Raw genomic sequence first — 115343 nt, 5'->3', positions numbered from 1 at the left:
CGTATCAGCCGCGATGCCGGTGACAACGTCCTCATCACACCACCTGCCAGCCGCATGGTGGTTGAGGTCAATGGAGCAGAGATCAGCGCACCCGTGGCACTCAGCCGTGAGCAGATAGAAGCAGGCGTCATCCTCGGCCTGGGCCGCGCCATTGTGATTTGCCTGCACTGGATGCGCTGCCTGCCCAAGCATAATCCTGCGCTGGGTTTCATAGGCGTAGGTAGCGCCGCCATCGTCGCCCGCGACCAGATACGCCAGGTCGCCGGCACGGAGCTGCCCGTCTTGTTACTCGGTGAAACCGGCACCGGCAAAGAAATCGCCGCCCGCGCCATCCATGCCTATGGCAAGCGAGCCAGTGCAGAACTGGTCAGTGTCAACATGGCAGCCTTGAATGAAGCCCTGGCCGCTGCCGATTTGTTCGGTGCCGTCAAAGGCGCCTACACAGGCGCACAAAACGCCCGCAAAGGCCTGTTTGCCGAGGCAGAAGGCGCAACCCTCTTCCTCGATGAGATAGGCAACACCCCGGGCAGCATACAACCCATGCTCTTGCGCGTGCTTGAGAGCGGCGACTACCGCCCGCTAGGTGCCCAACAAGATCAAAAGTCCAGCGCCCGCCTGATTGCCGCGACCGACCAGGATTTATATAGCGAAGGTTTCAACCAGGCCTTGCTACGCCGTCTCGAAAGCTTCATCATCCACCTGCCACCGCTACGCGCCCGCCGTGAAGACATAGGTGTCTTGCTACTGCACCTGCTCAGCAATAGCAAACTGCAAAATGACATAGGCACCAGCCTGCCGGTGGCACTGGTCAGCGAATTTGCCAATTACGACTGGCCAGGCAATATCCGCCAGTTGTCCCACGTCCTGCGCCGCGCTCTGCTGGCCCTGCAACTCGGTGAGGTGCCACAACTCGCCAGCCTCGTCAAAACCACCCACCAGGCGCAATCCAGCGTGGCACAGGCCAGCATAAGCACAGACAGCAAAATCCTGCAGCCAGCGACACCCCGCAAAAAATTGGCCGAACTCAGCGATGAAGACGTCCTGCGCGCGATGGAAAACAACGACTGGTATATACAGGGAGCAGCACAAGAACTCGGCGTCTCACGCCCGTCGATGTACAAGCTGCTCGACAACCACAGCCAGATACGCCGGGCTGAGCAGATACCCACAGAAGAAATTCGCCAGTCACTGGAAACCAGTGCTGGCGATGTAGAGGCTTGTGCTGCTTTATTGAAAACGCCTAGCGAGGCGTTGAGGCGGTATTTGAAGGTGATGGGTAAGTTGTAAACTCACATTATCCACCACCGCCTCCTGCAGTTACATCAACCTCAGGATCGGGCAGGTAGAAAAACTCTGAGCTTACGACATTGCCAGAAGGATCTATAAAGTCCGCGGTAAATGAAATGGTAAAACCCCAAAAACCAAGACTGTCGTCAGATATGGCAATTGTTACGCCATCTACGGGACATAAAGTTTTTGCTGTACCGACGGGAGCTTCTTTGCCATCACTTAATATGCCCTTGCAAATTGCAATGAAGGCGCTAGCCGTAACAGTTACCGTATTATTTGGATCGCTCGGCTTTCCTTGGAAATTGAACGTTACGGTATCTCCAACTTTAAGGATGCGTTTATTGTTGATTTGACTTCTTGGTGGCTCTGGAGTGAATTTTCCTATGGCTGAAACAGTGGCACGACTTTGCGGGTCACCTTGATTAAAGAGCGTTGTAAAGATGTAATTTACTGGTGGGACTGGATCACTCATATTCAAACTTTCAAATGATTGAACAAAACAAATAAGCATGCTTACCCATGATATACATGCAGGCCATTTCCATAATCGAGCACAATAGATTAAAGAAAATTTTACTTCGTAAACACGTCAGCAAAATCTGTTCCAGGTTATTTTGACTGGTTATTTATTATTTTTGTGTATCTAGGATCTCGTCTTAAACTGATTAGGTCGGGCTCGGATTCTAATGATTTTATCGAATAACCATACTCTATTGCTTTGCCTATTTCCTCAATTGCTGCATCTCTTTGACCAAAAAGCTCATAAGTCATACCTGCACGAAAATGTACATTTGAATCTTTGGGACCAAGCTTGAGAGCACGTTGCATATATTCTGTTGATTTTTCTTTGTCACCAATTCGAGCTGAATAGAGACTAAAGCGAGAGGCTAGAGAAATATCATTTGGACTAGCTTGTACACGTGGTGCAAGTAAATCACGGGCCTTTTCGTATGTTTTTTTTGCTTCACTTTCTTTTCCGGGGATCCAACGTAAAGTATCTCCTAAGTTAGCCCATGCCCAATATATTTCTGGATTACCTTTATCGGGGGATATAGCTGCCTCAAATGCTTCTGCTGCTTCGACATATTTACCATTTTTGAATAATGCGAGGCCTAAATTTGAATATAGATACGCACTTGGCCGGATTAATAGTCCTTGCTGAAGAATCTCCATCGCCTCAACATCACGGTTTTGCTTAACTAAAACATTACTAAGATTCGCATACGGAATGACAGAGTCAGGCTGTATTTTTATACTCAATCTAAAAAAATGCTCTGCCTCTGTGTATTTGCCTTGCTCATAATTGGCAATGCCTAATTCTTCAGCGAACAGCCTTTCATGTGGGAATTTATCAAGTCCTGATGAAGCATATTTTTTTGCCTCGTCAAATCGTTTCATTTTTCTTAGGACATTAACTCTTCCGTAAATGGCAAAAATATTGTCGGGATCAAGCGTTAATGCTTTTTCATAAGTATTTAAAGCTAGTTCTTTTTTACCTGATTGAGCCTGCACACGAGCAATCGCAATGTGACTGAGAGCTAACTTATCATTGAGCTTCAAAGCTTGTTGTGCGCTGGCTCCAGCTTTTTGCAGTAACACTTCATCCTGCTTATCACTGTCATACCTATATGTGTAAATAATCGATAGGCCCGCAACTGCAGCGGCATGCATGGGGTTACGTTTCAAAATCGCTTCGAAGTTTGCTTCCGCTGCATCAAGACTACCAGGTCTGTCAAACTGTTTTAGTGCTTCTAGCCCCTGCTTCATTGTCAAAGCTTCCGAAAACGGCTTTAAAGACATCTTGTCCATTTCAAGATAAGGCACAGCCTGCCAAGCCCCATACCCCAGAGCGACAACGATGGCACTGACGATAGCAAAGCGTTTCGGCGCACTCAGCGCCTTCCATCCTTTGTCCGGAATGCTGCTTACATTCCCAGCACCTCCTGCGGCCACAAGCACCGGCCCACTCACCAGCCCACGCAATTGCTCATACACCTGCTGCATGCTACCCAAACGTTTGTCCGTCTGCCGCGCCGTCATTCCCAGCACCAGCTTGATCAACTCTGGTTTGCATCCTCGTGGGAATTCCCAAGTGTCAGAATTCGATTGCATCAGGGCGGCGGCCAGGGCCAGGCCGCTGGCGTTGGCGAAGGGGCGCTGGCCGGTCAGGGTTTCGTAGAGAATGACGCCGAGGGCGTAGATGTCGCTCTGGGCGCTGGCCGGGTTGCCCATCATGCGTTCCGGGGCCATGTAGGCTATCGTGCCTTGGGGGTCGAGCTGGCTCATGGATGTGGTGGCTTGTGCATCGGTTTTTGATGCGAGGCCAAAGTCGAGTATGCGGACTTTGCCGTCGGGTTCGACCATGAGGTTCGACGGTTTCAGGTCGCCATGGATGAGGCCGCTGGCGTGGGCCTCTTGCATGGCTTCAGCGACCTGGCTGATGATGTTGATGGCTTGCTGTTCTGGCAGCGGCTGCTGCGGATTTTGTTGCAGCAATTGCTTGAGGGTCAGGCCGGGCACCAGTTCCATGACGATGGAATGGCTATTGTCCTCATCTTCAATGGCAAAAATCTTTACGAAGGCAGGGTGCTTCAGCGACGCAGCCAGGCGGGCTTCCTTGAGCAGGCTACTGGTCTGGATTGCGCTTCCTACACCTTCTGTTGCTTTGAGTTGTTTGATGGCGACAGGGCGGCAGAGTTTGCTGTCCCAGGCTTCATGGACTTGCCCAAAGCCGCCTTCACCCAGACGTTTTTTGAATTCGTAGTGTCTGAGGCTGACGCTTACTTCCTCTACTCCAGTATTGTCGTTGCTAGCCAGATTGGTATTTTGCATGGGTTTCTTGCATGGTTATTATTTTTTGCCGCAATTGTTCGATGTGCAGCTATCTATCCATGCAAGATAGTTGCTAGTCGTAACAAGATGTAACGGCAATAATATAGCGAACTTTATTACAAAACTGTGTACTCACAGTGACAAGCCAATCTATTTTATATGTAAATGACATGTTAATTGATAGTAATTTACATGTAAAAATCCCGCTTGCACAGTCTCTACGGGGCGGGAACGGTGGGGTGGAAATTAAATTGTTTGTTCTGGCTTGATGATGCTGACTTGCCCTTTGAGCATTTCTATCAATTCAGCTTCAAAGCTGGCAGCGAGTTTTTGTTTAAGGCTGATGCTGATGGTGGCTGATTCGGTATAGGCCAGCCCGGTGACGCTGGCGGTGAATTTATCGCACAGGCGGCGTACATGGGATTCGTCGGCATAGGCGCAGACGATGTCCCATTCAAGCATGTATTCAACTTCGGTCAATTCTGCGAGCTTGAAGGCGTCGGAGATGGCCTGGCCATAGGCACGGGTCAGGCCGCCTGCACCGAGCTTGATGCCACCCCAGTAGCGCACGACTACGGCCAGCACATTGGTGACGTCCTTGTGTACCAGTACGTTATACATGGGCTTGGCGGCGGTGCCCGATGGCTCGCCGTCATCATCGAGTCCAGAATCACCCGTACAGATCAGTGCCCAGCAGACATGCACGGCGTCCGGGTGTTGTGCCCGTATCTGTGCCAGTTGCTGGCGTGCTTCTGCGCGACTGTTGAGTGGGTACAACTGCCCCAGAAAACGGCTTTTCTTGATTTCAATCTCGGCAAAAGCAGGGGCGGCGAGCTGGTACATGGGGTGCTGGATGGGGGAAAACCGCTATTTTGGCGGCTAATCGGACTTGGGTATACATAAACTGGATAAACTGCATAAACCGTTCTTTCGTTAACCTGAAATACTCGGGATGTCTGATATACATCAAGCAGCTTTGTCCACATGCGCTTTATCTTTCAGCTTTGGGTATTTCATACCGGAGCAGCTGCATGTCTACTCCCCATTTAAACGCTATCCCTGGTGACTTTGCTGACATTGTCCTGATGTCTGGCGACCCTCTGCACGCCAAGATGATTGCTGACCACTGGCTTAGCGATGCCTTGCTGGTCAATACAGCGCGCAATATGCTGGGCTATACCGGCTGGTACCGCGACAGGAAAATTTCTGTGCTCGCACATGGCATGGGCATACCCTCGATCAGTATTTATGCGACTGAGCTGATACGCCACTATGACGTCAGGAAACTCATACGACTGGGATCATGTGGTGCGTTGCGGACAGACATGCAACTCGGTGATGTCATCGTCGCCATGGGCGCCAGTACCGACAGCAAGGTCAACCGCATGCGCTTCATGGAGCATGATTTTGCAGCGCTTGCTGATTATGGTTTGCTGGCCAAGGTAATGCAGACTGCGCATTGCCTGCAAAAGCCTGTCAAGGTGGGCAATGTATTTTCTGCTGATCTGTTTTACAGCGTGCAGCCGCAGCTTTTTGACATCATGGAAAAAATGAAGATACTGGCGGTGGAGATGGAGCTGGCAGGTCTGTATTCAGTAGCCGCCGAACATGGCGTGCAGGCCCTGGGTTTGTTGACGGTGGGAGATCATTTGCGCAGCGGTGCTGGCATGACCCCAGAGCAAAGGCAAAACAGTTACAGCGACATGGTGGAAATTGCGCTCGAAAGCTGTTGTGCCTGCGATTGATGAACTTGCAAGCCCTACTGGATGACGAAGTTTTCAAAAAATACGTCAGTCACGCCATCGTGTTCTTTGAGATCCAGGGTTTTATTGACACCATTCTTGATTTCTTCCATCAACTGGTGCTTGCCTTCCAGGCTTTGCAATTGTTCGCCGTCCTTGCTACTAAGCAGCAGGATCAGAGTATGCCTGACCTTGGGCATGAATAATTTGATCTTGTCGTTGACTTCTGCATTGGCGATTTGCAAGGCCATGCTAAGTTGCAGGTAGCGCTCGGTAGTGGAGAGGTTAACCACAAATGCCTCCAGTTTGGCAGTGGAGCCGCCACCAGAAGCGCTGGCACTGCCGCCAGAATTGGCCAAAGCCATGCCAGAAGACAGGCTGAGTACGAGGCAAAGCAGGAATGGGTATAAATGTTTTTTCAGCATGATGGCTTATCTTTTGCAAATGTTTGCTCAGGAAAAATCACTATTTTTCAATAGCTTACCGCAATGCAATAAAACATACTGTTAAACAACTTGAAGCCGCCAGGTAGATAGTTACAGTAGTTTTATTTGCAATAAGCCTGTCTGAATAACAAACAGGCTTATGCAAATTACATACCGGGTGTTGGTCGGCCTTGGCCGTCTGATAGTTTATACGCTCAAAGGCTTGTAACGGATGCGTTTTGGTTTTGCACCTTCTTCACCCAGACGTTTTTTCTTGTCGGCTTCATATTCCTGATAGTTACCATCAAAGAAGCTGACTTGAGAGTTGCCTTCAAACGCCAGGATGTGGGTGGCGATACGGTCGAGGAACCAGCGGTCATGCGAAATCACCATGACGCTACCGGCAAATTCCAGCAAGGCATCTTCCAGCGCACGCAGGGTTTCCACGTCCAGATCATTTGACGGTTCATCCAGGAGCAAGACATTGCCGCCTTGCAGCAGGGTTTTGGCCAGATGCAGGCGGCCACGCTCACCACCAGACAGGTTGCCAACGATCTTTTGCTGGTCACCGCCCTTGAAGTTGAAGCGGCCCAGATAAGCGCGGGATGGCATTTCAAAACGGCCTACGGTCAGAATGTCGGCGCCGTTTGCCACGTCTTCAAACACGGTCTTGGTATTGCCAAGGTCTTCACGCGATTGATCTACCAGTGAGATTTTTGCTGTCTGGCCCAGTACTACTTCGCCACTGTCCGGTGTTTCCAGACCCTTGATCATCTTGAACAAGGTCGATTTACCGGCACCGTTAGGGCCGATGATGCCGACGATAGCTCCAGGAGGAATCTTGAAGCTCAGGTTATCAATCAGCAGACGGTCACCAAAGGCTTTGCTGACGTTCTTGAATTCGATGACTTCATTACCCAGGCGCTCGGCCACAGGGATGAAAATCTCCTGGGTTTCATTGCGCTTCTGGTATTCGTGTTCGCTCATCTCATTAAAGCGGGCCAGACGCGCCTTGCTCTTGGCCTGACGCGCTTTCGGATTCTGACGCGACCATTCCAATTCTTTTTGCAGCGCTTTCTGGCGCGCAGATTCTGTCGCTTCTTCCTGCTTCAGGCGGGCTTGCTTTTGATCCAGCCAGGAAGAGTAATTGCCTTTCCATGGAATACCATGACCACGATCCAGTTCCAAAATCCATTCAGCCGCATTGTCAAGGAAGTAGCGGTCATGGGTAATCGCCACGACGGTGCCAGGGAAGCGCAGCAGGAACTGTTCCAGCCAATCGACGGATTCAGCATCCAGATGGTTGGTCGGTTCATCAAGCAAGAGCATGTCTGGCTTGGACAGCAACAATTTGCACAGGGCGACACGGCGTTTTTCACCACCGGACAAGACGCCTATCTTGGCATCCCATGGTGGCAGGCGCAGCGCATCGGCAGCCATTTCCAGTTGCAGTTCTACATTGTCGCCTGCAGATGTAGAAATAATCGCTTCCAGACGTGCCTGTTCATTGGCCAGTGCATCAAAGTCAGCATCTTCTTCGGCATAGGCGGCATACACTTCTTCGAGCTTGGCCTTGGCTTCAAACACTTCGCCCAGCGCAGATTCAACCGCCTGGCGCACGGTTTGTTCCGGGTCCAGTTGCGGTTCTTGTGGCAGGTAGCCAATGTTCAGGTTGGGCATGGGTACTGCTTCGCCCTGTATGTCCTTGTCTATGCCTGCCATGATTTTGAGCAGGGAAGACTTGCCTGAACCATTCAGACCCAGCACACCTATCTTGGCGCCAGGGAAAAAGGAGAGGGAAATATCTTTCAGAATCTGGCGTTTCGGCGGGACGATTTTGCCGACGCGATTCATGGTATAGACGTAATTGGCCATTTTTCTTGAATTTTCATGGGAATAAGAATGCCTGCAAGGATACCTCAAGCAGGCGCAGGACGGAATATTTCATCCAATATAAGTCAGGCTGCTTTGCAAGTGAGAGAGCCAGACAGCCCCAGGCCTTATTCTCATTTTTGTGCTCCGCAACAAAACTTGAGCTAGCTCAAGTCCCTGTAGTCAGTGTGGATTTACACTTTATTCATCCCTGTTGACTGTCAAGAAAAGGAAATAAAAATGAAAAAATTAGTAATTGCTCTCTCCCTCGTCGCTATCGGTTTTACCGCCAGTCAGGCAATGGCCGAGGAACAAAGTCCATGGCAAGTGCGTGCCCGTGTCGTCAATATCGACCCTGCCAATAGTTCTGACCCTGTGGGTGGCGTAGGCGCCGCAGACCGTATCACAGTCAGCAGTAAAGAAATCCCTGAAGTCGATATCACTTATTTTTTCACACCAAACTGGGCGGCTGAATTGATACTGACTTATCCGCAAAAACATGATGTCATGCTTGATGGTGCCATCATCGGTACCTTCAAACATTTGCCACCAATTTTGACAGCGCAATATCATTTTGCACCTGGTTCAAAAATCAGCCCTTATGTTGGTGCAGGTGTTAATTACACCCGCATCTCTGATGTGAACCTGCTCAAAGGCGCGGGCGGTCTGGACAGCAACAGCTTCGGTCTGGCCATACAGGCTGGTGTCGATTTCAAACTCGACAAAAACTGGTCTTTGAATCTGGATATCAAAAAAGTGCAGATACGCAGTGATGTGACGATCAGCGGTGCCAAAGTCAGTGCAGTAAAAGTTGATCCCTGGTTGTTAGGTGTCGGCGTAGGTTACCGTTTCTAAGCCAGAATAATTGCCGGTAATGATGTGATCCCCTTCCATGAAGGGGATTTTCATTTGGGCAAAAGATTTTCCCCGCCATCACTGTGCTAATTCGCACACCATCGTTCGCTGGCGAACGATGCCGCTGCACTACTCTTTCCTTTTCTTGCTGTTGAAATCTTCCAAGTAGTTGATTTTAAATAGTTAAATTAAAACTCATGAAGCAGGCACGACCCTTGCAAACCTGATCTGGCAATTTACTCATTTCAGGTTTTAACATGGATCAGGCTCTCAGCCAGGACACACTCAAAAATCGCAGGCGCAAGACTATCTTGCTGCTTGTTGCTGCTGCGATTTCTGTCACAGGTGCGGCATGGACTGTGAACCGGCTTATCAGCCCCGGTGTCAGCCTGGGTGAGATACGCGTGGGCGAGGTGCGTGTAGGGGCTATCGACAATACCATCAACGCGGCAGGCGTCGTCATCCCTGTTCATGAAGAACAACTATCCAGCCCCAACCAGTCACGTATCAGCAAAGTCATTGCCAAGGCTGGCCAACAAGTGCGCGCCGGTGAATTAATGATGGTGCTGGATGACCACAGCATACGCCTGGCAATCGACAATTTGCGTGAGCAGGTTTCCCAGCAAGAGATCAAGGGACAATTGCTGGCGATGGAAATGGAATCCAATCTCAAAAAAATTACCAGTGAAATTGAATTGCTGGAACTGGATTTGCAGAGCAATAAAGTCAAACTTGCACGCTATCAAAAACTGGGGGCTATAGGCATTACCTCAGCCGTTGATTTGCAGGCGGCAGAACTGGCCGTCAAACGCAATGAAGTGCAATTGCGCCAGCATAAAGAGAGTTTGAACGATACCCGACGTACCACGCAAAGCAATGTAGAGGCAGCACGCCTGCAAAAGTCCATTTACCAGAAGCAGATGGAAGCGCAGCAAAGGCTGCTGGAACAAACCCAGGTCAAAGCACCGTTTGACGGCTTGCTGACATGGATGCTGGCCGACGAAGGTGCCAGCCTGAATACCGGGCAACTGATCGCCAAGGTGTCTGAGCTAAACAATTTCAAGGTAGAAGCCACGGTCTCTGATTTTTATGCGCGTTACCTCAGTCCCGGTCAAAAAGTGCGGGTCGAATACAGTGGGCAAATCATGCCCGGTGAAGTGCAAACCATTTTGCCCGAAATACAAAACGGTACCGTAAAACTCATCGTCGTACTGGACCAGGCAAACCACCCTTCACTGCGACATAAACTGCGGGTAGAAGTGAATATCATCACAGAACAAAAAGCGCGTAGCCTGATTGTTGAAAACGGCCCAGCCATCAGTGGCAAGGGCAGGCAGGATGTGTATGTACTGGAAGATGGCAAGGCAGTAAAACGCAGCGTGGAGATCGGCCTGGGTGACAGCAAGATGGTGGAAGTCTTGCAGGGCGCAAAAGCAGGAGAAAGGCTGGTGATTTCTGATATCAGCAGCCTCAAGCACTTAAACAGTTTCAGAGTGTCGCAATAAACCTAAAGCATAAAAATTGAATAAAAAAGGAAACGATCATGATCAAGCTGGAAAACGTCAGCAAAACCTATCAGACCGATAAAGTCGAAACCCTGGCTTTGCGCGACATTAATCTGCATGTAAAAAAAGGCGAATTTGTTTCCATCATGGGCCCCAGTGGTTGCGGCAAAAGTACGTTGTTAAATTTGATTGGTCTGCTCGACAGACCTGGCAAGGGCAAGATTGCCGTTGATGGTGCAGAGTTGAAATCCTGGCGCGACAAGGAACTGGCCAGCATGCGCAACCGTACCTTTGGTTTTATTTTTCAGAGCTTCCACTTGATCAATGATCTGCGTGTTATCGATAATGTAGAGCTGCCCTTGTTATACCGCTCTTGTAACGCCAAAGAACGTCGCCGTCTGGCAGAAGAAGCGCTGGCCAGAGTAGGACTGTCGGCCCGCATGGATCATTATCCGAATCAATTGTCAGGTGGCCAGCAACAAAGGGTCGCGATTGCCCGTGCCATGGTCGGTCGCCCCAGCATCTTGCTGGCAGATGAACCTACCGGTAATCTGGATAGCCAGATGGGGGCCGAGGTGATGGACATCCTGCTCAAGCTCAGTCATGAAGGTACGACGGTCGTCATGGTTACTCATGATGAGCGCCAGGCCAAACAAGGGGGCCGCATAGTGCGGGTATTTGACGGCCAACTGGTAGCTTAGGAGCAGGCAATGTTAAAGAATTATTTCCAGATTGCCTGCAAGGTGTATATGCGGCGCAAACTCTTCACCGCCATCAATCTGCTCTGCATAGTCTTGACCATGGTGGTCTTGCTGGTGGTGACAGCGCTTTTGCAAGCCACGTTTTTCCCCACCGGTGTAGAAGGCAAGAGCGAGCGGTTTTTACAGATCGGTACGGTCACTCAGGTCAGCAAGAACAGTACGAGGCGAAGCCCACTGGGCTACAAAGTCATTGATCAATATTTGCGCAAGATGAAGACCGTGGAAAAAGTGGCTGCTGTCACTGGTCCAGAGTCTGTGTCTGTCTATCAAAAAGACAGCGTCAATGAAATCATGATGCGCCGCGCTGATGCTGAGTATTGGCAGATACTGGATTTCAAACTCTTGTCCGGGCGTGTACCAACGGAAGAGGATGTCAAGCTGGGGCGCTTCGTCGCAGTCATCAATGAAAGTACAGCAAAAAAAATATTCGGCAGCACAACAGTAGTGAGCCAAAAAATCAACGCCGGTGGGCAGCAGTTTGAAATCATCGGTGTGGTAGAAGACGTGCTGCACATGAATGCTTTTGCAGACATCTGGGTACCCGTCACGACCTTGCCTTCTTCACAGTACCGTGAGCAATATTCGGGTAATTTCACAGTCATGTTGATGGGTAAGAGCGCTGCAGATTTGCCTCTGATCAGAGATGAACTTCTCCAGGTTGTCAAACAAGTCAATGCTGACGAACCCACACATTGGGATCACACTTACATGTGGGCTGACAGCAAGCTGGATTTTTTCGCCAGAGGTATATTGAGTCGCGATGAAGTGCCTGATTCAGGGGCCGCACAATTACTGGCTGGCGTCGTATTTTTCATGTTGCTCTTCATGCTTTTGCCTGCTTTGAACCTGGTCAATCTGAATTCTGGCCGCATCATGGAAAGAGCCGCCGAGATAGGCGTGCGCAAAGCCTTTGGTGCCAGCAACCGTGAACTGGTCAAGCAATTTGTTATGGAAAACATCTTGCTTTGCCTGTTTGGTGCGCTTCTGGGCTTGATGTTCACCAAACTGACTTTGATCTGGCTCAGCAATGCAGACCTGATCCCTTATCTGAAGGTGGATTTAAGCTTTGCCGTGTTTGCCTATGGCTTTGTGATCGCCATCGTGTTTGGTGTTTTGTCCGGTGTTATCCCGGCCTGGAAAATGTCGCGCCTTGATCCTGTGCTTGCCTTGAAAGGAGCTGCATAATGTTTTTTCATATACTCAAGCCCATATGGAAGCGCAAGTTCAAGAATTTATTGCTGAGCCTGGAAATCCTGCTGGCTTTTTGTGTTGTCTTTGGGCTGGCCTTGATGAGTGCCCGTTACTACCAGCTATATCATTTGCCCAAAGGCTTTGTCTATCAAGACGTTTGGTCCGTCAGGATGCTGAGTTCAGGAGAGTCTGACAAAAAAAATGATCCCATCGTGGCCGAAAATTTCCAGCGTAGTCTGTCGGCCTTGCCAGAGGTGGAACAAGTCGGCTTCATCAATTATTCACCCTATAGCAATTCTACCTGGCGCTCGGACTTGTTTTTACCTGACAATAAAACAGGTTTTAAGGTCAACTTGACGGACATGGCTGATGAAACGCCTGTGCTGCTGGGAATGAAATTGCTGGAAGGCCGCTGGTTTTCCAGTGAAGATGAAGGCAGGGCAGAAAAAGCCATCGTCATCAATAAAAAGCTGGCCGACAGCATGTTTCCTGGCAAAAGTGCAGTGGGACAACTGGTGACCGATACTGAACCGGGATCAAAAGAAACCAGATTCCTACGTATCACCGGTGTATTTGAAGATTTCCGCAATAAAGGAGAATTCATGGCACCCACCAATTTTTTCATCAGGCGTGCTTCCCGGGCTGCGGCAGATGAGCGTATGGAGGTGGTACTGATTAAAGTAAAACCAGGTACCTCACGCGCCTTTGAAGAAAAACTGAACCAGCAATTGAAACTCATACGCAGTGACTGGGGTTACAGAATTTCACCCTTGGCCGAGATGCGTAAATCAAAGATGACCGAAGACACCGTCCCATTGATGGTCATCGCAGTTATTGCAGTTTTCTTGCTCATCATGGTTGGTTTTGGTTTGTTTGGCGTGCTCTGGCAAAATACTACGCAGCGTATCCCCGAGATAGGTTTACGGCGTGCCATTGGTGCCAGTAGCAGGCATATCTATCAGCAAATCGTCACCGAGCAATTATTGTTGAGTTCGATTGCCATGCTGGCAGGTATGGTATTGCTGATACAACTGCCACTGACCGGTGTTTTGGGAGAGGCGATCAACTGGGCAGTATTCATCACCGCCACGGTCATTTCCATGGCGCTGATCTATGCGATTTCCACATTGTGCTCCTTATACCCTGCATGGCGTGCCAGCAGGCTCAGCCCGACCGAGGCCTTGCACTATGAATAATATATGCTTGCCAAAGCTTAAAGCGTATAAGATAGTCAGCCTGTTTTCACTCATTGGTAATTGAAGGCCATGCCAGCAGCATTAGCAAATCAACGTATCCTGATCATAGATGACGACAACTCGGTGCTGGTGTCGCTGGCTTTGCTGTTGAAGCAAGCTGGCTATACCAGCATCAGTTGTGACGATGCGCAGCAGGCCATGCAGATACTGGCAACACAAGAGATAGACCTGGTCTTGCAGGACATGAATTTTTCCCTGCAAACTACGGGGGAAGAAGGCCTGGCTTTGCTGGCTGACATCAAACGCCTGTACCCAGCTTTGCCAGTGCTGCTGATGACGGCCTGGGGTTCGATTGCGCTGGCGGTACGTGGCGTCAAACTCGGTGCCACAGATTTTTTTACCAAACCCTGGGATAACACCCAGTTGCAGGAACTGATACGCAGCACGCTGGAGATGGCGCAAATTGCCATGCCCGCAAATGCAGATCGCCAGGCCCTGGACAGGCAGTTTGATTTCAGCGACATCATAGGCGAGCATGCTGAATTGCTGAAGGTATTGGCGACCATAGGCCGGGTTGCCAAAACCAATGCTTCTGTCCTGATACTAGGTGAGAGTGGTACTGGCAAGGAACTCATCGCCGACGCGATACACCGCAACAGTCCGCGCGCTGGCAAAACCATCGTCAAGGTGAATATGGGCGCAGTGACGACGAGCCTGTTTGAGAGCGAAATGTTTGGTCATGTCAGGGGTGCTTTTACCGATGCCAAAAGTGACCGCAAGGGTCACTTCGCCATGGCTAGCCAAGGCAGTTTATTTCTCGATGAAATCGGTGAACTGAACCGCAATGACCAGGTCAAGTTATTGCGGGTATTGCAAAACCAAAGTTATCAGGCTGTCGGGGCCAGCAAGACTGAGCAGGCTGATGTGCGCATTATCTCGGCCACCAACCGCGAACTCGCAGAACTGGTTGCCAGCAATGAATTTCGTGAAGACCTGTATTACCGCCTGAACCTGATCACGATACGCCTGCCACCTTTGCGCGAGCGCCGCAGTGATATCCCATTGTTGGCAAACCGTATGATGGCAAGCCTGGTGCATAGCTATGGCATGCAGCCAGTCAGCCTGGCACCATCCGCATTGAATTGGCTAAGTAGCAGGACCTGGCCAGGCAATATACGCCAGCTCAGGCAATGTCTGGAGCGTACCTTGCTACTGGTGGGCAAGCCTGTACTCGAACAGCATGATTTCCTGTTTGCCGAACAGCATGAAGAAGCACAAGGCCAGGGCATGAGTGCGAGCATGGCTGGCATGACACTCGATCAGGTAGAAAAGCTGATGATAGAAAAAGCCATGGAACAGCATGGTGGCAATATCACCCGCGTCGCCAAGGCCTTGGGCCTGAGCAGATTTTCACTGTACCGCAGGCTGGAAAAACATCAGATCACTGTTACTGAAGATGATGATGGGAATGAGGTAAAGCAATGAGCCTGAAGCGGCGCTTGCTGGCTTATCTATTCATAGTCCATGGTATTTTTCTGGGCCTGGCTTTCAGCTTTTACCTGAGCCAGCCCTTGCTCATTATCTGTTTTGAATTAGGTCTGGCTTGCAGTCTTGCCCTGGGCATTTATCTGGTCAACAAAGTTTTGCAACCCCTGGATTTTGCCCAGCAATTTCATGATCTTTTGCAAGATGAGAATTATGCCAGCCGCATCAAACCGGACAGTAACAAGGAAGTCAATGAGCTGGTCATGCTGTTCAACCGTATGCTCGAAGCGCTGTATAAAGAAAGGCTGGAACTCGGTGAGCAACGTGGTTTGCTGGACCGCTTGCTGGAAGCGACACCAACTGCAGTCATCGTATTTGATTTTGACGACAAGATCAGCCTGATGAATGCCAGTGCCCAGAGCTTGTTGGGTAGTAAGGACCTGGCAGGAAGGAGCTTGCCGCAGTTGATGCTGGACAGTGATATTTCCGGCAATAACGGGCTGCTTCAACAACTGCAACAGTTGCAAGACCTGTTGCCTGGTGAAAGCGCAGTGTATGGTGATACCGAGGGCAGGCGCTATCGCTGCCAGAGAAGTCAATTCACAGACCGCGGCTTCAAACGAGATTTTTTATTGATCGACGAGATCACGGCAGAACTCGCCAATTCAGAAAAAGCCACTTATGAAAAACTCATACGGGTGCTGGCACATGAAGTCAATAATACCGTGGCAGCAACCGGGTCTGTACTCGAATCATTGCTGTTCTATAGCGGGCAATTGCAGGCTGAGGATGCGCATGATTTTATTACCGCCATCACCGCAGTTAGAAAACGTAATGGCAATCTCGGTGAATTCATAGAGCGCTTTACCCGCGTCGTCAAAATGCCGGAACCTGAATTGAAGCCGCATGACCTGGCCGCCATGCTGGATGGTATTGTTTATTTATACCGCCAGCAATGCAGCGAGCTGGGCATCAGTTTCAACTGGGTAGTGCGTGAAGAACTGCCATTGCAAATGCTGGATGGGCATTTGATGGAACAGGCTTTATTGAACATCGTCAAGAATGCAATTGAAGCTGTTGAAGTGTCCATCAGACAGGGGCAAGAAAAGCCTGGCTATGTCAAGCTCGAACTCAGGCGTGACGCAGATACGCAGGGCATACTGTTATCCATCAGGGATTCTGCCAATCTCTTGTCGGATGTGCCACATGGGCAACTGTTCACGCCTTTCTTCACGACCAAGAAAGGCGGCCAGGGCATAGGCCTGATGTTTGTGCGTGAGGTCTTGAACCGGCATGGCTATAGTCATAAACTCACGGGAAATGAGCAGGGTGAGACCAGTTTTGACATCTTCATCAATGACTGAGACAGGGAAAAGCCAGGCAAAATCAGGAAAATTCTAAGCTCATACGCAAATCTTCTATCCATCCTATAATGCAGCTCCATTCGGCGCATTGTGCCAACTTTTTAGGAGATTTCCATGTCCATTTCCATGTACGCTGCCTCTGTTCCCGTGTTTAACCAGATGCTTGATAGCCTCAGCGATGTCCTGAAAAAAGCTGAAGCACATGCGACAGCCAAGAATATCCCCGCAGAGAATTTCTTGCAGGCACGTTTGTTCCCTGACATGCTGGCATTGACACGTCAGGTACAGATCGCTGCTGACTTCGCCAAGGGTGTAACAGGCCGTCTGGCACAAGCTGAATTACCAGCCTACGAAGACAATGAACAGACTTTCGCAGAATTGCAAGAGCGCATCGCCAAAACCAAGGCTTTCATTGCGACACTGGACGAATCCAAATTTGAAGGTAGCGAAACCCGTAACATCGTCTTGCGCCCAGGTACACCAAAAGAACAGACTTTCACTGGCCAGGCTTATTTGTTGAACTACGGCTTGCCGCAATTCTTTTTCCATGTGACGACGGCATATGCCTTGTTCCGTCATAACGGTGTGGAAATTGGTAAAAAAGATTTTATGGGTCTGCGTTAAGCTATTCTCGTAGGTTGGGCTACGTTTCATCAGCCTAGCGAGGCCCGGCCCAACACTCGGCGTTACAATAACGTATTCGTTTATCAAAGGCCCAGTGTTGGGCTGATACCCCGTAGCCCAACCTACGCCCTCAAACCGGCATGCCGTTTTTTTATGCCGCCACTGCAAAATCCTGCACAGCCTTCTTCAGCCGCAAATTAAACACCAGCAGTGCAATCGAAGTAATCACCCCTATCCCCCCAAACAAACTCCACATCAACATCGGTTGATGCATCTGCCGCGCCAGTACGGTATACGACCATCCCGACAACAGCCCGGCAAACAAATTGCCCAGTGCCATGGAGACAAAGTAATAGCCCATGAACATTGCGGTTTTTCTTTTGGGTGCAATCGCTGCCACGTATTCCTGGCTTTTTGGTGAAGCAATCATCTCGCCCAAAGCAAATACAAACACAGCCATACAGACACTGACGCCGCCAAACAGCAAGGCATTTGACAGCCCTGCCATCCACAGACTGAGGCTCAACACCAATGTGCCCATGACCAGTACGGGCAAGGCTTTCCAGCGCTGCACATACGTGCTGATCGCGATTTGCAATAGTACGACAGCACCAAAATCCAGATTGACGATGTATTCAGGATTGACCTGGCGGTAAGCCTGGCTCCAGTCGATGGCTAGGTTGGCCGCACTGATATGGCCTGCTTGCAAGGCCTGCAAACCAGACTGTAATTCTTCCAGCGGTGGCATGACCTTGTAGTTCACCAGTTCCAGCCGCAAGTGTTCCAGCATCTGGCTGTCGACGCCAGTGCTCACTTTGGCAGCCATGGCTGCCAAAACCTTAGCCAACTGCTCTACATTCACCGCTGCCAGAAAATTCAATGCAGATGGGCTGAATTTTTCTATCATCTGCACCAGATCGCCGGTATCGACAAAGTCACGTATGTACAATGGCAGGGTGATGAAGAGCTGGTTATAGATAGTCCAGAAGCCTGTCATGATAAGCAGGTAAATAACGAATTGTGCATTGCCTATGCGTATGCCTTGCTGGTACCAGTGCTGCTGGTGGCCTGATTTATTCAGCACACTCCAGACCAGGTTGATACCTGCCCAGCCCGCCATCGCCATGAAGTATTGCGCATAACTGATACCACCTTTGGCTGCGACCATAATGCCGATAATGGCTGGCACGACCAGCAGTGCCAGCCTGCCATTGCCAAGTACTTCCTGGGTTTCCAGCAAGACCTGGTGCAAGCTGCGCTGATCAGCGTCGCCTTCGTGGTGTCCGGCATCCTTGTACAGAAAAATCGCGGGTATAAAGTTCAGCAAGATCCAGAATGAAGACATCAGAAATACCATATCCCAACTGATGGCACGCACGTAGCCTGCTACCAGTGGTCCCAGGAAACCACCGACGTTGACCATGGTATAAAACACGCCAAATCCAAGGCCGCGATTTGTGTCATCAGTCGTGCGACCTATGGTACCGACTACGACGGGCTTGAAGCAGGCAGCACCGACAGCGACGGCCAGGAAGGCTGCGCAAAAACCCCAGAAATCATGCACCTGACCCAGCAGGAAATAAGCCGGGCACATGATGCAAAACGCAATCAGGAACATGCGCCGGTAACCATAGCGATCAGCCAGCGCGCCAGTAATCACGGGCAGCAGATACAGCAGGAAAGGGATGATGCCCTGCAAGAAACCACGCTCCTGGTCATTCAAACCAAGACCACCTTGCGAGACCGGGCTGGTCATGTATAAGGACGACAGGGTAAAAAAACCATACCAGGCCAGGCGTTCAAAAATTTCCATGCTGTTGGCGACATAGAAATTTTTATGGAAGGGGCTGCGGCCCGTTGCGGATGTATTTGTGGACATAGGATGAATTAAATTGGCAGCTCAAAAACCTTTGAAGCATGGCTAATAAAGCTATAGCCGTCTTCAAGGATGAGGACATCATCTTCGATACGCACACCGCCGTAGCCGGGTATGTAAATGCCGGGTTCTATGGTGACAACATAGTTGGCTTGAAATACGTCCTGGCAGACAGGGCTGATAAACGGCTGCTCGTGCAACTGTATGCCTACGCCATGGCCGAGACCGGTGCTGGTGTAGGCGGAAAATTCTGAAGCTTGCAAGATATCGCTGGCTGCGGCGCTGGTGATAATGGCTGGCTGACCGGCATGCAGGCTATCGAGTGCAGCCTGTTGTGCATGCAGCACGGTGTCATACATCTTTCTTTGCTGCGTACTGGCCTTGCCCGCAACAAAGCTGCGCGTCATGTCCGAGCGATAGCCGTTGACGACCGCACCAAAATCGATGACGATGAGATCGCCCTCAGTAAGTTTTTTTTCTGAGGGTATGCAATGTGGCAGCGCAGAGCGTGGGCCAAAACCGACTATGCTGGGGAAAGACAGGCCTTCAGATCCCAGTTTTTGCATGCGGTATTCAAGCTCCAGAGCAAAGTCGCGTTCGCTGACGCCTGTGCGTAGCAGAGGCAGGCTGTCATTCAAGGCCTGATCGGCAATTGCTGCTGCTTTACGAATTTGCGCTATCTCCCACTCATCCTTGATCTTGCGTAATTCCTCTACCAGGCCAGTGCTGGCCAGACATGCAATGCCATTCAAATCTTGCGCTATGCCTGACCACATCTGCAAATTGATATGTCCTGCTTCAAACAACAAGTTGCTGATATGTTCTGCGTCCAGCACTTCCCTTATTGCCTGCCCCAGGCTTTGCCGGTCGCGGTTGCGGCAAATGAGTCGGCAATCAAAACATTCTTCTTCTGCCTGTTCGATAAAACGATAATCGGTAATCAAAAATACCTGATCCATCGTGACGATGCCGTATGCAGCTTCACCAGAATAATTGGCGAGATAGCGCAGATTATCCAATGAAAAAACCAGCAGTGCCTGCTGGTCATCTGCCGACATGCGTTGACGCAGTTTCGCCAGTCTTTGTTCAAATTCTGCTCTCATCGAAATATGAATCCTTGTATCAATGGATCATGCTGGTCCAGATAAAAAGTGCTGCGCCCGGTGATGTGGGCACTACCTTCCACACGCGGGATAATCGCGCTGTGGTAGCCATAGCTGTGTGGATGATAAGCAGCCACCTTGAACTGGCTGCCAAGTATGCTTTCTATGACGATGTTTTCACCCAGCCGCAAAGCACCACGCGCATGCAGGATGGCGGCCTGGCCGGACACCCCGCTGCCGGTTGGGCTGCGGTCCAGCTCGCCATCGGCAAAGATGCAGACATTGCGTCTATGCACACCCGGCGTGGTTGATGGCGCAGAGAAAATGCAGCCATACAGAAAGCTGAGCTCTTTATCAAACGGATGATGTATAGGGATTTTCTTCTGTACCGCAACCTTGATGCTGCGCCCCATGGCGATGATCTGGCGGTGATTGTCTGCCGCCAGTGACAGGCCTAGGCTGGGCGCATCGACATAGGCGTAATAAGCACCACCATACGCCAGGGTGACATTCACCTTGCCCAGTTCTGGCACATCCACGGCGACGTCAAGCGCAGCAACAAAGGATGGTACGTTGTCAAAATAAGTGCGTGTGACCTTGTTGTTGCACATCTCGGCATAAGCTGTGATCTGTCCTGCAGGTACATCGATCTTGATGGTAGTCATGGGGCCAGTGCTGGCAACGACACCAGCTTCCAGCGCGACCCGGGTCAGGGCGATGATGGCATGGCCGCACATGGTGCTATAGCCTTCATTGTGCAGGAACAGCGCACCGAAATCGCTGTCCTCGCGCTCTGCTGCGACGATGAGGCAGCCATACATATCGGCATGGTCACGCGGTTCAAACATCAGCGCCGTACGCAAATGATCATAATGTGTTTTGCAGTATTCACGTTTATCTAGTATGCGCTTGCCGGGTAGAACGGGGAAACCGCTAGTGATGATACGCAGGGGCTCACCGCCGGTATGACAGTCCAGGCTGCTGATCTGCAAGATGTCTGGTGATGGTCGCCAGCCCGAGAAAGCACTGGCTAGTGTTGCACTTGGCATGGTCATGTTTTTGCTCAAAATTTTGCTTGAAAAATTCTGCTTTAAATTCTGCTTTAAATTCTGCTTTAAATTCTGCTTTAAATTCTGTTTCAAACACGCCAGCTTAGAGCGCGTGGGTCCGCCTGTCTTGACGGTTTGCATGAGCTCTCGCATGGAAATTGGCACAGCAAAAAACTATTTTTATCTGCTTAAAATTTCCGCGAAAGTTTACGTATATTTAAAATATATTTATGATATATTAAAAAATGACATGAGTAACTCGACAAGAAAGACGCAGAAATCTCCTGTGGGTTTGACGTCATGCGAAGAACAGGCTTTGTCTGGAAGCAGGCAGGTTAACGAGGATGTCGCTCCTGATGTCACCACATCACCCTGAATGACAGGCTGTCTGCGATCCAGGCGGTTTGGATTTACATCGATTGATTCGCACAAGGGATCAAAAAAAAAAGTAAAAACCGGCATTGCTGAACAAACGCAGAAACGAAGACTGCGGGACTAGTTTCACAATCCCGGAAATACCCCAATCACCACGCAAGAAAATCAAAAAAATTATCCAGATCCGGAGCAGACAAATGAAAGAAAAAGTATTATCCCATTCGCTGAGACTGATGTTCGCCAGCGGACTAGGCCTGGGCCTCAGTATCATGGCGGGCAGCAGTCACGCGCAAGACACCAGCGTGCCCATGCAGCGCGTGGAAGTGACAGGTTCATCCATCAAACGCATTAATCAGGAAACTGCCTTGCCAGTGCAGACCCTGTCACGCGCTGACATAGAAAAAAGTGGCGCAACCAATGTAGAAAGCCTCATCGCTGCATTGCCCAGCATGCAGGGTTTTAGCACAGCCAATCAAACCATCAATGGCGGTGGTGGCGGTTTGCAGACTGCGTCCATCCATAATATTGGCGCTGCTTATACCCTGGTCTTGTTGAATGGCCACAGGCTGGCTTCCTACGGTGCGGGTAGTACTGTTAACCTGGCCAGTATTCCCTTGTCTGCGGTTGAACGCGTAGAGATACTGACTGACGGTGCATCGACCTTGTATGGCTCGGATGCGATTGCCGGTGTCGTCAATTTCATCTTGCGCAAGAACCAGACGGATGCGGCAGTTGACTTCAGCTATACCCAGCCGCAAGAGTCAGGTGGCAAGTCATATCGCGTGGGTGTTTCCAAAGGCTTTGGTGATCTGGATAAAGATGGCTACAACATTTTGCTGTCTTACAGTCATGATGAGCAAAGCATGCTCAATGCGAACCAGCGTTCATTCGCAGATACCGGTGTCAGAAGATTTTCTGCCAATGGAAAAAACTATGCGACCTGGTTTTTGTCAGACAATTCCAGCCCTTCAATCGCACAACTGAATTTCAAGAACGGTGCTGACCCTATCCTGTTTTCTCCGAATTACTTGAAAGACAAATCCTGTGGGCCAAATACCTTCCAGGTAGAAAACCGCTGCCGTTACGATTATGCATCGACCGTGCAATTGATACCCGAATCAAAACGCGACAGTCTGTTTTCTTCACTGAACTACAAACTCAATAGCGACAACACCATTTTTTCGGAAGCGGTGGTATCCAAATTCAAGCAAACCGGCCGTTATGCAGCAGCTGCGCAACCCTTGAGCCTCGGCCTGGACAGCCCGCTGTTCGCCAAATATGTCACGCCATATCTGGCGGGCCTTGGTGTCAATCCGGCTGATCTTGATTCTGCCCGGATGCGTCTGCGTATTTCCGATGCAGGTGGCCGTAATACCGCCTACACGACAGAAGCACAACATCTGGTACTCGGTACAGAAGGCAATGCCTTTGGTTTTGACTATAACCTGTCATATACACATTCCATCTCCAAGCGCAGCCGCGATTTTGCCGGAGGCTTTTTGAGTAAGGACAAGTTCTACGCCATAGTCGATAGCGGTAAATATGATCCTTTTGCACCTGCGGGCTCTTCTGCAGCTATCCTCGCTCCCGCTGTCCTGCATGAAAACTGGTCAAGCTCAAAAAGTACGCTGGATGTATTAAGCCTGCGTGGCTCACGTGAACTGTTCGCTATCGGCAGTGGTAAATCGCAACTGGGCCTGGGTGTCGATTTCAGCAAACAACGCTATGACTACTTCGCCACGTCTATAGGCATGGGCACCAATCCGCTGCAACCAAATTATACCGATGCACCTTTGGGGGACTCTCCCGGTGATTTGCCGATTGCGGCCACCCGCAAGAATTGGGGTAGTTTCGCTGAGCTCTTGCTGCCGATCAGCAAGCAATTTGATGTGACAGCTGCCCTGCGTTACGATGATTACAGTGCCGTCACCAATACTGCCAATTTTGATGAGCAGGGCAAGCCTATCGCATCAGCCACGCAGGGTAACAAGGCTGACAAGTTGACCTATAAACTGTCTGCTGCTTATCGCGCTTTTGATAATCTCTTGTTGCGTGCCTCATATGGCACGGGTTTCAAGATGGCCAGCATGAGCGATATCACATCACCGCTGACGCATAGTGGCAATACCGGTGGTACTTATCCCTGCCCGGTCAAGTCGCCTGATCCGCGTGCCGTGAACTGTATGGGCTCTACCCAATATGATGTTCTGACTGGTGGTAACCGCCTTACGGGTGAAAACGGGCTGAAGCCGGAAGAATCCAAACAGGCCAGCATGGGCATACGCATAGAGCCAACATCCAGCCTGTCCCTTGGCGTGGATGTGTGGGATGTGAAAATGTCTAACCAGATCGCGCAATTGCCCGAGGCGATTGTGTTCGGCCACCCAGAGCGTTACCAAAACCTGTTTTCGACTTTCTATGAACCAGGCCAGGGCGGCAATATCCTGGTGGGTACCCTGCCTTCCTACAATATCGCCAATGCTCATTATCGCGGCATAGACTGGGACCACAGCTTCAAGACAGCGACACCCCTGGGCAAATTGGCTTTGAACTGGACGGGGACTTATATGCTGATGTCAGACTTTGATATTCCAGGCAGCCCGACGGTGCACAGTGTTGGCCGCTATGATGAAAATAACGCGGTGGCTTTCCGTGTTATCAGCAAGCTGGTGGCGACGTTGAAGACTTCAGACATGTTCACGCATGCGTTGACGATGAATTACCGTTCCGGCTATCACGATGCCTCCGCCTCTGTGCGCGAAGTGAATGCGAATGGCAACTTTGGTGATTTTGTCACGGTCAAGCGTGATGTGGCGTCGTACACCACATTTGACTGGCAGACCCGGGCACAAGTGCGCAAGAACCTGGCATTGACGGTGGGTGTACGCAATCTGTTCAATGTCAACCCGCCTTTGTCACTGAAAGAAGGCAATGGTGACCAGGTTGGTTACGATGGCCGTTATACCGATGCGCTGGGCAGGACTTTCTACATGACGGGGTCGTATAACTTTTAATCGGCAAAACGCCCGGTTCAGGCTAAACATGCATGGCTTTAATGCAGGTTGAAATAAGCATAAGCCAGAGCGGCCACGATGAACAAACAGATATAAATACCGAGCGCAGAACCTTGGTTTTGCGCCGGATTGCCAGGACGCCGTGGCTTTTCAAGTTTGCCTGGTGCCAGCCTTTTTTGGTCTGTATCCGCAGCTATCAAAGCCAGGACAGGTTCGGGATCGAGTTTGACCAGCTTCGCATAGGCGCGTGTGAAGCCTTTGACTATCGCCGCCTCTGGCAGGGCGGGATAGTCGTCTTTTTCCAGTGCAATGATCTGGCGTGGTGCCAATCGCAACTGAGATGCCACCTTTTCCACTGACCAGCCCAGGGCAAGCCGTGCCGCTGCCAGTTTGGCACCGGGAGAGGCTGCCAATCTTTGTGCTTCGGCCTCAAGCAAGTCAGAGGCAATAGGTTGGCCCAGGCGGGATTCAATCAATTCCTGATAATGAAATGTACCTGTACTTTCTGACAGAGCAGGCTGACTATGCTCAGAATCTTTCATTACCCTCGCCTCATATACATAACAATTATCTTCCAAAACAATGACGCCAATGCAAGCCATTGCTTAAATGGCAGCAAACTATAACAATGAACCGAGCAGATCGTGCTCAAGTTCGTGCTGGTGGTGCTCTGCTTCGCCAAGGTAGAAACCGATATTTAATTGATATCAAGTGTCGTACTTTGTCGCAATGTATGCTGCAAACAGCAAAACTTGGCCTCGCCGAGTCGCCGATTTGATGATAATCGGGTAAGCTGCGAGTTCATGTTGACATGGCAAGATATTAACTTGGTGGTCATTGCGGCAAATAATCATGCATTTGCGCATTACTGCCATCAATGTTGCCAGGTTCAGCATAAAAAGCACTGTCGTAAGATTATCTCAAACTGCCTGTTCAGGATACTTATTTTATAGGCGATACAAAATGGTTTTGGAGTGCCACTAATGATTAAAATTGCCGTTGTTTCTTACAATAACGAAGCACCAGCCGATCCGGTTTCTGCTGTATTTGGCCCGGAACCAGCTACGATGGGACGAAATGTAGAAAATTTCCTCGCACTGCCAGACCCCAAACACTTTGTTTCCCGTACCCAGGCCAATATCTGGAGTACTGGTAGCCGGCACTTTATCCATAACCTCAGCCTCGCCAATCCCGTTTCTATCAATGGCAAGGAAATAGTGGCAGAAACTGATGTTGAATTTCAGGCCGGGGACCAGCTACAGGTAGGCTTGTATGTATTGCGTGCAGAAGCTGTAGAACATGCCGTAGAACATGCAGGAGAAGAGCAAGCAGTTGAAGCTGCCGCTGATACCGTGCCTGGTGAAGCGCAGGCGCAGGACGAAACTGTCGTTGAAGTGCAAAGCGATGAAGTAACCGCAAATGACCAGGCCGAAGCCTTGCCTGCCAGCCCGGCGGTGACACGTTTGCCTTCAGGCAAAGACATTCCCCCTTCCCAGCCGCCACAATTCTTGTTGCGTCCGGAAGTAGCCGGTGCGCAGGCAGATGTTGCTGGTACCGACAGCAAGCCCTCTGGCCAGGCTGAAGCTACAATCGCTGATGTCCCGCCTGTGCAAGCAAGTGCAGTGAAAGCTGAAGTTGCCAAGCCTGCAAGTGTGCCCGGCATGGCAACAGCTGCTGCCACCTCCAGCCATGCTGCAGGCAACGCCAATGAACTCATGCAAGCCTTTTTGCAGGGCGCAGGTTTGCAGCAATTGAACCTCGCTTCTGGCCTGACAGTGGAATTAATGGAAACCCTGGGCAAATTCATGGCAACCTCAGTACAAGGGGCGATGGAAGAGCTGTCCCAGCGCGCGCTGCTCAAGCGTGAAGTGAAAGCAGAAGTAACCATGGTTGTCTTAAGGGAAAACAATCCCTTAAAATTTTTCCCTGACAGTAAAACCGTGCTGACCCAGATGCTGCGTAAAAAGATGCCAGGCTTTATGGCACCGGCTGAGGCGATGGAAGATGCTTTTTTTGACATACGGACTCACCAGATGGGGGTAGCTGCAGGTACTCGCGCAGTGACCGATGCCATCCTAAAGACCTTGCAACCCGGCCATGTGGAAGCGCAACTGGGTACGCCTGGCCTGATGGACCAGATCAACCCCGGACGCCGCAAGGCGGCCATGTGGGATCAGTTTAATGTCTTGTATGAGGGTATTGCATTGGGCAAAAAGGATGAATTCCAGGCAATGTTTGGCAAGGAATTTTTGCTTGCCTATGAAAAAGAAGTAGAAAAAGCAGAGTCAAACCGCTAGTTTTTTGTGCATAACCCTAACTTAAGCATAGCCATGCGTCTGGACATTGCACAATTTACTGCCATCGGTACCCGGGAAACCAATGAAGATGCGCTGGCATGGGCAAATGAGGATGAACTTGCCTGTTTTGTGCTGGCTGACGGTACTGGTGGCCATTCTGGTGGTGAAATTGCGGCCAGACTGGCGATTGATGCTGTCATAGAAAAATTTGTGCGCGAAGCCTCGTTCAGTTCCCGGGCCTTGCGCTCTTATCTGGACTGGGCCATCCTGAAAGTGGCACAAAGCAAGCGCGACCATGTTAGCCAGCGGCATATGAGCACCACCATAGCCGCTATCTTGATAGACCAGACCAACCGTTGCGCCTTATGGGCACACATGGGAGACACCAGGATTTATCAGTTTCGCCAGGGGCGGCTCAAGGCAGTCTCAAAAGATCATAGCCAGGCCCAGCGCCTGGTCGATGCCGGTATGGCCGATTATTCGCGCATACGCCAGCATCCCCATCGCAACCGTTTGTTTGCAGCCATCGGTGCAGAAGGCGATAGCATCCCCGAAGTGACGGCAGATGCCCTAGAATTACGTCATGGCGATGCTTTTCTCATGTGTACCGACGGCTTTTGGGAGTGGGTACTTGAGCATGAAATGGAATTTTGCCTGGCAACGACCAACAGTAGTGAGGCATGGTTGAGTAAAATGAATGCCATTGCAGAAAAAAATATTAGTACGTCAAAGGCAATTAACAGGGATAATTTCTCGGCTTTTGCAATTTGCCTGCATGATGAGCAGGTAAAACGCTGAATTAACCCGAACTGGAAGCCGCGAATGTGATCGACACATGGCTTCTGCTTCTATAAAGAAACTAAGATCCGAGTCAGCCTTGAACACAGAAAAAGTACTCGCCGCTGCAGCACCAACTGCATTCCATGCAGGTACCGAGAATTGTCTCGCTGTCGGCACGCGGCTAAATGACTTTGAAATCACCGGGGTATTGGGTGAGGGTGGCTTTGGTATTGTGTATCTAGCCTTTGACCATTCCCTGCAACGTACAGTTGCCATCAAGGAATACATGCCAGGTTCGCTGGCCGGTCGTTCTGCCGATACCAGCGTGACCGTCAGGTCAGAGCGGCACAAGGCTACCTTTGAAGCCGGCTTGAAGAGCTTTATCAATGAAGCGCGTTTGCTGGCCCAATTTGACCACCCTTCGCTGGTCAAGGTCTATCGTTTCTGGGAAGAAAACAAGACTGCCTACATGGTCATGCGCCATTACGACGGCCATACCCTCAAGCAAATCGTCAACAAGCGCCCCAAGTTGGTGACCGAGGCCTGGTTGCGGTTTATCTTCAAGCAGATATTGGAAGCACTCGATACCCTGTACCGTTCCAAGATTTTGCACAGGGATATTTCACCTGACAATATCATCGTGCAAAAGAATGGCGTGGCTGTTTTGCTGGATTTTGGCTCTGCCCGCCAGATCATTGGTGACATGACGCAAGGCATGACGGTCATCCTCAAGCCCGGTTATGCACCGATAGAGCAGTATGCCGATGATGTAGAAATGCCCCAGGGCTCATGGACTGACATCTATGCACTGGCTGCGGTCATGTATTTTGCGATCATGAAATCACCGCCGCCGATATCAGTGGGCCGGGTCGTCAAAGACACCATGCTCCCGCTGCAGGATGGTGAGCATGCAGGTTTCAGTGCCAAGTTCCTCAAAGGCATAGATCATGCGCTGGCAATACAGCCGCAAGACCGCCCGCAAAGCATGGATGAATTCCGTCAGCTGCTGGGTATCAGCTCGTTTGCTTCTGTGCGCAAATCGCGCAAGGGCAGGGAAGAGCATGCTGCAGGCATGGCAGAGGGACAAGACCAGGTGCATGTCTTGCCCGTCAAGGACACCTCAGCAGTCAAAACACACAGGCCGGAAGCCAAAACTGCAGAAGGCGGGACAGCAGTGCCAGCAAAGTCCGGCAAGCTTTTAGTGCCCCTGCTGGCGCTAGCCGCCGTATTGGTTGTGGTGATCGCTTATCTGGCCAGCCGTCAGGGTGCCAACAAGCCCGGGCAAACCTTGCTTGCTGCTCCAAGCCCTGCTTCGACTGCTGCATCTACAGCGCAGTCAGTGCCCACTCCGGCATCTGCGGCTGCCGCAATGGCCGCAACAGCACCGGCTGAAAAAACTGCGACGGCGGCCAGCAATGCCGCGGCTGCCCCTGCAAGCGTGGCAGAAGCTGCCGACAAACCAGATCCGGAAAAACTGGCATGGGACAAGCTCAAGGACGATAATACAGTGACGCCTGAGGCCTTGAACGCCTACTTGCAGCAATATCCGCAAGGCAAATTTACCGAGGCGGCACAAGCACGCCTCAAAGAAGTCAAGGCAGCCAAGGCTGCGGCGGCCAGCAAGCTTAACCTCAAGCTGGCCATCAAGCCCTGGGGCACAGTTTTTGTGGATGGTGTACAGCAAGGGGCCAGCCCGCCTCTCAAGCATTTAAGTCTGGCTGCAGGCAAGCATAAGATCAGAGTGACTAACCCTGGCTTCCCCGACTTCGTTACCGAAGTCGAAGCCGGGAAAACCACTACTGCAACCATAGAACATGAGTTCACGAATAAGTAAAGTGTAATAAAAATGAATAAATTAGCCCAAACGCTGTCTGTGGCTGGCCTGATGGTGGCATGTGTCCTCCTGCAGGGTTGCGAAACGGCGCCCAAGCAGGCACCGGCTCCCAAGCCTGTAGTGAAGCCAAAAGAACCACCACCACCGCCACCACCTCCGCCTGTAGAGCCCACAGTTCCTGCGCTGAGTCCTGACGTGCAGGCATTGAAAGATGGTACGGCTCTATATGATGGCGGCGACTACAATGGCGCCATCAAAAAACTAGGTGGTAATGAAATCTGGAGCGGTCATAACAAGGATGTGCAACTGGGCGCGCTGAAGATCATGGCCTTCAGTTACTGCGTGACTTCCCGCACGCAATTGTGCCGTCAGCAATTTGACAAGGCCCTGAAGCTGGACCCGACTTTCAATCTGTCAGCCGCTGAAATTGGTCATCCTGTCTGGGGACCGGTATTCCTGAAATCCAGGAATGCCGTCAAAACACCAGCCCCAGCCAAGAAAAAAGAAAGTACTGCCGTTAGCAAGTAAGTTAGTACTAAGTACGCAGATAAGTGAGCAGATAGGTGAGTAAATACTACCGGCATGGAAGATGCCGGTAGCAGATATCAATCGCGACCAAACGGTGCATCAACTGCATGGCTTTGGCCCGTGAACCAGCGTGGCCCCTGTTCTGTCATGTAGAAATGGTCTTCCAGGCGTATGCCAAATTCGCCTTCTATGCAGATCATGGGTTCATTGCTGAAACACATGCCAGCCGCCAGCGGGCGCTGATTACCCTTGACCAGGTAAGTCCATTCATGGATGTCCAGGCCTATGCCATGACCGGTACGGTGTGGCAGACCAGGTAACTGGTAGTCAGGACCAAAACCGGCTGCTGCCAATACTTTTCTCGCTGCTGCATCTACCTGCTCGCAAGGCACACCTGGCTGTGCCGCATCAAATGCGGCGGCCTGCGCGGCTTTCTCCATTTCCCAGATATCATGCTGGCGCTGGCTGGGTTTGCCAAACACATAGCTGCGGGTAATGTCCGAGTTATAGCCATGCAGCTTGCAGCCGGTATCGATGAGCACCATGTCACCTTCACGCAGGAACTGCTCGGCGTCCGGGCCATGCGGCATGGCAGTCGCTTCACCAAAGCTGACAATACAAAATGTTGATGCGCTGCCGCCATAGGCGCGGTGTGCCTGGTCAATGAAGCGGGCAACTTCAAAAGAAGAAATCCCTTCATGCAAAATCTTCGCTGCCTTCTTTTGTACTTCCAATGTCAGGTTCTTGACCTGTTGCATGATGGCCAGTTCGGCTGCTGACTTGTGCATGCGGCACTCTGCCGTGATGCTGCTGGCATTGACGATCTGTGCCAGCGGCAAGGCGCGGCGCAGCCCGTCAAAAATAAAAAAGGCAGCATTTTCATCAAGTGCGATGGTAGTGCTTTTATAACCCGAATCTTGCAGGAATGTTTTGATCAGCAGACAAGGGTCATCTTCTTCTTGCCACAGGCGGATGTCAGCATCTGTACCCAGAGTTTCACGCAGTTTGGACTCTTCAAAGTAGGGGCAGACATAAGTCAGCTTCGCATCTGGCGTCAATATTGCTGCTGTCAGGCGTTCACTTGGATACCAGCGCAGGCCAGTAAAATAATACAGACTGCTGCCAGCTGGCATGATCATGGCATCCACACCATTTTGCTCCATCAGCCTGGCCGCCTTTTCTACCCTGGCCTGACGTTCAGCCGCACTGATGGGGGTGACATCGCTGAAGTCTGTCTGGATGCTGGCTAATTCTAGGGCTGCTGTGGAACCGCCTATGCCTGATGTCATGCTGGAACTCCTGATGGGGTTTTATGGATGCGGGGGAGGATAGTATAAGGCGGGGGCTTGGGTCTTGATGGTTTGTGCTTGGGGTTTTGACGAAATCGGCATAGTGATGGAGCCTGTGGTGTAATCACGGATCGCTGATGCAATCTAATAAATTGCCACGATTCTCGATAGACCGTATCTTTAATGGCGTCATTCCAGCATGTTTTTGGCTGGAATCCACCGGGCTGGCGCTCCAGTGGCGTTCGTTGCGTACTGTTAGGTATATTAATTTTAGATTCGTCGTGTTTTGAGCATTTGTTTTGCGGAATACGCTTACACGTAATTTACGATTGCCGGTCGGGGGTAGCCCGACAGCTACTCACTTTTCTTGTCTCGCCAAGAAAAGTAAGCCAAAGAAGGCGACCCAGGCGTCGCTGCCCCCTAAAGGGGGCCCCTTTGCTGCAAGTCAAAAAATGGGAAGATCCGAAACTCGCTTCGCTCAAACAGCGGCTCTTCTTTTTCCATTTTCTGCCTTGCAGCAAAGGCATCGACACATGGGAACTGCAAAAAGTCAAAAGCAAAATCAAAGACAACCCCAAGGTCAAAAACGGTTGATTTACCTTTCTGGACCTTAATGCGATTGCCTTTGATATTTTTAAATCACTACCTTAAAACTTATGCTCAAACGACAATTTCAGCACACGTCCACGCAAAGGCAATGGGCTGCCTGGGCGCATCTGCATGACGGTTTCGCGGTTGAAGGCGTTGAACAGGTTCATGGTCAGTAGCGTGTTTTTCCAGCCTTTGTAATTGAGCGAGAAATCAACCGTGGTGTCGGCAGCGATCTTGCACTGATCGACGGCGACGCCACGGTCCAGGCAGCCTTGTTCAGTGTTGGCACTGTCGAGGTCACCCCAGCTCAATGTTGTACCGCTGGTGTAGTAGATGCGGGTGCCTGCGTTCCAGTCGCCGTTGGCCCAGCCAAGTTTGGCGATGGCGCGGATTTTTGGTACGCCACGACGGCCTACATAGTTTTCGCTATAGTCATTGGTGAATGAACTCCAGCTACGGTAATCAGTCTGGTAATTCATTTCCAGACCGGTACTGAGCTTGCCTGCGCTACCCAGGTTCCATTTGCTGTTGACATCAACATCGACACCGGCAACTTTGGTCTTGGTCAGATTCGCATATTGCGCACCGATGGTGGCGATAGGACCGATGGCGAAGCCCAGTGGTTTACCTGCCAACTCGGATGCACGCTGGGCCAGGTCAATATCCTGGGTTGTCATCACGCCACGTTCAACCAGGCCGGCTTTTTTGTCTTCATTCGCCAGAGTCTCATCCACACCGAGTACAGAGATTTCATCACGGCGTTTGATGTTGTAATAGTCGATGGTGATGCTGGTGTCTTTGGTCGCCTGCAAGACCAGACCGAGTGTGAAGCTGTTGGATTTTTCTGGTTTCAAATCCTTGTTCGGCAAGACACGTGCCGGGAAGCTGACCGAGCAACCGAGGTTATAAGCAACACTGGCATTGGCCTGATCAATGGAATTGCCTTTTTTCAGGGCATCAGACATTTGCGTCGCCATGGCGCAGCGTTTGGGATCGAGGTAACCATTGTTGAACCAGGATGCGCCGCCGTTGCCTGTCTCTGGCAAGCTCGGTGCACGGAAGCCTTCCGCTGCGGTACCGCGCAACATCAGAAAATCCGTGGCTTTGTACGACAGACCAAGTTTTGGAACTACCGCTGCTTCTGTCGTGCCGGATTTGTCAGCGCGCAGGGCGAAACTGCCTTCCAGCTGTTTGGTGAACGGTGCATTCAATTCAGCAAATGCGGCGCCGACATTGCGTGAGCCTTGTATGGAGACACCGCTGAACTGCACGATTTGCGCATTCAATACATTATCACTGCTGGCTTGCTCAAAAGTTTCATGACGCAGATCAAAGCCGGTGGCCAGTTGCAGGGGGCCGCCACCCAGAGCCATCAATTCACGTGAAGCCTTGAAGTCCAAAAAGGTTTGGGTAGAGGTGCCGTGCGAACCCATTTCCGGAAACATCTTGTCGAGTACTGCCTGCGAGTTTGTTGCGCCAAATTTATATTCGCCCTTGACGATGGCATCGTAGTAAGCATAGCGGTCGCGGTACAGGTGCTGCTTTTGGGTTGCGGTAGAACTCATGCGGCCTATCGCTCCATCCCATTCCCAGCCCAGATGCGTGCCTTCCAGGCCAACGAGTACACGATATTGTTTTGCCTCACCGACGTTCTTGAACATCTCGGGATTATCGGCAAAGCGATAATTCAAACCTACCGGGAAAGAATAAGGATTGAAAGGGTGACCAACCGGTAATTGCGGGTCGGTAAAATACTGCATCTGCCCCTTGATGGAGTCATACCAGGTCAGCGGAACGCCCGTGATATTCGAGCGCGGGACTGAGGTATAGTAAGTACTCTTGGTGTTCGAGAAATTGACTTCGGCAAAACCGGTCAGGTTGTCGCCCAATTTTTTCCTGCCCATGCTGAAGAAGGCAATGCGGTCGGCTGCGGGATTGGCATCGCTGTCTTTCCAGTAGTCATAGCGGCACAGGCCGCCGATCAGCAATTCGGGTGCGCAACCGGGGGCAGCAGTCGTGAAAGATTTGCCCGCGAGGCTTGCGTCTGCATAATTGGCTGGGTAACGCCCGGTATAGTTGCCGGGATAAGAGCCGGTCGACAGCGCGGCGCGGTCCGGATTCATTTTCAGGTACCAGTCCGGCAGTTGTGGAAAGATGTCACGGTCTTTGTAAGCGCCACGGTGATAAGCTTCCAGATGACCAAAGACATTGTAGCCATCTTTCTCCATGTCGCCAGCACCTACCGTGATGGAGGCTGTCTGGGATTTGTTCAGCATGCTGTTGCGCAGTGATTGCTGGGCGCTGGCATTCAGGGTCACGCCCTTGAAGTCTTTGCGCGTAATGATGTTGATGACGCCCGCCACCGCATCAGAACCATAAATCGCTGAGGCACCGTCCTTGAGGATTTCTATGCGTTCTATCGCATTCGCCGGTATCGCATCGATATTCACGAAGGTGGCTTGCAAGCCGTCAGCAAAACCATAGCTGGGCAGGCGGCGGCCATTCAGCAAGGTCAGCGTTGCAGACAAACCGAGATTGCGCAGCGATACACCCGATGCACCACTGGCCCAGGAGTTGGCACCACCAAGGTCGCTGATGGCACTGCGGTCATTATTGCTAAGATTGTCGAGAATGTCCTTGACCGTATTGGCACCGCTGTCCATGATTTCCTGACGGGTCAGGACTTGCACTGGCGATGCAGTTTCGCTGTCCAGACGTTTGATATTCGAACCGGTTACAACCACTTTTTGTACCGGTGCAGCATCTTGTGCATAGCTGCTTTGTAGTCCGATCAATGCCAGGGAAATGGCCAGTGCGGATTTTTTCATATTGGGTAAAGTTTTCAACATATGCTCCATAGTTTTGAGGTTGCCCTCTGTCTCACTATTCAATCCCTCGAATGAACAGCCATTTCCAATTCACTTTGCATCTGCATGTGTATGGATATCTTCCGGGTCTGGTTCTCGCCTTTTTGTGACAGGGCAAGGCCAGCCTTCTCTTTATTTGCTACCAGCTCACGTCCGGTGTTCACACTGCTTAGCCTCTGACAGCAGTGAGGTTTGCCAAGGATATGAGCTGGCCATTTGCCACCAGAATCAGGACGGGGAAAAAGAAATCCATATTCCGGCGGGACTCAAATGTACCAATATAAATATATTTAAGGTATATTTATAAAATATTTGCGGCGTATTTACAACGCGCTGATATCAAGATGCAATCTTGTTTTGCAGTAGAGAAATGAAAAAAGGAGACGGAGTTGAAATTCAGAAATAATGGGATGCTGGCCTTGCCTTTGCTGGCTCTGGGCCTGGTCGCTTGCAGCAGCAACCCACAACAGGCACGTGATTCGCGTGATCTTGCGCGTGACCAGGAAATACAAAAAGTACTGACGCATGTGCATCAGTGCAGCCCTACGCTGAACCTGCGTTCACAGGCATTGACGCCGGAAGATGAACGCAAGTCTTGCGAGATGCTGGGCGCGCTTGAACAACAGTTTCATGGCATTTTCGGTACCGCAGGCAAGCCGGTAAAGGATGATCATAACGGTAGCCTCAGAGCCAATATCTACCAGTCCAAGGAAGACTTCATAAAATACGCGACCCAGCATTTTGATATGCCGACCAATAACGGTGGCATGTATCTGGAAGGCTATCCTGATAGACCAGGCAACCAGGCCGAGTTTGTCGCCAACCAGAAAAAAGATGGCAGCATACTCAATCTCGGCCATGAATATGTGCATTACCTCGACGGTCGTTTCAATCTCTATGGTGACTTTTGCGCGAATCTGCATGACTCGCATGCGCCACCAGAAAACTGCGCCAAGCCTGCGCCACTGACACCTTATCTGGTGTGGTGGACTGAAGGCATTGCTGAGTATGTTTCCAGGGGCAAGGATAATCCGGCTGCGATCAAAGCTGCGGGAGAAAAGACTTATGCACTGAGCCAGTTATTCGATACTGGCTATGAAAACAATAATGGCACAGGGAGGATTTATAGCTGGGGTTATCTGGCAGTGCGCTTCATGATGGAAAAGCACAGGCCAGAGATAGAGCAGATGCTGGTGTTCACACGCAGTGGTGACTACCCGCGCTATCAATCTCTGGTCAGATCATGGGGTACAGGCATGGATAAAGAGTTTGCCGCCTGGCTGGATAGCCTTGGCTAAAGCGTAGTTGGGATGAAGCCGGGCACTCGCGCCCGGCTTCATTTTTCAAGCAGCTAGATCTCAGTAGCCAGCAGATTTCGATTTTCTTGGAACAGGCACAAAATCAAACTGCCATTTGACCGGCGTTGCCTGATCATTGACTTTGACAGTCTGGCTCAGTGGCGGCTTGATGCTGCCAAGATTTGGATGCCAGGCCTTGATTTCGTAATTACCATCTGGCAGTTTATCCAGCGTGGCAGCACCGTTCTGATCCGTCTTGACGAAGTAGGGCGTATCCAGTACTAGCACATAGGCACGCATCCAGTTATGCAAGAGGCAATAGACGATGACGATGCCGGGTTTGTCGAAGATCACGGGTGGTGGCATCACGCCACGTTCATAAGTCTTGATCTCGAATTCCTTGGTTGCCGAAAAAGACTTCACATGATGTTCCATCTTGTCATAGTTGGGGAATTTGACTTGTGAGCCTGTGCGTATCGCCGTCACATACGGTGAAAACTGCATATCGTTTTGCGATATGGTGGCCTCGGCTTTTTCTGAGACTGGCAAGGGCGCGCCTATTGGTGTCGCATACACGACGACATCGCTCATGGCATTGCCATTTTTGTCGACTGCCTGGAAATTCAGTTTTGCCGCCTGTGCCAGCATGGGTGAACTTGCCACCAGCATCAGTGTCACCGTCAGCGCCAGGGTGAGCAAGGTACGATACTTTTGCAAAAATAATAGCTTCATCTTTTTTATCGCCTTTAGATTGCTTACTTGGTCACGATGGGGCGTTGCATGGGGGCCAGCTTGGCGATCAGCTTGTTTTGCGCTGAAGATGGGACATCATGTTTTTCCATGGCGATCTGCAAGTCTTCTGCCAGTGCATTGAAATGGGCATTCGTGACTTGCATATCCTTGTGTGCTTCTGCCATGCTGCGGCCGCTGTATTTGCAAGGGCCACCACTGAGTTCACAGAATTGTTCGGTCAGCAGGCTGGCCAGTCTTTCTGTATCTGTTTCCTTGAAAGCCTTGTTGATGCGTACATCATCGAGCACGATGGCGACGAAGGAATTGACGAAGGTACTGATGCCGGTTTTGCCACCCAGACTTTGATACAGGGCGTCATTGCCGGTTTGCGCATGCGCAGGCAGGCTGGCAAACAAACTGACAAACAGAGTGGAAGCGGCTATGGTTTTGCACAGGCGGGAGAGAATATTCATGATAGGTCTTTTTTATAGATAGTCAGTGGGCGCTCAAAATCCTGCTTGCAGGGACAAGTACCAGCCACGCTGATTTTTTGGATTGAAGATGGTGATGTCACCCAGCGTTGCATAAGCCGCCGTGACAGACACATTCTTGGTTGGGAACCAGGCAACAAACACGTCGTAATAATCTTTTTCATTATCGACGCCCAGATTACGCGGCTTCATGCGGTATTCAGCACCAACTGCCAGCTTGCGGTTGATCAGATAAGCAACTGAGGTTTCCAGCATGGGTTTATAGCTGTCTTTTTTGTCGCCACCAAAACCCAGTATGCCCATCTGGTTGGCCTTGGTCATGCGCACCGTACCGTTCAGCAGCAGACTTTGTTCGAGCAGGATCTTGGTCGCAGAAACATAGTAATCAACGCCGCTGTCATCCTTGGCGCCGAGTTGTTTCACGTTGGTGATGCCGAGTGCACCGAGACCGCCTATGCCTTTGTTGCGCTTGTACATGGCACCAACGGCGATTTGTGGCATCCAGCTGTCCTGGTCATACACCGCATCACCGGCAACTTTGACTTTGACGCCAAAAATATCCTGTTTGATATTCAGCGCATTCAAAGGGGCCAGCGAACCTGTGAATTCCTGGCTAGCGAGGGACAGCTCTACACGGTCGGCAATGCCGACCGCGACGCCATAGGTTTTCAGACTGTAGTCCTGAGTGTTGACTTGTGTGTAATGGGCATTGGCACCATAACTGTCACGTGTACCATAACCTGTAATTAATGCCCATGGGGTCAGGCCACCGCCGCCTGCACCTTCAAGTTGGCTGACGCCGCCGGTGGCTGTCAGTTTGCCCATATCAGGTTTCAGCATGTCCTGGGCCAGACTGGCCTGCATGCAGAAGGCGCTACTGCCTGACAAGGCCAGGGCGACGAATTTTCTCTTCATTTGCATTATATTTCCTCTTGATCAAGCGGCAATTTCACACGGGAACCGTGTATCTGCTATTTGTACGGAGACTACTGAAAATCAGATTCAGATTTAATGCAAAAAAAAAAATAAAATATCAGGGTTGCGTCTTGGGGAAAACGATATCGCGTTTCATTGGTGCCAGCAAGGCCATCAGGCGGTTTTGTGTGGCGGATGGAATGGCCAGTTTGTCCATGGCGATCTGTACATCTTCTGCCAGGGCATAGAATTGTGCAGCATTGATACCCAGACCCTGATGCACGGTTTTCATGTCATCACCGCTGTATTTGCAGGGGCCTGCACTGATGACGCAGAACTGCTCTTTCAGTAATTGCGCCAGCCTGGGGATATTGGTTTCCTTGAAGCTGGCCTTGATGCGTTCATCCTGCAGAACGATGCTGACTGCTTCATCCACGATCTGGCTGATACCGCTTTCACTACCCAGCGCCTGATACAGGGTTGGTGGTGTAGTCTGGGCCTGTACCGCAGAAATGTTTGTCATTACTGCAAACAGCAAACAGGCAAGTGCGGAAATGGGTGGAGTGGGTGGAATGGGTGATATGAATTTCATGCGCTTATTCTCAATTGCCGATTTGCAGTGACAAGTACCAGCCACGCTGGTTCTTTGGATTGAAGATGGTAATGTCACCCAGATTTGCATAGGCCAGTGTCAGTGAAACTGATCTGCTGGGGAACCACGCGACGAAGGCATCGTAATAAGCCTTTTCATTATCGACCGCCAGATTTTGCGGTTTGCTGCGGTATTCGACGCCAGCGACTAGCTTGCGGTTGAGCAGGTAAGCTACCGACACTTCTGGCAATAACTGGTAATGGTTGCGCTTGTCGCCGCCAAATCCCAGCAAGCCCATCTGGTTGGCTTTGCTAAGACGTAAAGTGCCATTCAGTAGCAGGCTATGATCGAGTATCAGCTTGGTGGCCGACAGATAATAATCAATGCCGCTGTCATCGACAGCACCCAGTTGCTTGACGTTGGTGATACCCAGTGCCTCCAGCCCTTTGACAGCATGATTGCGTTTGTACATGGCACCGATGGCGACCTGGGGTTGCCAGGTGTCCTGATCCGTGACCAGATCACCAGCAACTTTGAGTTTGATGCCGACGACATCCTGTTGCAATTCGAGTTTGTCGAGAGGTGCCAGGCTGCCTGTAAATTTTTGTGTCGCCAGTGACATTTCCAGTTTATCGGCAATACCGATAGCGACGCCAGCAGCTTGCAGGCGATAGTCCTGGGTGCTGACTTGGGTGATATGGGCATTGACGCCATAGCTGTCTTCACTGCCATAACCGCTAATCGTCGCCCATGGTGTCAGACCACCACCGCCTGCGCCTTCCAGTTGTATCACGCCCCCGGTAGCCAGCAGTTTGCCTTTGTCAGGCGTAGGCAGGGCTTGTGCAATTACATCGCTGGCGCATGCGATGCAGCTGGTCAGCAGAGCAGCAATGAGGAGAGGTTTCAGGTAAGGCATGAATGCAATTTTTCCAGGCTTGTAAAAGTAATCGGACTCGCGTCTGGCGTCCGGTTTCTTTATACAAGTTAGTCAGATGTTGCACAAGACCAATTAACGCTTTGCAACAAGTGTGTCAGATTTGTGAATTATTGCTTCTGCGCTCGCGGTTTTAAGTCTGGCTTGTGCCTTTGCCTGCCCCTGTCTGGCGGCTTCCTGCAAATCAGCCTGCTCCTGCGCACCTTGCAGCATGGCCAACTGACTGAACAGATTCAGCGCCAGATGATAGTCACGCCTGTCCAGCGCAACATCGGCGAGGACACTGATGGTCAATGCATAATTGCGTGAGCCAGTCAGCCGTGATAACTGTTCCAGTGCTTCATGCAGCATCTGGTCTGCCGCCTCGAGTGAACCCATCTTGCGCAAAGTGTCGCCTATTTGCATCAGGCAATTGCCTATGCTGGGTGCCCAGCCTGTGGGTTTGGCCAGTTGCAGTGCTTTTTGCAGCCATTCCAGCGCAGTTTCAAAATCACTCGCCTTGCTATAGCTATAACCTATATTCGCTGCGGTCAGGATGGCGCGGCGTATCTGACCAGAATCGAGACAGGCCTGATAAGCCTTGCTCAGGTAGGCAACCGATTCGTCGAGCTGCCCATTCAGGCCAGTATACAAACCAAGAAAATCATCCATCAGGGCGGCCAGGCCGGGGTGGATTTCTTTTGGGCTATTCCTCGAGGCAAAATAGCGGTCGAAGTAAGATTTGGCTAATTTATCATCACGCAAGACAGCAACCCTGGCCAGTGCAGCGGCAGTACATTGCTTGCGCAAGACATCATCACCCTTGCTGGCTTCATCTATGGAGATGGCCATTTCGATGTCACATTCGACATGCTTGCCCTGGTCAGAGAAGATAAAGCCCAGTATGCGGTGGGCATCGCTGAGGGCGGCCGGGTCGAGATGCACGTCAGGATGGCGCAATATGGCCTGGATGATGGCTGCCGCGCTGTCGAGATCAGCATGCAGCCATTTTTCTTCTGCCCTGATCAATTGCAGGCGCAGATAAACCAGGGCTTTGTCGGTATCCATCCTGCTTGAGGTATTTAGCAGTTTGCTGACTTGCTCGCACAGGTTCAGGGCGCGGCTACTGTCGCGCTGACGCAAGTGCCAGGCAAGTGTCAGCAATTCGTCGAGTTGTTCTTGCACCACCGTTCCGGTCAAGCGTTGCTCTAACTGCGTAACTTCGCTATCGGTGGCGTATAAGTCCATGGTATGTTGGTTGCTCAAAAGAAATTTTTCATCAGAGTAACCGATTCGTTTTATAAAAGAAATGGAAGAAATTTAAGCTGGCCTTTGTATTTTGCTTTGATTTGGCCAGTCCAATTACCACAATACGCAAGATTTAATCTCTGTGTTGCCACATAAGTTGGTTTTAACAATTTTTAACGGTATATACTAAAGCCCCCTGATTTTTTCTTAATGTATTTTGCCGCCTTGTATGGCCTGAAATAGCAGGGGTAGAGCAGCGCAGGATACCGGACAGGAATTTCCGATCGCTTTTTTTGAGCCTGATTGAGCCCAAGTATGAGTCGTTCTTCTTTGCGTCGAGAATTGGTGATACCCATCATCGTCCTGGTGATAGGGGTGTCTGCCGCCATAGGCTGGGTCTCCATGAAGGCCGGGACAGATGCCGTCTATACCCTGACGCAGCGCATACTTGGCGATATGGTCAACCGTATCAACCTCGCGACCGAAAAACACCTTGATGGCGCCCTGATTGCGCTGGAGTCAGTCGCACCCAGCCCCAGCAATTTGCCCAAAGAGCAGAATTTTTCTGCGGACATGAAAGCCTTGGAAGAAAAATTCTGGGCGGCCAGTGGCTTGTTCATGGATGTTAACAACTACGTGTATTTCGGCGGTAGCGACGGGCGCTTTGTCGGTGTTTACCGAATTTCCAGGGAAATGGTGCAATTGTTCTGGCGTGAACCAGATGGTGACAAACGCACGGTCTTCCGCGTCAGTCATGTCGGTGACCGCTCGAACATCTTGCGCAGTGACGATTTTGATCCGCGTTTGCGCCCCTGGTACAAGATTGCACAGACCTCGGAAAGACCAGTCTGGTCAAAAATCTATAATAATTTCTCTTTCCACTATCCGACTATCACGCTGGCAAAATCGGTCTTTAACAAGAACCATGAGTTTGCCGGTGTCATGGCAACCGATCTGACGCTCAAGGAATTATCGAATTTCCTGCGCAAACTCGAGATCAGCAAGAACAGCGTCGCCTATATCGTTGATGCAGATGGCTATATCGTCGCCACCTCTGGACAGGAACTGCCTGAGCGCACGGTGAATGGCGTGCCTGAACGCATGCGTGCCATCGACATGAAAACACCGCTGATCAGCGAGACTTTTCAAAGAGTAGGCGGCATGAAATTGCAGTCTACCCAGACGCAATCCATGGAGCTCAGCAACGGCACCATTGACGTGGCGATTTCTCCACTGGGTAACAAGCAGGGTTTGAACTGGCTGACCGTAGTTGCCGTGCCGCGCGCTGACTTCATGAGCAGTATTAACCAGGGCTTCATGCAGAGTATGGTGATTGCCCTGGCCTGTGTGATCTTTGCTCTCACCATAGGCTTGACCATCGTCGAGCGCGTGATACGAGATATACGAAAACTGACCTCTGCTGCTGAAAAATTTGGTAACGGTGAACCCATGCCCAGCATGCAAATTCGCCGCACGGATGAGATAGGCACACTGGCGCAGACTTTCATGGAGATGGAAAACAAGCTGCGCTATGACAAGCTGACGCAGGTGGCGAACCGTGAATCCCTGTTCACACAGATCAATTACCTGCAAAAGCAGGCCCTGGAAAATCCTGGTGCCAGTGAAGGTTTTACCCTGTTATTCATAGACTTGGACCGCTTCAAATACATCAATGACAACCATGGTCATGATGCTGGTGACAAGGCCCTGGTTGTGATTGCTGCGCGTTTGCGTTCTGCCATACGTGAGACGGATGAAGTCGCGCGCTATGGCGGAGATGAATTCGTGCTGCTGCTGAAAGATACCAAGAGCTCTATTGATATCAACAATACCGTGGAAAAAATCTGCAATATAGTCGAGCAGCCGATTGCGCTGGAAGACATCGTTGTCAGTGTTGGTGTGTCGGTAGGCTGGGCCAGCTTCCCTGAGGATGGTAGTGATTATGTGCGCCTCATCAAGATCGCCGACAGCCGTATGTATAACCGCAAGCGTGACCGCAAATCAGGCCAGTTCGTGCATCTGGCCTGATTGTTCTTTGATTCTTTTGAGTTCCGACTCAGGCCTGGGTAGTTTGCTGGTTTTTCTCCTGCCATTTGGCCAGCCAGGCAGGCATGTCGGTTGAAGGCATGGGTTTGCTGATGTAATAACCCTGGGCTTGGTCGCAACCCATCTCTTTCAGCAAATGCATGACTTCTATATTTTCCACTCCCTCGGCAACGACCCGCAGACCCATATTGTGTCCGAGGTCTATGGTGGATTTGACGATCTTGGTGTCGTCGATATCTTTTTCCATCTTGAGTACAAAAGATTTGTCTATCTTCAGTTCATGAACCGGCAGGCGTTTCAGGTAGGCCAGTGATGAATAGCCGGTGCCAAAATCATCGATAGACAACTCAAAGCCCATGGCATGCAATTTGTCCAGGGTCTGGAAGGCCCGTACCGGGTCATCCATGATGGCACTCTCAGTGATTTCCAGACAAAATGAAGCCGCTTTTACTTCATGGTCTTGCAATATCTGGGCAAACTTGCCCGGCAAATCCTGGTCCAGCAAATCACGGGTGGAAATGTTCACCGAGATTTTCAGGTGCATGCCTTGCTGATCCCACATGTGACAAACCCGCGCTGCCTCGTTCATGACCCAGTGCGTCAACTGACGTATGAAGCCAGACTGTTCGGCAAAAGGAATGAACTGATCGGGAAAAATAAAACCACGCTCAGGGTGTATCCAGCGCACCAGTGCTTCAACCGCAATCACCTGACCATGATCGAGCTCGACCTTGGGTTGAACATATAGACGAAACGCTTGCTGTTCCAGCGCTGCCCGCAATTCACTGAGCAGTGACAGGCTTTGCTGGCTGGATTTGTCGATATCGGGTGAATAAATGATAGCACCACTATGCCTCAGTTTTGCTGCATACATGGCAACTTCAACCCGGCTCAGCAAACTCTGAGCATCCCCCGCATGTTCAGGAAAACCGGCGATGCCGATGCCAGCCCCCAGATCGACAGTCTGGTCTTCTATGGAGATGGGTTTTTCCAGTGAGCGCAAGATGCGGTTTGCCAGTTCCAGCGCATCTTCCTTCGCGCTATTTGGCAGCAATATGGCAAATTCATCACCGCCGAGGCGGGCTGGTTTGGTACCGCCAGCGCCGAGTTCTGCAGATAGGCGTATGGCAACCTGGTTCAGCAGGACATCACCAAAGCGGTGTCCCATGACGTCATTCACATGCTTGAAGCGGTCGAGGTCCATCATTAGCACGTAGCAGGATTTTTCATGAGAGCGTGCGCTGGCAATCGCCTCTTCCAGCATGTCGGTAAACAGTGCCCGGTTCGGCAGATTGGTCAGGGTGTCCCAGTAAGCCAGACGGCTGATTTCTTTTTCACGCTGGGCAATACCATCACGCATGGTCATGAAGGTACGTGCCAGGTCGCCAATCTCATCTTTTTGTTTGACGTTGATGGTGGCCGTGTAATCACCGGCACCCAGGCTGCGTGCAGTTTCTGCCAGTTGCCTTACCGGCCCGGTAATGCGGCGCGCAGTGATGGCACTGATGATGCTGGCGACGACGGCAGCAAGTACCGTCAGTAGCAAGAGATTGCGCTGCAATTCCTTGTAAGGAGCAACTGCCTGGCTGATAGACAGTTGCAATACGGCGATGGTGTTGAACTGTTCATTCTGTGCCAGTTTGAGTATGCGGGCACTATACTGGTCTTCATCGATTTGCAGGGCGGGCAGGTAGTTGACCAGTTTGTCTGAGCTCGGTAATTGCTGGGCCAGCTTGTTGGCGTTGTCATCACTGAGACTGGAAACATTGGCGAGCCAGCTCCCCTGTTTTTCAGAGGTCAGCAAACTGATTTGCATGCGTGACAATTCATGCATGTCGGTCACCAGAGCCTTGCCTATGGGGATCGCCATGACGACCCAACTGATAGTGACTGGTGCTTCGATGGGCACGACCACCATTTGATAAGGTTTGCCATCGACTATCGCGGTGCTGGCTGCGCTACCGGTTTTTTCTGCGGTTTGTATCAGTGCAGAAACCGATTGTTGCAGGCTGCTGCTCAGTTCAGTGTTTGCACTGTTATTGCGGCTGGCTTTACTGGTATTCGAATAGGCAGTAATTTTTTTGTCCAGCCCGACCAGCATGGTCAGGTCTGAGCCTATGCGGTTGCCGTGATTGGACAGGGTAGAGACGATAGTTTCAGTATCATGCGTACCTATGGCTTCACGGAAAGCGTAATCCTTGGCGAGGACGATGGCACCTTGTATGAGTTTTTGTGCATTCTGATCCAGCAGGCGCTGCAAGAATTTTTCATTGATTTTCAGATTCTCTTCAACGGAGGTACGGGCGTTCCTGTCTATGGCACTGCCGATGGCGAAATAGGCTGCCAGTTGTACCGTCAACAGCAAGCCTATGAAAAGAGTGACAACCCGGTTTTCCAAACTATGCAAACGCATGAACTTTCCTCTTGGTGTGCGTGGGAAAAGTATCTCCTGCTGACCCAGCCTTGTAATTAACCCGCCTTGTAATTCAATTTTACCGTCAGGCTGGGACCATTGCTGTCGATTTGTATATTTTGCTCTTGTACCGTTGCCGTCGATGGTTGTTTGGGATGCCAGGTTTTCAATACATATTTACCAGCGGGAATGGCTGGCAGGCGAGCATTGCCGTTAGCATCGGTCTTGGCAAAATAGGGTGTATCGACGATATGGATATAGGCAACCATCTGGTCGTGGATATTGCAGCCAACTACAACGGTACCTGCCTTGTCGAATACTACAGGTGCAGCAGGCTTGCCTGAATACAGCTTCAATTCAAAAGGCTTGGCCGGGGAAAATGAATAGGCGTGATGCCTGACCGTGTCGTTGTTGGGAAAGGAAACCGAAGTGCCGGTTTGTATCACCGTCACGAAGGGCATGAACTTCTTGTCTTTTTGCTGAATCTCCGCAGTGGCTGACTTGGTAATCTGCGGGCTGCCAACAAGTTCTGCATAGACCACCGCATCCGGCACAGCCTGTCCGCTGGCATCTGTGACCTGGATGCTTGAATTGGCATGTGCAGTTCCAGCCATGATCAGGCTGCTTGCGATACAGACCAGGGTGAGGATGCAGGAATTGGTATGCGAACGTTTCATGGCTACACCCTGGCAAAAAATGATTGAAATGAGTTTTGCTTATATTACTTTAGTTCGATTACTTTAGTTCGATACCTGCATGAATGCCTACACTATTTGCAAATAGGGCTTGACGCATATTTCGTGCAATTTTGTAAAAATATGTCTCTGGATGAATTGTTTGCAGAATATCAGGTAAAGCCAGCCCTGAATTGTTATACTATTGTATAAGGGCAATTTGCGCACAGTGCTTGCGTGTGGTGAATTGTAGCTGGCGAGTTCGTACTGGTAATTTATGCAAGGATCGGCTGGAATCGGCAGGAAGATGCAGGAATACGGGGCATGGAATCAATCATTAAACACCTGGTAGAAATTACCGGGCATCGCGATCATGACTTACTGAATATTTCAGTAATTACTGCGCTGCGTCAATTGACCAACGCGGAGTCGGCGCGGGTGCTGGATGTGGTTTCTGTTGGTCAGCAAGTCTTCATCAAACCCCATATCAGCATAGAAAACGACAATGTCGCGATTGCTGACGAAACCCAGGCATCCCCTGCTTCTCATGATTCCATCGAACTTTATCCTCAATTGAAAGAGGGTATTGCGCAGAAGCAGCAAATCATAGAGCAAGTCATAGAAGGCGGCAAAATCATTTGGCTGCCGATCTGGATCAATGACAAATTGCATACTTGTCTCGAAATTTACAAGCCCGCCAATTACACCACGACGGCGATGGAAGTCGTCAACGGCATGCTGATTGTCTATCGCAATTTCCAGAACCTGCTTGATTACAGCGAGCGCGACTCACTGACAGGTTTGCTGAACCGCAAGACTTTCGACGATAATTTTTCCAAGGTTTTGCGCAGCAGTGCCTTGCAGCAGCAAGCCAGCACAGAAGCCGAGCGTGCAGAAGAAGAACGCCGCAGCCATGAGCCTGAGCGCCAGCACTGGCTGGCTGTGCTTGATATTGATCACTTCAAGCGTGTGAATGACCAGTTCGGGCATTTGTATGGGGATGAAGTGCTGATCCTCATCGCCAATCTCTTGCGTAGTTCTTTCCGTCCCTCAGACCGCCTGTTCCGTTTTGGCGGCGAAGAATTCGTCATCTTGCTGCGTTCGACTTCGCAGGAAGATGCCAATACCATTTTCGAGCGTTTCCGCCAGAATGTGGAACAGCATTATTTCCCACAGGTTGGCACGGTCACCATCAGCATAGGCTATGCCCGCATAGATCCATTTGAACCTGCCGTCGCCATCGTGGGCCGGGCTGACCAGGCCCTGTATTTCGCCAAGTCTAATGGCCGTAACCGCACGTGTTTTTATGATGAGTTGGTGTCCAGCGGCGATTTGAAGACTGAAGTGTCTAACGATACCGCTGAATTCTTTTAAGACTGAGTTTGGTCTGCTCTTGTTTGACAGCTCAGTTGATGAATGAGTTGATGAATGAGTTGATAAATACGTTGATGAATGAGTTGAGTGATTAATTAATGAATTAATTAATAAAATGGCGCTGCAGTGTTGCAGCGCCATTATTTTTTGTGCGGGACAGTTGTCAGGTAACGATCAATTTATCAGCTGGCAGTCTGTTCTTTATGCTTGTGCGCGCTGGTCAGCACTATCACGCTGCCAAGAATGATACTCATCGCCAGCATCTCGCGCATGGACAAGTGCTCGCCACCAAACACCACACCAAGACCTACTGCGATGACAGGATTGACATAGGCATAACTCGCAGCCAGGCCAGCCGGTACCTTGGACAGCAAATACATATAGGCAGTAAATGCCAGCAGCGATCCAGCCACCACCAGATAAGCCCAGGCAGCCACTGCATTGACCGTGACTTCACCCGTCAGTTGCTCACCCTTACCCAGGCTGATGATGAACAGGAACAAGCCACCGACCAGCATTTCACTGGCAAAGCCCATGCCGCCAGCCGCCATCTTGAGTTTCTTTTGCGACAAAATCGAGCCCACATCCCAGCACAATATCGCACCCAGCAAAAATAGTATGCCCAAAGGTTGTGCCGAAAACTGGCCGTCAGACGCCAGCAACATGGCACCAGCAAAACCGCAGAATATGCCTGCCCATTCACGGCGCTTGGGCCAGTCACCAAACATGCCAGACAAGCCAGACAGTATCATCGGTGAGCAGGCAATAAACACGGCAGTCAAGCCGGAAGACACATATTGCTGCGCCACCGCTGTCAAACCAGTACCACCACCCAGCATCAAAATGCCGACGATGCCGCCATCGCGCCATTCACGCAAAGTCGGGTTGGGCGCACCGCGCGATTTTTGCCAGGCGTACAAGATAGCGCCGGCTACCAGGAAGCGCGTACCTATCATCATGAAAGGCGGAAAAGCCTTCAAAGCCACCTGTATGGCAAAGTAAGTGGAGCCCCAGACTATATAGACGGTAAGCAGGGCGAGTAAAACTTTACGTGGCAAATGGCGCATGGCAGGACTAGCTTAAATTAATTTCAGGTAATCAGTGTATGTTAGTCAGTTTGAATATTGAATGGATAATCAAAGGTAAATCAGGTACATTTCTTTTAATCTCAACGAAAAAGCAGGGTTTCTCCGTGAAAATAGAATTGGATATGATGGATGGCAAAATCCTCGAGATTTTGCAGGCTGATGCCAGGGTCACCATGGCCGAGATAGGCCGTCGCATACATCTGAGCCAGCCTGCCGTGACTGAAAGGGTCAAGCGCATGGAAGCGGCCAATGTCATCACTGGCTATCATGCCAGGGTTGATCCAGAAGCGCTGGGTTATGGCATCACCGCTTTTGTCCGTATCGCCAGCCGTGGAACCGATACGCCAGTTTTAAAAATTGCCGAACAAGTACCAGAAGTGGTTGAATGCCATGCCATAACAGGCGAAGATTGCGTGATTGTCAAAGTGGTCGCACCTTCGGTGCGTGAGCTGGAGCGTGTGATCACCAGCCTCGCCCGTTGTGGTGTCACTTCGACTTCCCTGATCTTGTCTTCATCGATAGAAAGACGGGCCATCAAGCCCGTGGAATAAAAAAATGGAATTGCGCCAGCTACGTTATTTTGTCGCCATCGTCGATCACGGCTCGCTGTCACGCGCAGCGCGCGTGCTGCATATCGTGCAACCGGCACTGACACAGCAATTGCAGCAACTAGAAGAAGAACTCGGTGCGACTTTGCTGCATCGTTCTGCACAAGGCATGCAGGCGACCGACGCCGGAAAAATATTCTATGAACATGCGCTGGCGATTTTGAAGCAAGTCAGCGATGCCAGATCAGCCGTCGCCCAATCAACCGACAAACCCAGTGGCACTGTTGCTTTGGGCATACCGCAAAGTGCCTCTGGCGCGCTGGCCTTTCCCTTGTTAAAAGCGGTACGTGCAGCTTATCCCGATATCGTTTTTCAGCTGACAGAAGAATTGACCGGCAACCTGACCGAGCAGTTACGCTCAGGCCGTTTGAACCTGGCGATACTGTTTGATGATGGCCAACTGGGCGGCTTTGCCAGCAAGCCGCTGGTTGAAGAAGAAATGATGTACATCACACGCACTGACTCACAGTTTGCCTGCAAGCGCAAATCGATCACGCTGGCGCAAGCCTTGCAGGCGACCCTGATTTTACCCAGCATACAACATGGCGTGCGGCCACGCATAGAACAGGTGGTCAGGGAGCACGGCAAGCACATAGAGAATGTCATCGACATCACCTCGATAGCGATTTTAAAATCTGCGTTGATGGCCGACATGGGAGCGACCATCTTGCCTGTATCACCGATGCTGGCAGAAATTGAACGTGGTGAAATGCGTGCCTGCCCCATCAGCGATGTACAACTGTCTCGTACCGTAACCCTGTGTGCCTCAAAAAATATCCCGCTGACGAATGCAGCCATGGCAGTAGAAAAACTGGTGCTGGAACTGACCCGTGATTTAAGCCTGAGTGGCAAGTGGCTGGGCACCAGCAATCTGGTGGCGCAATAATGGACGGACTGGCGTATTGGGACAAGATCAAAAAACCAGTCTTCGCCGGCTGGTTTCTGTTCTGGCTATTGATGGTGGCGGTAGCCGTGCAAGATCATCTGAAAGGTGGCGGCAAACATATCTGGGAACCCATCTTCTGGGAAAGCTCTTCTGCCCTCGTCGGCACGTTGCTGCTTTTGCTGCAAAGGCGCAAGTTGACCGACAGGCGTTTATTGCAGACACCAGCCAAATGGTTCTTGCAGCAAATCCTGCCCCTGCCTTTGTTCAGCACTGTATTTGTGGTGATGGTATATAGTCTGCGTCATTCGGTATACGCCTTGCTGGGACTCAGTTATCAGCATGATGGCTGGATCAAAGTGTATTTTTATGAGTGCAGCAAGATCTTCATGTTCTTTGGCATGTTTTATGTCGTGATTTTTGGCTTGCAAGCCTATGCTTCTTTGCTCGAAGAAAAAGAAAATGCAGAAAAATCCCAGGCGCTGTTACGCGATGCGCAATTGCACAGGCTGACGCAACAGATGCAACCGCATTTCCTGTTCAACGTACTCAACACCATTTCATCGCTGATGTACACCGATGTCAAACTGGCTGATACCGCTCTGAGTGAAATCGCTGCACTTTTGCGCGCCAGCATGGACCTGGGTCAGCACAGCGAAACCAGCCTCGCAGATGAGTTGAAGCTGCTGCAGGCCTACGCAAAACTGATGAGCCTGCGCTTTATCGACAGGGTAGAGATCAACTGGGACATTGCTGACGATGTGCTGACCAGTAAAGTACCGGTCATGAGCCTGCAAACCATATTGGAAAACAGTTTCAAGCATACTGTCGAAAAACGCAGCCAGCTTACTCACATCAAGATCAGCGCATACAAGGAGGCAGGACAAGTCATCTTGCGCATCGAGGATGACGCAGGCCATTTGCAGGAGAACGCGGAAGGCTCAGGCGTAGGCATCAGTAATTTGCGCCAGCGCCTGCAAGTTCTTTATCAGGATAAAGCCAGCCTGCAATTGACCGGTCTGAGACCATCAGGTGTCATGACAGAGCTGCGTCTGCTCATTGATGCCGGGAGAATAGCTCCATGAAAATCCTCATCGTTGATGATGAAGCCTATGCCAGGGATAAACTCAGGCGTCTGGTAGCCGAACATGTGGCAGATGCTGTCGTAGCAGAGGCCAGGGATGGCAAAGAATCGCTGGAATGCATACAAAAGCAGCAGCCCGACCTGGTTTTCCTCGACATACAAATGCCGGAGATGGACGGCATTACCGTCGCCAGTCAACTGGCAGCGCCTGTGCCACTGATCGTTTTTGTCACCGCCTATGACCAGTTCGCCCTGCAGGCTTTTGATGCGAATGCGATAGATTATTTGCTCAAGCCTTATGATGAGGCGAGATTCTTGCGTGCCCTGCAAAGAGTAAGCGAGCGCAGGAGCAGCGCGAAGAAAATCCAGGCAGAACAGCATTTGCTATTGAGCGAAAAAGGCCGTGTCACTGTCATCAGACTGGCCGACATCATACGACTGGAAGCTGCTGATAATTATGTGATGATCCATACCGCGCAACAACAGCACATGATGCGGCAAACCTTGTCGGGTTTGCAGGACAGGCTGGGGCAGGAGTTTGTGCGTTGCCACCGCAGCCATATCGTCAGGCTGAGCCAGATTACCCAGGTTTTGCCAGCGCAAAAGGGCGATGCTGAACTGCTGCTGCAAGATGGCCTGCGCCTGCCATGCAGCCGCCAGCACAGAGACGAGGTCGTGCAGGCGCTTGCCAACTGAGTTAGGGCTGGTTTCCATTTCACCCCTGCTCACATCCAGTCCGCCACATTTTTCTGGAGTGAATTTGACCATGCTTTTAGTATCGCGTCTGTGTTCATCAATGACCAGAAAAAGAGCCATGTCAAATTCAAGCATTGCAGTGCCAGGTTTGCCTTCCCAGCGTTTATATTTTCTCGACTGGGTCAGGATCATCGCCTTCTTTCTGCTGATTCTGTATCACGTGGGCATGTACTATGTGGAATGGGGCTGGCATGTCAAAAGCCCGCATGCGAATAGCGCGATACAACCGCTGATGATGCTGACCAGCCCATGGCGTCTGAGCCTGCTGTTTTTTATCTCAGGTGTGGCATCTGCCTTCATGCTGGAAAAAATCGCCACCGGTAAATTCCTGCGCAGCCGCAGCCTGCGTCTTTTGCTGCCGTTGATCTTCGGCATGTTTGTGATCGTACCGCCGCAGGCTTATCTTGAAGTGGTAGAAAAACTCGCTTATGCAGGCAGCTACGGCGAATTCATGCAGCTCTACCTGCATCATTACCGCGGCTTTAAGATAGGGGGAGGTGTGCTGGATCTGCCCACCTGGAATCACCTGTGGTTTGTTGCTTACCTGTGGGTGTATAGTGTATTACTGTGGTTCTGGCTGGCTTTCAAACCTGCATGGTTCCAGGCTGCCCGCAACTGGCTGCAAAAGCAGATGAAGGGTTGGCGCATCCTGGTTTTGCCTGTTGCTTACCTGGCGCTGGTACGTATGGGTTTGTTCAGTTCTTACCCGCCGAATAATGGCCTGGTGGCTGACTGGTATAACCATGCCTGCTATTTGTTTATCTTTACATTCGGTGCCCTGATCGCCAATTCCCAGGCATTCTGGCAAGAGCTTGCCAGCATGCGCTGGCTGGCCCTCAGAATAGCTGCATGTGGCTGGTTGTTTTTGATTATCTATTTCAGCTTCGAATATGATGCAACACCACAGTGGTTCATCATGTTCCAGCGTTGCGTGTGGGTTTGCATGGCATGGTCAGCGATTATTGCAGCCTGTGGCTATGCGAAGCAGTACCTGAACTTTGACAGCCCGGCAAGGCGCTATCTGACGCAGGCAGTGTTTCCTGTGTATATCCTGCATCAGACTTACATCGTCATCATGGCGCATGGCATGAAACCGCTGGCCTTGCCTGCCTTGCCAGAAGGTATCCTGCTGGTGGCGCTGACAGCAGCGACTTGCTTCCTCAGTTACGAGATCATACGCCGGGTGTTTTTCCTGCGACCCCTGTTCGGACTCGATCTCGGTCTGACTTATAAACCAAGAGCACTGAGCCCGGGATGATCATCTGGCCTGCGACCCTGGGGCCAGTGGAATAAACGCTGATCTGCGCTGATGCGCAGATCATTGATGCTGGCAAATCGTTTATGCATTAGGCCATTGTCAGCAAATTCCCAGTTCTCATTGCCGTAAGAACGCGTCCAGTTATCCTCATGATCGCAACTCTCATAGGCAAAACGCACGGCAATGCGGTTCTCGCTAAATGCCCAGATTTCCTTGATGAGGCGGTATTCACGTTCAGCCGCCCACTTGCGCTGTAAAAATTCCCTGACCTGTTCACGTCCCTGTGGGAATTCATGGCGGTTGCGCCAGACGGTATCTACGGTATAAGCCAGTACCACCTTGTCAGGGTCGCGGGTGTTCCAGCCATCTTCTGCCATGCGTACTTTTTGTATTGCCGTCTCCAGCGTAAAGGGTGGCAAGGGTGGGCGTGCAATTTCCAATGACTTATCCATTTGTATTTGTCCTTAAGTAAATATCGTGAGTTGAGTTATCGATACTCAAATTTACGCAATATCGTTTGTCTCAAGAATAGCCATGATTTACAATTAATTATTGTAAATAGCGGAATAATCACCGGAGTGCCATGGACAAGCTGCATCTGATGACTGTATTTGTAGCCGTTGCCGAGGATGAGGGCTTTGCCGCTGCCGCCCGTCGTCTGGCCATGTCGCCGCCAGCAGTGACCCGCGCTATCGCATCGCTGGAGGCCAGGCTGGGCGTCAAGCTGCTGAATCGCAGCACCCGTTTTGTCAGAGTCACAGAAGCCGGCCAGCGCTATCTGGAAGATGCCCGCCGCATCATTGCCGATGTTGAGGCTGCCGATGAAGCCACGGCGGGCATCAATGCCGAGCCGCGTGGGCATCTGGCCGTCACTGCTCCCGTCATGTTTGGCAAAATGTTTGTCATGCCTGGTATCGTCGAATATTTGCAACGCTATCCGGCGATGGATGTGTCCGCACTTTTCCTTGACCGTGTCGTCAATTTACTGGAAGAAGGCATTGATGTCGGTGTGCGCATAGGCGAATTGCCAGATTCCAGCATGAAGGCAATAAGGGTAGGGCAGATACGCCGCCTGTTGTGTGCCTCGCCCGCTTATCTGCAAGCGCATGGTACGCCGGCCAGCCCGCATGAATTAAGCGGGCACAGCATCATTGCCGCCACGGGTGTCACACCCATGGTCGAATGGCGCTTTGCCCATGCAGGGCAGAATATGGCAATCAAGGTCAAGCCACGTCTCACGGTCAGCAGCAATGATGCGGCCATAGAAGCCAGCCTGGCAGGTCTGGGCATCAGCCGCCTGTTGTCTTACCAGGTGGGTAAGTATTTTGATGATGGGCAGCTATGCCGCATCATGCAGGCATACGAGACTGCCCCATTGCCCGTGCATGTAGTACACAGGGAAGGCCGCTATGCAAATGCCAAGGTCAGGAGTTTTGTCGATCTCATCGTTGCGCAGTTGCGTGCAGCCATGGTGCAGCATTGAATTCCTGGGGGAGATGTGTGATGAAAGCCAGTAGGGTTGCTTACCCTGTTGTTTTTCATATTGACAATATGTTGACACTGGAAAACCCAGGGTGTTATATTTTGCCTGGATTTATGGGAACGTTTCCAATTGTATTCAGCCGATGTGACTGGGCATGATGAGAGGCGGGAATTTCCATGTATGCAGTAACAGGTATAACGATAAAAAAACAGAAGAAAGCAGAAAAATTGCAGACCATGATCTGCCATCTGCACCCGTGGAAACTTAGGCGGAGACAAAATGTATAAAACCAATAAACCGGTGCTTGCCCTGTTGTTGGGTGGCCTGGGCGGCCTGGTAGCCGCGAGTATGTCCGCGCATGCCGCAGGGCCCAAAGCCGAAGTCATGCACTGGTGGACATCCGGTGGTGAATCGGCTGCTGTCGCCAAATTTGCCGATGCTTATCGTGCTGCAGGTGGCGTGTGGACAGATACTGCCATTGCCGGTGGTGACCAGGCGCGTTCCGTCGCCATCAACCGCATGGTAGGTGGTAACCCGCCCACTGCTGCGCAATTCAATATTTCCAGACAATTCCAGGATGTCGTTGAACAAGACATGCTCAATAATGTCGATGATGTCGCCGCCAAAGAGAACTGGGACAAGACCCTGCCAGAACCCATACGCAATGTCTTGAAGATCAAGGGACATTACTATGCCGTACCGGTGAATATCCACATGCCAGCCTGGATATGGTATTCAAAATCTGCATTCAAAAAAGCCGGCATAGACAAAGAACCAGTGACGCCAGATGAACTGTTTGCTGCTCTGGATAAACTCAAGGCAGCCGGCCTGATACCGCTGGCACATGGTGGCCAGGCCTGGCAAGAGACTATCGTCTTCATGGCCATGCTGGCCAATGTAGGTGGCAAGGATCTCTACCTGAGCGTGATGCGTGACCGTAATGTCACCGCCATGAATTCAGAAGCCTTTCGCAAGGTGTTGCTAAGCTTCAAGCGCTTGCGTTCCTATATTGATACAGCGTCACCTGGCCGCAACTGGAATGACACTACCGCCTTGCTCATCAAAGGCACGGCCGGCATGCAAATCATGGGTGACTGGGCTTTGGGTGAGTTCGTCGCGGCCAAACAAGTCGCTGGCCGCGAATATGGCTGCATGCCTGGACTGGGACCAAAAGCACCTTACCTGATACAGGGCGATGCCTTTGTTTTTCCAAAAACCAGCAATCCAGAAACCATCAAAGCGCAAAAGCTGCTGGCCAGCATTGTGGTGGCACCCGGACCGCAACTGGAGTTCAATAAACTCAAGGGTTCCATCCCCATACGTAATGATCTGGATGTGACGCAACTGAACCTGTGTGCCCAGATGGGTCTGGAAATCATGAAAGACAAAAGCCGCCATGCCGGCATAGGCGAAATTTATCTTACACCAGACCAGAACGGTGCTTTGACTGATGTGCTGACAGCCTATTGGAATACCAATATGGCAGTAGAAAAAGCGCAAAAGAATATCATCGCAGCATTGAAGAACTAAGTGCCCTACTGATACTCTGCCAAGCACCCTCATACATGCCAATCACTTCACCCAGCGCCAGATATAAAGGTAAGCTGCATACCAGGCTCATCCCTCATGCGGCATTGCTGCCCATGAGCCTGACCGTGGTATTTGGCTATCTGGCGACGCTGTTATGGACACTGAAAATATCGCTGAGCAGCTCGCGCACTCTGCCCGTCAATAACTTTGTCTGCCTCAGTCAATATGAGCGCTTGTTCGACAATGAACGCTGGCTCTTGTCACTGAATAACCTGGCTATTTATGGTGTACTGTTTATTCTGGCCTGCGTCATCATTGGTTTTTTGCTTGCCGTATTCATAGACCAGAATGTCACGGGTGAAGGCGTACTGCGCACCATCTTCCTGTATCCCTATGCCATGTCATTCGTCGCCACCGGCCTGGTGTGGCAATGGATGCTGACGCCGGGTGTGGGGATACAAGAAGGCATACGGCAACTGGGTTTCAAGGATTTTCAGTTTGACTGGATAGTCGATCAGGACATGGTGATCTATACCATCGTCATCGCGACCGTGTGGCAGGCTTCCGGCCTGGTCATGGCTATGCTGCTGGCGGGTTTGCGCGGCATAGATGAAGATATCTGGAAAGCTGCGCGCATGGATGGCATACCCGCATGGCGGGTTTATCTGTCCATCATCATCCCCATGCTGGCGCCTAATTTCGCCACCGTCTTTTTGTTGCTGTCAACGGCTGTCGTCAAACTGTTTGATGCGGTCGAAGCGATGACGCAGGGCGGCCCCGGCACTGCCAGCGAAGTACCAGCAAAATTCATCATGGACCATTTGTTTGGTCGCGCCAACCTGTCACTGGCATCTGCCGGTGCGATCATGATGCTGCTGCCCGTGCTGGCACTGTTGATACCCTATGCGTATGCAAGAGCGCGCAAGGGAAAAATATGAGGGCAAACATAAAACGCACATGGACGCCGGCACGCATAGGCATCTATGCCTTTTTGCTGACTGCGGCGGCGTTCTTTTTACTGCCGCTGTATATCATGTTGGTGACCTCTTTCAAATCGATGGAAGAAATTCGTCTGGGTAATATCTTTGCCTTGCCCATGCAAATGACGGTGGAACCATGGCGGCAAGCCTGGAGCACAGCCTGTACAGGCGTGGCCTGTGAAGGTATCAGTAGCGGCTTCTGGAACTCAGTGGCGATTACTTTACCCAGCACCGTGCTGGCGATTTTTCTGGGTGCGCTGAATGGCTATGCATTGTCATTCTGGCGGCCCCGTGGCTCACAACTCCTGTTTGGTATTTTGCTGGCGGGCGCTTTCATTCCTGTGCAAGTGATGATGTTCCCGCTGGTGCGGGTGCTGGCAGCCCTGAATATTTTCAGCACCCTGCCTGGCATCGTCCTTGTGCATGTGATCTTTGGCATGCCTATTATGACCCTGCTGTTTCGCAATTATTATCTGGGCATACCGCAAGAACTGTTTCATGCGGCACGCATAGACGGCGGTGGATTTTTCCGCATCTTTGTACAATTGATGCTCCCCATGTCCCTGCCCATGATAGTCGTGGCCGCCATCATGCAGGTCACAGGCGTGTGGAATGATTACATTCTCGGCCTGGTATTTGCGGGGCGTGAACATTTGCCGATGACGGCGCAACTGAATAACGTCATCAATACGACGACCGGTACCAGAATGTATAACGTCAACATGGCAGCAACCATATTGACGGCCTTGCTGCCGCTGGTTATCTATTTCATTTCAGGCCGCTGGTTTGTGCGTGGCATTGCCGCCGGTGCGGTCAAAGGTTAAAGATTAAGTTTAGGTTTAGGCTAAGGACGGGTGCATGGCATATGTAAGTCTCAAGAATCTGGGTATACAGCTGGGCGGACAAAAGATCATTGATCAACTGGATCTGGATGTGGAGGAGGGGGAGTTCCTGGTTTTGCTTGGGCCGTCCGGCTGCGGCAAATCAACCCTGTTGCACAGCATAGCTGGTCTCATCGATATCGCGGCAGGTAGTATAGAAATCGCAGGCAAGGATGTCAGCTATGCCGAACCCAGTGAGAGGCAGATAGGCATGGTGTTTCAATCCTATGCACTCTACCCGACCATGACGGTAGAAAAGAATATGTCTTTCGGCTTGCGCATCAATGGTGTCGCCAAACCAGAAATACAAGCCCGCATCACCAGAGTGGCAGAGATGCTGCAATTGCAGACACTGTTACAACGCAAACCAGCGCAACTATCCGGTGGGCAAAGGCAGAGGGTGGCGATAGGCCGTGCCCTGGTCAGGGAAGCCAGGGTGTTTTTGTTTGATGAGCCACTATCAAACCTGGATGCCAAGTTGCGTACAGAATTGCGCCGTGAACTCAAACTGCTGCATCAGAATCTTGGCTCTACCATGCTGTATGTGACGCATGATCAGGTAGAAGCCATGACCCTGGCCAGCCGTATTGTCGTCATGCGGGCTGGCAAGATACAGCAACTGGGTACGCCGTCTGAAGTATATGAGCGACCGGCAAACCTGTTTGTCGCAGGGTTCCTGGGTGCGCCAGCCATGAACTTTATTGCCGGCAAGTTCAATGAAAACAAGCAGTTTGTTAATGAAGTGATCAAGCTGGATTTATCGGCTTATGCGTCTCAGGCAACATCGCCAGTGCAGGATGTGATTTTGGGTATCAGGCCAGAATATATGCAGGTGCATGCAAATGGCGCATACAGCGGCGAACTCAGTCTGCTGGAGCCCATGGGTAATCATCAACTCTTATGGTTGACTATGGGTAAGCAGCAGTTGTGTTTGCTGGACCATGAGAACCGGCAGTTCAAGCTGGGCGAGACAGTGCGCTTTGATATTCACACCGACAGGGTTGCCCTGTTCGATGCAAAAACAGAGTCACGTTTGTGATTGAAGAAGATAATTCACGATAGTCGGGGCAAATTTTTAATATACTGGCCGGATGATAAATATGGAAAAGAATCAAGTGGCGACTATCAAGGATGTGGCCCGCCTGGCGGGTGTGGGATTGGGCACGGCTTCACGCGTTGTCAGCGGCAAAGGGTCGGTGTCTTTAAAGACGCAGGAGCGTGTGCGCAAGGCCATTGCTGAACTGGATTTTCGCCCCTCCCATGCGGCACGCAGCCTGCTGTCGGGCAATTCGCAAATGATAGGCGTGTATATCCCTGTGCTCAAGGGTACTTTTTACATGCCCATCCTGCAGTCTATCGATACAGAATTGCGCCTGGCTGGTTTGCACATGGTGGTCGCGTTCGGCGTTGGTATAGGTGATGAACGGCGGCAAGGTGTGGAGGGAATAGAATTTTTGATGGAACGTGGTTGCGATGGTCTCATCGTCATGAGCAATGTGTTGACGGATGAGGATTTTTCTATTCTCGGCCCAAAACGTGACCGTCTGGTGGTTTTGAATCACGATTCAAAAACCATCGCTGACCAGTGCTTTGCTGCTGACCATGTGCAAGGCGGTGTCATGGCTGCGCGCGCCCTGCTTGAATACAAGCATAAACATATCGCCGTCATCGCTGGTCCAGCGACCGCGCCGGATAATGTGGAACGCATTAATGGTTTCCTTGGTGAACTCAGTCATGCAGGACTTGACACAGGCAAGATGTGGATAGCCGAGAGTGATTTTTCACCCGAAGGTGGCTGGAATTGCGCCAAAGAATTATTGGAGTCAGGCCGTCCTTTCACCGCTCTGTTCTGCGCGAATGATGAAATGGCACTGGGGGCCTTGTCCTTCTTCCAGCAAGCTGGCATTTCCGTTCCCCATGATGTTTCGGTCATCGGTTACGATGACACCATGAGCGCAGCCTATGCTGCGCCGCCACTGACTTCCGTGCATATTCCCTGGCGCGATGTCACGCTCAGTGCATTGAATGAATTATTGAACCGTTGCTATGGTCTGAGAAGACCAGTCACACGTGATTACCCGATCAAGGTGACGATGCGCGCATCCCTGGCGAAACCTGCGCAGCAACGGAGCAAGGCTGGCTCATGATCGTGATGTTTATTTAATTTCAGAGTTCAGACAAAACAGCCAGAGTTCAGACAAAACAGCAGCAGAAAAATGTGTTTGAACATGTTTGAATGTGTTGAGCCCGCTTCAATTTATGGTGTGAAATTTTGTTGTAGAAATAGCGCAAATAAGTGTAAAAAGAATGAATGGGTTTCTTGACTATTCATTTTTTTTATGAAATTATGGAAACCTTTCCATGCAATTGAAAGCTGAATATTATTTCACCCGTATTTGGATAGCTGTGCCAAATATTGGTGAATGGTAGATGCTGAAATTCAGATAGTTTGCAGTCTCCAGGATAGTGGAGCCGCAATGCCTCGGTGATTTAATTTGGACTGATGCAAAGCGCACGCGGGGCATGGCTAAGGAATTCTGTGGATGCTGTAGATGTCCTGGCTAATGTTTGCAAATAGCCTGGGTATGCGGCGGACTAGTCAGCGCATTCACTTTGATCCATGGAGCAGACAGCAGTTGGTGGGGACGCAGGAAAGAGTTAGCGATAAGCGAATACAAAAATTCTGAGTAGCAAATACTCAAAATTTTTTAATCAGAATTGGAAAGCTTTCCAAATAATTTTAATTTGAATCAACTTTAGATTGAGCAAGCAAAATATGAGAAAAAATCTTCTTCATGCAGTTCCGTCACTTGCTACGCAGTTGCAGCGCACAGATTTTAACAGCGACTTTTTATGGGGTACGGCAACTTCTGCCTATCAGATAGAAGGCGCAGCAGCGACAGATGGCCGCGTTCCATCTATCTGGGATAGCTTTTGTGAGCAAGCAGGAACCATACGTGATGGCAGCAGCGGCGCGGTAGCCTCTGACCATTACCATCACTGGGCTGAAGACCTGGATATTGCTCAGAGCCTTGGCAGCAATGCTTACCGTTTCTCTATTTCCTGGCCACGCATATTTTCCGGGCCAGACAGCAAGCCAAATCCTGAAGGGCTGGCATTTTATTCGCGTCTGGTCGATGGCATGCTGGAACGCGGCCTGCAACCCTGGGCCACCCTGTATCACTGGGATTTGCCACAATACCTGCAAGACCAGGGTGGCTGGGCATCACGCGATACCGTACATGCCTTTGTCGAATTTGCCGATGTCATCACTGAACATCTGGGTGACAGGGTCAAGCACTGGATCACCCACAATGAACCATGGTGTACAGCCATGCTGGGTCATGCTGATGGCATCCATGCGCCGGGTATCAAGGACTTCAAGACAGCAATTCAGGTTTGCCATCATGTATTGCTGTCGCACGGCCTGGCAACACCCGTCATACGGGCCAATGTTGCGGATGCAAGAATAGGTCTGGCACTGAATCTGCATCCTATCTCTGCCGCAAGTGACAAGCCTGAGGATTTTGCCGCCGCTCGCCTGCATGATGGTTTGCGTAACCGCTGGTATCTCGATCCGCTGTATGGCCGTGGTTATCCTCAGGATGTCTGGCAGGCGCTGGGAGATTACGCCCCGGTGGTGTACGAGGGCGATCTGCAGGCCATGGCAGTTTCCACAGATTTTCTGGGTGTGAATTTCTACTTCCCTGAAATCATAGAACACGCACCCGGTGCTTCGCCACTGAACACGCGCCTGGTTGATGCGGTAGGTGTAGAGCGTACGGCATTCGGCTGGGAGATTGCACCAGAAGGCATGACCAGTTTGCTCAAGCGCATACAGGACGATTACCAGCCGCATGCCATGTACATTACTGAGAACGGCGCAACCTATGATGACCATGTTGATAATGACGGTCAGATCAGGGATGAATTGCGCCGCGATTATCTGATACGCCATCTGCTGGCTGTCAAAGAGGCAATACGCCTGGGTTGCCAGGTCAAAGGTTATTTCCTCTGGAGCTTGCTGGATAACTTCGAATGGGCAGAGGGCTGTTCGCGCAGATTCGGCATCGTATATGTCGATTTCATCACGCAAAAACGCACGCCAAAACTGAGTGCGCATTGGTACCGCGACTTCTTGCTGGAAACAGAAAAAGCAAAAGACGCAACGACCACAGCGAAGGCAGCAACTGCCGCAACGCAGCAAAGCCAGGAATCTTCGGCGGCATAAGAAGAAAAAAGACAGACCAGAAGACAGACAAAAAACAGACGCGATCAATATGCCTGCCATCTTGCAGAATAAAGTGGTCTGTAACCAAATTACATTTTCATTGACAAAAAGAAACGGGGGTATCACTATGTTTTTTCGATAAAATTGGAAACCTTCCCATTGAAAATATTTGATTGCGGATATTTCATCTTGGGTAATGCAGGACAGTGTTTTCAGCAATATATGTGCATGGCGCAAAGACGTCAGCCAAAACAAAAAATACCAGTAAGACGCGCATGCAAGATCATGTGCGGACCACGGCGACCGCTAGTGAGCTTCACTACCGTCAACCGATAACTGAAAAAAATATGGGAGACATGATGTTTCATCAAATAACCAAGCGTACCCTGATCAGCCTGGCTGTCGCCAGCGCCTGCGCGCAACTGACAACTTATGCATGGGCACAAGATCAGGAAAGCAGCAAAACGGCAGAAGTAGAAAGCAAGTCCAAAGCAAAAAAATCAGATGCAGATAAGTCTGAAGTACAAGAAATCACAGTTACCGCTACCCGCCGCGCCACCTCATTATTGAAAACACCATTGGCCGTCACCGCCTTCAGCCAGGAAAAACTGAGCAAGCAAGGTATCACCAATTTGTCTGGCATCTCTGGCGAATTGCCGAACGTGCAGATGGATGGTCAGGCCAATGACTCAGCAGTCAAGATTACTATACGCGGCATTACCGCCACCAACTTTACCGAGATTGGTGACCCCTCGGCTGGCCTGCATATTGATGGGCTGTATTCGCCGCGCCCACAAGGTGCGCAGGCCCTGATGTTTGACCTGGACCAGGTAGAAGTCCTGCGTGGTCCGCAAGGTACTTTGTTTGGCCGTAATTCGACTGCAGGCAGTATCAACATCATCCCGGCCAAGCCGGAATTTGGTTCTACCTACGGCAGCGCATCTTTTGAAACCGGCAGCCTGAATCTGCGCAATCTCAATGTCATACAGAATATTGCAGTCGGTGACAATCTGGCCCTGCGTGCTACCTTGATGAAAGTCACCAGGGACAGCCCGTTCAATCAGATGCAGGATTTCTCGGAAGCGAATATCCCGGCACTGGGCTGGAAGCCCGATGGCATACCTGACGTTACCCAGCGCTTCAACAGCAAAGTATCCAAGGCAGATGGCTACAACAACCAGAACCAGTGGGCAGGTCGTCTGGCAGCCAGGCTGAAAGTCAACAGTGACCTCGAATGGCAACTCGCGTATGAACATTTCCAGGATTCTGGCGCTGGCTACATAGGCATGCGAGATTGTGACCAGTCCGCTGGCACGCGCTGGGCCTGTGTGCGCGGTCAATATGATGTGCTCATCAATGTGCCAGGTAAAGTGGATATGTCGATAGACACGGTGCGCTCCAAAGCAATCTGGAACGTGAACAAGAATACCGCGCTGGAATATGGCTTCGTCTATGCGAACCAAAAACGCAGCCAGGTGCATGACGACGATGGCGGCGTCTCACCCTATGATTTTGAAGTCACAGGTCGCAATCCGGTAGATGGTAACTGGTCAGTTTGGCCTATCTCGGATAACCTCACGCGTACCCTGAATTCCAAATACCTGTCCACCGTCCATGAGCTGCAACTGAAGCAGAGCTTTGACAACTGGCAATATGTAGCTGGTGCATTCTGGATGCATGAAAAAAATGCCATCAATTTTGGCCAGGAACAGATGCACTATGGTCCCAATAATATCCCTATCAGCCAGTTCTACGCCCAGCCTGACCGTCAGATAGATTCCAAAGCCCTGTTCGCACAGGCTGACTGGAAGTTTACTCCGGTCTGGACAGCGACCGTAGGCGCACGCTACACACGCGATACCAAGACCGACGTTGGTGGTATGAACTATGGTGGCAATAGCTGGGGCGGTCAAAGCTATGGCTACTACAATGGCCTGTTTGACTATGGCACCCCGGGTACTGACAGTTACCGCACACCTAACGGCAACCAGATCACGCCGCAAATGGGTACACTGGGTGGTGCAGCCGCCTACGCAGGTTATGGTCCTGGTACCAATAATGACCATAGCGACAGCTGGAGCAAAGGCACTTACCGCCTTGGTCTGCAGGCACAGTTGACACCAAGCGATATGGTGTATGCAGCTTTGGCAACCGGTTATAAGTCGGGCGGTTTTGGTGATCGTACCAACAAGTGCGGCCAGACTACCTGCGTGTATGGTGACAACAAAAAAGAGCAGATCACCTACCTGACCTATAAGCCAGAAACTGTCACCAATTTTGAATTGGGTTACAAAGGCAAATTGCTGGATAACCGTCTGGCCTTGTCCGTGGTCCTGTTCGCTATGCAGTACAAGGACATGCAGCAGACTGGCAGCAACTTCCTGGCCAAGGTCACTACGCCAGACAACCTGCCTTGTCCTTCATGGGCACCAACTTGTGATGTGGCAACCGCGTGGCAAACCGTCAACGTTGCCAAGGTCAATTTGTCAGGTATAGAAACTGAGTGGGATTATCGTCCATGGCCGGGTGCCAAACTCGGCGGCTTCTTCAGTTACCTGAAAAGCGTGATCCATGATTATGATTCTTATGATGATGGCTATGCCTGTGACCAACGTGCAGAGTTTGGCGCTGTCCCTTGCCCAGCAGTTTATCTGGGTACTGATGACAGATTGCGTGGTCGCCGTGCCTATAACCTCGAAGGCAATCAAATGCCGAATGCACCCAAGTTCACCTTTGGCATGAACTTCTCGCAAGAGTTTGCACTCGACAATGGTTACACGCTGACGCCATGGATAGGGATGCGTTGGCAAGATAAGGTGTATTTTGATTTGCGCAATTTCGATAACGCCCATATCGGTCTGACGCAAAAAGCTTATGCCAAAGGCGATTTGTCATTGAAGCTGGTAGCGCCAAACGACAAATGGTTTGTTGAAGCCTACGTACGTAACTTCAGCGATGCCAAGGCCAAGACCAATGGCTGGAATGCAGGTGGTGGAAAAATGGGAGCGAGTTATATAGACCAGCGCTCTTTTGGCATCAAGGTAGGTGCAAGCTATTAAGCAATGAAGACCTGATGGATGCATGCATCATCCATCAGGTTTTTTGATTTTGTAATGAGCAAAACGGCAGACAGCATGAAAAAACAGATATCTTTGCCAGCATGTTTGACTTACCTGAGTTTATTGCTGCTCACCGCTTGCGGGGGCAGCAGCAATCTCGTGCAAACCCAAGTCGCGCCCAATTTGCAGCATGGCTGGGAACTGGTCTGGGCCGATGAATTTGCAGCTGACAAACTGGACTTACAGAGCTGGCAGATAGAAACCGGCGGGCATGGTTGGGGTAATCATGAACTGGAAAACTACACAGCCCGAAAGGAAAATCTCCGGTTGGAAAATGGCATGCTGGTTATCGAAGCCAGGCAAGAAAAATTTGCTGGCAGTGACTACACCTCGGCACGTATCAAGACCGCTGGTTTGCGTGAATTCACTTATGGCCGTTTCGAGGCACGTATCAAGATACCCGCAGGCCAGGGTGTCTGGCCTGCATTCTGGCTACTGGGTGCAGAGGCTAGTGCTGCTGGCTGGCCAGAGCGCGGCGAAATCGACATCATGGAAAACATAGGCAAGGAAGCAGCGACCAGCTACGCTACCCTGCATGGGCCGGGCTATTATGGCGCCACTGGTTTTGGTGGTTCAAAAAAACTCGCGCAGGGCAAACTGGCTGATGACTTTCACATTTATTCCGTCGAGTGGGATGCGACGCAGATACGCTGGTATCTTGATGGTCAGCTATATCATCAGGCCAGCCCCGCGAACGTGCCGGGCAAGTGGGTATTTGACCATGGATTTTTCATCATCCTGAATCTCGCCATAGGTGGTGAATGGCCTGGCGCGCCAGATGCAAATACCAGGTTCCCGCAACAGATGCTGGTAGATTATGTGCGCGTATATAAAAGAAAAACATGAACGCAAAAATTCGACGTATAAACTAAGTACCATCAATAAAGAGACAAAAGCGAATCAGCAGATTCCTTCCATAATAAAGAGCACACCATGATGAAATTGAAGCATAAGAGCATACAGATCAGTTCTGCCATCCTGCTGGCATATGGAGCAAGCCACGCGTTTGCGGCAGACACGGCAAACCAGTACGGACCGGGCAAGATGCCGGACAAGAATTTGGCAGCGTGGCCGCAAGTCCAGAGCGTCATCAGCAAAGACCCTGCCATCGAAGCAAAGCTTGCTGCCATCGTTGCAGGCATGACGCTGGAACAAAAAATAGGCCAGATGACGCAACCAGAAATCAAGGCTATTACACCGGATGATGTACGCCGCTATTACCTGGGCTCGGTCCTGAATGGCGGCGGCAGCTGGCCAGACCGCAATAACAAGCATGGTACGGCGGCTGACTGGGTCGCGCTGGCAGATAAATATTATGAAGCTTCGATGGCGACTGACATGGCAGTCAAAGTGCCCGTGGTCTGGGGCATAGATGCGATACATGGTAATAGCAATGTATATGGCGCTACCCTGTTCCCGCATAATATCGGTCTGGGTGCTGCGCACAATCCGCAACTGGCGGCGCAGATAGGCCGCTCCATGGGCAAGTCTGTGCGTGCCACCGGCATCGCCTGGGTGTTTGGCCCTACGCTGGCGGTAGTGCGTGATGACAGATGGGGGCGCACTTATGAAAGTTTTTCTGAAGACGGTGCACTGGTGCGCCAGTATGCGGGTGAATATGTCAAAGGCTTGCAGGGCTCCTTCATGGATGATGGCAATGTCATTGCCACTGCCAAGCATTTCATGGGCGATGGCGGTACTGACCAGGGCAAGGACAGGGGTGTGAATCTATCTACCAATGCGCAGATGCTCAATACACATGGGCAAGGCTATCTGACAGCACTGGCAGCAGGCGCGCAAACCGTCATGGCATCCTACAATAGCTGGAACGATAAAGCCTCAGGCGCAGATTACGGCAAAATGCACGGCAGCAAGGCGCTGCTGACAGATGTACTTAAAACAAAAATGGGCTTTGATGGTTTTATCGTCACTGACTGGAATGGCATAGCAGAAGTACCCGGCTGCCGCAATGACAGTTGCGCGCAAGCGATCAATGCCGGTATAGACATGGTCATGGTACCGGATGACTGGAAGGCTTTCATCAGCAACACCATAGCCCAGGTCAAGTCTGGCGAAATACCCATGAGCAGGATAGATGATGCAGTGACCCGCATCATCCGTGTCAAATTACGCACAGGCCTGTTCGGCAAAAAACCTTCTGACAATAGCTATGCTGGCAAGCAGGATGCCCTGCAAGACCGCGAGCTGGCCAGACAGGCCGTGCGTGAATCCCTGGTCTTGTTGAAGAACGATGGCGCGACTTTGCCACTGGCACGCAACAAGAAAATCTTGGTGGTTGGCAAGACTGCTGACGATATCTCCAACCAGACTGGTGGCTGGTCACTGACCTGGCAGGGTACGGATAACAAGAATGCAGACTTCCCGAATGCTGACTCGATACTGACAGGTATCAAGGCTGCCGTCGGTGATGCCAATGTTGAGTTCAGTGCAGATGCCAAGGGCGTAGATGTCAGCCGCTTTGATGCCGTGATTGCCGTCATCGGTGAAACACCATACGCAGAAATGTATGGCGATATTGGCCCCTCTGGTAATTTGCGTCATAGCAGCCGCTACCCGGAAGACCTGGCAGTGCTGCAAGCAGTGTCTGGCAAGGGCAAGCCGGTAGTAACCTTGTTTGTCTCTGGCCGCCCGCTGTACGTCAATGATCTGTTGAACCTGTCTGACAGCTTTGTCGCCGCCTGGTTGCCAGGTTCAGAAGGCAAGGGCGTGGCCGATGTCTTGTTTCGTGCTACAGATGGCAAAGTGGCGCATGACTTCAAGGGCACGCTGTCATTCTCGTGGCCCAAGTCTGTATGCCAGGCCAGCCTGAATTTTGATGATGCGAATTACTCGCCTTTGTTCAAGCTCGGCTATGGTCTCAATTATTCCAGCAAGACAAAAATAGGAAAGCTCGATAGCAAATACCCATCCGGTGGTTGCGGCGTGACAAATGCATACCCAGTATTCAATCAGGCTGACCGTGCGACTTATCCTCTGTATGTTGTCAGTGGCAATGAGCAGCAGGCAGTGGGATCAGACCTGAACCGTGTATTGAATATGAAAGGTATCAGCGTACAAACCTCACAAGTGAATAGCCAACAAGATGCCAAGCTCGTGAGCTGGAGTGGTGCAGCGCGCGTGGAAGCCCGCGCGGCGCAAGGCAAAGCCATACCTGCCTTCGCCACCAAAGATGGTGCATTGAGTTTTGACACTATCGTGGCTACTGCACCTGCAGGCACGGTCAGTTTGTCCATGCACTGTGGTAATCACTGCAGCGCCAGTGTGGATGTGACCGAAGCCTTCAAACGCCTGGCTGGCAAAAAAGAAAAACAGACTATCAAAGTTCCCTTGTCCTGTTTCACGACCAAAGGCGTCAAGCTCAATAGCGTGGATGTGCCATTCAGCATCAGCAGTACAGCCGCTTTCAGCGCTGCCTTCACGAATATACAGATAGTCGGTGGCGCAGCCAAAGAACCGGACGCCTTGAATTGCGCAGAGCTGAAATGATGTCTAGTCAGAAGATTAATCCGATTTACCCGCGCCTGCTGGCCGATATAGGCGGCACTAATGCCCGCTTTGCGCTGGAAACCGCAGAGCGTCAGTTTGAGGCAGTCAGCGTGCTGGCTTGCGCTGACTATCCTGGCTTGCCTGATGCGATAAAAAGCTATCTCGCCAGCGACGCGGTCAGGCAAGTACAGATCCGGCATGAAGCACGTATAACAGGTATAAAAAACGCCGCCATCGCTATCGCCAACCCCATCGATGGCGATAGCGTACGCATGACCAATCATCACTGGAGTTTTTCCATCTCTGCTGTGCGTGCGCAACTCGATTTCAGCAGTCTGCTCGTCATCAATGATTTCACGGCACTCGCGATGGCCTTGCCTTATCTTGACGCCAGCCAGTTGCAAAGAATTGGTGGTGGTGCGGAGATGCCGGGTGGCACCATAGGTTTGATCGGTGCTGGAACTGGGCTGGGTGTGTCCGGCATTATCCCTGCTGGTAATTCCTGGGCAGCTTTGTCCAGTGAAGGCGGGCATGCCAGCTTTGCACCAGCCAACCGTGAAGAAATGCGCATATTGGAAGCGCTGTGGCAACAATATGAACATGTCTCGGCAGAACGCCTGTTGTCAGGCAAGGGGCTGGAATTGATCTGTACTGTCATCTCTGGCAAAACGATGGATGCCGCAGATATCACGCGCCGCGCACTTGATGGCAGTTGCGCAGATTGCCTGCGCACGGTTGAGCATTTCTGCGCCATTCTGGGCAGTATGGCAGGCAATGTCGCGCTGACCCTTGGGGCGACTGGCGGCATGTATATAGGTGGGGGCATCGTCCCCAGGCTGGGTCGCTTGTTTGCTGCCTCGACGTTTCGTCAGCGTTTTGAAGCCAAGGGGCGGCTCAGCAGTTTTCTGGCGCAGATACCGACTTATCTGATCACTGAAGAATATCCAGCCTTTCTCGGTGTATCAGCCATGCTGGCAGATCATCTTGGCAAGCAAGAAAAAATTTAATAAGGAGCTACATCTTGGAAACTTCATTACCGACAACCGCTGCCGTCACATCTGACGGCAATGCCAGAAGCCAGACCAGCTCTCTCGTCATCGTGACGATTTTGTTTTTCATGTGGGGTTTTCTGACTTCACTCAATGATGTGCTGATCCCGCATCTGAAATCAATTTACACACTCAGTTATGTGCAGGCGACATTGGTACAGTTTTGTTTTTTTGGTGCCTACTTTATTGTGTCCCTGCCTGCCGGTATGCTGATCAAAAAAATTGGTTATCAGCATGGCGCAGTGACTGGCCTTGTCATTGCCGCCACTGGTTGCGCCATGTTTTATCCTGCATCCATGGGCAGCTATGCACTGTTCTTACTGGCTTTTTTTGTACTGGCATCTGGCATCACGATTTTGCAAGTTGCTGCCAATCCCTATGTCACGGTATTGGGGGAAGCAAAAACAGCCTCCAGCCGTCTAACCTTGACGCAAGCTTTCAATTCCCTGGGTACCACGGTAGCGCCTATCCTCGGCGGCATATTGATTTTGTCTGGTGCTGCATTGACAGCGGTAGAAATTAATCAATTGCCCGCAGCAGAGCAAATCACTTATCGTGCCAGCGCCGGTGCCGCGGTGCAAATGCCCTATCTGATGCTGGCGGGTGCATTGCTGCTACTGGCAGTCTTGTTCGCCTTTGCCCGCCTGCCTAAGATTACACATGCAGAAGAAAGCAATACCAATGTCAACAGCGTCAGCAGCACCAGGACATCGGTGTTGTCGCACGGCCATCTTCTCATGGGGGCAATTGGTATATTTTTATATGTCGGTGGCGAAGTCAGCATAGGCAGTTTCCTCATCAATTTCCTCGGTGAGGCAGATGTGGGTGCATTGCCACCTGCGGTCGCTGCGCACTATGTGAGTTTTTACTGGGGTGGTGCCATGGTCGGGCGTTTCATTGGCTTTGCCGTCATGCGCAAGGTCAGCCCGGGCAAGACCCTGGCATTTAATTCTGCCGCTGCCATCATCCTGATCCTGACGGCCATCTATAGCCATGGCACATTGGCGATGTGGGCGATACTGGCGGTGGGCTTGTGCAACTCCATTATGTTCCCGACCATCTTCAGCATGGCCCTGAACAAGCTTGGGCCTTTGACAGGTCAGGGCTCCGGCATTTTGTGCATGGCCATCGTCGGCGGTGCCTTGGTGCCTTTCCTGCAAGGCTATCTGGCTGACAGCATAGGCTTGCATGCGTCTTTCTATGTGCCTGCGGCCTGCTATACCTTCATCCTGTATTTCGGCATACGTTATGCAGGCATGTATTCCAGCAAATAGGTGGAAGTAAAACTCAGTCTGGTTTTTTCTTCGTTACAGGAGATTGCGGGAGCTACATGCTCCCGCTTTTTTTGTTCACAATTTTTTTCCCGCAATGTAAGAGCTATCATTTTTTATGATACCCCTATTTTAATTCCATATTTTCCACAAGCGCGTATTCCACCTACACTGTGAACACAGCAGATTTCAAAGGAAGTCGAAGAAGCGCTGCAGCGAAATTTCGAAAGCTTCTTTTGATGTCTCTTTGATCCGGATAAAAGGAAATGCAGACGCTGTCAGCCGTATTTGATGTAGTTTTGACGTAGTCAAATGCGACAGACGTAATGTCTTGACATCGAATTTTGTCCAGGATTCGAATAAAATGGTAGTTATCACTACCAACGCAACGAGAGCCTATCTCTGATACCTCGCTATAGGCTACGAGCAAAATTGTGTCTTACCGGATACAACGCATGCTCTTTGCGATCTAAATCACAAATTTTGGAGCCACCTTATGTCATCCGACACCACCATGGAGTCTGCTGGACTCTCGTCCCTTGCCAGAGCAGGCAATAGAAATCAAGAAGCATCCAGTGATGCGCTTGAAGCCAGCCAGATCACCAGCCCCCCGCAATTGAATGATGTGCAACTTGACGATAAATATACGTCGAATAGCGGCACGATCTTTTTGTCAGGCATACAAGCCCTGGTAAGACTGCCGATGATGCAGCGCCAGCGCGACTTGGCTGCGGGCTTGAATACGGCGGGATTTATTTCCGGCTATCGCGGCTCTCCGCTGGGTGGTCTGGATGAAACATTGTGGAAAACCAAAAAACTGCTGGAGCAAAACCATGTGCAGTTCGTGCCTGGCGTTAATGAAGACCTGGCAGCGACTGCAGTATGGGGCTCGCAAACGGTAGACCTGATAGGCCCGGCCAAATACGATGGTGTATTTGGCATGTGGTATGGCAAAGGCCCTGGCGTAGACCGTAGTGCTGACGTCTTCAAACACATGAACCATGCTGGCACATCCAAACACGGTGGTGTCCTGCTGGTGGCCGGTGATGACCATGGTGCCTACTCTTCGACGCTGCCGCATCAGTCTGACCATATTTTCTCTGCCTGCATGATCCCGATGCTGTACCCCAGCAATGTGCAGGAATACCTGGACCTGGGCTTGCATGCCTGGGCCATGTCGCGCTTCTCTGGCTGTGCAGTCGGCTTCAAGGCGCTGGCAGATACCGTGGAATCGACCTCGTCGGTCGATGCTGACCCTTTCCGCCTGCAAATCAAGATACCGCAAGATTTTGTCATGCCTGAAGGTGGCCTGAACACGCGTTTGTCTCTGGATACCCTGGGCATACAGGCACGCAAGCAGGAAGCCCTGATGCAGGATTACAAAATCTATGCAGCCCTGGCGTATGCCCGCATCAATAAACTCAATCATGTCACCATAGACAGCCCGACGGCACGTCTGGGTATCGTGGCGTCCGGAAAGTCTTACCTCGACGTGCTGGAAGCGCTAGAAGAACTGGGTATAGATGAAAAATTTGCTGCCGAGATAGGCATACGCCTGTTCAAGGTATCCATGCCCTGGCCACTTGAGCCGGATGGCGTGCGCGAATTCGCCCAGGGTCTCGATGAAATTCTGGTCGTTGAAGAAAAACGCCAGATGGTCGAGTACCAGCTCAAGGAACAACTATATAACTGGCGCGACGATGTACGCCCGCGCGTCATTGGCAAGTTCGATGAAAAAGGCGAATGGGTACATCCGCGTGGTGAATGGTTGCTGACTTCGAAGGCTGACTTTTCGGTAGCGCAAATTGCCCGCGTGATTTCTTCCCGCATCGCCCGCTTCCATACCAGCGATCTGATCAAGGCACGCCTGGCATTTTTGGAAGCCAAGGATGTCGTGCTCAGCAAGCAGGTCAATACACCTGCACGCCCGGCTTACTATTGCTCAGGTTGCCCGCACAATACTTCGACCAAGGTGCCAGAAGGCAGCCTGGCACTGGCAGGCATAGGTTGCCACGTCATGGCGACCGCGATTTACCCCGAATTCAATAAGCTGACTACCCACATGGGTGGTGAAGGTGCACCGTGGATAGGCCAGGCCGCATTCTCGACTTTGCCGCATGTGTTCCAGAACCTCGGTGACGGTACTTACTTCCATTCCGGTTATCTGGCAATACGCGCAGCCGTGGCTGCCAAGGTCAATATCACCTACAAGATTTTGTATAACGATGCAGTGGCGATGACGGGCGGACAACCCGTCGATGGCATTATCAGCGTACCGATGATGGCGCAGCAAATGGCAGCAGAAGGTGTCAAGCGCATCGCCCTGGTGACTGAGGATTTGTCACGTTACACAGACCGCTCCAACCTGCCCAGCTTTTTAACTCTGCATGACCGCAAGGATATGGATGCGGTGCAACGTGAATTGCGCGACATCCCTGGCGCGACCGTTCTTATTTACGACCAGACCTGTGCTGCAGAAAAACGTCGTCGTCGCAAAAAAGGTGAATTCCCTGACCCTAACCAGCGCATGTTCATCAATGAAGCAGTTTGTGAAGGCTGTGGCGACTGTGGCGTGCAATCCAACTGTACGTCCATCATGCCGGTGGAAACAGAATTTGGCCGCAAGCGCAGCATAGACCAGTCGTCTTGCAACAAGGATTATTCCTGCGTCAAGGGTTTCTGCCCGAGCTTTGTCACGGTAGAAGGCGGCAAGCTGGTCAAGTCCAAGACTGGCACGGCAAAGACTGATGATTTCGGCGCGCTTCCAGAGCCACAATTGCCAGCCTGTGAAAGCTCTTACAACATCCTGTTGAACGGCATAGGCGGCACAGGTGTGATCACGGTCGGTGCCTTGCTGGGCATGGCCGCGCATCTGGAAGGCAAGGGTGCATCAGTACTAGACATGACGGGCATGTCGCAAAAAAATGGCTCGGTGACTTCGCACATACGCATAGTCAATCAGGCTGGCAAATTGCGTGCACAACGTATAGCAACGGGCGAAGCTGATCTGATTTTGGGCTGCGATATCCTGACCGCTGGTGCACATGATGCCATTTCCAAAATGCGTGCAGACCGTACCCGTGCCGTCATCAATACTCATGAACAACCGACCGGCCCGTTCGCCAGGAACCCTGACTGGCAATTCCCGCTGGAGTCAGTTGAACACCTGATTTCTGAATCAGTCGGTGGTAATGTTGATTTCATCAATGCCACCAAACTGGCAACCGCTTTGATGGGCGATTCCATCGCCACCAATCTGTTCATGCTCGGTTTTGCTTATCAAAAGGGTGCGATACCGGTATCTGAAACCGCCTTGCTGCGCGCCATTGAACTGAATGGCGTTGCTATAGACGCCAACAAGAAAGCCTTCCTCTGGGGCCGCCGTGCTGCGGTGGATTTTGCCCGCGTAGAAAAAATCGCCATCCCCGGCCAGCCTGTCGTCATCCAGATGCCGCAAAGCCTGGATACGCTCGTCAAGCGCCGCATTGCGGTATTGACGGATTACCAGAACGCCGCTTACGCCCAACAATATGCGGACCTGGTTGACAAGGTGCGCAAGGCTGAATCTGCATTGAATGCCGGTAACAAGTTCAGCATGGCAGTCGCCAAATATGCGTTCAAACTCATGGCCTACAAGGATGAGTATGAAGTCGCACGCCTGTACACCAATGGCGATTTCACGGCAAAACTGAAGCAACAGTTTGAAGGCGACTTCAGCCTGAAATTCAATCTGGCTCCACCTATCTTCTCGAAGAAAGACGGACAAGGTCATCTGGTCAAAGCGCAATATGGTTCCTGGGTCTGGCAGGCATTCAAGCTGCTGGCCAAGCTCAAGGGCTTGCGTGGTACGGCACTGGATATTTTTGGCCGCACAGAAGAACGCAAGGCCGAGCGCGCCCTCATTGTTGAATACACTGCCCTGATGGAAAAGCTGGCCGCTGGTTTGAATGCAGATAATCTGGAACAAGCCATTGCTCTCGCGAGTCTGCCTGAAAAGATACGCGGTTACGGCCATGTCAAAGAAAAGGCGATGCAGGCGTATCATGCTGAGAAAGCAGTTTTGCTGAATCCGCAAATACCTGTGGTGATCAAGGAAGTGTCACGCGTAGCGTGAACGATGATCAGACAAGGCTCACTTTGACAAAAGTGAGCCTTGCTGAATGTTGCAGAGCAAGCTGACCAAAACTTTATCCTGCTCCGTATGTTCAAAAAACTCTTGGTGATATCAATAGCCGCATCTGGCCTGTGCATGGCAACTGCCAATGCTGCACCAGCCTCAATTTTGCGCCTCTACTTACCCTGGCTGGCGCTGGCGAGGGAAGATGGCGAACGGCTTACTGAATTGAAACTGACGCAAGCCTGCGGAGAATTCTGGGGCTTGGCAGGCATCCCTAAAGACTGGAGTGTGGAAATTATCAGCCCGAGTTCTGGCACTGCGGTCTTGCATGCCAGCGCAGGTCATGGTGCTTCCAGTCTGTTTGATGTGCGCGCATGGAATGGGGTAGTACGCATAGCGGGTGCTCATGCTAGCTGCAAGGACTTGAGTGTGGTGCTTGTCACCGAAACAGGTGACAGACGCAAGGAATACCAATTGTCAGGGCGTGAATTGCAATTGCGCAAATGAACGGTGCAATTAAGCAAATATTCAAGCGGGGTACTTAATGCAAGAATTGCCAATCAACTAATATGAATGAATGCAATCGATGAATTGCATGAAAAACATGATTTCAATTTTTAATTGACGTTTACGTTAACGTCATATAACTTAGCCTAACCCAAACATAGTTATTGTTGCTAAATAGCAATAGTCACTGTGATAAAACAAGACCGATGAGGAAGACATGACTGACCTGTCCGTTGCCCAGAACCTGACTGAATACAAACCTGCCAACAAAGTGCGCTTTGTTACCGCCGCTTCCCTGTTCGATGGCCATGATGCCTCGATCAATATCATGCGCCGTATTTTGATGGCGAATGGTGCAGAAGTGATCCATCTGGGTCATAACCGCTCGGTAGAAGAAATCGTCACTGCCGCCCTGCAGGAAGATGCCCAGGGCATCGCTATTTCCAGTTATCAGGGGGGCCATGTCGAATACTTCAAATACATGATAGACCTGCTCAAGCAACGCGGTGGTGCGCATATCAAGGTGTTTGGCGGTGGCGGTGGTGTCATCGTGCCGGAAGAAATCGCCGATCTGCATGCTTATGGCGTGACCCGTATTTTCAGCCCTGAAGATGGTCAGCGCATGGGCCTGGTGGGCATGATTTTGTCAATGATACAGGCTTGTGACAGTGACCTGTCCGGCTATGCACCAACGACGCTGGCAGTATTGCAGCAAGGCGATATCGCCGACAAGCATCGTCCGCTGGCGCAATTGATTACCGCGCTGGAAAACGACAAGGTCGCGCCAGAATTGCGCACGCAATTGATGGATGCGGCAAAGGTGAGCAAGACACCTACCCTGGGTATCACGGGTACTGGCGGTGCGGGTAAATCATCACTGACGGATGAACTGATACGCCGCATACGCCTGGACCAGGATGATCACCTGAATATCGCCCTGATTTCCATAGACCCATCGCGCCGCAAATCTGGCGGTGCCTTGCTGGGTGACCGCATACGCATGAATGCCATTAACCCATGGAAGGGCAAGCTCAAGGTTTTCATGCGTTCGCTGGCAACGCGTGAAGCGGGTTCCGAGATTTCGCAGGCCTTGCCAGATGTCATCGCTGCCTGCAAGGTCGCCGGTTTTGACCTGGTTATCGTCGAGACTTCCGGCATAGGCCAGGGTGATGCGGCGATTGTGCCGCATGTCGATGTATCGATGTATGTCATGACACCAGAATTTGGTGCTGCATCACAGCTGGAAAAAATCGACATGCTCGATTTTGCCGATTTTGTGGCCATCAATAAATTCGACCGCAAAGGCGCACAGGATGCTCTGCGCGACGTCGCTAAACAATACCAGCGCAACCGCGAATTATGGACACAGAAGCCAGATGAAATGCCAGTCTATGGCACGCAGGCTTCACGCTTCAATGATGATGGCGTGACTGCGCTGTACCAAGGCATCTTGCCTGCACTGGTGCAACGTGGTTTGCTGGCCAAGCCCAGCAAACTGGCAGCCATCAGCGTCAAATATTCCAGCGCCAAGAATGTCATCGTGCCACCAGCCCGCAGCCGTTACCTCGCTGAGATTGCCGACACGGTACGCGCCTATCACAAGAATACCGGCAAGCAGGTCTTGATCGCCCGTGAACGCCAGCAACTGCAAGAAACCAAGCGCATGCTGTCAGTGGCAGGCAAGTCTGCTGATTTTGATGACTTGATCACGGAGCGTGAAAACCGCCTCGATGGTGAGTCCAAAAAACTCATCAGCATGTGGCCAGACATGCAGGCTGCCTACGCGGGCGATGAATATGTCGTCAAGATTCGCGATAAAGAGATACGCACTCGCCTGGTACAGCAATCCCTGTCTGGTACCAAGATACGCAAGGTGGCTTTGCCGCGCTTTGTCGATCACGGTGAAATCCTGCGCTGGCTGTTGCTGGAAAATGTGCCTGGTTCTTTCCCCTTCACCGCCGGTGTGTTCGCCTTTAAACGCGAAGGCGAAGACCCTACCCGCATGTTTGCTGGAGAGGGTGATCCTTTCCGTACTAACCGCCGTTTCAAGCTGGTGTCGCAAGGCATGGATGCGAAACGCCTATCGACTGCATTTGACTCAGTGACCCTGTACGGCGCGGACCCGGCCATACGTCCTGACATCTACGGCAAGGTCGGTAACTCTGGCGTTTCCGTTGCAACGCTGGAAGACATGAAGGTCTTGTATGATGGCTTTGATCTGTGCGACCCGGCCACATCGGTATCCATGACCATCAACGGCCCTGCACCGACGATACTGGCTTTCTTCATGAATACTGCCATCGACCAGCAGATGGAAAAATTCCGCATCGATAACAAGCGTGAACCCACCGCAGATGAATCCGCCAAGATACGCGCCTGGGTATTGCAGAACGTGCGCGGCACCGTGCAGGCAGATATCCTGAAAGAAGACCAGGGCCAGAACACCTGCATCTTCTCGACAGTATTCTCCTTGAAGGTCATGGGCGATATACAGGAATATTTTGTCCATCACCAGGTGCGCAATTTCTATTCTGTTTCCATCTCCGGCTACCATATTGCCGAAGCAGGTGCGAACCCGATTTCTCAACTGGCGTTCACGCTGTCAAATGGCTTCACCTTTGTCGAAGCCTATCTGGCACGCGACATGCATATCGATGATTTTGCGGCCAACCTGTCCTTCTTCTTCAGCAACGGCATGGACCCTGAATACACGGTGCTGGGCCGCGTGGCCCGCCGTATCTGGGCAGTGGCAATGCGTGACAAATATGGTGCGAATGATCGCAGCCAGAAACTCAAATATCATATCCAGACCAGTGGCCGTTCCCTGCATGCACAAGAGATCGATTTCAACGATATCCGCACAACATTGCAAGCCCTGATCGCGATCTACGACAACTGCAATAGCCTGCACACCAATGCCTATGATGAGGCGATCACCACGCCTACTGATGAATCAGTGCGCCGCGCTTTGGCGATCCAGCTCATCATCAATCGTGAATGGGGTCTGGCGAAAAATGAGAATCCTATCCAGGGCAGCTTCATCATCGAAGAACTGACCGACATGGTAGAAGAAGCCGTGATGCAGGAGTTTGAGCGCATCGCCGAACGCGGTGGTGTACTCGGTGCCATGGAAACCGGTTACCAGCGCGGCAAGATACAGGAAGAATCCATGCACTATGAACACCTGAAACATGACGGCACCTTGCCCATCATCGGTGTGAATACCTTCCGCAATCCTAAAGCCAATGACACGCCGCAAAAGATAGAACTGGCGCGTTCTACCGAAGAAGAAAAGCAATCGCAATTGCAACGCCTGGCAGATTTCCATGGACGTCATGCGGATGTGGCACCGAAGGCGCTGGCAGCCTTGCAGCAGGCGGCGATCAATAATGAGAATGTGTTTGCCAGGTTGATGGATGCGGCAAGGGTTTGTTCTTTGGGGCAGATTACTACGGCGCTTTTTGAGGTGGGGGGACAATACCGACGCAACATGTAGTTGTGTCACGCTGATAAATCCATTAAGCGGGCGCATTACTGCGTTGCAAATGCTCGCAATACCGACGTATTGCTGTGCAAGGGGTAACGTTGGCCTTGCTCTGCATCCCGCTGAATGAATTTCTCAGCGTGCCACGGATACGGTTGGCTGATGGGCGACGCTGCGCGCGCCGTGTGTTAAACCACTTATAATTTGGAGTGTTGGGCCAATTCTTAATTGTCGTGTCAATTTCTAATAACAGGTAAAAATGCGATACATCTTGTGGATAGCACTGCTTGCGACATCACAGTCATTTGCTGCGACTTTTATGGTTGAAGAAAAGCCTTTGCTTGAAGTGCCAGGCAAGGTGGTTGAGGCGATCAAGGCGCAGTATAAGGAAATGCCTGTCGATTACAATGAAAAGCCTTGCAGGTTTATTGGCAAGAAAATTGCCTTGCGCGCAGTGAAAGACAAGCTTGAGGATTGGGCGGTAACGACAGCGGATGCATGTAGCTGGGCTGCTGCTTCTGCGCCTGTCTGGGTGTTGGTCAAGGATGATACCAATCAATACAAGTTGGTGCTATATGCACCCATATATGATATGACTGTCGGTTCAGGATCGCAAAATGGCTTTCATCATATTGCAACAGCCCGGGCAACTGCGGGGTGGAGTGAACAACTACTTTGGAAGTTTGATGGAAAAGTCTATAAGCTGGCTAAAAAATTGACCCAGTGATTCCATAATGAAGCAATGAGCGCAATGTCTGCGTCTTACCACTGCTAAGCCCGAAAACTCTTCGGGCTTTTTGTTTTTTTGCTCAGCGCTATTTATTGCTAGAATACCTATCTACATTTAATCTGGTCATGGCTGCGGTCTGCGGCTTTCAGGAGTATTTCATGCGTACCATTCTCGTTTTAGCTTGCGTCTCTATTCTTGCTGCCTGCAACAAGCCTCCAGAACCCAAGGTGGAGCCTAGTGCTTCGGCTAATTTTCTTTCCGAGCAGAAAGCGCAGCTGGATAAGGCTAAAGAGGCGGCGCAGTTGATGCAGCAGAAGGCGGATGAACAAAGGGCGATTGTTGAGGTCCAAACGGGTGGGGCTGTTGCCAAGCCTGCGAAAGGTGATGCGGGCAAGTAATACTGTTTGTGAGGCACTTCGCGGTTGGTAAGCGGTATGTGTTTTTCCTTTAGGGAGCATTCATGTTGATTTCTTTTCGTCGTCTTGCCCTGGTTTCCTGTCTTAGCCTGCCTTTACTTGCTCATGCGCAATTGCCTGTGCAGGCCAATCCTGATCATGAGGCCATTCTGGCCAGTGCGGATGCGCGGCTGGCTGCGAACAAGCGGCTGGTGTATGACTTTTGGCGGGAAGTGTTTGAAGGCGGGCATATGGAGCTGGCGGACAAATATCTGGCCGAGTCCTATATGCAGCATAACCCCGGAGTAGGGACAGGGCGTGCGGCATTTGTCGAGCTGTTCAGCAAATTCGTCAAACCCAAGGACATACAGGCCAAGGTCAAGGCGCCGCTGGTGGCGATTACTGCCGAGGGCGATAAAGTGATTTTGAGCTTTGTCAGTACCGTGCCAGATCCCAAAGATGCTAGCAAGAAATACACGACGACCTGGTTTGACATGTTCCGCATAGAGAATGGCAAGATTGCAGAGCACTGGGACCCGGCTTTAAAAGACAGTCATTGAGAGGTTGGCAGACAGATGTTGCATAAAAATTTGATTTCAGAGGCGGCATCTTTGCCCAGCGCCTGGCGGTCTGCCATCCTGGGCAAGGCTGGTGGTGCGCAAGTCAAGGTCTTGCGCATGGATGAATGCGATTATCCTGATGAAACGCATGATTTTACCGAGGCCTTGCTGGTGCTCGACGGGCAAATGAATCTGGATATCCACGGCGAGATTGTCGCTGTCAAAGCGGGTGAGCTGTATCTGGTGCCTGCGCATACGCCGCATGCGGTTGCGGCGGGTAGCAGGGGTACCCTGATTATTATTGATCAATAATGCAGCATTGCAGCAATGCAGAATTGAGTTTTGGCTGTAGCTTGTAAATCCTCTTGAATCTATATTTAAAATGGAGACGGCATCATGCAAAAAATCACCCCTACCCTCTGGTTTGATCATCAGGCTGAAGAAGCAGTACATTTTTACCTCGACATCTTCAAGGATGCAAAAATCCTGGATGTAGTCCGCTATGGCGAAGGTGCCCCTCTGCCCAAGGACACGGTGTTGACGATCAAGTTCACCATGGCCGGGCAAGAATTCGTCGCCCTGAATGGTGGGCCTGTATATAACTTCACTCCTGCCATTTCCTTCGTCATCGATTGTGAAACGCAGGAAGAGGTGGATTATTACTGGGACAAATTGTTGGCGGGCGGTGGTCAGGAAAGCCAGTGTGCCTGGCTCACTGACAAATATGGCCTGTCCTGGCAAGTTGTACCCCAAGCATTGATCCGTTATCTCAGTGATGCCGACCAGGAAAAGTCACAAAGAGTCATGATGGCCATGTTCCAGATGAAGAAAATCATCATTGCGGACCTCGACAAAGCCTACGCCGGTAATTGAGTTTGTAAAAAATGTAAATTTTGTAAATGTTTCTGCCTATATTCAAGTTTTGATTTTATTTATGTAAGATTGCCAGACCCAAAATTCAGCGTATGAATTGCTGATTGCCAGTCTAGAAATCACTTACATCCAAAGGTAAATAAAATTGAAACTACCAAAGTCATTGATCGCTGCGTTTTTCTTGTTCGCCATGACGGGGTTTGCCATGGCTGAGACTATCGTCGTGAATCCTTACGGTAAATACCTGGAAGGTGAGGATGTGGAAGTGGAGATGGCGCAATTTGCGGGTAGAAATGCAGATGGCTTGTATGATATTTTGCTGAAGATGAAGGGTGCCGCAGCGTTTAATGCCGGTATCGATGGCAAGACCATTAAATACCGCGCAGTACATGGCGGCTCCGGTGTGGATTACCAGCTCAATGGCAAAACACGTATGTCGCTAAGGCAAAATTCAGGCGGTTCTGCTTCGACTTATCAAGTGTTCCTGGATGGCAGAACAATTTCCATCAATGAGGTAAAAACAAAATCGCAAGAAGTGCGTCCCCTGCATTTACTGACTGCCTCGACGGAAGCGGCGAAATAAGCTGCTATAGCAGTTTCAACCCTAAGCTTCATTATCAATGCCTGTCCAGACGACAGGCTTTTTTTTGCCCGCTTCCTGTGAAGGGCGTCCAACAAATAAATACATTAATGGCTAAAATAGCTGCACTCTGTGTGCTGTCATTTTGCTGCACATATCGTTCATTTACAGGTCACTGAGCGTTCACATAGCACTCATATGGCACTCACATAGCGTTGCATGAACAAGCCTGTCTCACCGGAATCATATGCATACCAAAAAACTTTTACTGAATTTGTTTGAATACAAAGCCTGGGCCAATACTGACTTGTATCAGCTCATGGGAACTGTATCGCCAGCCGAACATGCGCGCGAGCTGCATGATGCAATAAGAATACTCAATCACATCTACGTGGTGGATCAGATTTTCATCGCCAATCTGCAAAGTGAGCAGCATGGCTTTACTGCCTTGAACACCAAAGAAACACCCACACTGGCTGATTTGCAGCATGGTGTGCAGCATGTTGACCGCTGGTATATAGACTATGTCGCAGCACAGCATGAAACCAGGTTTGCAGACGACATACGCTTTAACTTTGTCGATGGCACCCCTGGCTGCATGTCACGTGGCGAGATGTTATTGCACGTAGCAACCCATGGCAATTATCACCGGGGTGCAGTGGGCCGCATCTTGTTCCAGATTGGCAAACAGCCGCCAAAAGACACCTTGACTGTGTTTTTAAGCCGCCAGGCTGTGGATAAGCCTTGATAGCAATACGGCTTGCCATTGAAAAAGATGCTGCCGCATTGCAGGAAATCTACCGGCTCTGCATTATCGAAGCGACATGGCAAATCCGCACGCCTGGAACTATTCCTGATTTTGCAGCGGTTTCCTGCGGTGAAACCATCTGGGTCGCGGTAGATACCTGCGACCAGGTGCTGGCCTTGCTGGCTGTGCAAGACGAGCATGCTTATATTCACCATTTATATGTGCATCCGGCGGCACGGGGCCAGGGAGCAGGGCGGGTTTTATTGCAGCATCTGCAGGCGCACCTGGCATGTCCATGGCAACTCAAATGTGTGGCAAGCAATCATGCTGCCATGGCATTTTACCGTCACCTGGGCTGGCGTGAACTGGAGATGGGGACAGGAGAAGACGGTGCTTATTATTTGCTTCAATTTGATCCACTATGAAGGATCACTTATATAGCAAGATGCATGTTGCCAGATAGCACGATTGTGGCAGAAGCTGTTATTCTGTTGCCCACAGGATTTGCCGCTTGTAGTCTGGGCGGGTTTGATGAATACTCGAATATGCGCTGTATTTTCTAAAAACACTGTTAGTACTGTTTTCAAATCAGTCAGGGATGCCTATGCCAGGCCAAGTGGAATTATCCAGAATTGCCCTATACCGCGCCATGGTAGAGCAAGCTCTGGATGCGTTGCTGGTCATGGAAGGCGGTGTTTTCATTGACTGCAATCCTAGTGCTGAGAAAATGTTTGGTTTTTCAAGAGAGCAGTTGCTGTCCAGTTCGCCTGTGCATTTGTCTGCTGCCACACAATTTGACGGCCAGGATTCCCTGGTTGCCGCCAATCGTTACATAGAGCTGACCCTGGCGGGACAGCCCCAGCGCTTTGAGTGGGCTTCACGCCGGGCAGATGGTAATTTATTCACTTCTGAAGTTGCTCTTAACCTTCTTGAAGACCATGGCAGGCGATGCATTATTGCTGCGGTACGTGATATTTCTGAACGCAAGCAGGCCGAGCTGACGGCGCGCAAGAAAAATGAAAAGCTGCGTGTTTTACTTGAAAATTTTCCCGGCGGCGTCTCCCTGATTGATGAAAATCTCAGGTTCGTTGCCTGGAATGAAGAATTATTGCGCATGCTGGACTTGCCCGCCGCGCTGTTCGAGGGCAGGCAGCCGCTGGTCAGCGAGATATTCGAAGCCAATATCAAGCGCGGAGAATATGGTGAATTCAGTAGTGCCAGCGATGAAGATAAGCTGGCCAAGCTCATGGCCATCATACAAAGTGACAAGCCCTATTCCTATGAGCGCATACGTTCTGATGGCAGCATCATTGAAGTGCGTGGTGTCCCGGTAGATGGTGGTGGCGGCGTGGTTACTACCTGTCTCGACGTGACAGCCAAACGCCGTATAGAAATTGAATTCCACAAACAGTCATTATTCCTCAAGGCAGTGCTGGAACACATGCCCCAGGGCTTGAGCGTGTTTGATGAACAACTAAAACTGTATTTATGGAACCAGGGCTTCCTCGATGTGCTCGACTATCATCCTGATGCGATCTACGAAGGCGTGCCATTTGAAGATTTATTGCGCATCATGGCTACGCGTGGTGAGTATGGTGAAGGTGATATAGAAGAGCTCATCAATTCCCGCCTGAGCCTGGCAAGACAGTTTCAGGCCCACCAGTTTGAGCGGGTAAGGCCAAATGCCCATACCCATCTGGTGCAGGGCAGGCCCATCCATGAAAACGGCAAGCTGCAGGGCTTTGTCACCACCTATACCGATATCACTGAGCTTAAAAAAGTGCAGACTGCCTTGTCGAAAGCCAATGCGCTGCTGGAACAGAATATCGCCGAGCGCACGACCGAATTGCGCCATACCCAGGATGATCTGATGCGCAGTGAAAAGCTGGCTGCGCTGGGTTCACTGGTAGCGGGTGTGGCCCACGAACTCAATACCCCCATCGGCAATAGCTTGCTGACGGCCAGCACCTTGCAAGCCAAGACCCAGGAGTTTGCGCAAAAAATTAGCGATGGCAATATCCGCCGCTCGGACCTGACAGCTTATCTGCAGGCCGCGCAACATGCCAGTGAGCTCATCGAGCATGGCTTGAACAATGCGGCTGACCTGGTTGCCAGCTTCAAGCAGGTGGCAGTAGATCAGGCCAGTTCCAAGCGCCGCCGTTTCCAGCTCAACAAGGTTTGCCATGACGTGATTGCCACCATGATGGCCAAGATACGCCAGGCGGGCTTGCAGATCAGCGTGGACATCCCCGTCCACATAGAGCTCGACAGCTTCCCGGGCCCACTGGACCAGGTGATCTGCAACCTGATTGACAATGCCATCCTGCACGCCTTTGAAGGCAAATCTGATGGTCAGATCTGGATCAGTGCCACCATGCTGGGCCAGGACAGGGTGGAGCTGCGTTTTGACGATAATGGTGTCGGCATACCAGCAGAAAACCTTGGGCGTGTATTTGATCCCTTCTTCACCACCAAACTCGGTCAGGGCGGCACCGGACTGGGCATGAATATCGTCTATAACATCGTCACCAGCCTGCTGGGCGGTGATATCCGTATAGAAAGTGAGGAGGGGGCGGGCACCAGTTTCATCATGCAAATCCCCCTGGTCGCCACCGTTAACGATACCGACCCCGATACAGACCCCGATACCGACCACGCTGACTAAGCTACTCGGGTATTGCCGGTTTCAGGCAGGTGGTCGGCTATACTGCTTTTCTTTTTGCACCAGGAAAGCATCACATGTCTCAATCTCCCGCCTGCCCGGTCTGTTCGATGGAAAACACATATCCGGATGGCGATAATTATATTTGTGCCGATTGTGCACATGAATGGCCGATGCAGGCTGCCACCAGCGCTGACGACAATGATGAGCGTATAGTCAGGGATTCAAATGGCAATGTACTGGCAGACGGCGACGCTGTTGTCCTCATCAAGGACCTCAAAGTCAAAGGCTCATCGACCACCCTGAAGATGGGGAGCAAGGTAAAAAGCATACGCCTGGTCAGCGGCGATCATGAAGTCGATTGTAAAATGGATGCAGGCAATTTCATGTTGAAAGCCTGTTATCTGAAAAAGGTCTGATCCAAGTTGAAGTAAGTCTGATAGGGAGCAAAGCATGCGACACATACTGGTTTATGGCGATTCCATGTCCTGGGGCTTGATCCCGACAACACGCAAACGCCTGAATTTTGAAGAGCGCTGGCCCGGTGTGCTGGAGATAGGTTTGAATAGCGCCGACCAGCATGTGCGCGTGGTCGAAGATTGCCTGAATGGCCGCCGCACTGTCTGGGAAGATCCCTTCAAACCGGGCCGCAATGGATCGCAAGGCCTGGCGCAGCGCATAGAAACCCTGACGCCTTTGTCTCTTGTCATCGTCATGCTCGGTGTGAATGATTTCCAGTCCATGCACCAGAATAATGCCTGGCTGTCTGCACAAGGTCTGGCCGTCATCATCAATACCATACGCCAGGCACCGGTAGAACCCGGCATGCAAATCCCGCCCATACTTATCGTCGCACCACCTATGCCATATGACCCCAAGGGCATGATAGCGCCCAAGTTTGTCGGTTGCGAAGAAAAGTGTGAGGGACTGGCCGAAGCTTATAAAGAAGTAGCTGCCGCTGCTGGCTGCCATTTCTTTGATGCTGGCAGTGTTGTGACATGCAGTGAATATGATGGCGTGCACCTGGATGCTGACCAGCACCTTATCCTGGGTTGGGAACTGGTCGGTGTTGTTACGTCTATGCTGAAATGAAGCTTGAAAAATAAGTTTGAAGCTAAGTTTGAAAACTAAGCTTGAAGATTAAGTGTGAAATGAAATTTTATGACTGCTGATTTACATGCCATACAAAACCTGCTCGCCAGGTTTGCCAATAGCTTTGACCTGAAAGACTGGGATGCCTTGAGTGCCTGCCTTGCCAGTTCCATCCATACTGATTACTCAGATTTGCGTGGCACACCGCCTGAGCAGATGAGCAATCAGCATTATGCAGAATTACGCCGCATCGCCCTGCAAGACTTGCAGACCCATCATCTGAGCGGCAATACTGAAATTGAATTGAACGATGCTGCAGCAAATGCAAAAGTCTCCACCATTATTTTTCGCAAGAATGCAGATGACCAGACCCTGCACACGCATTGCCTGTACCAATTTGGCTTGAGTAAATCCAGTGGGCAATGGCTGATCAATTCCATCGCCCAGAAAGTATTCTGGAGTGATGGCCAGACGGCGATACACGCAGGTATCGTCAAATAACAAAGCCACCCTGAGGTGGCTTTGTTATTGCGCTTGCCAGCGCAATCTCATGCATGCTTAAAGCGCACATCAGGCAAATTGTATCTGCCCATCGTAAATACCTACCAGTGTAATCGCTGCAGAAGTATCAGTGGCTGTCACAGCAGATGCAATCGCGATGCCATTCGTGATGGATGCCTCAGGCGTCAGGAAATTCAAGCCCCACTCCACAGCGAACTGATTGGCGACCTTGATTTTATTGTCGAGCAGATTGACGACCCAGCCCCAGGTCGCATCACCCGTGAAGGCACGTGCACCGGCGAGTACGGCGCTGACCATGGAGCCACGGCTCTGTATGCCGGTATCGAGTTCATTGAGCCAGTATTTGAGGCCGGCTGCGTCCGCACCATCTGCCCTGCCCATGGCATTCTTGTAAATGATATTGATAAAATCAGTATTGCTGAGGCTGGCGCTGTAACCAGTCTGCGCCGGGAACTGCGCAGCCGCGAGGAAGAAGGCATCACCTATCTGTTTGAAGCTCATGCCAGACTTGAATTGTGTAATCCAGTAATCCAGGCCATCCGCATCAGGCACACGGTTGAAATAGGCCACATACAATTCTTCCAGCGCCTTCAATTCACCGGTCTTAATGGTATGCGCATTGTCATACACCGTGGTGTTGACGATGTAGTCAGTGAACTGAATTTTTTCTACATTGTGGGCAGCCCAGTAAGCCGCATTCTGGTTACCCAGCAACATGGTGTTGTTGCCGATTTCCCAGACAAAATAACTGCCGCCGCCTGTACCGAGTTTGGCGTTGATGACCAGGGTATCGGTGCCCGCACCGCCATCAATGTAGTCATAGCGTACCGACTGAGGTGCACTCAGACCTATCGTGTTGTTGCTGCCATCAAACTGGAAGATAGTGTTATTGCCATTCAGGCTGCTGGCGGCACCGCTGACATTGACAATAGTTTTGTCCAGCGTGGTGGTTTCTGTTTGCTGCGTGGTGTTCAGGTTTTTGCGTATATAGCCGGTATTGTCGATGGTCGTCAGGCTCAGGCTGGCCCCAGCCTTGTAGGCACCGGAGCCATAGGCATCAAAGTAGAGCTTGTCTGTGGTATTGACCGTGTTGCCAGCGATCTTCCAGGTGTAAGCCAGCAGGCTGGCATCAGGCACTGATGGCTGGTAAATGCCAGGTATGCTGGAATACAGGTCGAGGTAGTCGCCAATGGCAGCATAATATTTGAGGGCAAAGGCTTCTTTTTCAGGCGCGCTGAAGGCGACACCCAGATGATTCATTTTTGAATCCTGGGTCGCACGCCATATGCCAGTGTTGCGGTAATAGCCGCCCTGGTAAGTACCCACCACGCCAAGATCACCATCCTGAAAACCCAGCCATGCAGACCATGGTATGCGGTTCAGCGAATCGGTCACATGCGGACTGGCCAGGAAGCCGGGATCTGTCGTTGGGTAATTACTGGCAATTGAAGTATCGACATATTCATCCTGCAAACCAGCAAAGCTGTGGCCTATCTCATGCAGTACGACTTCAGCCGATGAAATATTTCCGGCAGATGCCCAGGCGATGGAACCGCCAGCGCCACCATACAGTGCCGTATTGACCAACACCACGACCAACTCATGCGCATCACTGGCGACGGCGCTGTTGACGTAAGAAGTGACCTTGGAAATATCACCGTACAGCAAACGCCCATCACTGCCATGCTGGCTGGCATCAAAATAGGTATTGACGCTGATATTCTGGTTGGGCTGGTCAGTTCCTGATTGGGTTGAGGCGACAAAAATGGCACTGGCATTGAACAGGTTTTTGTATGGCGAGAATGGCGCATTCAGTTTGGCATTCGAATCACCCAGCATATTGTCGAGAAATTTTTGCGCATCTGCTAAAAACTTGGCGCGCTCGGCAGCCGTATAACCTTCGGCAACAAAGACAATATCAACGCGGTTTTTGCTGCTGCCGGTATTCAGTAAGGGGGTGACGTCTGCCATGATGGGTGAGCCTTGTAGATAGTAGCGCAACTTCCTGTGGGCCAGTTGGTGATTGCTGCCTTGTCAGGATGTACTTGATAAATATATTAACAAAAACGACCAACTGCTATCGTACAACAACGTGTATGTAGAAAGACATGTATTTCATGTAGGGAATTGCAACAAGTGTTGCAAATTGAACGCGGGCATGGATGGTTCAATTTCTGGCATGGGCGAGCTGATGCAACAAGTGAGCCCAGTCCTTCCCAGTTTTTAATACACATCCCGTTTGTACAATCCCGACTCAGCCATCTGTTCCAGTTTATCCAGACCCAGCAGATTACTCAAGGTCTGGTGTACATCTTCTGCCATGCCTTGCAGGCTACCGCACACCAGAATGCCTGCGCCCTGTTCTACCCATGCCACTATGTCTGCCTGTTGCTCTTGCAAGGCATGCTGTACATACCGGCGTTGGGCCTGGTCGCGGGAAAAACACAGGTTCAGTTTGTTAAGCACACCACTGGCTTGCCAGTCCTGTATTTCCTTGCGGTGGAAAAAATCATGCGCCTCGTTTCTTTCACCAAAAAACAACCAGTTGCGTAAATGACCACGGGCAGCGCGCGCCTTGATATGGGCGCGCAAGCCTGCCAGGCCTGTGCCGTTGCCTATCAGTATCAGGGGATGGTCCTGCGATGGCGTGTGGAAGTTACGGTTTTCGCGTATGCGCAATTTGATGCTTTGTCCGATTTCTGCATGGGCTGTCAGCCAGCCCGAACCTATGCCGAGGCTGCCATCCGGACGGCGCATTTGCCGCACCAGTAATTCCAGCTTGCCATCGGCAGGCAGGGAAGAAATCGAATATTCACGATGTGGCAGGGCAGGGCGTTCTTCAGAGGTATTTTCATTCGCTGTCTGTGGCGGATAGTCAGGGCCAATTTCTGCGATATCACCGGCCTGCCAGATATATTCACCGCTACCTGCGTCTTGCTCTGGAACACAGGCGATGCGGTAAGCGGGCCCACCGAGGCTGCCAGGATTGAGCAATTCTCTCTCAGTCAGTATCCATTCCTGATAAGCCGGTTTGCTCCAGTCAGCCATTTCTGTATGGCCGCTGAGCAAGCCGAGATAATGCTGCCAGTGTCGCAAGGCTGCTTCATCGCCATTATCGACTTCTATCATGTCAAACAGGCTATGTGCGTGCTGGTGCTTGAGCCACAGATCTACCCTGTGGGCAAATGCGCAGAATTGCTGATAATGCCTGTCACCGAGTGCCAGTACGGCGAAATGCAAATGCGATAAATCGATTTTCTGGCTCATGAGCAGACGTGTGAATGACGCTGCATTGTCAGGCGCATCACCTTCGCCAGTAGTGCTGAGTATGAATAAAATGCGGCTGGTCTTGCTTAAAGTTTCTGCCTTGATAGCGGCCAGGCTGCTCACAGCAACACTCATACCGGCATCCTGCAAATGCTGTGCAGTCTTGACGGCGATTTGTTCTGCAAAACCAGTCTGGCTCGCATAGGCGATCAGGACGTTCTGTGCATTTGCCTGATTTGGTTCAGCACCAAAACCATGGTGTTGTGTGGCCAGTTCATCTTTATGCCTGCGCAGGGTTTGCAGACAAAAACTCAGGTAGCTGATAGCGACCAGTGCAGTGCTGTGTTGTTTTTGTGCTGGAGAAGGAAGAAAAAAGCTGGCCAGGCACAAGAGCGTCAAGGCCAGGCAGATACGGTTCATCCAGCTTAAAGAGGGCAGGCGCATACGCGATTAATCCAGCATGGCACGCAAGGCCTTGCTCATTTTTTCTTCAAAACCAGACGCGGTTCTTTGCAGGAACAGGGCCGCGATCTGATGTTGTTCGGCATACTCCAGACCGGCAGCGCAACCCAGCACCGTCAGCGCAGTAGCCATGGCATCTGCCACCATGCATTCAGGGTGCAGCACCGTGACCGAGGCAAGATCATTCTCTACCGGATAACCAGTGCGCGGATCAAGCGTATGCGCATAGCGGCGGCCATCCTGTTCAAAATACTGGCGGTAATCGCCAGAAGTCGCAATCGACAGGCCATGCAGGGCGACCAGATATTCCTTGTCCAGTTTTTTTGTATTTTCTGCAGGGCTTTCTATCCTGACCCACCAGGGTGACTGGTCTTTTTTCATGCCGAGTCCGCGTAATTCTCCACCGAGTTCTATCAGGTAACTGCTGATTTTATTCGCATCGAGATAACGGGCAATCTGGTCCAGCGCAAAGCCCTTGGCAATTGAGGATAAGTCCAGCGCAACGCTGCTGGTGCCCGTGCCAGTCTGGCGTATGCGCTGGTTCAGGTGATCCAGTTCCAGCGATTTCCAGTTCCCACAGCTCAGGGCAAGGTTGATCTCGGTTTGTGAGGGAACGTCTTCGCGTTTGCCCGCAGGACCAAATCCCCACAAATCAACCAGCTTGCCAGCAGTGATATCGTAAGCCCCACCTGTCTGTTGGGACAGGTACAAACTGTAATCGACCAGCTTGAAAAATTCTGCTGGCAAAGATTGCCAGCTATTGGCTGCTGCTCGGTTGAACTCGCATAAATGTGAGGACGGGTCCCAGGTACTCATCTGCATGACGACCTGGTTCAGCTCGGCTTCTATACCCGCCTGCAATTCGTGCACATCGTGGGCTGGCAGGCAAAGTAGCTGCACAGTCCAACTGGTGCCCATGCTCAGCCCATTGAGTGTATGGCTGATCGCATGGGCAGGCGGGATTTGCGGTTCCGCCACATCCAGCGGTATAAAAACACGACGCATATTGCTCAGTATGTATTACTTAGTATTATTGCTTAGTATTGATGACTATTATTGCGGCAACACTTCCAGTGTGGCTACATAGCTGGCTATCCTGGATTTGGCCGGGGCCTTGACTTGCTTGTCGTCCTTGATTTCTGCTTCCATCCAGTACAGGCCTGCATTTGCCCAGGTCACGCTGAACTTGCCATCGCTATCAGTGACGAAAGTTTTTTCATCAAGCTTCTGACGGTAACGTACGCCACCAGCTATCAGGGTGACACTGACCTTGGCTGCCGGTTTGCCATCCAGGGTCAGGCGGAATTGTGCTGTTTCACCGGCGACCAGATCATTCGGGTGAGTGGCACCACTCAGTTCCAGGCCACTGCCGGTAATTTCCATCGCCTTGCCACCGGGTTTGCCATTCGTGACGAAGGTTTCAACGCGGCCACTGCGTTGTGTGACTTGCAGTTCTTCTGCATTGGCTGGCACTTCTTTGGCAAAAGTTTCTGCCGTACCGCGCCAGCGCTTGACCTTGCCTTCTTCCTTGTAACTGGCGAACAGGCCTTCATTCAACAGACCAATTTTATAGCTGCCAATCTGGCTGAGCTTGACATCGAAACTGCTACGGTATTTACCGGTATTGGCATTTTCCGGTTTCAGCGCAGTGCCGTCTGGTGCTGTGATAAACAGATTATCAAGCTTCAGCGCATTGTGATCAAACACAAACACATCGGTAGCAGCAGCTGCATCGACGGTCACCCATGGGGTATTGCCAGCAACCACAGTTGAGGACGGTACCAGGAAGGCGCGGTGCGCCTGCGCCGTGAATGCTGCGCAAGCCAGTGCCGAGAACAGAGCGATTTTTTTAAAATGTTTCATGATTACCCTTGAGCCAGTCTTATTTGATCGTCACAGCAATAGTTCCCAGCTCATGGCTGCCCTGGGCTTTGAGGTTTTGCTCGCCTTTGGCTTGCCACTGGAACGGTACTTTAACCACTTCACGGCCACCGCCCTCACGTGCAGCTTCAACGATAAGCTGGTAGTCACCTGCTGGCAGTTTCGCCAATATACCCTTGTCACCGGCAAAACTCAGGGTTTGCTCGCCTGTTGTACGGGTGGCACCACTGACACCTTCGACCGGCATTTGCAATTCACGGCCACTGCGACGCCACCACTGGCGCATGTCCTTGAGCCACTTCGTGCCTTCATTGTCCTTTTTCTTCAAGTCATACCAGACAGCCAGGTTGCCAGCAAATGTCTGGTCTGGTTTTTCCAGCCAGATTGCCACATAGGGTTTGTGATATTCAGCCACATTCAGACGCGGCACTTCGACTTTCAAAGTCAGGTCAGCCGCGACAGCATTCATGGCCGGGACACCCAGCAAACTGGTGATGGCAAACGGGAGCAATTTACGCATGGATATACAACCTTTTTATAGACAAAGAGTGGACAGTTTAAATCTTTTAAATAAGCAAGGACTTACGCAAAATTGTCCCAGCAAGGCGCAGCGACGAAGACAGTACTTTTATAGTACGGCTAGGAGCTGCAACGCAGCTGGGGCGGTTTTGCGTAAGTCCCATAATTAGTGGATGAACATCAGGGCGAGTATGAGTGGCAATACCAAACCAAACACCACCACCGGCCAGGTGCTCGGGCGTTTGCCAGCGTGCATCTTCAGCAGGAACAGGCCAGTCACACAAAAAATCAGGCAGACCACGGCAAAGGCATCGATAAACCAGTTCCATGCTGTGCCGGTATTGCGGCCTTTGTGCAAGTCATTGAAATAGGCAATCCAGCCACGGCTGGTCAGCTCATATTCCACTTCCCCATTGTCCAGTTCTATGCGCACCCAGGCATCGCCACCGGGCCGGGGCAAGCCTATATAGACTTCTTCCGGTGACCATTCCGGTGCCTGGTCACCCAGTTTTACTCCCATGTCTTGTGCCAGCCATTCACTGACATCGCGGGGTATCGCGGCATCATCGATATTTTTCAAAGCGTTCAACTGCGACAACAAGGCAAATGGCAACTTGCCTTCTTTCTTGCTAACCACAGGATGCGCTTCGATCTGGGCCGAATGATTCAGGGTGATGCCTGTCGCGGCAAACAGGATCATCGCAATCAGGCACAGTGCCGAACTGATCCAGTGCCATTGATGTAAATGGCGCAACCAGAAAGCCCGGCTTTGTTGTTGCGATAAATTGTCCGTACCTGCTTGCATGAATTTATTCTTGTTCATTCTAAATGATAACTATTCTCAATTGTACATGGAGTCGTGCCGGAAAAGCACTGGGAATTGTACATTTTTGTTTCCTGCACGGAGAGCGATAAACAATTTGGCAAGTCTGTGATGAATCTTTGCTAAGCTTTTCATACAGTTCAGCAAAGCCGCACGTGATAAACTTTTGAGGATTTCAACTTATATTCACCCATTATGAACGTCGTCATTCTTGCTGCAGGCATGGGCAAACGCATGCAGTCTTCCCTGCCTAAAGTTTTACATGCGCTGGCAGGCAAGCCTTTACTGAATCATGTGATCGCCACTGCGCGACAACTGCAGGCCAGCACTATCTGCGTGATCTATGGCCATGGTGGTGAACAAGTACCAACAACCGTTGCCGCGGAAGATTTGCGCTTTGCACTGCAAGAGCCACAACTGGGTACCGGCCACGCCGTCGCCCAGGCTTTGCCTGTGCTGGATATCAATCAACCTACCCTGGTCTTGTATGGCGATGTGCCACTGACAACGCCAGCCAGCCTGGCACGCCTGATTGCGGTTGCGGGTAAAGACAAGCTCGGTATATTGACGGTGGACATGGCAGACCCCACTGGTCTTGGCCGCATCGTCAGGGAAGAAGGCGTCATCAAACGCATCGTCGAACAAAAAGATGCGAATGAGGCTGAGCGCCAGATTTCCGAAACCAATACCGGCATCATGTCCATACCAACTGCTCACCTGCAAAAATGGCTGGGCAATCTGTCGAACAAAAATGCCCAGGGTGAATATTATCTGACCGATATCGTCGCTCAGGCAGTGGCCGATGGTGTGGAAGTTGTCTCGGCCCAGCCAGATGCAGTGTGGGAAACCCTGGGTGTCAATAGCAAGGTGCAACTGGCCGAGCTCGAACGCACGCATCAAAAAAATATCGCCCTCAAATTACTGGAACAAGGCGTGGGCCTGTATGACCCGGCGCGCATCGACGTACGCGGTAGTCTGCAATGCGGGCGTGACGTGTCCATTGATGTAGGCTGCGTCTTTATCGGTGACGTGCAACTCGGAGATGGCGTCACGATAGGCCCGAACTGCGTCATCAATAATGCGCGCATTGCAGCAGGCAGCAGCATCAAGGCTTTCTGTCATATTGAAGATGCGGTAGTCGGTGCCAAATCACAGATAGGCCCTTATGCAAGATTGCGCCCAGGTACAGAGCTGGCAGAAGACGTGCACATCGGTAATTTTGTCGAAGTAAAAAACAGCCAGATCGCCGCACACAGCAAGGCCAATCACCTGGCTTATATTGGTGACGCCACCATAGGCAGCCGCGTCAATATTGGTGCCGGTACAATCACCTGCAATTATGACGGTGTGAACAAATCGCGTACCATCATCGAGGACGATGCGTTCATCGGCAGTGATACACAACTGGTGGCACCAGTGCGGGTAGGCAGGGGCGCGACATTGGGCGCAGGCACGACACTGACCAAGGATGCACCGGAAGGCAAACTGACCGTTTCACGCGCAAAGCAGATCACGATCGATGGCTGGCAGCGTCCTGTCAAAATCAAGAAGTAAGCATTCATGGTGTAGCGGTCAGCCATGTCAGTCCTGTCAGTTATATAGGCTGGCCGCTACACAGTAATACACATCAAAAATCAGGACAATGTTTGCAATAACTGCGCAGCTTTCTGGGCTTGTGGCGCATTGTTTTTGACTATTTCGTTCAAGTATTTTTTTGCTTCATCTGCACGGTTTTTCTCTGCTGCCAAAGTCGCAGCGCGCATCCACACCGCGCCACGGAAATTCACATCAGTCTGGGCAAACTGCCGGGCGTCAATAACATCTTTCAGCAATTGCTCACCCTTGTCGTGGCGGTTCATTATTTTGGGCACAGCCAGGTAAGTGCTAGCAGCGACAAAACGTACTTCCAGTGCCACAGGTACGCTGCCATGCATGGCGGGGCTATTGTCCGCCAGTTGCAAAGCCTGTTCTACCATCGCTGTGCCATCTTCCAGTGCTGTGGTTTTTTCACCTTTGGCGAATTTGTCGAGTGAAGACTTGGCAGTTGCTGCACCAGCATAAGACATCAGCAAAGGATTGCCTGGTTCTTGTTTCAACAAATTGTTGAAGGTGTTTGCTGCTTGTAAATTCTCCGTTCTGCTGGCATCTATTTCAGCCTGGGCGAGTGAGTTGATGTAGTCCTGATTCAACCATGCAGTCACAGCATTGGCGACATATTGTTCCTGGCTGATGGTCGGTGTACTGACCAGTTGTTTCACGGCGGTCTTGAATTCAGTTTCCGAGAAAGCCATGGCATTGCTCGCAGCAAGAGTGGCGATGCCGGCGGCAAGCAAAACGGTTTTGATGGTAGTTGTAGTAAAGAGGTTTTTCATGATGGACTCCAGTAAGTTAATAAGCTGTGTGTTTGTTTGTGTGTTGTTCGGTACGGCAATGTCAGATTAAGGGCTGGTCGCGCAAGTCACCACCGGTATGAGATCAGTGGCAGGAATCTGGTGTGAAGCCTGAAAAAACTGGCGTGAAATGAGTTCTGGCAAAACAGAAAATTTCTGCCTATGGTGTATGAGAGTTGCGAAGAGTGCACCGGGAGGCAATTTCACAACAGTATGATGCCGGTTTGATAAGTGAACCGGGCTTAGAAAGGCAACTGAAAGCTTGTACTCCTTAGCATGTGACCTGACTACATGACACGCATGTTGTCTGCACAACAAAAATCTACAGGAGATCACCGATGAAGAAGTTACTCGGCGCAGCCACGCTGGCCTGCATGGCAACAGCAGCGCATGCCCAAACCAGCGTCACCATTTATGGCCTCATTGATGCCAACATTACTTACAACAATAATGCAGATGCCAATAAAGGCAGCCAGTTCAAACTCAATAGCGGGGGCATGAATACCTCTCGTTTTGGCCTGCGTGGCAGTGAAGACCTGGGCGGCGGTTTGAAAGCCATCATGCAACTCGAAGGCGGTATCCTGCTCGACACCGGCGCTTCTGATGGCGACATCTTTGGTCGTCAGGCCAATGTCGGCCTGCAAGGTGACTTTGGCCGTGTGGTTGCAGGCCGCTCTTACAGCACCACCTATGATTTCATTTTGCCATTTGACCCTATGGGTTATGCGCCGCAGTATTCCTGGGCAACATCTGCCGGTGCCACTGGCAACCGCAAAGACGGCATGCTGACGACCATTTCCAATCTGGTCAAATATCAGTATGACGGCAAGGGTTACAAACTCGGTGCGACCTATGGTTTTGGCGAAGTGGCAGGCAATACCTCAGGCAATGCCAAATACATCGTTGCGGCAAGTGCATTCGACGGGCCATGGGCTGCCGTCATCACCTATGAACAAAATAATAGCGCACCGATAGCCAATGGTTCTTACGACCAGGCCAAAGTCTTGCATCTGGCTGGCTCTTACGAACTGGGTGACGTCAAGCTGTTTGCCGGTTACCGCAACTTCAAGAAAACCCTGGCAACGGGTGCAGCAGACCAGCGCAGTGACACACTGTGGCTGGGTGCCAATTATGCGATCGCACCTGCATGGACTTTGACTGGTATCTACTACTATCAGGACATCAAGAATGTTGCTGCCGGTGCAGATGCTGACCCGGGTTTGCTGGTGCTGCGTGCGAGATATGCGCTGTCAAAACGCACTGACATCTATGTCGCCACCGGCTACGCCAAGGCCAGCAATAACAAGCTGACAGGCGTGTCGCGTGATGATGCAGGTTTTGCGACGAATCAGACATCGGCAACTGTCGGTATACAACACCGCTTCTGACTCGTGAACTAAAATCAGCTCGTAGGAGCGGCTTCAGCCGCGAACAGCATACCGTTAAAGTAAAAATGTTTGCGGCTGAAGCCGCTCCTACGAGAGAATTGATGTTCGGGCCTGTAAAACTCAATGCGGCCTGACTTCCTTCTTCAAAGCCGCCATCGCCATTTTCTCAACCAGGCCAGGAGCTATCAGTTTCAACCAGCGTCCCAGCTTGCCCTTGAAACTCATGACAACTTCGCGGTCGCCGCGTTCATAGCCACGTATGATCAGTGATGCACATTCTTCTATCGACATCGCATCATCTTCTTTCAAACCACTCTTGCCTGCTGCTTCACCCGCAGCGTTATAACCGTTATAGCGTATCTGGGTAGCCACCACGCCAGGATAAGCCAGCGTCACCTTGACGCCCGCCTCTTTCACTTCTGAACGCAGGCTCTCAAAAAAACCGCCCATGGCAAACTTGCTCGCGCTGTACGCGGTGCGGCCCGGTACACCGATCAGGCCAGCCAGGGAAGATACCGCGACGATAGTGCCGCGTGATCGTTTGAGATGGGGCAGGGCTGCATGCGTGCACCAGACACTGCCCCAGAAATTGATACGCATGAGCTCCTGGTACCAGCCTAGGTTATCAACTTCTTCGAGCAGCGCCTGGGCCGATTTTCCCGCATTATTGATGAGCACATCGATACTGCCAAACTGTTCCACTGCTGCTTCTATCAGATGGCGGCAATTGGCTTCCATGCCGACATCGGTTTTTACTACGTGCGACACGGCACCAAAGGCCTTGCATTCGGCAGCCACTTTCTTGAGTGCTTCTTCATTGCGCGCCGCCAGCACGAGTGCCAGACTCGGCCCATATTTTCTGGCCAGTTGACGCGCAATCTCTGCTCCTATTCCATCTGAACTACCGGTAATGACAACGACCTTGTGCTTTGCCTTCATAGTTTGTAGCTTTCATCCGTTCGGTCAAGTTTGCGTATCAGGGAGGGCCAGACAAAGGCACCACCCAAACCACCAGTCTGTACGCGCATGGCCTCTGCCACCCCTTTGACGATAAGCGGGTTCACATGCACCAACTCACCCCCAGCCTGCGCTGCCAGTTGTATCTGGCAAGTCGCTTCAAAGGTATACATCGACAGGAAGGCATCGGCGATCGACTTGCCTGCTGTCAATAAGCCATGATTGCGCAACATCAGGAAGTTAGCCTGTCCCATGTCAGCTTGCAAGCGCGGCTTTTCATCTTCCCTGAATGCAACGCCCTCATAATCATGATAAGCCAGCGATGCCAGCACAAATGTCGATTGCTGCGACAGCGGCAGCACACCACATTTTTGTGCGCTGACGGCAACACCGGCCCGTGTATGCGTATGCAAAACACATTGCACATCTTCCCGCGCGGCATGCACAGCACTATGGATGACAAAGCCGGCCGGGTTCACCGGAAACGGTGAGTCAATCACCTTATTGCACTGCTGATCCACCTTCACCAGAGAGGACGCTGTGATTTCATCAAACATCAGACCATAAGGATTGATAAGGAAATGATGCTCAGGTCCGGGTATGCGTGCACTGATGTGAGTGAACACCAGATCGCTCCAGCCATACAATGCGACAAGGCGGTAACAGGCGGCCAGGTCGACACGTACTTGCCATTCTTCTGCGCTGACTTGATCTTTTACTGAACGTATATCCATGATGTCTCCGGTGTTGTTTTTTTGTGACTCGGGTTTGTGATTACTTGTCGTTGTTGGCGCTGACAGCAGCTTTGTAGATCGTGTTTCGCGGTTGACTAAACAGCTTGGTCAGCATGGGTTCAAATTCCACCAGCGGGAAGGTTTCTGCATGCGCATCAAAAGACGGGTTGTCGTATAGTGCGCAAAATTCTGCCGTGCGTTCAAAATGCGGGTGCGTCCGGAATTGCTCGCGCATATCCCTGTCCATGCCTATGTGGTGGAAAAAATAATTGCCCTGGAATATGCCATGATGTTGCACCATCCACAGGTTCTCCTCACTGACAAAAGGCTTCAAAATGGCAGCCGCAATATCCGGGTGATTGAATGAGCCCAGTGTGTCACCTATGTCATGCAACAAGGCGCAGCACACATATTCATCATCACGGCCATCGCGCAGCGCACGTGTGGCGGTTTGCAGCGAATGGGTGAAGCGATCTATCGGGAAGCCGCCATAATCCCCTTCAAGCAGGCGCAGGTGCTTCATCACACGGTCTGGCAAAGCCTTGGCAAACTCCTTGAATTCACCGCCGATCAACTGCCAGTCTTGCTGGGTACTGTCCTCCATGCGGACAAATTGCGCACGATGTTGCATTTAGCTACTCCCTGAAGTTTTGCATTTCTGTACCTTACTACGCGTGTTTCACCTTAAACTGTCAAATCTTTTACAATTGACCATATCTGATCACACGAGCATCCTTTATGGTGTCACAAGCAAATTTAATGGCTATCCTGCTGGCCGACTCCTGGTTCGCCAGCTTGCCGTTAGCAGACCGCAAGACCATGTTAGCCGCATGTGAACATTTGCGCTTGCGGCCCGGTGAAATGTTGTTTCGACAAGGCGATGAACCCCATGGTTTTTATGCTCTGCTCAGTGGCAGCGTCAAGATGTCTACTCTTAGCGCAGAAGGGCGTGAAGCCATTCTTATTTTTCTGGAAGCAGCCACCTGGTTCGGTGAAATCTCTCTGATTGATGACCAGCCGCGTACCCATGATGCCACCGCACTGACCGAGGTCGAGTTGCTGGTGCTTGATCCACAAGTTTTCCGCAGCCTCATGCAGCGCAATTCCTTTGCTGCCGCAATTGCCCGCATGCTGGCAAGACGCATACGCTTGCTGTATGGCATAGTTGAAGATGCCAGCCTGCGCTCAGTACGCGCCAGAGTGGCACGCCGTCTGCTGTTGCTGGCAGAAGTCGCCAGCCGTCAGGAGGATGGACATGCCATCGTGCCAGTAACACAAGAAGCACTGGCCATGATGCTGGGCATGACACGCCAGACTCTGTCGAAAGAATTAAGTTTTTTCAGACAGCATGGTTTGATCAGGCTTGCTTATGGCAAGATAGAAATCCTGTCAGAAAGCAAGCTCGAAGCTTTATGTGACAAAGAGTGACTTTCTTGACTGCAATCTTGCTTGCCGTCAAGCATCATAATGATCTATCGTGTACAGGTTCATGTTCAAGGTGAATCTTGATGAATATGCTGACAAAGTGCCACGCCATGCGTGTTGTCCTGATGTTATTCCTGAGCCATTTTTCCTGGCAGGCTCAGGCGGCTTGTTCACGCGTCATCAATGCACCCGTGGCTCCACTGGGTTTTAGTGTGATTGTCAACGGCGATAGCGTCAGCGGCATTTATCCTGATATTTTTCGTAGCATCTCGTCCAGAGAGACTTGCCAGTTTCATTTTTTAGCCGTACCCCGTGCCCGCCTTGAACTGATGTTTGAGAACGGCCAGGCAGACGTCCTGTTCCCCGCCATCCGCACCGCCAGACGCGATGAGCATGGTATTTTTATTCCCCTCATTTACACACGCGCCACGTTGATTTCCTTGCAGTCTGCGCGGCCCGCCATCCACAGCCAGCAAGAACTGCTGGAGCAAAAAAACCTGAAGGTAGTGATCGTGCGTGGCTATGATTATGGCGAAGCCTATCAGGCCATCCTCACAGAATTACAAAAACAGGGCAGGTTGATTGTCGAGGCTGACACGGTCTCTGCTGCCCGCGTCCTCAAGGCCGGGGTCGCCGATATCTCCATTATGGCACCGTATATTTTTGCCGGTGCAGTGCAGGGCGATGCCAGGGTAGAGGACATGGCTGACAAGCTCAGGTTTGAAGCCCTGCCAGAACTGAACTGGAGCGACAGCGGCATCTACCTGTCCAGAAAAAGCCTGAGCCAGGATGACCGTAACGCCCTACAAGAGATGATGGACCGCGCCACCCGTGCAGGCATGGTGTGGAAAGCTTTTTCACGCTATTACAAACCAGACGTGTTAAAAGAAGGTAATCGCCCACGCTAGGCTAGTCTGGCGGCGCAGGTGTTGAATGTTCAAAATGGCTATAATCAAGAAGAATAGTGATGGGTTCTCAGATGCAGATTGCCGTATTACGCATAATATTGTTTGCTGCCCTGCTGGCATGTGCCCCGCAGATTTTTGCAGCCTGTTCACGCATCATCAATGTGCCGGTCGCCTCGACCGGTCGCAGCGTCATCATCAACGGCGAGCAAATTGATGGCATATACCCAGACCTGTTGCGCAGTCTCATGGAAAAAGAGGCATGTAAATTTGCCCTCGCAGCCGTGCCCAGGGCCAGGATGGAACTGATGTTTGAAACCGGCAGGGCAGACTTGCTTATCCCCGCCAGCCGCACTCCCAAGCGCGATGAACATGGCATCTTCATCCCCATGATCTATAACCGCGCCACCCTGATATCCCTGGAAAGCAATCGCCCCGTCATCAGTTCAGTGCAAGACCTGCTGGATAAAAAAGACCTCAAAGTTGCCCTGGTGCGTGGCTTTGATTATGGTCCTGCCTACCAGGACCTGATCAAAGAGCTGAGCAGGCAAAAGCGCTTGTATTTTGATACCGACCCGCTTTCAGTAGCGCGCTTGCTCAAGGCCGGTATTGCTGACATCACTATCATGGCCCCCTCCATACTTGCAGGTGCCATCATGGACGATGGACGCGTACAAGACATGCTCGACAAGCTGCGTTTCGAGCCTATCCCCGAATTGCCATGGGGGGACAGCGGAGCCTATATATCCAAAAAATCTCTGGGTGCAGAAGACACCGCAGCACTCAAGGACCTACTGGAGCAAGTCGCCAAGTCCGGCATGGTCTGGAAAGGATTTCAGCGGTATTACCCGGCGAATGTCTTGAAAGAAAGCATACGTCCACGCTGAACGGGCTTACCCAAAAACTATAGCGCGATAGCAGTCTCAAACTTGCTGCGCAAGATAGAAAAAAAACTACGCACATTACGCACATTCGCATGCGTCGCAAACAGCTTGTGCGCCAGCGCATGATAAGCCGCCATGTCTGCCACCTGTATCACCAGCACAAAATCCGGCCCCTGCGACACGCGGTAACATTGCTGCACCGCCCCTTCCTGCGCCACCAATTGCTCAAATTGCACCAGCTTCTCAGTCGCCTGATGATCGAGTGTGATTTCGACGATGGCAGTCAGGCCGGCTCCCAGTTTGCTGGCATCCAGCAGCGCCACTTGACGGCTGATGATGCCTTCATCCGTCAGCCGCTTGACGCGGCGCAGGCAGGTCGGCGCAGATGCATGCACCCGCAAGGCCAGCTCATGATTGGTCAGCGAGGCATCTTTTTGCAATTGCTGCAAAATGCGTTTATCCAGTTCGTCCAGCTCATTGATAGTCAGCATATGATTGATAATTCCAAAATTTCTTATGTATTGAAATAATAGTTCAAATTGAAAATTGATGTTCTATAAATTTCAATAATAGATAAATTTTGAAAGAAAATGTCAAGCTAACTGCTTTAGCATGAACACATATTCATTCTTTATCAGAGGTCATTATGTGCGGTATCGTAGGCGCAGTTGCTCAACGCAATATCACCCCCGTCTTGCTGGAAGGCTTGAAGCGGCTTGAATACCGTGGCTATGACTCATGCGGCGTTGCCCTGCATGTCGATGGTCACCTGCAACGCTCACGCAGTACATCCCGCGTGGCAGACCTGCAGGCGCAGATAGACCAGTCCGGCCTCGCTGGCTTTACCGGCATTGCCCACACCCGCTGGGCCACGCATGGTGCACCTTCATCATCCAATGCCCACCCGCATTTCTCGCGTGACCGCATCGCCCTCGTGCACAACGGCATCATAGAAAACCATGAAGAACTGCGCGCAGAACTGACACAGGCTGGTTATGTGTTTGAAAGCCAGACCGACACCGAAGTCATCGCCCATCTCATAGACCACCTCTACAGCGGTGATTTGTTCGAGACCGTGCAAATCGCCATCAAACGCCTGACAGGTGCATTTGCGATTGCCGTCTTCTGCCGCGACGAACCACACCGCGTGGTTGGCGCGCGTCAGGGTTCCCCATTGATCGTCGGCGTCGGCCAAGGTGAAAACTTCCTCGCATCCGACGCCATGGCGCTCGCAGGCACCACCGACCAGATCATCTATCTCGAAGAGGGCGATGTCGTCGATCTGCAACTGCAAAAAGTATGGATAGTCGATAGCGAAGGCAAGTCCGTCCAGCGCGAAGTAAAAACCGTGCACGCCCACAGCGGCGCAGCAGAGCTGGGCCCATACCGCCACTACATGCAAAAAGAAATCTTCGAGCAACCACGTGCGATTGCCGACACGCTCGAAGGCGTCATCAGCATCATGCCCGAACTGTTTGGTGACGGTGCCTACAAAGTCTTCAAGCAAATAGACTCAGTCCTGATACTCGCCTGCGGCACCAGCTATTACGCCGGCCTGACCGCCAAATACTGGATAGAAGCAATAGCAAAAATCCCCGTCAATGTAGAAATCGCCAGCGAATACCGCTACCGCGAAAGTGTGCCCAATCCCAATTCACTCGTCGTCACGATATCGCAAAGTGGTGAGACCGCAGACACCCTGGCCGCGCTGAAACATGCACGCAGCCTGGGCATGCTGCACACCCTCACCGTCTGCAACGTCGCCACCAGCGCCATGGTGCGTGAATGCGCCTTGTCATACATCACCCATGCCGGTGTAGAAGTAGGTGTTGCATCCACCAAGGCTTTCACCACACAACTGGCAGCACTCTTCCTGCTGGCACTGTCACTCGCACAAAGCAAAGGCCGCCTCAGCGGAACTGACGAAGCAGAACACATACGCGCCCTGCGCCACCTGCCCGTCGCCATCAGCGCCGTGCTGGCACTGGAACCACAAATCATCTCCTGGGCAGAAGAATTTGCCCGCAAAGAAAACGCACTCTTTCTCGGCCGTGGCCTGCATTACCCCATCGCCCTCGAAGGCGCATTAAAACTCAAAGAGATTTCCTACATCCACGCCGAAGCCTACCCCGCAGGTGAACTCAAACACGGCCCCCTGGCCCTGGTCACCAAGGAAATGCCGGTAGTGACAGTCGCCCCCAACGACACCCTGATAGAAAAACTCAAATCCAACATGCAGGAAGTCCGCGCCCGCGGTGGCGAACTCTACGTCTTCGCCGACGCCGACTCCCGCATCACCTCCAGCGAAGGCGTACACGTCATCCGCCTGCCAGAACACTACGGCCAACTGTCACCAATACTGCACGTGGTACCACTGCAACTGCTGGCGTATCACACGGCATTGGCGCGGGGTACTGATGTTGATAAGCCAAGGAATTTGGCCAAGAGCGTCACGGTAGAATAGGGCCGGGCTTTGTTTTTTGACTAGAGCAAATAAAGTTGGTCGAAAACTCAGTTGCGACACTCGTCCTAAAAAAGACATGTCGGAAGTAGCCTGCCGATTACAGGCTGAATTTTACGATATTCACAAATAATAAAGTTCTTTAGCAATTTTTAGGTGCCCTGAGAATGTTAAGCTTGAACATCACTCTCAGGACATGTAAAACAATTATCGCTCGCATTCAGGTTACAGCCTTGGAAAAGGCTGTAACGTGCATTGTACTCAATGCAGTACTAGTCTCAATGTCTTCAAGTGATTTAGATATAATTCCGCATGCTTGCGAGAACTCCATGGGCTGGGCCCATAAAGATAACCTTGACCATAGTCGTCGTCACTAAAGGTCTTAATCTGATCAGAGCTTAAATTCGTATGAAAAGACTCGAATTTCTCATAAACGATATGCTCTCTTGTATCCATTCCAACTGGCTTGTAATGGCGATTTACAAGAATTTGTTTGGTTGGCGTCACAAATTCAATGGAATATGGCAACCAAAGCCGCATCTCCCAGTAAACTAATGACCGTAAGCCAACATGAAATCGTGGTAATTTAAGGATTGCGGCCATGTAATCTATAGCAAAATCAACCACGTTCGTCACTGAGCTAAATTCGTTCCAAATACTAGCCACATCCATATTTGGAGGAGCATAGCGCCCAGGAACGCGGTCAAATATTTCAAGCCGATTCCGCATGGCTGAGCGCATATCGTCGTTAGTTCGGATAAATTTGAATGATGCAACCGAGTCATCGGTATCAGGTGCTGCGGTTTTCATAAGAAGTGACCAATTACCAAATCCCTGCTCATGAGCAATACAGTCGAGGGCTTTTATATGACCGATTTCAGATGCTCGGGAACGGGTCTTGGCTTCAAGCTTAAAACGTTTGATTTGAGTGTAAGTAAATTTATGCATGATAGCTCTCCAAATTGCTACCAGACTTTCAGCGCGTCCACACACCAAAACAAGTAGCAACTAAAAAGTTATCACTTGCACTACACACAATGTTCCCAAGAGAAACGATGCCTGAGTGGACGGGCTAGCCGATGTGCGCGGCTAAAAAAAAGATACACCCATTTTTTTAATTGGTCAAGGCAATGTGTTTGGTAGCAAATGGCCTGTACTTGTGAGTATGAAAATACATCACCAATATAATTTTGAAAAATAATTTAAACGTACTCTTCATTGAATAATTCTCAGTGAAAATCCAACTATCATCTTAAAACGCACAATCCCTTTGTCTATGATGACGTCTTTAGGAATTGGTATGGCTGAAAAAAAGAAACAACATTACGTTCCCAAATTTTTATTAAGAAATTTCTCCTGGCTTCCAGAAAAAAAACTGATAAATATTTTTAATCTGAGGCGCAAAGAGATATTTAAAAATGGAAATTTGAAGGATCAGTGCTACGAGGATTATTTTTATGGAAAAGATTTAATAGCTGAAAATTTGCTCGGCTTCGTAGAAGGCGGCGCCTCCAAAATTATCTCGGACATGATTGCTGGAGGTATATGCCCTGCGCGTTTTAGTGTTGAGCATGAAACGCTATTGGCTTTTGTTTTACTTCAACACGCAAGAACAAAGCACAAAGCTGAGTCGGTCAATTTACAAGCTGAAGAGATCGCCAAAATTGCGTTAACTAGAGAAGGAAAATTTTCTGATAAGGATTTGGAAAATATTTCAATTCGACTGGTTCAGCCAACCGATATTCCGTTGTCAATCGCAATAGATGGCCTTCCTCTTGTGTATGACCTTGAAATAAAAATTCTCATTAATGAAACAGACAAAGATTTCATTATTTGTGATAACCCGGTAGTCTATCGCAATCAATTTTTATATGAGCGAACTATCTCCAGTAATATCGGACTCGCATGCCAGGGCTTGCAAATTTTCTTACCAATTTCCCCGCGGCACGTTGTGATTCTTTTCGATAAAAATTGCTACAAATTGGGAAAGAAAAATTCCGATTGTGTCGCTATTCTTGACGATAGGGACGTTGTTCGTCTAAACCACCTTCAATGGTTGAATGTAAATGAAAATATTTATTTTGGAGAATCGGTGAGTTCGGGTGAACTTTTTCGAGGACATTATGAAATTGAGAAGTATTACTCGAAATTGCGCCCTGTAATAAATCAGGAACCAGAGCAAGATATTGGAAATGGGGTTTTTCGAACTCGTTTGGTGATGGGAACGCCGGAACAGAAAATGCCACTTAGTCTCTCCTTTATTAAACAACGCAAGTCAATGTCCCCCGAAGAAAAAAATCATGAAGAGCCGTTAGTGCGCGACAGAGAGTTAATCCTCGCGCTGCAGGAGTTTAAATCATTGGTAAAGAAAAAAATCTATAATCCTGGCCAATTCAGAGATTACCTCAATAGCAAAAATACTGACTATGTTATGGCATGGATGGCATCGCCGGGTAAATAGTTCTACAATTTGTCCGAGTTTAGTTAGCTACGCACTGACGAGTTGCGAATCTCGACCAACTTTCTGTATTAGAGCTACCCTAGTTGAATCAAGTGCTTAGCTCTAGGCAGCTCGACCAACTTTATTTGCTGTGATCACTTTTGACAAGCGCAAATCAATCGTTCATAGCGGCGAGTGAGGACGGGTTTTTCCAGTCATGGCTCATTCGCTGCTTCGTGGATTAACCAACCCCTGAATGCTATTAGCCGGGGCAAGTTGGCGGAGTCTGGCCGATAAACAATATAGTAGGCGAGTGGTGAAGGAAACGATATTTCAGGAAAGAGCCGTACCAACCGGCCCGACTGCAAATCATCTCTTGCCATCACGCTTCGCGCCAGCGCAACGCCTTGTCCTTCTGCTGTGGCTTGTAATACCGCTGCCGAATTATTGATCTTCATTCCGCGAATGGTGGCGACACCTGATACATTGGCTTTTTTCAACCAGGCATCCCATGTGGGGAAGTCTGCATGTCCATCCATCGATAAATCATGGATAAGTGTTTCTCCAACCAGATCGCTGGCGGCGGAAAGTCTCCCATGCTGTAACAGGTTTGGCGAGCACACCGGATATATCTCTTCCGCCATGAACTTGTCAGCTTTCAATCCTGCCCAGTTTCCCAGGCCGTAACGTACGCCTATATCAATCCTTTGCGCTACAAAATCGACCGCCCTGAGACTGGTATCCAGACGTACGTCAGTGTCGGGGCAAGCCGTTTGAAACCTGTCAATCCTTGGCAGCAACCATTTCGCAGCGAATGCGGGGCTCACGGTAATGGTCAGCACGCCATTTAGCGAAACCTCTCTCAATCTTGCTAGTCCAGTCGTAAGCTTGTCAAAACCCGAGCGTATATCCGGCAGGGCACGTTCAGCGGTTTCGGTTGGCGTGAGCCTTGCACGCCCACTTGAGGCGCGATGAAACAATGGGGCACCAACCCAATCCTCAAGGCTGCGTACAAGTTGCCCCACAGCTGCAGGTGTGACGTTAAGCTCATCCGCAGCGGACGAAAAACTTTGATGACGGGCGCTTGCTTCAAATGCGCGTAAAGCATTCAGGTGGACGGGTAGCTTCATATCGATAAACATTTTCTTTTGATTAGGAACATTTTATCTCGTTTGTCCGAAGCTGCAAGGCAGATCAAAATTGGCCTTGTTCCAGTAGTTTTCGTTCGCAAGCAATCGTGCGAGGTAGTTTTTCTACTTGGTTCTAGCCCTTGCCACCATCAACTCAAAGCTACAAAGCAAGGGAAGTTCAGGAAATAAGTCAGTTCAATCTAACTAATTTATGCCAGCCGAATAGGCGGGCAAAGGAAATAGTGATGAGTAATCAATTCAAGGGTAAAAAGCTGCTTGTGGTCGGTGGCAGCAGTGGTATGGGGCTGGAAACGGCGCGCAGCGTGATGGCCGAAGGTGGCAGTGTGCTGATTGTTGGTCATCGTCCAGAAAAAACGGAACAGGCACGCAAAGAACTGGCTGCCCTGGGACAGGTAGCTGCGCTGACTATTGATCTGGCTAGTGAAGAAGGCTTGGCAAAGCTCCTCAAAGAGATAGACGAACATCATCCGGATATCGATCTGCTGGTCAATGCTGCCGGGGTTTTCTTCCCCAAGCCATTCTTCGAACATCAGGAAGCTGATTTTGAGCAGTATATGAAACTGAATAAGGCTTTTTTCTTTGTTACCCAGAAGGTCGCCGCCAATCTGGTTGCTGGCAAACGGCCGGGTGCTATCGTCAATATCGGTTCCATGTGGGCCAAACAAGCTATAGCCGCCACACCATCGTCTGCCTATTCCATGGCAAAGGCGGGTTTGCACGCCCTGACTCAGCATCTGGCCATGGAGCTGGCGTCGAAACAGATACGCGTGAATGCCGTTTCGCCAGCAGTAGTGCAGACCCCCATCTACGAAGGCTTTATCCCGAAAGCCGAAGTGCACAGCGTTCTTCAGGGTTTTAACAGTTTTCACCCTATCGGCCGTGTTGGCACACCACAGGATGTGGCCGGGGTCATCACCTTCCTGTTATCGGACAAAGCCAGCTGGGTAACCGGTGCGATCTGGGATGTTGATGGCGGTGTCATGGCTGGCCGCAACTGATGCATTCCGTGACAAGCCACATAGCTTGCCATGCTCCAACTCCATTTTATTCAACCACAACTTATTCAAATCAGGAGAACTGACGATGATTTACTTGCAGATTACCCTTAAAATCGCTGAAGAAAACCGCGCAGCCGCTGCTGCGGTTTACCAGAAATACAAAGCATCATTTTTAGATAACATATCCGGTGCAAAGTCCAAAGAACTGCTCGTACGCGACGAGGATGTTCAGGTGTTGCATGGCTTCGCAAGTAAAGAGGCTGCACATGCCTACCTGCAAAGCGAGCTGTTCAACCAGGACGTCGTGCTTGCTCTCAAACCGCTGCTGGACGCGGCACCTGATGTGCGTGTTTATCAAAGCGTGTAAATCTTCTTTGCCGGTAGCTATCCATTACCGGCAAAGAATTAAACACAACTACGGACCGCTGAGGAAATAGAGTTGGTTGGACGGAGCGCGGAGTAGTATTGGGTCTTCAATATGTGTATGTCCGATCCCTCCAGACGCTCTCTTGCTGTTCTTTAATTATTTGGGGGGATTAAGAAATAAGCCAACTTTAATTGTGACATGTGAGAAAAATATTTTATTAAAATTGGCAAGATGATATTCTGATAAATGGAATTTTTAACTTAAAAGCTATTTTTAGTATGAAAACGTCACTACTAATCGCCACTTGCTTTTTGATGTCTTGTCACCAGCATGCGTGGTCGGCCGCAACAGAACCTGCACCGGACGGTGCAGTGATAACCGTTCCGGATGTGAAAGATGTTCAACGGGTAGGAAATGCTGTGCTGGTTCGTGCAGCATGGATGAAGAGTTCCAGTGGTTTGCAGGGTAAAATCTTGTATTACTTGCCTGCGACGGTAGCTGGATCAGTGCGATAGACGCTTCGATGGCAATCAAAGGAGAGACTATTTTTAATTTCTCCGACGGCTTACTCATCGATAAAGTTGATTTGACTCCCATTTCAGCCTCAACCTTGTCTGTAGCGCCGGTATTGGCCAAACGTTCAGTGCAGCTTTGTAAGACCACAGGTAAGGAGCCCCGTAATTTCGTCATCCCAATTGCCGAATCAAATGAAAAAGGATCGAATTACACATCTTTCGGGATTCTGCTCGGCACAGCTAATCGAATGGGGGATACCGTTGATATTTGGGTTCGACAGACCGAATACACCAAACAGGTAATAATCGATCAGGATGGCAAGCCGCTAGAATTCAATAATGTAGTCCAGACCAAAAAAGTGGTCACCGGTAAATACACTCTGGCAAGAGAAATTGTTGATTGTCATGCTCGAAAAATTGGAATATACGAGGTTTCAGAATATGATGGGGTCAATGGAGCTCCAAAATCGTGGAGCACTCCAAGGAATCAATTGTCGCTATCCAGTGTAATCCCTGACTCGGTCGGAGAGACAATTGTTGAAGCCACATGTGCCATTTATGGCCCGAAGGGAAGGGGTTGAGGTCGTGCTCAACTTCTATCCTTTGGGTGCTGCGAAATCAGGGGCGTAGCTGACTCGCATGTTCGGAACTAGCTAAGGTCTGCGATCAAAATTAATCAAAGGCATTTTGAGATTCTCGTGCTTAGCCGCGTATTGGCCAATTTTGCGCTGACTTCATCTTCAGAAAATCAAGGATTTAACAGCGGGTCCACAACCAGCTTTATTACTGAGCCATTCTTGCTACTTCTTAACTTGACCTTTATCACTAAGCACAACATTTCCGGAGAAAAAAGATCATGGCAAAGTACCTCATTTCATTTCCCAGCGTTGCAATGAAAGTACCCGACAGTGAGATGATGATTGTCGGGCGGGACGCCCGTTCCGTGATACGCGAGGCAAAAGAAGCAGGCGTCTATGTTTTCGGCGGTGGTATTAATGAATCAGTGCCACCCGTTCTGGTGTCAGCCGATGGCGCAGTCGCTGAGGGCGGCTACCCATGGGCACCGCCACTTGATGGTGGCTTTACGATACTTGAGCTTCCTACAAGAGACGAAGCTATCGCCTGGGCCGCACGCATCGCCAAAGCCTGTCGCTGTGATCAGGAGCTTAGGGTGTTTATGTTTGATCCGGAGTCTTGAAGCTTGAGTGTCGCTGTGCATTCTGTTAGCTCATGAAGTATCTTCTGCGGTGCGGTGCGGTGCGGTGCGGTGCGCTCAAGTACGGCCCCTCGCCTTGCTCACCAAAAAATGCGCGCCGTTACTGTCGCTCCAGCGATATTCCAATAGAAAAACTCAAATCCAACATGCAAGAAGTCCGCGCCCGCGTCACCTCCAGAGAAAGTTTACAGGCCATCCGCCGGCAAGAGCATCACGGCCAACCGTCACTCATACTATCCTTGGTGCCACTGCAATTACTGGTCTACAGCACTGCGCTGGCAAGAGGGATGGAATAGACAAGCCACGTAAGCTGGCAAAAAGCGGGACAACTTAATAAGGCAGCGCATTGAGTTATGACTTGTTCTCGTAAATTAAAGTTGTAAACATTCCCTTAAAGTCGTAAACCGGATAGTAAAGTCGAATATCAAACTTCAAAAGAAGTTTTGAAGTTTGATATTGCTGCCAAATCAAAGACGAGTAATGCCAGGAAGTATCTGAAAAAAATACAGAAACAATAGAATCCCTGATGAATCGAAATTATTGCTGATGAGGTATGGATATTGAGGGAGGGCTATGCCATTTTTCGACTTTAACGATCGAATTCTGCTGACACTACTTCCGAATGAAACGCTTTACAGCCTGTCGCACCTCTCCAGTCAAATTTGAGCACACGCTTGTATCCTTCAAAATCGCCAGGCCCGGGCAGCGATTGGGTCGGCGGCATTCATCCTGCTGGCGCCGGTTTCCTTCCCGATTTGCGGGCATTTATCGCATGGGCGAAAACACGCGCACCCGAGCCGTTAGAATAGCGGGCAAGTTCTAAACGAGGAATTTAATGAGTTCTCCCCCATTTCTGCCATTCAACGAGCCTCCCTTACCGGAAGTCGAGCACGACCGCCGCTTGGTGCGCCGCTACCTGCTGCAGTCGGCGCTGCGCTTCAACGCTGGTTCGCTGTTGTTCCTGTCGCTGGCGATCGCGTTGCTGCCGCTCTGGCTGAACTTCGGTCCGGATGCGCCGGGCGAAGTAGAGCACCACAAGCTGACTCTGTACATTGTCGGTGGCGTTGCGCTGGCGGTGATGGCCTGGCTCGCGCTGATTTCTAGCGGAATCGCCCGCAGCTTTCTCACCCGGCTGGGCGATGAGGGCAAGGCGCTGTGTGCGGAGGCGATGGCTTCCTCGGTGACGCGTCGCATCGATGCGCCGTTCAATACCTATACTACATTCGACCTGTGCACCGAGTCCTTGTCGGGGCTGGCGCTCGGCACGGCACTCGGCTACTCCGGCCCGCCGGCGTTCATCCACGACCCTTTCAAAGGCCGGATCGTGCTGGGCCGCTGGCGCCCGTTGGCACTGGGGCGCCATGTCGAGGTGAGGGTATCGTCCGATTTGGGCCCCAGCTGCCGCATCGAGCTGCGCTGCCGCCCTGGCCTGGCTTGGTTCGCGATCCAGCAGGGGGAGTCGCTGAAGACCGCCGAGGTGGTGTCTGCTCAACTGCGCCAGCGCCTCACGCGCCATGCAAATGCACTGGACGCGGCTCGGCGTGAGCGCGAGCTGGAACGCACCTCGCTGCAGGCGCGCCTCTCAGCCTTGCAGGCCCAAGTCGAGCCGCACTTCCTGTTTAATACCCTGGCAAATCTAAAGTACCTGATCCGTACCGACCAGCAGGCCGCGCAGGACATGCTCGACCACCTGGTCGGCTACCTGCAGAACGCGATGCCGGATATGCGCTCAGTGTCCTCGACCCTGGGGCGAGAAATGGATCTGGTTAACGACTACTTGGCGGTGATGCGCATCCGCATGGGCGCGCGCCTGCGCTTCGCAGTCGAAGTGGCCGAGGAATTGCGCAGCCTGCCGTTCCCGCCGGCGATGCTGATCTCGCTTGTGGAAAACGCCGTCAAACACGGTTTGGAGCGGGCCAGCCGACCGGGCCTGATCACCATCAGCGCAAGGCATGAGAGCGACGGGACGGACGAGCTGCTGAGCGTGTCTGTGGTCGACGACGGCATCGGCTTGACCGAACAAGCCGGGCAAGGCACGGGGCTGGCGAATATCGCAGAGCGCTTGCTGCTGCTATACGGGCGCAAGGCCAGCCTTTTCGTGGAGCCGTGCGACGAACAAGGAGTACGCGCATTGTTGACCGTGCCTGTTGTTGGGAGCCACGCATGATGCCACGTGCCCTGATCGTCGAAGACGAACCTCTGCTGCGGGCAGAGCTGATGGACCAGTTGCGTGTCTTGTGGCCCGAACTACAAATCGCCGGCCAAGTCGAAAACGGTATCGAAGCGGTGGCAAGCATCGATGCACTGAAACCGGACGTCGTCTTCCTGGACATACAGATGCCCGGCCTCAACGGCATGGAGGTGGCGCGCCATATTCCCGAGTCGTGCCAAGTCGTGTTTGTTACGGCACACGCGGAATATGCCTTGGCCGCTTTCGATGCCGGCGCGTCCGACTATCTGGTCAAGCCGTTGACGACCGCACGCCTGCTGCAGACGATACGCCGTCTGAAGTCGCGCACGACCGCAAGCCCGCCACCCACCGTGTGGAAACAGCTTTTTGAACAAGAGAGCACACCGGTGTACCTCAAGTGGATTAAGGCTTCGAGCGGCAATTCGGTGCGGTTGGTGATGGTGAGTGAAGTGCTGTACTTCCAGTCGAACGAAAAGTACACGCGGGTGGTGACGGTGAACGGCGATGCGCTGATTCGCTTGCCTCTCAAGTCCTTGCTCGAGCAACTGGACCCGCAGCTGTTCGCGCAAATCCACCGCAGCGCCATCGTCAATCTTCAGTCCATTGACCGGATCGAACGCAGTGAATACGGGGCGCGCGGCGGCGGCGGGCTGGAGGTAATCCTGAAAGGCCGGACCGAGCGCTTGAGCATTAGTGAAGGGTTTACCAAGCAGTTTCGCCAGATGTAGCAGAGGAGGACCGGGGTTTCGGATCGCGCAGCGCAGGGCTGTTGAAGCCCGTCTGCTGAACGGCCGCCCTCTTGCCAACGGCGCGTTTTTTGGTTCAGTTCGCAATTAATCGTTTCCACATATTGATCTGAAAGGAAGATAATGAAAAAGAAATGGATAGTCACACTGTCTTTGTTATTGCTGACCGTGACAGGGGCAATCG

Annotated in this window: 99 protein-coding genes and 1 pseudogene (2 of these 100 cut by a window edge); 66 read left to right on the top strand and 34 right to left on the bottom strand. The window is 51.1% G+C overall.

What is annotated here, in order from left to right:
* Nucleotides 1-1287 carry the 3' portion of a sigma-54-dependent transcriptional regulator gene (locus ACO0LL_RS02155; protein ID WP_422949243.1) on the top strand. The gene continues 234 nt to the left of window position 1, outside the view, so 1287 of the gene's 1521 nt are visible here — the last part of the coding sequence; its start codon lies off the left edge, out of view; the stop codon is at nt 1285-1287.
* Between the two features lie 7 nt (nt 1288-1294).
* Here ACO0LL_RS02155 and ACO0LL_RS02150 read toward each other — a convergent pair whose 3' ends face one another.
* From ACO0LL_RS02150 to ACO0LL_RS02140, 3 genes are all read right to left on the bottom strand, one after another.
* Nucleotides 1295-1762, bottom strand: coding sequence for a hypothetical protein (locus ACO0LL_RS02150; RefSeq protein WP_422949242.1), 468 nt, complete (start codon nt 1760-1762; stop codon nt 1295-1297).
* 137 nt (nt 1763-1899) lie between these two features.
* Nucleotides 1900-4122, bottom strand: coding sequence for a protein kinase domain-containing protein (locus tag ACO0LL_RS02145; protein ID WP_422949241.1), 2223 nt, complete (start codon nt 4120-4122; stop codon nt 1900-1902).
* Nucleotides 4123-4368: 246 nt separating this feature from the next.
* Nucleotides 4369-4965: an IMPACT family protein gene (locus ACO0LL_RS02140; RefSeq protein WP_422949240.1), complete on the bottom strand. Its 597-nt coding sequence runs from the start codon at nt 4963-4965 to the stop codon at nt 4369-4371.
* A 188-nt stretch (nt 4966-5153) separates the two neighbouring features.
* Here ACO0LL_RS02140 and deoD point away from each other — a divergent pair, with 188 nt between their 5' ends.
* Entirely contained in the window at nt 5154-5867 is a 714-nt protein-coding gene (gene deoD, locus ACO0LL_RS02135; protein WP_422949239.1) for a purine-nucleoside phosphorylase, read from the top strand.
* Between the two features lie 14 nt (nt 5868-5881).
* Here the strand turns inward: deoD and ACO0LL_RS02130 are convergent, their stop codons facing one another.
* Complete coding sequence (locus tag ACO0LL_RS02130; protein ID WP_422949238.1) at nt 5882-6289, bottom strand: flagellar basal body-associated FliL family protein; 408 nt, start codon at nt 6287-6289, stop codon at nt 5882-5884.
* 207 nt (nt 6290-6496) lie between these two features.
* Entirely contained in the window at nt 6497-8164 is a 1668-nt protein-coding gene (ettA, locus tag ACO0LL_RS02125) for an energy-dependent translational throttle protein EttA (RefSeq protein ID WP_422949237.1), read from the bottom strand.
* Nucleotides 8165-8401: 237 nt separating this feature from the next.
* Here ettA and ACO0LL_RS02120 point away from each other — a divergent pair, with 237 nt between their 5' ends.
* The 8 genes from ACO0LL_RS02120 to ACO0LL_RS02085 all read left to right on the top strand — a co-directional run bounded on the left by ACO0LL_RS02120 (nt 8402) and on the right by ACO0LL_RS02085 (nt 17142).
* Entirely contained in the window at nt 8402-9016 is a 615-nt protein-coding gene (locus ACO0LL_RS02120) for an OmpW/AlkL family protein (RefSeq protein WP_422949236.1), read from the top strand.
* Nucleotides 9017-9273: 257 nt separating this feature from the next.
* On the top strand, nt 9274-10521 hold the full coding sequence (locus tag ACO0LL_RS02115; protein ID WP_422949235.1) for an efflux RND transporter periplasmic adaptor subunit: 1248 nt from the start codon (nt 9274-9276) through the stop codon (nt 10519-10521).
* Between the two features lie 38 nt (nt 10522-10559).
* Entirely contained in the window at nt 10560-11222 is a 663-nt protein-coding gene (locus ACO0LL_RS02110) for an ABC transporter ATP-binding protein (RefSeq protein ID WP_422949234.1), read from the top strand.
* A gap of 9 nt (nt 11223-11231) precedes the next feature.
* Nucleotides 11232-12467 carry an ABC transporter permease gene (locus ACO0LL_RS02105; protein ID WP_422949233.1) on the top strand — a complete coding sequence of 412 codons (1236 nt, stop codon included), beginning with the start codon at nt 11232-11234 and terminating at the stop codon, nt 12465-12467.
* Complete coding sequence (locus ACO0LL_RS02100) at nt 12467-13669, top strand: ABC transporter permease (protein ID WP_422949232.1); 1203 nt, start codon at nt 12467-12469, stop codon at nt 13667-13669. Before ACO0LL_RS02105 ends, ACO0LL_RS02100 begins: the two co-directional genes overlap by 1 nt.
* A gap of 69 nt (nt 13670-13738) precedes the next feature.
* Entirely contained in the window at nt 13739-15154 is a 1416-nt protein-coding gene (locus ACO0LL_RS02095) for a sigma-54-dependent transcriptional regulator (RefSeq protein ID WP_422949231.1), read from the top strand.
* The gene (locus tag ACO0LL_RS02090; RefSeq protein ID WP_422949230.1) at nt 15151-16518 is read left to right on the top strand and encodes a sensor histidine kinase; all 1368 of its coding nucleotides are present in this window, start codon (nt 15151-15153) and stop codon (nt 16516-16518) included. The genes ACO0LL_RS02095 and ACO0LL_RS02090 overlap by 4 nt, the downstream gene beginning before the upstream one ends.
* Nucleotides 16519-16632: 114 nt before the next feature.
* Complete coding sequence (locus tag ACO0LL_RS02085; RefSeq protein WP_110254785.1) at nt 16633-17142, top strand: DUF1993 domain-containing protein; 510 nt, start codon at nt 16633-16635, stop codon at nt 17140-17142.
* A 151-nt stretch (nt 17143-17293) separates the two neighbouring features.
* Here ACO0LL_RS02085 and ACO0LL_RS02080 read toward each other — a convergent pair whose 3' ends face one another.
* The 3 genes from ACO0LL_RS02080 to ACO0LL_RS02070 are packed head-to-tail and all read right to left on the bottom strand — an operon-like array spanning nt 17294 to nt 21176.
* On the bottom strand, nt 17294-19021 hold the full coding sequence (locus tag ACO0LL_RS02080) for an MFS transporter (RefSeq protein ID WP_422949229.1): 1728 nt from the start codon (nt 19019-19021) through the stop codon (nt 17294-17296).
* Between the two features lie 8 nt (nt 19022-19029).
* Nucleotides 19030-20121 carry a M24 family metallopeptidase gene (locus ACO0LL_RS02075; protein ID WP_422949228.1) on the bottom strand — a complete coding sequence of 364 codons (1092 nt, stop codon included), beginning with the start codon at nt 20119-20121 and terminating at the stop codon, nt 19030-19032.
* Entirely contained in the window at nt 20118-21176 is a 1059-nt protein-coding gene (locus tag ACO0LL_RS02070) for a proline racemase family protein (protein ID WP_422949227.1), read from the bottom strand. The genes ACO0LL_RS02075 and ACO0LL_RS02070 overlap by 4 nt, the downstream gene beginning before the upstream one ends.
* 145 nt (nt 21177-21321) lie before the next feature.
* Here ACO0LL_RS02070 and ACO0LL_RS02065 point away from each other — a divergent pair, with 145 nt between their 5' ends.
* Nucleotides 21322-21546, top strand: coding sequence for a hypothetical protein (locus ACO0LL_RS02065; protein ID WP_422949226.1), 225 nt, complete (start codon nt 21322-21324; stop codon nt 21544-21546).
* A gap of 196 nt (nt 21547-21742) precedes the next feature.
* On the top strand, nt 21743-24559 hold the full coding sequence (locus ACO0LL_RS02060; RefSeq protein ID WP_422949225.1) for a TonB-dependent receptor: 2817 nt from the start codon (nt 21743-21745) through the stop codon (nt 24557-24559).
* Nucleotides 24560-24597: 38 nt separating this feature from the next.
* On the opposite strand, the gene ACO0LL_RS02055 is transcribed toward ACO0LL_RS02060, so the two are convergent.
* Nucleotides 24598-25101, bottom strand: a complete 504-nt coding sequence (locus tag ACO0LL_RS02055) for a helix-turn-helix domain-containing protein (RefSeq protein ID WP_422949224.1) — start codon at nt 25099-25101, stop codon at nt 24598-24600.
* Nucleotides 25102-25542: 441 nt separating this feature from the next.
* Between ACO0LL_RS02055 and tagH the strand changes: the two genes are divergently transcribed.
* The 4 genes from tagH to ACO0LL_RS02035 all read left to right on the top strand — a co-directional run bounded on the left by tagH (nt 25543) and on the right by ACO0LL_RS02035 (nt 29998).
* Nucleotides 25543-26856, top strand: a complete 1314-nt coding sequence (gene tagH / locus ACO0LL_RS02050) for a type VI secretion system-associated FHA domain protein TagH (protein ID WP_422949223.1) — start codon at nt 25543-25545, stop codon at nt 26854-26856.
* A gap of 33 nt (nt 26857-26889) precedes the next feature.
* A complete protein-coding gene (locus tag ACO0LL_RS02045) occupies nt 26890-27654 on the top strand; it encodes a PP2C family protein-serine/threonine phosphatase (protein ID WP_422949222.1) in 765 nt (254 codons plus the stop codon).
* A gap of 79 nt (nt 27655-27733) precedes the next feature.
* Complete coding sequence (locus ACO0LL_RS02040; protein ID WP_422949221.1) at nt 27734-29470, top strand: protein kinase domain-containing protein; 1737 nt, start codon at nt 27734-27736, stop codon at nt 29468-29470.
* A gap of 12 nt (nt 29471-29482) precedes the next feature.
* The gene (locus tag ACO0LL_RS02035; protein WP_422949220.1) at nt 29483-29998 is read left to right on the top strand and encodes a TssQ family T6SS-associated lipoprotein; all 516 of its coding nucleotides are present in this window, start codon (nt 29483-29485) and stop codon (nt 29996-29998) included.
* A gap of 77 nt (nt 29999-30075) precedes the next feature.
* Here the strand turns inward: ACO0LL_RS02035 and ACO0LL_RS02030 are convergent, their stop codons facing one another.
* Both ACO0LL_RS02030 and ACO0LL_RS02025 read right to left on the bottom strand, forming a co-directional pair.
* Nucleotides 30076-31287 carry a M24 family metallopeptidase gene (locus ACO0LL_RS02030; protein ID WP_422949219.1) on the bottom strand — a complete coding sequence of 404 codons (1212 nt, stop codon included), beginning with the start codon at nt 31285-31287 and terminating at the stop codon, nt 30076-30078.
* A 647-nt stretch (nt 31288-31934) separates the two neighbouring features.
* Nucleotides 31935-34724 carry a TonB-dependent receptor plug domain-containing protein gene (locus ACO0LL_RS02025; RefSeq protein WP_422949218.1) on the bottom strand — a complete coding sequence of 930 codons (2790 nt, stop codon included), beginning with the start codon at nt 34722-34724 and terminating at the stop codon, nt 31935-31937.
* Nucleotides 34725-35134: 410 nt separating this feature from the next.
* On the opposite strand from ACO0LL_RS02025, the gene ACO0LL_RS02020 reads away from it, so the two are divergent.
* Complete coding sequence (locus ACO0LL_RS02020; RefSeq protein WP_422949217.1) at nt 35135-36043, top strand: collagenase; 909 nt, start codon at nt 35135-35137, stop codon at nt 36041-36043.
* A 60-nt stretch (nt 36044-36103) separates the two neighbouring features.
* Here the strand turns inward: ACO0LL_RS02020 and ACO0LL_RS02015 are convergent, their stop codons facing one another.
* The 6 genes from ACO0LL_RS02015 to ACO0LL_RS01990 form a co-directional block, all read right to left on the bottom strand.
* Nucleotides 36104-36775 (bottom strand): methylamine utilization protein, encoded by a 672-nt coding sequence (locus ACO0LL_RS02015; RefSeq protein WP_422949216.1) that lies wholly within the window; start codon nt 36773-36775, stop codon nt 36104-36106.
* Nucleotides 36776-36798: 23 nt separating this feature from the next.
* Complete coding sequence (locus tag ACO0LL_RS02010) at nt 36799-37248, bottom strand: group I truncated hemoglobin (RefSeq protein ID WP_422949215.1); 450 nt, start codon at nt 37246-37248, stop codon at nt 36799-36801.
* A 33-nt stretch (nt 37249-37281) separates the two neighbouring features.
* Nucleotides 37282-38130, bottom strand: a complete 849-nt coding sequence (locus ACO0LL_RS02005; protein ID WP_422949328.1) for a DUF3034 family protein — start codon at nt 38128-38130, stop codon at nt 37282-37284.
* Nucleotides 38131-38299: 169 nt separating this feature from the next.
* The gene (locus tag ACO0LL_RS02000; protein WP_422949214.1) at nt 38300-38704 is read right to left on the bottom strand and encodes a group I truncated hemoglobin; all 405 of its coding nucleotides are present in this window, start codon (nt 38702-38704) and stop codon (nt 38300-38302) included.
* Nucleotides 38705-38783: 79 nt separating this feature from the next.
* On the bottom strand, nt 38784-39689 hold the full coding sequence (locus ACO0LL_RS01995; RefSeq protein WP_422949213.1) for a DUF3034 family protein: 906 nt from the start codon (nt 39687-39689) through the stop codon (nt 38784-38786).
* A gap of 93 nt (nt 39690-39782) precedes the next feature.
* The gene (locus ACO0LL_RS01990; RefSeq protein WP_422949212.1) at nt 39783-40952 is read right to left on the bottom strand and encodes a tetratricopeptide repeat protein; all 1170 of its coding nucleotides are present in this window, start codon (nt 40950-40952) and stop codon (nt 39783-39785) included.
* A gap of 297 nt (nt 40953-41249) precedes the next feature.
* Between ACO0LL_RS01990 and ACO0LL_RS01985 the strand changes: the two genes are divergently transcribed.
* Complete coding sequence (locus ACO0LL_RS01985; RefSeq protein ID WP_422949211.1) at nt 41250-42962, top strand: diguanylate cyclase domain-containing protein; 1713 nt, start codon at nt 41250-41252, stop codon at nt 42960-42962.
* Nucleotides 42963-42990: 28 nt separating this feature from the next.
* Here ACO0LL_RS01985 and ACO0LL_RS01980 read toward each other — a convergent pair whose 3' ends face one another.
* Both ACO0LL_RS01980 and ACO0LL_RS01975 read right to left on the bottom strand, forming a co-directional pair.
* Entirely contained in the window at nt 42991-45393 is a 2403-nt protein-coding gene (locus tag ACO0LL_RS01980; RefSeq protein ID WP_422949210.1) for an EAL domain-containing protein, read from the bottom strand.
* Nucleotides 45394-45449: 56 nt separating this feature from the next.
* On the bottom strand, nt 45450-46070 hold the full coding sequence (locus tag ACO0LL_RS01975; RefSeq protein WP_422949209.1) for a methylamine utilization protein: 621 nt from the start codon (nt 46068-46070) through the stop codon (nt 45450-45452).
* A gap of 321 nt (nt 46071-46391) precedes the next feature.
* On the opposite strand from ACO0LL_RS01975, the gene ACO0LL_RS01970 reads away from it, so the two are divergent.
* Nucleotides 46392-47441, top strand: a complete 1050-nt coding sequence (locus ACO0LL_RS01970) for a GGDEF domain-containing protein (RefSeq protein WP_422949208.1) — start codon at nt 46392-46394, stop codon at nt 47439-47441.
* Between the two features lie 182 nt (nt 47442-47623).
* Here ACO0LL_RS01970 and yedA read toward each other — a convergent pair whose 3' ends face one another.
* A complete protein-coding gene (gene yedA / locus ACO0LL_RS01965; RefSeq protein WP_422949207.1) occupies nt 47624-48508 on the bottom strand; it encodes a drug/metabolite exporter YedA in 885 nt (294 codons plus the stop codon).
* A gap of 125 nt (nt 48509-48633) precedes the next feature.
* Here yedA and ACO0LL_RS01960 point away from each other — a divergent pair, with 125 nt between their 5' ends.
* The 5 genes from ACO0LL_RS01960 (at nt 48634) to ACO0LL_RS01940 (ending at nt 53118) form a co-directional block, all read left to right on the top strand.
* Complete coding sequence (locus ACO0LL_RS01960) at nt 48634-49080, top strand: Lrp/AsnC family transcriptional regulator (RefSeq protein WP_422949206.1); 447 nt, start codon at nt 48634-48636, stop codon at nt 49078-49080.
* A 4-nt stretch (nt 49081-49084) separates the two neighbouring features.
* Entirely contained in the window at nt 49085-50023 is a 939-nt protein-coding gene (locus ACO0LL_RS01955) for a LysR substrate-binding domain-containing protein (RefSeq protein ID WP_422949205.1), read from the top strand.
* Nucleotides 50023-51105, top strand: coding sequence for a sensor histidine kinase (locus tag ACO0LL_RS01950; protein ID WP_422949204.1), 1083 nt, complete (start codon nt 50023-50025; stop codon nt 51103-51105). Before ACO0LL_RS01955 ends, ACO0LL_RS01950 begins: the two co-directional genes overlap by 1 nt.
* Nucleotides 51102-51800: a LytR/AlgR family response regulator transcription factor gene (locus ACO0LL_RS01945; RefSeq protein WP_422949203.1), complete on the top strand. Its 699-nt coding sequence runs from the start codon at nt 51102-51104 to the stop codon at nt 51798-51800. The genes ACO0LL_RS01950 and ACO0LL_RS01945 overlap by 4 nt, the downstream gene beginning before the upstream one ends.
* 118 nt (nt 51801-51918) lie before the next feature.
* Entirely contained in the window at nt 51919-53118 is a 1200-nt protein-coding gene (locus ACO0LL_RS01940; RefSeq protein WP_422949202.1) for an acyltransferase family protein, read from the top strand.
* Here ACO0LL_RS01940 and ACO0LL_RS01935 read toward each other — a convergent pair.
* Entirely contained in the window at nt 53088-53570 is a 483-nt protein-coding gene (locus ACO0LL_RS01935) for a DUF1348 family protein (protein ID WP_422949201.1), read from the bottom strand. The two genes, ACO0LL_RS01940 and ACO0LL_RS01935, sit on opposite strands and share 31 nt — an antisense overlap.
* Nucleotides 53571-53701: 131 nt before the next feature.
* Here ACO0LL_RS01935 and ACO0LL_RS01930 point away from each other — a divergent pair, with 131 nt between their 5' ends.
* From ACO0LL_RS01930 to ACO0LL_RS01800, 27 genes are all read left to right on the top strand, one after another.
* On the top strand, nt 53702-54601 hold the full coding sequence (locus tag ACO0LL_RS01930) for a LysR family transcriptional regulator (protein ID WP_422949200.1): 900 nt from the start codon (nt 53702-53704) through the stop codon (nt 54599-54601).
* 279 nt (nt 54602-54880) lie between these two features.
* Nucleotides 54881-56131: an ABC transporter substrate-binding protein gene (locus ACO0LL_RS01925; RefSeq protein ID WP_422949199.1), complete on the top strand. Its 1251-nt coding sequence runs from the start codon at nt 54881-54883 to the stop codon at nt 56129-56131.
* Between the two features lie 35 nt (nt 56132-56166).
* A complete protein-coding gene (locus tag ACO0LL_RS01920; RefSeq protein WP_422949198.1) occupies nt 56167-57069 on the top strand; it encodes a carbohydrate ABC transporter permease in 903 nt (300 codons plus the stop codon).
* Nucleotides 57066-57935: a carbohydrate ABC transporter permease gene (locus ACO0LL_RS01915; RefSeq protein WP_422949197.1), complete on the top strand. Its 870-nt coding sequence runs from the start codon at nt 57066-57068 to the stop codon at nt 57933-57935. Before ACO0LL_RS01920 ends, ACO0LL_RS01915 begins: the two co-directional genes overlap by 4 nt.
* 34 nt (nt 57936-57969) lie before the next feature.
* A complete protein-coding gene (locus ACO0LL_RS01910) occupies nt 57970-59031 on the top strand; it encodes an ABC transporter ATP-binding protein (protein ID WP_422949196.1) in 1062 nt (353 codons plus the stop codon).
* A gap of 76 nt (nt 59032-59107) precedes the next feature.
* Nucleotides 59108-60139: a LacI family DNA-binding transcriptional regulator gene (locus ACO0LL_RS01905; RefSeq protein ID WP_422949327.1), complete on the top strand. Its 1032-nt coding sequence runs from the start codon at nt 59108-59110 to the stop codon at nt 60137-60139.
* 629 nt (nt 60140-60768) lie between these two features.
* Nucleotides 60769-62223, top strand: coding sequence for a GH1 family beta-glucosidase (locus tag ACO0LL_RS01900; protein ID WP_422949195.1), 1455 nt, complete (start codon nt 60769-60771; stop codon nt 62221-62223).
* A 359-nt stretch (nt 62224-62582) separates the two neighbouring features.
* Nucleotides 62583-65282, top strand: a complete 2700-nt coding sequence (locus tag ACO0LL_RS01895) for a TonB-dependent receptor (RefSeq protein ID WP_422949194.1) — start codon at nt 62583-62585, stop codon at nt 65280-65282.
* Nucleotides 65283-65357: 75 nt separating this feature from the next.
* Complete coding sequence (locus ACO0LL_RS01890) at nt 65358-66188, top strand: glycoside hydrolase family 16 protein (protein ID WP_422949193.1); 831 nt, start codon at nt 65358-65360, stop codon at nt 66186-66188.
* 87 nt (nt 66189-66275) lie between these two features.
* Nucleotides 66276-68849 carry a glycoside hydrolase family 3 protein gene (locus ACO0LL_RS01885; protein ID WP_422949192.1) on the top strand — a complete coding sequence of 858 codons (2574 nt, stop codon included), beginning with the start codon at nt 66276-66278 and terminating at the stop codon, nt 68847-68849.
* On the top strand, nt 68849-69856 hold the full coding sequence (locus ACO0LL_RS01880; protein WP_422949191.1) for a glucokinase: 1008 nt from the start codon (nt 68849-68851) through the stop codon (nt 69854-69856). The genes ACO0LL_RS01885 and ACO0LL_RS01880 overlap by 1 nt, the downstream gene beginning before the upstream one ends.
* A 14-nt stretch (nt 69857-69870) precedes the next feature.
* On the top strand, nt 69871-71172 hold the full coding sequence (locus ACO0LL_RS01875; RefSeq protein WP_422949190.1) for a sugar MFS transporter: 1302 nt from the start codon (nt 69871-69873) through the stop codon (nt 71170-71172).
* 493 nt (nt 71173-71665) lie between these two features.
* Nucleotides 71666-75283, top strand: a complete 3618-nt coding sequence (locus ACO0LL_RS01870; RefSeq protein WP_422949189.1) for an indolepyruvate ferredoxin oxidoreductase family protein — start codon at nt 71666-71668, stop codon at nt 75281-75283.
* Nucleotides 75284-75370: 87 nt separating this feature from the next.
* The gene (locus ACO0LL_RS01865; RefSeq protein WP_422949188.1) at nt 75371-75793 is read left to right on the top strand and encodes a hypothetical protein; all 423 of its coding nucleotides are present in this window, start codon (nt 75371-75373) and stop codon (nt 75791-75793) included.
* Nucleotides 75794-76010: 217 nt separating this feature from the next.
* Nucleotides 76011-79289: a fused isobutyryl-CoA mutase/GTPase IcmF gene (icmF, locus tag ACO0LL_RS01860; RefSeq protein ID WP_422949187.1), complete on the top strand. Its 3279-nt coding sequence runs from the start codon at nt 76011-76013 to the stop codon at nt 79287-79289.
* 307 nt (nt 79290-79596) lie between these two features.
* A complete protein-coding gene (locus tag ACO0LL_RS01855) occupies nt 79597-80004 on the top strand; it encodes a hypothetical protein (RefSeq protein WP_422949186.1) in 408 nt (135 codons plus the stop codon).
* A 161-nt stretch (nt 80005-80165) separates the two neighbouring features.
* Nucleotides 80166-80405, top strand: a complete 240-nt coding sequence (locus tag ACO0LL_RS01850; protein WP_422949185.1) for a hypothetical protein — start codon at nt 80166-80168, stop codon at nt 80403-80405.
* Nucleotides 80406-80467: 62 nt separating this feature from the next.
* Nucleotides 80468-80962 carry a nuclear transport factor 2 family protein gene (locus ACO0LL_RS01845; protein ID WP_422949184.1) on the top strand — a complete coding sequence of 165 codons (495 nt, stop codon included), beginning with the start codon at nt 80468-80470 and terminating at the stop codon, nt 80960-80962.
* 15 nt (nt 80963-80977) lie between these two features.
* Nucleotides 80978-81274, top strand: coding sequence for a cupin domain-containing protein (locus tag ACO0LL_RS01840; RefSeq protein WP_422949183.1), 297 nt, complete (start codon nt 80978-80980; stop codon nt 81272-81274).
* An 84-nt stretch (nt 81275-81358) separates the two neighbouring features.
* Entirely contained in the window at nt 81359-81835 is a 477-nt protein-coding gene (locus ACO0LL_RS01835) for a VOC family protein (protein WP_422949182.1), read from the top strand.
* 145 nt (nt 81836-81980) lie between these two features.
* Entirely contained in the window at nt 81981-82418 is a 438-nt protein-coding gene (locus ACO0LL_RS01830; protein WP_422949181.1) for a hypothetical protein, read from the top strand.
* 244 nt (nt 82419-82662) lie between these two features.
* On the top strand, nt 82663-83163 hold the full coding sequence (locus ACO0LL_RS01825; RefSeq protein ID WP_422949180.1) for a DinB family protein: 501 nt from the start codon (nt 82663-82665) through the stop codon (nt 83161-83163).
* Nucleotides 83160-83588: a GNAT family N-acetyltransferase gene (locus ACO0LL_RS01820; protein WP_422949179.1), complete on the top strand. Its 429-nt coding sequence runs from the start codon at nt 83160-83162 to the stop codon at nt 83586-83588. Before ACO0LL_RS01825 ends, ACO0LL_RS01820 begins: the two co-directional genes overlap by 4 nt.
* A 179-nt stretch (nt 83589-83767) precedes the next feature.
* Complete coding sequence (locus ACO0LL_RS01815) at nt 83768-85828, top strand: PAS-domain containing protein (RefSeq protein ID WP_422949178.1); 2061 nt, start codon at nt 83768-83770, stop codon at nt 85826-85828.
* Between the two features lie 74 nt (nt 85829-85902).
* On the top strand, nt 85903-86244 hold the full coding sequence (locus tag ACO0LL_RS01810) for a zinc ribbon domain-containing protein YjdM (protein ID WP_422949177.1): 342 nt from the start codon (nt 85903-85905) through the stop codon (nt 86242-86244).
* A 34-nt stretch (nt 86245-86278) separates the two neighbouring features.
* On the top strand, nt 86279-86917 hold the full coding sequence (locus ACO0LL_RS01805) for an SGNH/GDSL hydrolase family protein (RefSeq protein ID WP_422949176.1): 639 nt from the start codon (nt 86279-86281) through the stop codon (nt 86915-86917).
* 69 nt (nt 86918-86986) lie between these two features.
* Nucleotides 86987-87418 carry a nuclear transport factor 2 family protein gene (locus ACO0LL_RS01800; RefSeq protein WP_422949175.1) on the top strand — a complete coding sequence of 144 codons (432 nt, stop codon included), beginning with the start codon at nt 86987-86989 and terminating at the stop codon, nt 87416-87418.
* A 69-nt stretch (nt 87419-87487) separates the two neighbouring features.
* Here ACO0LL_RS01800 and ACO0LL_RS01795 read toward each other — a convergent pair whose 3' ends face one another.
* The 6 genes from ACO0LL_RS01795 to ACO0LL_RS01770 all read right to left on the bottom strand — a co-directional run bounded on the left by ACO0LL_RS01795 (nt 87488) and on the right by ACO0LL_RS01770 (nt 94391).
* Nucleotides 87488-89410, bottom strand: a complete 1923-nt coding sequence (locus tag ACO0LL_RS01795; RefSeq protein WP_422949174.1) for a M64 family metallopeptidase — start codon at nt 89408-89410, stop codon at nt 87488-87490.
* 252 nt (nt 89411-89662) lie between these two features.
* Nucleotides 89663-91126 carry a sulfite reductase subunit alpha gene (locus ACO0LL_RS01790; protein WP_422949326.1) on the bottom strand — a complete coding sequence of 488 codons (1464 nt, stop codon included), beginning with the start codon at nt 91124-91126 and terminating at the stop codon, nt 89663-89665.
* Between the two features lie 30 nt (nt 91127-91156).
* The gene (locus ACO0LL_RS01785) at nt 91157-92173 is read right to left on the bottom strand and encodes an FAD:protein FMN transferase (RefSeq protein WP_422949173.1); all 1017 of its coding nucleotides are present in this window, start codon (nt 92171-92173) and stop codon (nt 91157-91159) included.
* A 48-nt stretch (nt 92174-92221) separates the two neighbouring features.
* Nucleotides 92222-93031 (bottom strand): DUF4198 domain-containing protein, encoded by an 810-nt coding sequence (locus tag ACO0LL_RS01780; protein ID WP_422949172.1) that lies wholly within the window; start codon nt 93029-93031, stop codon nt 92222-92224.
* A gap of 19 nt (nt 93032-93050) precedes the next feature.
* Complete coding sequence (locus ACO0LL_RS01775; protein ID WP_422949171.1) at nt 93051-93569, bottom strand: DUF2271 domain-containing protein; 519 nt, start codon at nt 93567-93569, stop codon at nt 93051-93053.
* Nucleotides 93570-93734: 165 nt separating this feature from the next.
* A complete protein-coding gene (locus tag ACO0LL_RS01770) occupies nt 93735-94391 on the bottom strand; it encodes a PepSY-associated TM helix domain-containing protein (protein ID WP_422949170.1) in 657 nt (218 codons plus the stop codon).
* 195 nt (nt 94392-94586) lie between these two features.
* Here ACO0LL_RS01770 and glmU point away from each other — a divergent pair, with 195 nt between their 5' ends.
* A complete protein-coding gene (glmU, locus tag ACO0LL_RS01765) occupies nt 94587-95945 on the top strand; it encodes a bifunctional UDP-N-acetylglucosamine diphosphorylase/glucosamine-1-phosphate N-acetyltransferase GlmU (protein WP_422949169.1) in 1359 nt (452 codons plus the stop codon).
* An 80-nt stretch (nt 95946-96025) separates the two neighbouring features.
* Here the strand turns inward: glmU and ACO0LL_RS01760 are convergent, their stop codons facing one another.
* Complete coding sequence (locus ACO0LL_RS01760; protein ID WP_422949168.1) at nt 96026-96763, bottom strand: hypothetical protein; 738 nt, start codon at nt 96761-96763, stop codon at nt 96026-96028.
* Between the two features lie 356 nt (nt 96764-97119).
* Here ACO0LL_RS01760 and ACO0LL_RS01755 point away from each other — a divergent pair, with 356 nt between their 5' ends.
* Nucleotides 97120-98169, top strand: a complete 1050-nt coding sequence (locus tag ACO0LL_RS01755; RefSeq protein ID WP_422949167.1) for a porin — start codon at nt 97120-97122, stop codon at nt 98167-98169.
* A gap of 120 nt (nt 98170-98289) precedes the next feature.
* Here ACO0LL_RS01755 and ACO0LL_RS01750 read toward each other — a convergent pair whose 3' ends face one another.
* From ACO0LL_RS01750 to ACO0LL_RS01740, 3 genes are read right to left on the bottom strand one after another with little or no spacing between them, the layout of a single operon-like run.
* Nucleotides 98290-99108: an SDR family oxidoreductase gene (locus ACO0LL_RS01750; protein ID WP_422949166.1), complete on the bottom strand. Its 819-nt coding sequence runs from the start codon at nt 99106-99108 to the stop codon at nt 98290-98292.
* Nucleotides 99105-99860: a class II aldolase/adducin family protein gene (locus tag ACO0LL_RS01745; protein ID WP_422949165.1), complete on the bottom strand. Its 756-nt coding sequence runs from the start codon at nt 99858-99860 to the stop codon at nt 99105-99107. Before ACO0LL_RS01745 ends, ACO0LL_RS01750 begins: the two co-directional genes overlap by 4 nt.
* A 40-nt stretch (nt 99861-99900) precedes the next feature.
* Nucleotides 99901-100491 carry an HD domain-containing protein gene (locus tag ACO0LL_RS01740; protein ID WP_422949164.1) on the bottom strand — a complete coding sequence of 197 codons (591 nt, stop codon included), beginning with the start codon at nt 100489-100491 and terminating at the stop codon, nt 99901-99903.
* 128 nt (nt 100492-100619) lie between these two features.
* Here ACO0LL_RS01740 and ACO0LL_RS01735 point away from each other — a divergent pair, with 128 nt between their 5' ends.
* The 3 genes from ACO0LL_RS01735 (at nt 100620) to ACO0LL_RS01725 (ending at nt 103077) form a co-directional block, all read left to right on the top strand.
* Entirely contained in the window at nt 100620-101288 is a 669-nt protein-coding gene (locus ACO0LL_RS01735) for a Crp/Fnr family transcriptional regulator (protein WP_422949163.1), read from the top strand.
* Nucleotides 101289-101368: 80 nt separating this feature from the next.
* A complete protein-coding gene (locus tag ACO0LL_RS01730; RefSeq protein ID WP_422949162.1) occupies nt 101369-102193 on the top strand; it encodes a substrate-binding periplasmic protein in 825 nt (274 codons plus the stop codon).
* A 59-nt stretch (nt 102194-102252) separates the two neighbouring features.
* Nucleotides 102253-103077 carry a substrate-binding periplasmic protein gene (locus tag ACO0LL_RS01725; protein WP_422949161.1) on the top strand — a complete coding sequence of 275 codons (825 nt, stop codon included), beginning with the start codon at nt 102253-102255 and terminating at the stop codon, nt 103075-103077.
* Nucleotides 103078-103094: 17 nt separating this feature from the next.
* Here the strand turns inward: ACO0LL_RS01725 and ACO0LL_RS01720 are convergent, their stop codons facing one another.
* The gene (locus ACO0LL_RS01720) at nt 103095-103565 is read right to left on the bottom strand and encodes an Lrp/AsnC family transcriptional regulator (protein ID WP_422949160.1); all 471 of its coding nucleotides are present in this window, start codon (nt 103563-103565) and stop codon (nt 103095-103097) included.
* Between the two features lie 155 nt (nt 103566-103720).
* Here ACO0LL_RS01720 and glmS point away from each other — a divergent pair, with 155 nt between their 5' ends.
* Nucleotides 103721-105538 carry a glutamine--fructose-6-phosphate transaminase (isomerizing) gene (gene glmS / locus ACO0LL_RS01715; protein ID WP_422949159.1) on the top strand — a complete coding sequence of 606 codons (1818 nt, stop codon included), beginning with the start codon at nt 103721-103723 and terminating at the stop codon, nt 105536-105538.
* A gap of 258 nt (nt 105539-105796) precedes the next feature.
* Here the strand turns inward: glmS and ACO0LL_RS01710 are convergent, their stop codons facing one another.
* A complete protein-coding gene (locus ACO0LL_RS01710) occupies nt 105797-106483 on the bottom strand; it encodes a hypothetical protein (protein WP_422949158.1) in 687 nt (228 codons plus the stop codon).
* Between the two features lie 352 nt (nt 106484-106835).
* On the opposite strand from ACO0LL_RS01710, the gene ACO0LL_RS01705 reads away from it, so the two are divergent.
* On the top strand, nt 106836-107996 hold the full coding sequence (locus ACO0LL_RS01705) for a DUF4238 domain-containing protein (protein ID WP_422949157.1): 1161 nt from the start codon (nt 106836-106838) through the stop codon (nt 107994-107996).
* 194 nt (nt 107997-108190) lie between these two features.
* Here ACO0LL_RS01705 and gcvA read toward each other — a convergent pair whose 3' ends face one another.
* Nucleotides 108191-109105 carry a transcriptional regulator GcvA gene (gene gcvA, locus ACO0LL_RS01700; protein ID WP_422949325.1) on the bottom strand — a complete coding sequence of 305 codons (915 nt, stop codon included), beginning with the start codon at nt 109103-109105 and terminating at the stop codon, nt 108191-108193.
* Between the two features lie 245 nt (nt 109106-109350).
* Between gcvA and ACO0LL_RS01695 the strand changes: the two genes are divergently transcribed.
* From ACO0LL_RS01695 to ACO0LL_RS01660, 8 genes and pseudogenes are all read left to right on the top strand, one after another.
* Nucleotides 109351-110124, top strand: a complete 774-nt coding sequence (locus ACO0LL_RS01695) for an SDR family NAD(P)-dependent oxidoreductase (RefSeq protein WP_422949156.1) — start codon at nt 109351-109353, stop codon at nt 110122-110124.
* An 85-nt stretch (nt 110125-110209) separates the two neighbouring features.
* On the top strand, nt 110210-110491 hold the full coding sequence (locus tag ACO0LL_RS01690; RefSeq protein ID WP_422949324.1) for a hypothetical protein: 282 nt from the start codon (nt 110210-110212) through the stop codon (nt 110489-110491).
* A 523-nt stretch (nt 110492-111014) separates the two neighbouring features.
* Nucleotides 111015-111587, top strand: a complete 573-nt coding sequence (locus ACO0LL_RS01685) for a hypothetical protein (RefSeq protein WP_422949155.1) — start codon at nt 111015-111017, stop codon at nt 111585-111587.
* A gap of 275 nt (nt 111588-111862) precedes the next feature.
* Nucleotides 111863-112204 carry a YciI family protein gene (locus ACO0LL_RS01680; protein WP_422949154.1) on the top strand — a complete coding sequence of 114 codons (342 nt, stop codon included), beginning with the start codon at nt 111863-111865 and terminating at the stop codon, nt 112202-112204.
* A gap of 56 nt (nt 112205-112260) precedes the next feature.
* Nucleotides 112261-112556, top strand: a pseudogene (locus ACO0LL_RS01675) (glutamine--fructose-6-phosphate aminotransferase); the annotation flags it as partial.
* Nucleotides 112557-113057: 501 nt separating this feature from the next.
* Nucleotides 113058-114389, top strand: a complete 1332-nt coding sequence (locus ACO0LL_RS01670) for a sensor histidine kinase (RefSeq protein ID WP_422949153.1) — start codon at nt 113058-113060, stop codon at nt 114387-114389.
* Nucleotides 114386-115141, top strand: a complete 756-nt coding sequence (locus ACO0LL_RS01665; RefSeq protein WP_422949152.1) for a LytR/AlgR family response regulator transcription factor — start codon at nt 114386-114388, stop codon at nt 115139-115141. Before ACO0LL_RS01670 ends, ACO0LL_RS01665 begins: the two co-directional genes overlap by 4 nt.
* 141 nt (nt 115142-115282) lie before the next feature.
* Nucleotides 115283-115343, top strand: the 5' end (the start) of a protein-coding gene (locus ACO0LL_RS01660) for a S41 family peptidase (protein ID WP_422949151.1). It continues 992 nt past the right edge of the window; only the first 61 of its 1053 coding nucleotides appear in the window; it begins with the start codon at nt 115283-115285; its stop codon lies off the right edge, out of view.

It is taken from the genome of Undibacterium sp. TC4M20W (assembly GCF_049340245.1).
In the GTDB taxonomy this organism is placed as follows: domain Bacteria; phylum Pseudomonadota; class Gammaproteobacteria; order Burkholderiales; family Burkholderiaceae_D; genus Undibacterium.
Note: the sequence above shows the minus strand (reverse complement) of the source record. Positions and strands in the feature narration are given on the sequence as shown.

What these genes read in the sequence shown, in the direction of transcription:
- ACO0LL_RS01745 (WP_422949165.1), bottom strand. Translation starts at nt 99,860, where the DNA reads ATGGATATACGTTCAGTAAAAGATCAAGTCAGCGCAGAAGAATGGCAA.
- ACO0LL_RS02045 (WP_422949222.1), top strand. Translation starts at nt 26,890, where the DNA reads ATGCGTCTGGACATTGCACAATTTACTGCCATCGGTACCCGGGAAACC.
- ACO0LL_RS01995 (WP_422949213.1), bottom strand. Translation starts at nt 39,689, where the DNA reads ATGCCTTACCTGAAACCTCTCCTCATTGCTGCTCTGCTGACCAGCTGC.
- ACO0LL_RS01885 (WP_422949192.1), top strand. Translation starts at nt 66,276, where the DNA reads ATGATGAAATTGAAGCATAAGAGCATACAGATCAGTTCTGCCATCCTG.
- ACO0LL_RS02080 (WP_422949229.1), bottom strand. Translation starts at nt 19,021, where the DNA reads ATGTCCACAAATACATCCGCAACGGGCCGCAGCCCCTTCCATAAAAAT.
- ACO0LL_RS01920 (WP_422949198.1), top strand. Translation starts at nt 56,167, where the DNA reads ATGCCAATCACTTCACCCAGCGCCAGATATAAAGGTAAGCTGCATACC.
- ACO0LL_RS01670 (WP_422949153.1), top strand. Translation starts at nt 113,058, where the DNA reads ATGAGTTCTCCCCCATTTCTGCCATTCAACGAGCCTCCCTTACCGGAA.
- ACO0LL_RS01850 (WP_422949185.1), top strand. Translation starts at nt 80,166, where the DNA reads ATGCGTACCATTCTCGTTTTAGCTTGCGTCTCTATTCTTGCTGCCTGC.
- ACO0LL_RS01840 (WP_422949183.1), top strand. Translation starts at nt 80,978, where the DNA reads ATGTTGCATAAAAATTTGATTTCAGAGGCGGCATCTTTGCCCAGCGCC.
- ACO0LL_RS01985 (WP_422949211.1), top strand. Translation starts at nt 41,250, where the DNA reads ATGAGTCGTTCTTCTTTGCGTCGAGAATTGGTGATACCCATCATCGTC.
- ACO0LL_RS02150 (WP_422949242.1), bottom strand. Translation starts at nt 1,762, where the DNA reads ATGAGTGATCCAGTCCCACCAGTAAATTACATCTTTACAACGCTCTTT.
- ACO0LL_RS02095 (WP_422949231.1), top strand. Translation starts at nt 13,739, where the DNA reads ATGCCAGCAGCATTAGCAAATCAACGTATCCTGATCATAGATGACGAC.
- ACO0LL_RS01810 (WP_422949177.1), top strand. Translation starts at nt 85,903, where the DNA reads ATGTCTCAATCTCCCGCCTGCCCGGTCTGTTCGATGGAAAACACATAT.
- ACO0LL_RS01780 (WP_422949172.1), bottom strand. Translation starts at nt 93,031, where the DNA reads ATGAAACATTTTAAAAAAATCGCTCTGTTCTCGGCACTGGCTTGCGCA.
- ACO0LL_RS02145 (WP_422949241.1), bottom strand. Translation starts at nt 4,122, where the DNA reads ATGCAAAATACCAATCTGGCTAGCAACGACAATACTGGAGTAGAGGAA.
- ACO0LL_RS01950 (WP_422949204.1), top strand. Translation starts at nt 50,023, where the DNA reads ATGGACGGACTGGCGTATTGGGACAAGATCAAAAAACCAGTCTTCGCC.
- ACO0LL_RS01915 (WP_422949197.1), top strand. Translation starts at nt 57,066, where the DNA reads ATGAGGGCAAACATAAAACGCACATGGACGCCGGCACGCATAGGCATC.
- ACO0LL_RS01890 (WP_422949193.1), top strand. Translation starts at nt 65,358, where the DNA reads ATGAAAAAACAGATATCTTTGCCAGCATGTTTGACTTACCTGAGTTTA.
- ACO0LL_RS02055 (WP_422949224.1), bottom strand. Translation starts at nt 25,101, where the DNA reads ATGAAAGATTCTGAGCATAGTCAGCCTGCTCTGTCAGAAAGTACAGGT.
- ACO0LL_RS01755 (WP_422949167.1), top strand. Translation starts at nt 97,120, where the DNA reads ATGAAGAAGTTACTCGGCGCAGCCACGCTGGCCTGCATGGCAACAGCA.
- glmU (WP_422949169.1), top strand. Translation starts at nt 94,587, where the DNA reads ATGAACGTCGTCATTCTTGCTGCAGGCATGGGCAAACGCATGCAGTCT.
- ACO0LL_RS01955 (WP_422949205.1), top strand. Translation starts at nt 49,085, where the DNA reads ATGGAATTGCGCCAGCTACGTTATTTTGTCGCCATCGTCGATCACGGC.
- ACO0LL_RS02100 (WP_422949232.1), top strand. Translation starts at nt 12,467, where the DNA reads ATGTTTTTTCATATACTCAAGCCCATATGGAAGCGCAAGTTCAAGAAT.
- ACO0LL_RS02010 (WP_422949215.1), bottom strand. Translation starts at nt 37,248, where the DNA reads ATGAATATTCTCTCCCGCCTGTGCAAAACCATAGCCGCTTCCACTCTG.
- ACO0LL_RS02030 (WP_422949219.1), bottom strand. Translation starts at nt 31,287, where the DNA reads ATGACATCAGGCATAGGCGGTTCCACAGCAGCCCTAGAATTAGCCAGC.
- ACO0LL_RS01680 (WP_422949154.1), top strand. Translation starts at nt 111,863, where the DNA reads ATGGCAAAGTACCTCATTTCATTTCCCAGCGTTGCAATGAAAGTACCC.
- ettA (WP_422949237.1), bottom strand. Translation starts at nt 8,164, where the DNA reads ATGGCCAATTACGTCTATACCATGAATCGCGTCGGCAAAATCGTCCCG.
- icmF (WP_422949187.1), top strand. Translation starts at nt 76,011, where the DNA reads ATGACTGACCTGTCCGTTGCCCAGAACCTGACTGAATACAAACCTGCC.
- ACO0LL_RS01815 (WP_422949178.1), top strand. Translation starts at nt 83,768, where the DNA reads ATGCCAGGCCAAGTGGAATTATCCAGAATTGCCCTATACCGCGCCATG.
- ACO0LL_RS01720 (WP_422949160.1), bottom strand. Translation starts at nt 103,565, where the DNA reads ATGCTGACTATCAATGAGCTGGACGAACTGGATAAACGCATTTTGCAG.
- ACO0LL_RS01970 (WP_422949208.1), top strand. Translation starts at nt 46,392, where the DNA reads ATGGAATCAATCATTAAACACCTGGTAGAAATTACCGGGCATCGCGAT.
- ACO0LL_RS01940 (WP_422949202.1), top strand. Translation starts at nt 51,919, where the DNA reads ATGTCAAATTCAAGCATTGCAGTGCCAGGTTTGCCTTCCCAGCGTTTA.
- ACO0LL_RS02085 (WP_110254785.1), top strand. Translation starts at nt 16,633, where the DNA reads ATGTCCATTTCCATGTACGCTGCCTCTGTTCCCGTGTTTAACCAGATG.
- ACO0LL_RS01895 (WP_422949194.1), top strand. Translation starts at nt 62,583, where the DNA reads ATGTTTCATCAAATAACCAAGCGTACCCTGATCAGCCTGGCTGTCGCC.
- ACO0LL_RS01845 (WP_422949184.1), top strand. Translation starts at nt 80,468, where the DNA reads ATGTTGATTTCTTTTCGTCGTCTTGCCCTGGTTTCCTGTCTTAGCCTG.
- ACO0LL_RS01770 (WP_422949170.1), bottom strand. Translation starts at nt 94,391, where the DNA reads ATGAACAAGAATAAATTCATGCAAGCAGGTACGGACAATTTATCGCAA.
- yedA (WP_422949207.1), bottom strand. Translation starts at nt 48,508, where the DNA reads ATGCGCCATTTGCCACGTAAAGTTTTACTCGCCCTGCTTACCGTCTAT.
- ACO0LL_RS01925 (WP_422949199.1), top strand. Translation starts at nt 54,881, where the DNA reads ATGTATAAAACCAATAAACCGGTGCTTGCCCTGTTGTTGGGTGGCCTG.
- ACO0LL_RS01880 (WP_422949191.1), top strand. Translation starts at nt 68,849, where the DNA reads ATGTCTAGTCAGAAGATTAATCCGATTTACCCGCGCCTGCTGGCCGAT.
- ACO0LL_RS01825 (WP_422949180.1), top strand. Translation starts at nt 82,663, where the DNA reads ATGCATACCAAAAAACTTTTACTGAATTTGTTTGAATACAAAGCCTGG.
- ACO0LL_RS01710 (WP_422949158.1), bottom strand. Translation starts at nt 106,483, where the DNA reads ATGCATAAATTTACTTACACTCAAATCAAACGTTTTAAGCTTGAAGCC.
- ACO0LL_RS01835 (WP_422949182.1), top strand. Translation starts at nt 81,359, where the DNA reads ATGCAAAAAATCACCCCTACCCTCTGGTTTGATCATCAGGCTGAAGAA.
- ACO0LL_RS02005 (WP_422949328.1), bottom strand. Translation starts at nt 38,130, where the DNA reads ATGCAGGCCAGTCTGGCCCAGGACATGCTGAAACCTGATATGGGCAAA.
- ACO0LL_RS01750 (WP_422949166.1), bottom strand. Translation starts at nt 99,108, where the DNA reads ATGAAGGCAAAGCACAAGGTCGTTGTCATTACCGGTAGTTCAGATGGA.
- ACO0LL_RS01735 (WP_422949163.1), top strand. Translation starts at nt 100,620, where the DNA reads ATGGCTATCCTGCTGGCCGACTCCTGGTTCGCCAGCTTGCCGTTAGCA.
- ACO0LL_RS01930 (WP_422949200.1), top strand. Translation starts at nt 53,702, where the DNA reads ATGGACAAGCTGCATCTGATGACTGTATTTGTAGCCGTTGCCGAGGAT.
- deoD (WP_422949239.1), top strand. Translation starts at nt 5,154, where the DNA reads ATGTCTACTCCCCATTTAAACGCTATCCCTGGTGACTTTGCTGACATT.
- ACO0LL_RS01855 (WP_422949186.1), top strand. Translation starts at nt 79,597, where the DNA reads ATGGTTGAAGAAAAGCCTTTGCTTGAAGTGCCAGGCAAGGTGGTTGAG.
- ACO0LL_RS02065 (WP_422949226.1), top strand. Translation starts at nt 21,322, where the DNA reads ATGGAAATTGGCACAGCAAAAAACTATTTTTATCTGCTTAAAATTTCC.
- ACO0LL_RS01705 (WP_422949157.1), top strand. Translation starts at nt 106,836, where the DNA reads ATGGCTGAAAAAAAGAAACAACATTACGTTCCCAAATTTTTATTAAGA.
- ACO0LL_RS02120 (WP_422949236.1), top strand. Translation starts at nt 8,402, where the DNA reads ATGAAAAAATTAGTAATTGCTCTCTCCCTCGTCGCTATCGGTTTTACC.
- gcvA (WP_422949325.1), bottom strand. Translation starts at nt 109,105, where the DNA reads ATGAAGCTACCCGTCCACCTGAATGCTTTACGCGCATTTGAAGCAAGC.
- ACO0LL_RS01935 (WP_422949201.1), bottom strand. Translation starts at nt 53,570, where the DNA reads ATGGATAAGTCATTGGAAATTGCACGCCCACCCTTGCCACCCTTTACG.
- ACO0LL_RS01790 (WP_422949326.1), bottom strand. Translation starts at nt 91,126, where the DNA reads ATGAACCGTATCTGCCTGGCCTTGACGCTCTTGTGCCTGGCCAGCTTT.
- ACO0LL_RS01980 (WP_422949210.1), bottom strand. Translation starts at nt 45,393, where the DNA reads ATGCGTTTGCATAGTTTGGAAAACCGGGTTGTCACTCTTTTCATAGGC.
- ACO0LL_RS01910 (WP_422949196.1), top strand. Translation starts at nt 57,970, where the DNA reads ATGGCATATGTAAGTCTCAAGAATCTGGGTATACAGCTGGGCGGACAA.
- ACO0LL_RS02110 (WP_422949234.1), top strand. Translation starts at nt 10,560, where the DNA reads ATGATCAAGCTGGAAAACGTCAGCAAAACCTATCAGACCGATAAAGTC.
- ACO0LL_RS01945 (WP_422949203.1), top strand. Translation starts at nt 51,102, where the DNA reads ATGAAAATCCTCATCGTTGATGATGAAGCCTATGCCAGGGATAAACTC.
- ACO0LL_RS01900 (WP_422949195.1), top strand. Translation starts at nt 60,769, where the DNA reads ATGAGAAAAAATCTTCTTCATGCAGTTCCGTCACTTGCTACGCAGTTG.
- ACO0LL_RS02115 (WP_422949235.1), top strand. Translation starts at nt 9,274, where the DNA reads ATGGATCAGGCTCTCAGCCAGGACACACTCAAAAATCGCAGGCGCAAG.
- ACO0LL_RS01795 (WP_422949174.1), bottom strand. Translation starts at nt 89,410, where the DNA reads ATGGCAGACGTCACCCCCTTACTGAATACCGGCAGCAGCAAAAACCGC.
- ACO0LL_RS01800 (WP_422949175.1), top strand. Translation starts at nt 86,987, where the DNA reads ATGACTGCTGATTTACATGCCATACAAAACCTGCTCGCCAGGTTTGCC.
- ACO0LL_RS02090 (WP_422949230.1), top strand. Translation starts at nt 15,151, where the DNA reads ATGAGCCTGAAGCGGCGCTTGCTGGCTTATCTATTCATAGTCCATGGT.
- ACO0LL_RS02015 (WP_422949216.1), bottom strand. Translation starts at nt 36,775, where the DNA reads ATGAAGCTATTATTTTTGCAAAAGTATCGTACCTTGCTCACCCTGGCG.
- ACO0LL_RS01665 (WP_422949152.1), top strand. Translation starts at nt 114,386, where the DNA reads ATGATGCCACGTGCCCTGATCGTCGAAGACGAACCTCTGCTGCGGGCA.
- ACO0LL_RS01760 (WP_422949168.1), bottom strand. Translation starts at nt 96,763, where the DNA reads ATGAAAAACCTCTTTACTACAACTACCATCAAAACCGTTTTGCTTGCC.
- ACO0LL_RS02105 (WP_422949233.1), top strand. Translation starts at nt 11,232, where the DNA reads ATGTTAAAGAATTATTTCCAGATTGCCTGCAAGGTGTATATGCGGCGC.
- ACO0LL_RS02075 (WP_422949228.1), bottom strand. Translation starts at nt 20,121, where the DNA reads ATGAGAGCAGAATTTGAACAAAGACTGGCGAAACTGCGTCAACGCATG.
- glmS (WP_422949159.1), top strand. Translation starts at nt 103,721, where the DNA reads ATGTGCGGTATCGTAGGCGCAGTTGCTCAACGCAATATCACCCCCGTC.
- ACO0LL_RS01865 (WP_422949188.1), top strand. Translation starts at nt 75,371, where the DNA reads ATGTTCAAAAAACTCTTGGTGATATCAATAGCCGCATCTGGCCTGTGC.
- ACO0LL_RS02070 (WP_422949227.1), bottom strand. Translation starts at nt 21,176, where the DNA reads ATGACCATGCCAAGTGCAACACTAGCCAGTGCTTTCTCGGGCTGGCGA.
- ACO0LL_RS02035 (WP_422949220.1), top strand. Translation starts at nt 29,483, where the DNA reads ATGAATAAATTAGCCCAAACGCTGTCTGTGGCTGGCCTGATGGTGGCA.
- ACO0LL_RS01685 (WP_422949155.1), top strand. Translation starts at nt 111,015, where the DNA reads ATGGCAATCAAAGGAGAGACTATTTTTAATTTCTCCGACGGCTTACTC.
- ACO0LL_RS01690 (WP_422949324.1), top strand. Translation starts at nt 110,210, where the DNA reads ATGATTTACTTGCAGATTACCCTTAAAATCGCTGAAGAAAACCGCGCA.
- ACO0LL_RS01870 (WP_422949189.1), top strand. Translation starts at nt 71,666, where the DNA reads ATGTCATCCGACACCACCATGGAGTCTGCTGGACTCTCGTCCCTTGCC.
- ACO0LL_RS01730 (WP_422949162.1), top strand. Translation starts at nt 101,369, where the DNA reads ATGAATATGCTGACAAAGTGCCACGCCATGCGTGTTGTCCTGATGTTA.
- ACO0LL_RS02140 (WP_422949240.1), bottom strand. Translation starts at nt 4,965, where the DNA reads ATGTACCAGCTCGCCGCCCCTGCTTTTGCCGAGATTGAAATCAAGAAA.
- ACO0LL_RS01805 (WP_422949176.1), top strand. Translation starts at nt 86,279, where the DNA reads ATGCGACACATACTGGTTTATGGCGATTCCATGTCCTGGGGCTTGATC.
- ACO0LL_RS02060 (WP_422949225.1), top strand. Translation starts at nt 21,743, where the DNA reads ATGAAAGAAAAAGTATTATCCCATTCGCTGAGACTGATGTTCGCCAGC.
- ACO0LL_RS01725 (WP_422949161.1), top strand. Translation starts at nt 102,253, where the DNA reads ATGGGTTCTCAGATGCAGATTGCCGTATTACGCATAATATTGTTTGCT.
- ACO0LL_RS01695 (WP_422949156.1), top strand. Translation starts at nt 109,351, where the DNA reads ATGAGTAATCAATTCAAGGGTAAAAAGCTGCTTGTGGTCGGTGGCAGC.
- tagH (WP_422949223.1), top strand. Translation starts at nt 25,543, where the DNA reads ATGATTAAAATTGCCGTTGTTTCTTACAATAACGAAGCACCAGCCGAT.
- ACO0LL_RS02000 (WP_422949214.1), bottom strand. Translation starts at nt 38,704, where the DNA reads ATGACAAACATTTCTGCGGTACAGGCCCAGACTACACCACCAACCCTG.
- ACO0LL_RS01785 (WP_422949173.1), bottom strand. Translation starts at nt 92,173, where the DNA reads ATGCGTCGTGTTTTTATACCGCTGGATGTGGCGGAACCGCAAATCCCG.
- ACO0LL_RS01775 (WP_422949171.1), bottom strand. Translation starts at nt 93,569, where the DNA reads ATGCGTAAATTGCTCCCGTTTGCCATCACCAGTTTGCTGGGTGTCCCG.
- ACO0LL_RS01975 (WP_422949209.1), bottom strand. Translation starts at nt 46,070, where the DNA reads ATGAAACGTTCGCATACCAATTCCTGCATCCTCACCCTGGTCTGTATC.
- ACO0LL_RS01740 (WP_422949164.1), bottom strand. Translation starts at nt 100,491, where the DNA reads ATGCAACATCGTGCGCAATTTGTCCGCATGGAGGACAGTACCCAGCAA.
- ACO0LL_RS02130 (WP_422949238.1), bottom strand. Translation starts at nt 6,289, where the DNA reads ATGCTGAAAAAACATTTATACCCATTCCTGCTTTGCCTCGTACTCAGC.